The sequence below is a fragment of the Pantoea sp. nfd-35 genome, from assembly GCF_056892255.1.
In genome coordinates, this window is the sequence record NZ_CP122403.1 from 459,057 (window position 1) to 574,075 (window position 115,019).

Annotated in this window: 111 protein-coding genes, 5 tRNA genes, 4 rRNA genes and 3 pseudogenes (2 of these 123 cut by a window edge); 83 read left to right on the plus strand and 40 right to left on the minus strand. The window is 53.0% G+C overall.

All coding sequences use genetic code 11. From position 1 onward, the window contains the following. From rpsC to P9J57_RS02245, 23 genes are all read left to right on the plus strand, one after another. Window positions 1-523, plus strand: the 3' portion of a protein-coding gene (gene rpsC, locus P9J57_RS02135) for a 30S ribosomal protein S3 (protein WP_006120587.1). It extends 176 nt beyond the left edge of the window; 523 of the gene's 699 nt are visible here — the last part of the coding sequence; its start codon lies off the left edge, out of view; it ends in the stop codon at window positions 521-523. 11 nt (window positions 524-534) lie between these two features. Continuing rightward, the gene (rplP, locus tag P9J57_RS02140; RefSeq protein ID WP_002438716.1) at window positions 535-945 is read left to right on the plus strand and encodes a 50S ribosomal protein L16; all 411 of its coding nucleotides are present in this window, start codon (window positions 535-537) and stop codon (window positions 943-945) included. Then, the gene (rpmC, locus tag P9J57_RS02145) at window positions 945-1,136 is read left to right on the plus strand and encodes a 50S ribosomal protein L29 (protein WP_006120588.1); all 192 of its coding nucleotides are present in this window, start codon (window positions 945-947) and stop codon (window positions 1,134-1,136) included. Before rplP ends, rpmC begins: the two co-directional genes overlap by 1 nt. Then, window positions 1,136-1,390, plus strand: coding sequence for a 30S ribosomal protein S17 (gene rpsQ, locus P9J57_RS02150; RefSeq protein ID WP_006120589.1), 255 nt, complete (start codon window positions 1,136-1,138; stop codon window positions 1,388-1,390). The genes rpmC and rpsQ overlap by 1 nt, the downstream gene beginning before the upstream one ends. A gap of 168 nt (window positions 1,391-1,558) precedes the next feature. After that, complete coding sequence (rplN, locus tag P9J57_RS02155) at window positions 1,559-1,930, plus strand: 50S ribosomal protein L14 (RefSeq protein WP_006120590.1); 372 nt, start codon at window positions 1,559-1,561, stop codon at window positions 1,928-1,930. A gap of 10 nt (window positions 1,931-1,940) precedes the next feature. Continuing rightward, window positions 1,941-2,255: a 50S ribosomal protein L24 gene (rplX, locus tag P9J57_RS02160; RefSeq protein ID WP_003850150.1), complete on the plus strand. Its 315-nt coding sequence runs from the start codon at window positions 1,941-1,943 to the stop codon at window positions 2,253-2,255. Window positions 2,256-2,269: 14 nt separating this feature from the next. Next, window positions 2,270-2,809 carry a 50S ribosomal protein L5 gene (gene rplE, locus P9J57_RS02165; protein WP_006120591.1) on the plus strand — a complete coding sequence of 180 codons (540 nt, stop codon included), beginning with the start codon at window positions 2,270-2,272 and terminating at the stop codon, window positions 2,807-2,809. Between the two features lie 14 nt (window positions 2,810-2,823). Beyond that, window positions 2,824-3,129, plus strand: coding sequence for a 30S ribosomal protein S14 (rpsN, locus tag P9J57_RS02170; protein ID WP_006120592.1), 306 nt, complete (start codon window positions 2,824-2,826; stop codon window positions 3,127-3,129). 32 nt (window positions 3,130-3,161) lie between these two features. Further along, window positions 3,162-3,554 (plus strand): 30S ribosomal protein S8, encoded by a 393-nt coding sequence (gene rpsH / locus P9J57_RS02175; RefSeq protein WP_013027465.1) that lies wholly within the window; start codon window positions 3,162-3,164, stop codon window positions 3,552-3,554. 13 nt (window positions 3,555-3,567) lie between these two features. Then, entirely contained in the window at window positions 3,568-4,101 is a 534-nt protein-coding gene (gene rplF / locus P9J57_RS02180; protein WP_013027464.1) for a 50S ribosomal protein L6, read from the plus strand. Between the two features lie 9 nt (window positions 4,102-4,110). Next, the gene (gene rplR / locus P9J57_RS02185; protein ID WP_013027463.1) at window positions 4,111-4,464 is read left to right on the plus strand and encodes a 50S ribosomal protein L18; all 354 of its coding nucleotides are present in this window, start codon (window positions 4,111-4,113) and stop codon (window positions 4,462-4,464) included. A 14-nt stretch (window positions 4,465-4,478) separates the two neighbouring features. Then, the gene (gene rpsE / locus P9J57_RS02190; RefSeq protein WP_006120595.1) at window positions 4,479-4,979 is read left to right on the plus strand and encodes a 30S ribosomal protein S5; all 501 of its coding nucleotides are present in this window, start codon (window positions 4,479-4,481) and stop codon (window positions 4,977-4,979) included. Window positions 4,980-4,984: 5 nt separating this feature from the next. Continuing rightward, complete coding sequence (rpmD, locus tag P9J57_RS02195) at window positions 4,985-5,164, plus strand: 50S ribosomal protein L30 (RefSeq protein ID WP_013027462.1); 180 nt, start codon at window positions 4,985-4,987, stop codon at window positions 5,162-5,164. 3 nt (window positions 5,165-5,167) lie between these two features. Beyond that, window positions 5,168-5,602, plus strand: coding sequence for a 50S ribosomal protein L15 (rplO, locus tag P9J57_RS02200; RefSeq protein ID WP_009087579.1), 435 nt, complete (start codon window positions 5,168-5,170; stop codon window positions 5,600-5,602). Window positions 5,603-5,609: 7 nt separating this feature from the next. Continuing rightward, window positions 5,610-6,941 carry a preprotein translocase subunit SecY gene (gene secY / locus P9J57_RS02205; RefSeq protein ID WP_013027461.1) on the plus strand — a complete coding sequence of 444 codons (1,332 nt, stop codon included), beginning with the start codon at window positions 5,610-5,612 and terminating at the stop codon, window positions 6,939-6,941. A gap of 32 nt (window positions 6,942-6,973) precedes the next feature. Continuing rightward, window positions 6,974-7,090, plus strand: a complete 117-nt coding sequence (gene rpmJ / locus P9J57_RS02210) for a 50S ribosomal protein L36 (protein ID WP_004160566.1) — start codon at window positions 6,974-6,976, stop codon at window positions 7,088-7,090. A 144-nt stretch (window positions 7,091-7,234) separates the two neighbouring features. After that, window positions 7,235-7,591 carry a 30S ribosomal protein S13 gene (gene rpsM, locus P9J57_RS02215; protein ID WP_003850176.1) on the plus strand — a complete coding sequence of 119 codons (357 nt, stop codon included), beginning with the start codon at window positions 7,235-7,237 and terminating at the stop codon, window positions 7,589-7,591. A 16-nt stretch (window positions 7,592-7,607) separates the two neighbouring features. Beyond that, on the plus strand, window positions 7,608-7,997 hold the full coding sequence (gene rpsK, locus P9J57_RS02220; protein WP_004160563.1) for a 30S ribosomal protein S11: 390 nt from the start codon (window positions 7,608-7,610) through the stop codon (window positions 7,995-7,997). Window positions 7,998-8,030: 33 nt separating this feature from the next. Continuing rightward, window positions 8,031-8,651, plus strand: a complete 621-nt coding sequence (rpsD, locus tag P9J57_RS02225; RefSeq protein WP_013027460.1) for a 30S ribosomal protein S4 — start codon at window positions 8,031-8,033, stop codon at window positions 8,649-8,651. A gap of 25 nt (window positions 8,652-8,676) precedes the next feature. After that, a complete protein-coding gene (locus P9J57_RS02230) occupies window positions 8,677-9,666 on the plus strand; it encodes a DNA-directed RNA polymerase subunit alpha (protein ID WP_007891688.1) in 990 nt (329 codons plus the stop codon). A gap of 40 nt (window positions 9,667-9,706) precedes the next feature. Next, window positions 9,707-10,093, plus strand: a complete 387-nt coding sequence (gene rplQ, locus P9J57_RS02235; RefSeq protein ID WP_003850180.1) for a 50S ribosomal protein L17 — start codon at window positions 9,707-9,709, stop codon at window positions 10,091-10,093. 93 nt (window positions 10,094-10,186) lie between these two features. After that, entirely contained in the window at window positions 10,187-10,555 is a 369-nt protein-coding gene (locus tag P9J57_RS02240) for a DnaJ family domain-containing protein (RefSeq protein ID WP_019105358.1), read from the plus strand. An 85-nt stretch (window positions 10,556-10,640) separates the two neighbouring features. Beyond that, window positions 10,641-10,901: an alternative ribosome-rescue factor A gene (locus P9J57_RS02245; protein WP_019105359.1), complete on the plus strand. Its 261-nt coding sequence runs from the start codon at window positions 10,641-10,643 to the stop codon at window positions 10,899-10,901. Here the strand turns inward: P9J57_RS02245 and mscL are convergent. The 5 genes from mscL to def all read right to left on the minus strand — a co-directional run bounded on the left by mscL (window position 10,876) and on the right by def (window position 15,614). After that, entirely contained in the window at window positions 10,876-11,286 is a 411-nt protein-coding gene (gene mscL / locus P9J57_RS02250; RefSeq protein ID WP_013027457.1) for a large-conductance mechanosensitive channel protein MscL, read from the minus strand. The genes P9J57_RS02245 and mscL overlap by 26 nt on opposite strands. Window positions 11,287-11,393: 107 nt before the next feature. Further along, complete coding sequence (gene trkA / locus P9J57_RS02255) at window positions 11,394-12,770, minus strand: Trk system potassium transporter TrkA (RefSeq protein ID WP_013027456.1); 1,377 nt, start codon at window positions 12,768-12,770, stop codon at window positions 11,394-11,396. 17 nt (window positions 12,771-12,787) lie between these two features. Continuing rightward, on the minus strand, window positions 12,788-14,089 hold the full coding sequence (rsmB, locus tag P9J57_RS02260) for a 16S rRNA (cytosine(967)-C(5))-methyltransferase RsmB (protein WP_014604875.1): 1,302 nt from the start codon (window positions 14,087-14,089) through the stop codon (window positions 12,788-12,790). A gap of 47 nt (window positions 14,090-14,136) precedes the next feature. Continuing rightward, the gene (gene fmt, locus P9J57_RS02265) at window positions 14,137-15,081 is read right to left on the minus strand and encodes a methionyl-tRNA formyltransferase (protein ID WP_014604876.1); all 945 of its coding nucleotides are present in this window, start codon (window positions 15,079-15,081) and stop codon (window positions 14,137-14,139) included. Window positions 15,082-15,101: 20 nt separating this feature from the next. Continuing rightward, window positions 15,102-15,614 carry a peptide deformylase gene (gene def / locus P9J57_RS02270; RefSeq protein ID WP_013027453.1) on the minus strand — a complete coding sequence of 171 codons (513 nt, stop codon included), beginning with the start codon at window positions 15,612-15,614 and terminating at the stop codon, window positions 15,102-15,104. 117 nt (window positions 15,615-15,731) lie between these two features. Here def and dprA point away from each other — a divergent pair, with 117 nt between their 5' ends. From dprA to P9J57_RS02300, 6 genes are read left to right on the plus strand one after another with little or no spacing between them, the layout of a single operon-like run. Continuing rightward, a complete protein-coding gene (gene dprA, locus P9J57_RS02275) occupies window positions 15,732-16,856 on the plus strand; it encodes a DNA-protecting protein DprA (protein WP_014594751.1) in 1,125 nt (374 codons plus the stop codon). Further along, entirely contained in the window at window positions 16,828-17,301 is a 474-nt protein-coding gene (gene smg, locus P9J57_RS02280; protein WP_013027451.1) for a DUF494 family protein Smg, read from the plus strand. The genes dprA and smg overlap by 29 nt, the downstream gene beginning before the upstream one ends. Window positions 17,302-17,323: 22 nt before the next feature. Continuing rightward, a complete protein-coding gene (locus P9J57_RS02285; protein WP_014594750.1) occupies window positions 17,324-17,869 on the plus strand; it encodes a DNA topoisomerase family protein in 546 nt (181 codons plus the stop codon). A gap of 9 nt (window positions 17,870-17,878) precedes the next feature. After that, a complete protein-coding gene (gene tsaC / locus P9J57_RS02290; RefSeq protein ID WP_014594749.1) occupies window positions 17,879-18,451 on the plus strand; it encodes an L-threonylcarbamoyladenylate synthase type 1 TsaC in 573 nt (190 codons plus the stop codon). A gap of 3 nt (window positions 18,452-18,454) precedes the next feature. Further along, window positions 18,455-19,273, plus strand: coding sequence for a shikimate dehydrogenase (gene aroE, locus P9J57_RS02295; RefSeq protein ID WP_013027448.1), 819 nt, complete (start codon window positions 18,455-18,457; stop codon window positions 19,271-19,273). Next, on the plus strand, window positions 19,270-19,527 hold the full coding sequence (locus P9J57_RS02300) for a DUF1488 family protein (RefSeq protein ID WP_014604878.1): 258 nt from the start codon (window positions 19,270-19,272) through the stop codon (window positions 19,525-19,527). Before aroE ends, P9J57_RS02300 begins: the two co-directional genes overlap by 4 nt. Here P9J57_RS02300 and P9J57_RS02305 read toward each other — a convergent pair. Continuing rightward, window positions 19,482-20,048, minus strand: coding sequence for a gamma carbonic anhydrase family protein (locus P9J57_RS02305; protein WP_014604879.1), 567 nt, complete (start codon window positions 20,046-20,048; stop codon window positions 19,482-19,484). The genes P9J57_RS02300 and P9J57_RS02305 overlap by 46 nt on opposite strands. Window positions 20,049-20,539: 491 nt before the next feature. Here P9J57_RS02305 and P9J57_RS02310 point away from each other — a divergent pair. From P9J57_RS02310 to rrf (P9J57_RS02335), 6 genes are all read left to right on the plus strand, one after another. After that, window positions 20,540-22,081, plus strand: a 16S ribosomal RNA gene (locus P9J57_RS02310). Window positions 22,082-22,244: 163 nt separating this feature from the next. Beyond that, a tRNA-Glu gene (locus P9J57_RS02315) sits at window positions 22,245-22,320 on the plus strand. Between the two features lie 238 nt (window positions 22,321-22,558). Then, window positions 22,559-25,466: ribosomal RNA gene (locus tag P9J57_RS02320) — 23S ribosomal RNA — on the plus strand. A gap of 229 nt (window positions 25,467-25,695) precedes the next feature. After that, a 5S ribosomal RNA gene (gene rrf, locus P9J57_RS02325) occupies window positions 25,696-25,811 on the plus strand. A gap of 55 nt (window positions 25,812-25,866) precedes the next feature. Beyond that, window positions 25,867-25,942: transfer RNA gene (locus P9J57_RS02330), tRNA-Thr, on the plus strand. A gap of 37 nt (window positions 25,943-25,979) precedes the next feature. Beyond that, a 5S ribosomal RNA gene (gene rrf / locus P9J57_RS02335) occupies window positions 25,980-26,095 on the plus strand. Together the 16S, 23S and 5S rRNA genes with 2 tRNA genes alongside form the textbook arrangement of a ribosomal RNA operon. Before the next feature lie 352 nt (window positions 26,096-26,447). Here the strand turns inward: rrf (P9J57_RS02335) and P9J57_RS02340 are convergent. The 14 genes from P9J57_RS02340 to msrP form a co-directional block, all read right to left on the minus strand. Further along, window positions 26,448-27,206 carry an amino acid ABC transporter ATP-binding protein gene (locus tag P9J57_RS02340; protein WP_013027445.1) on the minus strand — a complete coding sequence of 253 codons (759 nt, stop codon included), beginning with the start codon at window positions 27,204-27,206 and terminating at the stop codon, window positions 26,448-26,450. Window positions 27,207-27,213: 7 nt separating this feature from the next. Further along, on the minus strand, window positions 27,214-28,314 hold the full coding sequence (locus P9J57_RS02345; protein ID WP_013027444.1) for an amino acid ABC transporter permease: 1,101 nt from the start codon (window positions 28,312-28,314) through the stop codon (window positions 27,214-27,216). Window positions 28,315-28,329: 15 nt separating this feature from the next. Continuing rightward, window positions 28,330-29,508 carry an amino acid ABC transporter permease gene (locus P9J57_RS02350; RefSeq protein ID WP_013027443.1) on the minus strand — a complete coding sequence of 393 codons (1,179 nt, stop codon included), beginning with the start codon at window positions 29,506-29,508 and terminating at the stop codon, window positions 28,330-28,332. 70 nt (window positions 29,509-29,578) lie between these two features. Then, window positions 29,579-30,604 carry an amino acid ABC transporter substrate-binding protein gene (locus P9J57_RS02355; RefSeq protein ID WP_014604880.1) on the minus strand — a complete coding sequence of 342 codons (1,026 nt, stop codon included), beginning with the start codon at window positions 30,602-30,604 and terminating at the stop codon, window positions 29,579-29,581. A 544-nt stretch (window positions 30,605-31,148) separates the two neighbouring features. Beyond that, the gene (gene fis, locus P9J57_RS02360) at window positions 31,149-31,445 is read right to left on the minus strand and encodes a DNA-binding transcriptional regulator Fis (RefSeq protein WP_003855228.1); all 297 of its coding nucleotides are present in this window, start codon (window positions 31,443-31,445) and stop codon (window positions 31,149-31,151) included. A 23-nt stretch (window positions 31,446-31,468) separates the two neighbouring features. Then, entirely contained in the window at window positions 31,469-32,434 is a 966-nt protein-coding gene (gene dusB / locus P9J57_RS02365; RefSeq protein ID WP_014604881.1) for a tRNA dihydrouridine synthase DusB, read from the minus strand. Between the two features lie 411 nt (window positions 32,435-32,845). After that, window positions 32,846-33,730 (minus strand): 50S ribosomal protein L11 methyltransferase, encoded by an 885-nt coding sequence (gene prmA, locus P9J57_RS02370; RefSeq protein WP_014604882.1) that lies wholly within the window; start codon window positions 33,728-33,730, stop codon window positions 32,846-32,848. 15 nt (window positions 33,731-33,745) lie between these two features. After that, a complete protein-coding gene (gene panF / locus P9J57_RS02375; RefSeq protein ID WP_064372811.1) occupies window positions 33,746-35,191 on the minus strand; it encodes a sodium/pantothenate symporter in 1,446 nt (481 codons plus the stop codon). After that, complete coding sequence (locus P9J57_RS02380) at window positions 35,181-35,423, minus strand: YhdT family protein (RefSeq protein ID WP_014594741.1); 243 nt, start codon at window positions 35,421-35,423, stop codon at window positions 35,181-35,183. Before P9J57_RS02380 ends, panF begins: the two co-directional genes overlap by 11 nt. A gap of 72 nt (window positions 35,424-35,495) precedes the next feature. Further along, entirely contained in the window at window positions 35,496-36,845 is a 1,350-nt protein-coding gene (gene accC, locus P9J57_RS02385) for an acetyl-CoA carboxylase biotin carboxylase subunit (RefSeq protein ID WP_013027437.1), read from the minus strand. Window positions 36,846-36,856: 11 nt separating this feature from the next. Continuing rightward, window positions 36,857-37,321 (minus strand): acetyl-CoA carboxylase biotin carboxyl carrier protein, encoded by a 465-nt coding sequence (accB, locus tag P9J57_RS02390; protein ID WP_013027436.1) that lies wholly within the window; start codon window positions 37,319-37,321, stop codon window positions 36,857-36,859. Between the two features lie 25 nt (window positions 37,322-37,346). Further along, entirely contained in the window at window positions 37,347-37,799 is a 453-nt protein-coding gene (gene aroQ, locus P9J57_RS02395; RefSeq protein ID WP_015699405.1) for a type II 3-dehydroquinate dehydratase, read from the minus strand. 221 nt (window positions 37,800-38,020) lie between these two features. After that, window positions 38,021-38,623, minus strand: a complete 603-nt coding sequence (gene msrQ / locus P9J57_RS02400) for a protein-methionine-sulfoxide reductase heme-binding subunit MsrQ (RefSeq protein ID WP_014604884.1) — start codon at window positions 38,621-38,623, stop codon at window positions 38,021-38,023. After that, window positions 38,624-39,628 carry a protein-methionine-sulfoxide reductase catalytic subunit MsrP gene (msrP, locus tag P9J57_RS02405; RefSeq protein WP_014594738.1) on the minus strand — a complete coding sequence of 335 codons (1,005 nt, stop codon included), beginning with the start codon at window positions 39,626-39,628 and terminating at the stop codon, window positions 38,624-38,626. Window positions 39,629-39,913: 285 nt separating this feature from the next. Here msrP and csrD point away from each other — a divergent pair, with 285 nt between their 5' ends. The 8 genes from csrD (at window position 39,914) to tldD (ending at window position 52,409) form a co-directional block, all read left to right on the plus strand. After that, window positions 39,914-41,863, plus strand: coding sequence for an RNase E specificity factor CsrD (csrD, locus tag P9J57_RS02410; RefSeq protein ID WP_014594737.1), 1,950 nt, complete (start codon window positions 39,914-39,916; stop codon window positions 41,861-41,863). 309 nt (window positions 41,864-42,172) lie between these two features. Then, window positions 42,173-43,216: a rod shape-determining protein MreB gene (gene mreB, locus P9J57_RS02415; protein WP_003855260.1), complete on the plus strand. Its 1,044-nt coding sequence runs from the start codon at window positions 42,173-42,175 to the stop codon at window positions 43,214-43,216. A gap of 147 nt (window positions 43,217-43,363) precedes the next feature. Then, window positions 43,364-44,386, plus strand: coding sequence for a rod shape-determining protein MreC (gene mreC, locus P9J57_RS02420; RefSeq protein ID WP_014594736.1), 1,023 nt, complete (start codon window positions 43,364-43,366; stop codon window positions 44,384-44,386). After that, window positions 44,383-44,871: a rod shape-determining protein MreD gene (gene mreD, locus P9J57_RS02425; protein WP_006120976.1), complete on the plus strand. Its 489-nt coding sequence runs from the start codon at window positions 44,383-44,385 to the stop codon at window positions 44,869-44,871. Before mreC ends, mreD begins: the two co-directional genes overlap by 4 nt. Window positions 44,872-44,879: 8 nt before the next feature. Then, a complete protein-coding gene (locus P9J57_RS02430; protein WP_014594735.1) occupies window positions 44,880-45,461 on the plus strand; it encodes a Maf family protein in 582 nt (193 codons plus the stop codon). Window position 45,462: 1 nt separating this feature from the next. Continuing rightward, window positions 45,463-46,932, plus strand: a complete 1,470-nt coding sequence (rng, locus tag P9J57_RS02435; protein ID WP_014594734.1) for a ribonuclease G — start codon at window positions 45,463-45,465, stop codon at window positions 46,930-46,932. Window positions 46,933-47,064: 132 nt separating this feature from the next. Further along, window positions 47,065-50,898, plus strand: a complete 3,834-nt coding sequence (yhdP, locus tag P9J57_RS02440) for an AsmA2 domain-containing protein YhdP (RefSeq protein ID WP_483279374.1) — start codon at window positions 47,065-47,067, stop codon at window positions 50,896-50,898. 65 nt (window positions 50,899-50,963) lie between these two features. After that, window positions 50,964-52,409 (plus strand): metalloprotease TldD, encoded by a 1,446-nt coding sequence (gene tldD, locus P9J57_RS02445; RefSeq protein ID WP_013027427.1) that lies wholly within the window; start codon window positions 50,964-50,966, stop codon window positions 52,407-52,409. 32 nt (window positions 52,410-52,441) lie between these two features. Here tldD and aaeR read toward each other — a convergent pair whose 3' ends face one another. Continuing rightward, window positions 52,442-53,359 carry an HTH-type transcriptional activator AaeR gene (gene aaeR / locus P9J57_RS02450; protein ID WP_013027426.1) on the minus strand — a complete coding sequence of 306 codons (918 nt, stop codon included), beginning with the start codon at window positions 53,357-53,359 and terminating at the stop codon, window positions 52,442-52,444. A gap of 230 nt (window positions 53,360-53,589) precedes the next feature. Between aaeR and aaeX the strand changes: the two genes are divergently transcribed. The 6 genes from aaeX to P9J57_RS02480 all read left to right on the plus strand — a co-directional run bounded on the left by aaeX (window position 53,590) and on the right by P9J57_RS02480 (window position 59,703). After that, window positions 53,590-53,793, plus strand: a complete 204-nt coding sequence (aaeX, locus tag P9J57_RS02455) for a p-hydroxybenzoic acid efflux pump operon protein AaeX (RefSeq protein WP_014594732.1) — start codon at window positions 53,590-53,592, stop codon at window positions 53,791-53,793. 7 nt (window positions 53,794-53,800) lie between these two features. Beyond that, window positions 53,801-54,733, plus strand: coding sequence for a p-hydroxybenzoic acid efflux pump subunit AaeA (gene aaeA / locus P9J57_RS02460; protein ID WP_015699409.1), 933 nt, complete (start codon window positions 53,801-53,803; stop codon window positions 54,731-54,733). 9 nt (window positions 54,734-54,742) lie between these two features. Next, window positions 54,743-56,695 carry a p-hydroxybenzoic acid efflux pump subunit AaeB gene (aaeB, locus tag P9J57_RS02465; protein WP_013027423.1) on the plus strand — a complete coding sequence of 651 codons (1,953 nt, stop codon included), beginning with the start codon at window positions 54,743-54,745 and terminating at the stop codon, window positions 56,693-56,695. A gap of 110 nt (window positions 56,696-56,805) precedes the next feature. Continuing rightward, a complete protein-coding gene (locus P9J57_RS02470) occupies window positions 56,806-58,260 on the plus strand; it encodes an NAD-dependent succinate-semialdehyde dehydrogenase (protein WP_014604890.1) in 1,455 nt (484 codons plus the stop codon). Window positions 58,261-58,315: 55 nt separating this feature from the next. Beyond that, window positions 58,316-58,591 carry a barstar family protein gene (locus tag P9J57_RS02475; RefSeq protein ID WP_014604891.1) on the plus strand — a complete coding sequence of 92 codons (276 nt, stop codon included), beginning with the start codon at window positions 58,316-58,318 and terminating at the stop codon, window positions 58,589-58,591. Between the two features lie 143 nt (window positions 58,592-58,734). Next, the gene (locus tag P9J57_RS02480) at window positions 58,735-59,703 is read left to right on the plus strand and encodes an Rpn family recombination-promoting nuclease/putative transposase (RefSeq protein ID WP_014594729.1); all 969 of its coding nucleotides are present in this window, start codon (window positions 58,735-58,737) and stop codon (window positions 59,701-59,703) included. Between the two features lie 234 nt (window positions 59,704-59,937). On the opposite strand, the gene yhcN (P9J57_RS02485) is transcribed toward P9J57_RS02480, so the two are convergent. The 4 genes from yhcN (P9J57_RS02485) to argR all read right to left on the minus strand — a co-directional run bounded on the left by yhcN (P9J57_RS02485) (window position 59,938) and on the right by argR (window position 61,870). After that, entirely contained in the window at window positions 59,938-60,201 is a 264-nt protein-coding gene (gene yhcN, locus P9J57_RS02485; RefSeq protein WP_013027419.1) for a peroxide/acid stress response protein YhcN, read from the minus strand. Window positions 60,202-60,294: 93 nt separating this feature from the next. Further along, window positions 60,295-60,567, minus strand: a complete 273-nt coding sequence (locus P9J57_RS02490; RefSeq protein ID WP_015699414.1) for a YdgH/BhsA/McbA-like domain containing protein — start codon at window positions 60,565-60,567, stop codon at window positions 60,295-60,297. Window positions 60,568-60,641: 74 nt separating this feature from the next. Further along, window positions 60,642-60,905 (minus strand): peroxide/acid stress response protein YhcN, encoded by a 264-nt coding sequence (gene yhcN, locus P9J57_RS02495; protein ID WP_013027417.1) that lies wholly within the window; start codon window positions 60,903-60,905, stop codon window positions 60,642-60,644. A gap of 494 nt (window positions 60,906-61,399) precedes the next feature. Continuing rightward, window positions 61,400-61,870, minus strand: a complete 471-nt coding sequence (gene argR / locus P9J57_RS02500; protein ID WP_013027416.1) for a transcriptional regulator ArgR — start codon at window positions 61,868-61,870, stop codon at window positions 61,400-61,402. A 552-nt stretch (window positions 61,871-62,422) separates the two neighbouring features. On the opposite strand from argR, the gene mdh reads away from it, so the two are divergent. Further along, entirely contained in the window at window positions 62,423-63,361 is a 939-nt protein-coding gene (gene mdh, locus P9J57_RS02505; RefSeq protein ID WP_014594728.1) for a malate dehydrogenase, read from the plus strand. A gap of 47 nt (window positions 63,362-63,408) precedes the next feature. Here the strand turns inward: mdh and mscM are convergent, their stop codons facing one another. The 3 genes from mscM to rsgA all read right to left on the minus strand — a co-directional run bounded on the left by mscM (window position 63,409) and on the right by rsgA (window position 68,788). Further along, entirely contained in the window at window positions 63,409-66,744 is a 3,336-nt protein-coding gene (gene mscM / locus P9J57_RS02510; protein WP_483279375.1) for a miniconductance mechanosensitive channel MscM, read from the minus strand. 5 nt (window positions 66,745-66,749) lie between these two features. Further along, window positions 66,750-67,646 carry an archaetidylserine decarboxylase gene (gene asd, locus P9J57_RS02515; protein WP_014604894.1) on the minus strand — a complete coding sequence of 299 codons (897 nt, stop codon included), beginning with the start codon at window positions 67,644-67,646 and terminating at the stop codon, window positions 66,750-66,752. Window positions 67,647-67,738: 92 nt separating this feature from the next. Then, the gene (gene rsgA / locus P9J57_RS02520) at window positions 67,739-68,788 is read right to left on the minus strand and encodes a small ribosomal subunit biogenesis GTPase RsgA (RefSeq protein WP_013027412.1); all 1,050 of its coding nucleotides are present in this window, start codon (window positions 68,786-68,788) and stop codon (window positions 67,739-67,741) included. A gap of 99 nt (window positions 68,789-68,887) precedes the next feature. Here rsgA and orn point away from each other — a divergent pair, with 99 nt between their 5' ends. The 4 genes from orn to P9J57_RS02540 all read left to right on the plus strand — a co-directional run bounded on the left by orn (window position 68,888) and on the right by P9J57_RS02540 (window position 69,868). Then, window positions 68,888-69,436, plus strand: a complete 549-nt coding sequence (gene orn, locus P9J57_RS02525) for an oligoribonuclease (protein ID WP_014604895.1) — start codon at window positions 68,888-68,890, stop codon at window positions 69,434-69,436. Between the two features lie 153 nt (window positions 69,437-69,589). Next, window positions 69,590-69,665, plus strand: a tRNA-Gly gene (locus P9J57_RS02530). Between the two features lie 25 nt (window positions 69,666-69,690). Then, window positions 69,691-69,766: transfer RNA gene (locus P9J57_RS02535), tRNA-Gly, on the plus strand. A 26-nt stretch (window positions 69,767-69,792) separates the two neighbouring features. Next, window positions 69,793-69,868, plus strand: a tRNA-Gly gene (locus P9J57_RS02540). A gap of 339 nt (window positions 69,869-70,207) precedes the next feature. Here P9J57_RS02540 and queG read toward each other — a convergent pair. Continuing rightward, window positions 70,208-71,347: a tRNA epoxyqueuosine(34) reductase QueG gene (gene queG / locus P9J57_RS02545; protein WP_013027410.1), complete on the minus strand. Its 1,140-nt coding sequence runs from the start codon at window positions 71,345-71,347 to the stop codon at window positions 70,208-70,210. Here queG and nnr point away from each other — a divergent pair. The 15 genes from nnr (at window position 71,346) to P9J57_RS02620 (ending at window position 89,384) form a co-directional block, all read left to right on the plus strand. Then, window positions 71,346-72,866 carry a bifunctional ADP-dependent NAD(P)H-hydrate dehydratase/NAD(P)H-hydrate epimerase gene (gene nnr / locus P9J57_RS02550; RefSeq protein ID WP_483279376.1) on the plus strand — a complete coding sequence of 507 codons (1,521 nt, stop codon included), beginning with the start codon at window positions 71,346-71,348 and terminating at the stop codon, window positions 72,864-72,866. The two genes, queG and nnr, sit on opposite strands and share 2 nt — an antisense overlap. Continuing rightward, window positions 72,863-73,339, plus strand: a complete 477-nt coding sequence (gene tsaE, locus P9J57_RS02555) for a tRNA (adenosine(37)-N6)-threonylcarbamoyltransferase complex ATPase subunit type 1 TsaE (protein ID WP_015699417.1) — start codon at window positions 72,863-72,865, stop codon at window positions 73,337-73,339. The genes nnr and tsaE overlap by 4 nt, the downstream gene beginning before the upstream one ends. Further along, window positions 73,336-75,012 (plus strand): N-acetylmuramoyl-L-alanine amidase AmiB, encoded by a 1,677-nt coding sequence (amiB, locus tag P9J57_RS02560; RefSeq protein ID WP_013027407.1) that lies wholly within the window; start codon window positions 73,336-73,338, stop codon window positions 75,010-75,012. The genes tsaE and amiB overlap by 4 nt, the downstream gene beginning before the upstream one ends. A gap of 49 nt (window positions 75,013-75,061) precedes the next feature. Then, window positions 75,062-76,900, plus strand: coding sequence for a DNA mismatch repair endonuclease MutL (gene mutL / locus P9J57_RS02565; protein WP_014594725.1), 1,839 nt, complete (start codon window positions 75,062-75,064; stop codon window positions 76,898-76,900). Continuing rightward, window positions 76,893-77,843, plus strand: a complete 951-nt coding sequence (gene miaA, locus P9J57_RS02570) for a tRNA (adenosine(37)-N6)-dimethylallyltransferase MiaA (protein ID WP_015699418.1) — start codon at window positions 76,893-76,895, stop codon at window positions 77,841-77,843. Before mutL ends, miaA begins: the two co-directional genes overlap by 8 nt. Window positions 77,844-77,947: 104 nt before the next feature. After that, window positions 77,948-78,262, plus strand: coding sequence for an RNA chaperone Hfq (hfq, locus tag P9J57_RS02575; RefSeq protein WP_013027404.1), 315 nt, complete (start codon window positions 77,948-77,950; stop codon window positions 78,260-78,262). A 75-nt stretch (window positions 78,263-78,337) separates the two neighbouring features. Continuing rightward, a complete protein-coding gene (gene hflX, locus P9J57_RS02580; protein WP_013027403.1) occupies window positions 78,338-79,618 on the plus strand; it encodes a ribosome rescue GTPase HflX in 1,281 nt (426 codons plus the stop codon). A 166-nt stretch (window positions 79,619-79,784) separates the two neighbouring features. Beyond that, window positions 79,785-81,017 (plus strand): FtsH protease activity modulator HflK, encoded by a 1,233-nt coding sequence (gene hflK / locus P9J57_RS02585; RefSeq protein WP_013027402.1) that lies wholly within the window; start codon window positions 79,785-79,787, stop codon window positions 81,015-81,017. 3 nt (window positions 81,018-81,020) lie between these two features. Next, window positions 81,021-82,025: a protease modulator HflC gene (hflC, locus tag P9J57_RS02590; RefSeq protein WP_013027401.1), complete on the plus strand. Its 1,005-nt coding sequence runs from the start codon at window positions 81,021-81,023 to the stop codon at window positions 82,023-82,025. Between the two features lie 55 nt (window positions 82,026-82,080). Continuing rightward, window positions 82,081-82,281, plus strand: coding sequence for a DUF2065 domain-containing protein (locus P9J57_RS02595; RefSeq protein WP_013027400.1), 201 nt, complete (start codon window positions 82,081-82,083; stop codon window positions 82,279-82,281). Between the two features lie 166 nt (window positions 82,282-82,447). After that, window positions 82,448-83,746: an adenylosuccinate synthase gene (locus P9J57_RS02600; RefSeq protein WP_013027399.1), complete on the plus strand. Its 1,299-nt coding sequence runs from the start codon at window positions 82,448-82,450 to the stop codon at window positions 83,744-83,746. 221 nt (window positions 83,747-83,967) lie between these two features. Continuing rightward, window positions 83,968-84,411, plus strand: a complete 444-nt coding sequence (gene nsrR / locus P9J57_RS02605; protein WP_014604899.1) for a nitric oxide-sensing transcriptional repressor NsrR — start codon at window positions 83,968-83,970, stop codon at window positions 84,409-84,411. Window positions 84,412-84,427: 16 nt separating this feature from the next. After that, window positions 84,428-86,863 carry a ribonuclease R gene (gene rnr / locus P9J57_RS02610; RefSeq protein WP_013027397.1) on the plus strand — a complete coding sequence of 812 codons (2,436 nt, stop codon included), beginning with the start codon at window positions 84,428-84,430 and terminating at the stop codon, window positions 86,861-86,863. 72 nt (window positions 86,864-86,935) lie between these two features. Beyond that, window positions 86,936-87,670 carry a 23S rRNA (guanosine(2251)-2'-O)-methyltransferase RlmB gene (rlmB, locus tag P9J57_RS02615; protein ID WP_014604900.1) on the plus strand — a complete coding sequence of 245 codons (735 nt, stop codon included), beginning with the start codon at window positions 86,936-86,938 and terminating at the stop codon, window positions 87,668-87,670. Window positions 87,671-87,755: 85 nt separating this feature from the next. After that, entirely contained in the window at window positions 87,756-89,384 is a 1,629-nt protein-coding gene (locus P9J57_RS02620) for an isovaleryl-CoA dehydrogenase (RefSeq protein WP_210448469.1), read from the plus strand. Here the strand turns inward: P9J57_RS02620 and bsmA are convergent. Together bsmA and P9J57_RS02630 are read right to left on the minus strand one after the other, a co-directional pair. Beyond that, the gene (gene bsmA, locus P9J57_RS02625) at window positions 89,358-89,684 is read right to left on the minus strand and encodes a biofilm peroxide resistance protein BsmA (RefSeq protein ID WP_014594721.1); all 327 of its coding nucleotides are present in this window, start codon (window positions 89,682-89,684) and stop codon (window positions 89,358-89,360) included. The genes P9J57_RS02620 and bsmA overlap by 27 nt on opposite strands. 57 nt (window positions 89,685-89,741) lie before the next feature. Continuing rightward, a complete protein-coding gene (locus tag P9J57_RS02630; protein ID WP_013027393.1) occupies window positions 89,742-91,673 on the minus strand; it encodes a methyl-accepting chemotaxis protein in 1,932 nt (643 codons plus the stop codon). Window positions 91,674-91,829: 156 nt separating this feature from the next. Here P9J57_RS02630 and yjfP point away from each other — a divergent pair, with 156 nt between their 5' ends. The 6 genes and pseudogenes from yjfP to P9J57_RS02660 all read left to right on the plus strand — a co-directional run bounded on the left by yjfP (window position 91,830) and on the right by P9J57_RS02660 (window position 95,378). Then, window positions 91,830-92,579 carry an esterase gene (gene yjfP / locus P9J57_RS02635; protein WP_014594719.1) on the plus strand — a complete coding sequence of 250 codons (750 nt, stop codon included), beginning with the start codon at window positions 91,830-91,832 and terminating at the stop codon, window positions 92,577-92,579. Between the two features lie 273 nt (window positions 92,580-92,852). Next, window positions 92,853-93,248, plus strand: a complete 396-nt coding sequence (gene rpsF, locus P9J57_RS02640) for a 30S ribosomal protein S6 (RefSeq protein ID WP_013027391.1) — start codon at window positions 92,853-92,855, stop codon at window positions 93,246-93,248. A gap of 6 nt (window positions 93,249-93,254) precedes the next feature. Further along, window positions 93,255-93,572: a primosomal replication protein N gene (priB, locus tag P9J57_RS02645; protein WP_013027390.1), complete on the plus strand. Its 318-nt coding sequence runs from the start codon at window positions 93,255-93,257 to the stop codon at window positions 93,570-93,572. Window positions 93,573-93,576: 4 nt separating this feature from the next. Continuing rightward, a complete protein-coding gene (gene rpsR, locus P9J57_RS02650; protein WP_000135199.1) occupies window positions 93,577-93,804 on the plus strand; it encodes a 30S ribosomal protein S18 in 228 nt (75 codons plus the stop codon). Window positions 93,805-93,842: 38 nt separating this feature from the next. Beyond that, window positions 93,843-94,292 (plus strand): 50S ribosomal protein L9, encoded by a 450-nt coding sequence (gene rplI, locus P9J57_RS02655; protein ID WP_013027389.1) that lies wholly within the window; start codon window positions 93,843-93,845, stop codon window positions 94,290-94,292. Window positions 94,293-94,414: 122 nt separating this feature from the next. After that, a pseudogene (locus tag P9J57_RS02660) lies at window positions 94,415-95,378 on the plus strand (DMT family transporter). A 34-nt stretch (window positions 95,379-95,412) separates the two neighbouring features. On the opposite strand, the gene P9J57_RS02665 reads toward P9J57_RS02660, so the two are convergent. After that, window positions 95,413-96,078 carry a LysM-like peptidoglycan-binding domain-containing protein gene (locus P9J57_RS02665; protein ID WP_024471140.1) on the minus strand — a complete coding sequence of 222 codons (666 nt, stop codon included), beginning with the start codon at window positions 96,076-96,078 and terminating at the stop codon, window positions 95,413-95,415. A gap of 220 nt (window positions 96,079-96,298) precedes the next feature. On the opposite strand from P9J57_RS02665, the gene bamJ reads away from it, so the two are divergent. After that, window positions 96,299-96,919 carry a BamJ family beta-barrel-assembly machinery protein gene (gene bamJ / locus P9J57_RS02670; protein WP_014604905.1) on the plus strand — a complete coding sequence of 207 codons (621 nt, stop codon included), beginning with the start codon at window positions 96,299-96,301 and terminating at the stop codon, window positions 96,917-96,919. A gap of 36 nt (window positions 96,920-96,955) precedes the next feature. Here the strand turns inward: bamJ and P9J57_RS02675 are convergent, their stop codons facing one another. Beyond that, window positions 96,956-98,896: a bifunctional 2',3'-cyclic-nucleotide 2'-phosphodiesterase/3'-nucleotidase gene (locus tag P9J57_RS02675; RefSeq protein WP_483279377.1), complete on the minus strand. Its 1,941-nt coding sequence runs from the start codon at window positions 98,894-98,896 to the stop codon at window positions 96,956-96,958. 294 nt (window positions 98,897-99,190) lie between these two features. On the opposite strand from P9J57_RS02675, the gene cysQ reads away from it, so the two are divergent. Then, window positions 99,191-99,934: a 3'(2'),5'-bisphosphate nucleotidase CysQ gene (cysQ, locus tag P9J57_RS02680; RefSeq protein WP_014604907.1), complete on the plus strand. Its 744-nt coding sequence runs from the start codon at window positions 99,191-99,193 to the stop codon at window positions 99,932-99,934. Window positions 99,935-99,971: 37 nt separating this feature from the next. Here the strand turns inward: cysQ and P9J57_RS02685 are convergent, their stop codons facing one another. Continuing rightward, window positions 99,972-100,529 carry a YtfJ family protein gene (locus tag P9J57_RS02685; protein WP_024471139.1) on the minus strand — a complete coding sequence of 186 codons (558 nt, stop codon included), beginning with the start codon at window positions 100,527-100,529 and terminating at the stop codon, window positions 99,972-99,974. A gap of 313 nt (window positions 100,530-100,842) precedes the next feature. Here P9J57_RS02685 and P9J57_RS02690 point away from each other — a divergent pair, with 313 nt between their 5' ends. After that, window positions 100,843-101,049 carry a DUF1107 domain-containing protein gene (locus tag P9J57_RS02690; RefSeq protein WP_003855513.1) on the plus strand — a complete coding sequence of 69 codons (207 nt, stop codon included), beginning with the start codon at window positions 100,843-100,845 and terminating at the stop codon, window positions 101,047-101,049. 32 nt (window positions 101,050-101,081) lie between these two features. Here the strand turns inward: P9J57_RS02690 and paeA are convergent, their stop codons facing one another. Continuing rightward, complete coding sequence (gene paeA, locus P9J57_RS02695) at window positions 101,082-102,401, minus strand: polyamine export protein PaeA (protein WP_013027381.1); 1,320 nt, start codon at window positions 102,399-102,401, stop codon at window positions 101,082-101,084. 182 nt (window positions 102,402-102,583) lie between these two features. Then, entirely contained in the window at window positions 102,584-102,751 is a 168-nt protein-coding gene (locus tag P9J57_RS02700) for a hypothetical protein (RefSeq protein ID WP_155676331.1), read from the minus strand. A 163-nt stretch (window positions 102,752-102,914) separates the two neighbouring features. Here P9J57_RS02700 and tamA point away from each other — a divergent pair. The 4 genes and pseudogenes from tamA to P9J57_RS02720 all read left to right on the plus strand — a co-directional run bounded on the left by tamA (window position 102,915) and on the right by P9J57_RS02720 (window position 110,584). Then, a pseudogene (gene tamA, locus P9J57_RS02705) lies at window positions 102,915-104,631 on the plus strand (autotransporter assembly complex protein TamA). After that, window positions 104,628-108,395 (plus strand): autotransporter assembly complex protein TamB, encoded by a 3,768-nt coding sequence (gene tamB / locus P9J57_RS02710; protein WP_210456315.1) that lies wholly within the window; start codon window positions 104,628-104,630, stop codon window positions 108,393-108,395. The pseudogene tamA and the gene tamB overlap by 4 nt, the downstream one beginning before the upstream one ends. Before the next feature lie 2 nt (window positions 108,396-108,397). Further along, complete coding sequence (locus P9J57_RS02715; protein ID WP_013027378.1) at window positions 108,398-108,754, plus strand: gamma-glutamylcyclotransferase family protein; 357 nt, start codon at window positions 108,398-108,400, stop codon at window positions 108,752-108,754. A 348-nt stretch (window positions 108,755-109,102) separates the two neighbouring features. After that, entirely contained in the window at window positions 109,103-110,584 is a 1,482-nt protein-coding gene (locus tag P9J57_RS02720; RefSeq protein ID WP_019104901.1) for a glucosyltransferase domain-containing protein, read from the plus strand. Window positions 110,585-110,728: 144 nt separating this feature from the next. Here P9J57_RS02720 and ppa read toward each other — a convergent pair whose 3' ends face one another. The 3 genes from ppa to P9J57_RS02735 all read right to left on the minus strand — a co-directional run bounded on the left by ppa (window position 110,729) and on the right by P9J57_RS02735 (window position 112,280). Continuing rightward, window positions 110,729-111,259, minus strand: a complete 531-nt coding sequence (ppa, locus tag P9J57_RS02725) for an inorganic diphosphatase (protein WP_013027376.1) — start codon at window positions 111,257-111,259, stop codon at window positions 110,729-110,731. A gap of 100 nt (window positions 111,260-111,359) precedes the next feature. Beyond that, complete coding sequence (locus tag P9J57_RS02730; protein WP_019104900.1) at window positions 111,360-111,809, minus strand: DUF441 domain-containing protein; 450 nt, start codon at window positions 111,807-111,809, stop codon at window positions 111,360-111,362. A gap of 60 nt (window positions 111,810-111,869) precedes the next feature. Next, window positions 111,870-112,280, minus strand: coding sequence for a lysozyme inhibitor LprI family protein (locus tag P9J57_RS02735; protein WP_019104899.1), 411 nt, complete (start codon window positions 112,278-112,280; stop codon window positions 111,870-111,872). A 179-nt stretch (window positions 112,281-112,459) separates the two neighbouring features. Between P9J57_RS02735 and P9J57_RS02740 the strand changes: the two are divergent. Continuing rightward, a pseudogene (locus P9J57_RS02740) lies at window positions 112,460-114,018 on the plus strand (methyl-accepting chemotaxis protein). A 34-nt stretch (window positions 114,019-114,052) separates the two neighbouring features. On the opposite strand, the gene fbp reads toward P9J57_RS02740, so the two are convergent. Further along, window positions 114,053-115,019, minus strand: partial view of a class 1 fructose-bisphosphatase gene (gene fbp / locus P9J57_RS02745; RefSeq protein WP_006118345.1) — the 3' portion only. 41 nt of this gene lie beyond the right edge of the window; the window shows 967 of its 1,008 coding nt (coding positions 42-1,008); its start codon lies beyond the right edge, outside the window — the gene reads right to left on this strand; it ends in the stop codon at window positions 114,053-114,055.

The following is a 115,019-nucleotide window of genomic DNA, read 5'->3' on the forward strand; positions in this document are numbered from 1 at the left end:
TCCGGCTAAGAGCATCCGTGTGACCATTCACACCGCTCGTCCTGGCATCGTGATCGGTAAGAAAGGTGAAGACGTAGAAAAACTGCGCACGGTCGTGGCGAAAATCGCTGGCGTACCTGCACAGATCAATATCGCCGAAGTCCGTAAACCGGAACTGGACGCTAAACTGGTTGCTGACAGCATCACTTCACAGCTGGAGCGTCGCGTGATGTTCCGTCGTGCTATGAAGCGTGCGGTTCAGAACGCCATGCGTCTGGGCGCGAAGGGTATTAAAGTTGAAGTTAGCGGCCGTCTGGGCGGCGCCGAGATCGCACGTACCGAATGGTATCGTGAAGGTCGCGTGCCGTTGCACACTCTGCGTGCTGACATTGACTACAACACCTCTGAAGCGCACACCACTTATGGTGTAATCGGCGTTAAGGTATGGATCTTCAAAGGCGAGATCCTGGGTGGTATGGCTGCTGTTGAACAACCGGAACCGGCTGCTCAACCTAAAAAGCAGCAGCGTAAAGGCCGTAAGTAAGGAGAGTCGCTATGTTACAACCAAAGCGTACAAAATTCCGTAAAGTGCACAAAGGCCGCAACCGTGGTCTGGCGCAGGGTACGGATGTTAGCTTCGGGACTTTCGGTCTGAAAGCTGTTGGCCGTGGTCGTCTGACTGCCCGTCAGATCGAAGCAGCACGTCGTGCTATGACCCGTGCAGTTAAGCGTCAAGGTAAGATCTGGATCCGTGTATTCCCGGACAAACCGATCACCGAGAAGCCGCTGGAAGTGCGTATGGGTAAAGGTAAGGGTAACGTCGAGTATTGGGTTGCCCTGATCCAGCCTGGTAAAGTCCTGTATGAAATGGACGGCGTACCAGAAGAGCTGGCCCGTGAAGCATTCAAGCTGGCAGCAGCAAAACTGCCTATCAAAACCACCTTTGTAACTAAGACGGTGATGTAATGAAAGCAACAGAGCTGCGTGAAAAAAGCGTTGAAGAGCTGAACACTGAGCTGCTTAATCTGCTGCGTGAGCAATTTAACCTGCGCATGCAGGCAGCATCTGGCCAACTGCAGCAGTCTCATCTGCTGAAGCAGGTTCGCCGTGATGTTGCGCGCGTTAAGACTTTACTGACTGAGAAGGCGGGTTCGTAATGACCGATAAAATCCGTACTCTGCAGGGTCGTGTCGTTAGTGACAAAATGCAGAAATCTGCAGTTGTTGCTATCGAGCGTTTCGTGAAGCATCCAATCTATGGAAAATTCATTAAGCGTACGACTAAGCTGCACATCCATGACGAGAACAACGAATGTGGAATCGGTGACGTGGTAGAAATCCGCGAATGCCGTCCACTGTCCAAGACTAAGTCCTGGACTCTGGTTCGCGTTGTAGAGAAAGCAATTCTGTAATAGAATCTGCCCTCTTTAAAAATCGAATGAACGGCTCGCAAGAGCCGTTCATTTTTTCTACCCATCTGCGAGAACCGGTGTTATAATGCCGCGCCCTCAATTATGGGGCTTTCAATCGACCTGAGGTCTAGGTCCCGAAGTAGTAGTTGACATTAGCGGAGCACTGAAATGATCCAAGAACAGACTATGCTGAACGTCGCCGACAACTCCGGTGCACGTCGCGTAATGTGTATCAAGGTTCTGGGTGGCTCGCACCGTCGCTACGCAGGCGTCGGCGACATCATTAAAGTTACCATCAAGGAAGCAATTCCACGTGGTAAAGTTAAAAAAGGTGATGTCCTGAAGGCGGTAGTGGTGCGCACCAGGAAGGGTGTTCGTCGCCCGGACGGTTCTGTCATTCGCTTCGATGGTAATGCATGCGTTATTTTAAACAATAACAGTGAGCAGCCTATCGGTACGCGTATTTTTGGGCCGGTAACTCGTGAACTTCGTACTGAAAAGTTCATGAAAATTATCTCTCTGGCACCAGAAGTACTCTAAGGAGCGAACAATGGCAGCTAAAATCCGTCGTAACGACGAAGTTATCGTGTTAACCGGTAAAGATAAAGGTAAGCGCGGTAAAGTTAAGAACGTCCTGTCTTCTGGCAAGGTCATCGTTGAAGGTATCAACCTGGTTAAGAAACATCAGAAGCCTGTTCCGGCTCTGAACCAACCAGGCGGCATCGTTGAAAAAGAAGCTGCTATTCAGGTTTCTAACGTTGCTCTCTTCAATGCGGCAACCGGTAAGGCTGACCGTGTAGGCTTTAGATTCGAAGACGGCAAAAAAGTCCGTTTCTTCAAGTCTAATAGCGAAACTATCAAGTAATTTGGAGTAGTACGATGGCGAAACTGCATGATTACTACAAAGACGAGGTAGTCCAGAAACTCATGAGTGAGTTCGGCTACAATTCTGTCATGCAAGTCCCTCGGGTCGAGAAGATCACCCTGAACATGGGTGTTGGTGAAGCGATCGCTGACAAGAAACTGCTGGATAACGCAGCAGCTGACCTGGCAGCAATCTCCGGTCAAAAACCGTTGATCACCAAAGCACGCAAATCAGTTGCAGGCTTCAAAATCCGTCAGGGCTATCCGATCGGCTGTAAAGTAACTCTGCGTGGCGAACGCATGTGGGAGTTCTTTGAGCGTCTGATCACCATTGCTGTACCGCGTATCCGTGACTTCCGTGGCTTGTCCGCTAAGTCATTCGATGGTCGTGGCAACTACAGCATGGGTGTACGTGAGCAGATCATCTTCCCAGAAATCGACTACGACAAAGTCGATCGCGTTCGTGGTTTGGATATTACCATTACCACTACTGCGAAATCTGATGATGAAGGCCGTGCTCTGCTGGCTGCCTTTGACTTCCCGTTCCGTAAGTAAGGTAGGGTTACTTAATGGCTAAGCAATCTATGAAAGCACGCGAAGTTAAGCGTGTGAAATTAGCAGACAAATTCTTCGCAAAACGCGCTGAACTGAAAGCGATCATTTCTGATGTGAACGCTTCCGACGAAGACCGTTGGGATGCCGTTCTCAAGCTGCAGAGTCTGCCGCGTGATTCCAGCCCTTCACGTCAGCGTAACCGCTGCCGTCAAACAGGTCGTCCGCACGGTTTCCTGCGGAAGTTTGGGTTGAGCCGTATCAAGGTCCGTGAAGCCGCAATGCGCGGTGAAATCCCGGGTCTGAAAAAGGCTAGCTGGTAATTGTCACCAATTGAATCACGGGAGTAACACAGATGAGCATGCAAGATCCGATCGCGGATATGCTGACCCGTATCCGTAACGGTCAGGCCGCGAACAAAGTTGCGGTCACCATGCCCTCCTCCAAGCTGAAATTGGCAATTGCCAACGTGCTGAAGGAAGAAGGCTTTATTGAAGATTTTAAAATCGAAGGCGACATCAAGCTGGAACTGGAACTGACTCTTAAGTATTTCCAGGGTAAAGCTGTTGTAGAAAGCATTCAGCGAGTAAGCCGTCCCGGCCTGCGCATCTATAAGAAAAAAGATGAGCTGCCAAAGGTAATGGCTGGTATGGGTATCGCTGTCATTTCTACATCGAAAGGTGTCATGACTGATCGTGCAGCGCGCCAGGCTGGTCTTGGTGGCGAAATTATCTGCTACGTAGCGTAATCGGAGGAATAAAATGTCTCGTGTTGCTAAAGCACCTGTCGTTATTCCTGCCGGCGTAGAGGTAAAACTCAACGGTCAGGTAATTTCGATTAAAGGTAAAAACGGCGAGCTGACTCGTACTATCAATGATGCTGTTGAAGTTAAGCATGCTGACAACGCTCTGACTTTCGCTCCGCGCGAAGGTTTCGTTGACGGCTGGGCGCAGGCGGGTACTTCTCGCGCGCTGCTGAACGCAATGGTTATCGGTGTTACCGAAGGCTTCACTAAGAAGCTGCAGCTGGTTGGTGTTGGTTATCGTGCTGCCGTAAAAGGCAACGTAGTTAACCTGTCTCTGGGCTTTTCTCATCCAGTTGATCACCAGCTGCCCGCGGGTATCACTGCAGAGTGTCCGACTCAGACTGAAATCGTGCTGAAAGGCGCTGATAAGCAGGTGATCGGCCAGGTTGCAGCTGACTTGCGCGCCTACCGTCGTCCTGAGCCTTATAAAGGCAAGGGTGTCCGTTACGCCGACGAAGTCGTGCGTACCAAAGAGGCTAAGAAGAAGTAAGGTAACACTATGGATAAGAAATCTGCTCGTATCCGTCGTGCGACCCGTGCACGTCGCAAGCTCAAAGAGCTGGGTGCTACTCGCCTGGTGGTACATCGTACCCCGCGTCACATTTACGCACAGGTAATCGCCCCGAACGGTTCCGAAGTTCTGGTTGCTGCTTCTACTGTAGAAAAAGCTATCACTGAACAACTGAAGTTTACCGGTAATAAAGAAGCCGCAGCTGCTGTAGGTAAAGCTATTGCAGAACGCGCAATCGAAAAAGGCATCACTGGTGTTTCTTTCGACCGTTCCGGTTTCCAATATCATGGTCGCGTCCAGGCACTGGCAGATGCTGCCCGTGAAGCTGGCCTTCAGTTCTAAGGTAGAGGTCTAAGATGGCACACATCGAGAAACAAGCTGGCGAACTGCAGGAAAAACTGATCGCGGTAAACCGTGTATCTAAAACTGTAAAAGGTGGTCGTATTTTCTCCTTCACCGCACTGACTGTAGTGGGTGATGGTAACGGCCGCGTTGGTTTTGGTTACGGTAAAGCGCGTGAAGTTCCAGCAGCGATCCAGAAAGCGATGGAGAAAGCCCGTCGCAATATGGTTAATGTCGCGCTGATCAACGGCACCCTGCAGCACCCTGTTAAAGGTGCGCACACTGGGTCCCGTGTGTTCATGCAGCCGGCTTCAGAAGGTACCGGTATCATCGCCGGTGGTGCAATGCGCGCCGTTCTGGAAGTCGCTGGAGTACATAACGTTCTGGCAAAAGCCTATGGTTCCACCAACCCGATTAACGTGGTTCGTGCAACTATTGACGGTCTGGGCAATATGAAGTCTCCGGAAATGGTCGCTGCTAAGCGTGGTAAATCCGTTGAAGAAATTCTGGGGTAATCACGATGGCTAACACTATTAAAATCACCCAAACCCGTAGTTCAATCGGCCGCTTGCCTAAGCATAAAGCCACTCTGGTTGGCCTGGGTCTGCGTCGTATTGGTCATACCGTAGAGCGTGAAGATACGCCAGCTGTACGCGGTATGGTCAACGCGGTTTCCTACATGGTTAAAGTGGAGGAGTAAGAGATGCGTTTAAATACTCTGTCTCCGGCCGAAGGGTCTAAGCACGCTACCAAGCGTCTGGGTCGTGGTATCGGTTCTGGCCTCGGAAAAACCGGTGGTCGTGGTCACAAAGGTCAGAACTCTCGTTCTGGCGGTGGCGTACGTCGCGGTTTCGAAGGTGGTCAGATGCCTCTGTACCGTCGTCTGCCGAAGTTCGGTTTCACCTCTCGCAAAGCAATGATCACCACAGAGATTCGTCTGTCTGATCTGGCGAAAGTTGAAGGCGGTATCGTCGACCTGAACGCGCTGAAAGCAGCCAACATTGTCGGTGTTCAGATTGAATTCGTTAAAGTAATTCTTTCTGGTGAAGTTTCTGCACCGGTAACGGTTCGCGGCCTGCGTGTCACCAAAGGTGCTCGTGCTGCAATCGAAGCTGCTGGCGGTAAAATCGAGGAATAAGTAGCAGATGGCTAAACAACCGGGATTAGATTTTCAAAGTGCCAAAGGTGGCTTTGGTGAACTGAAACGCAGACTGCTGTTTGTAATCGGTGCACTGATTGTCTTCCGTATTGGCTCTTTTATTCCGATCCCTGGTATTGATGCCACTGTACTTGCCAAACTGCTTGAGCAACAGCGTGGCACCATCATTGAAATGTTTAACATGTTCTCTGGTGGTGCTCTCAGCCGTGCTTCTATCTTTGCTCTGGGTATCATGCCGTATATTTCGGCATCGATTATTATCCAGCTGTTAACGGTGGTTCATCCCGCGTTAGCTGAAATTAAGAAAGAAGGGGAGGCTGGCCGTCGTAAGATTAGCCAGTACACCCGTTACGGTACGTTGGTATTGGCCATATTCCAGTCAATCGGTATTGCTACCGGTTTACCGAATATGCCTGGTATGCAAGGCCTGGTAATGAATCCAGGCTTTGCATTCTATTTTACCGCTGTTGTGAGTCTGGTTACCGGGACAATGTTCCTGATGTGGCTGGGCGAACAGATAACTGAGCGTGGTATCGGTAACGGTATTTCAATCATTATCTTCGCAGGTATTGTTGCGGGTCTTCCGCCGGCCATTGGCCATACCATCGAGCAAGCGCGGCAAGGTGACCTGCACTTCCTTCTGTTGCTGTTGGTTGCAGTTCTCGTATTTGCAGTGACCTTCTTTGTTATTTTCGTTGAGCGTGGTCAACGCCGCATTGTGGTGAACTATGCCAAACGTCAACAAGGTCGCCGTGTATACGCTGCACAGAGCACACATTTACCGTTGAAAGTGAATATGGCAGGGGTTATCCCGGCAATCTTCGCTTCCAGCATTATTCTGTTCCCGGCAACGATTGCATCGTGGTTCGGGGGCGGTACCGGTTGGAACTGGCTGACAACAATTTCGATGTATTTGCAGCCAGGACAGCCGCTTTATGTGCTACTCTATGCGACTGCTATCATCTTCTTCTGTTTCTTCTACACGGCGTTGGTTTTCAACCCGCGTGAAACAGCAGATAACCTGAAGAAGTCTGGTGCATTCGTACCGGGAATTCGTCCGGGAGAGCAAACGGCGAAGTATATTGATAAAGTAATGACGCGGTTAACCTTAATCGGTGCCCTCTACATTACCTTTATCTGCCTTATCCCGGAGTTCATGCGTGATGCGATGAAAGTTCCTTTCTACTTTGGCGGTACATCACTGCTCATCGTAGTGGTCGTCATCATGGACTTTATGGCTCAAGTGCAAACTCTGATGATGTCAAGTCAGTACGAGTCTGCATTGAAGAAAGCTAACCTGAAGGGCTACGGCCGTTAATTCAGGTGGTTGAGAAGTTACGGAGAGTAAAAATGAAAGTTCGTGCTTCCGTCAAGAAATTATGTCGTAACTGCAAAATCATTCGCCGCGACGGTGTCGTTCGTGTGATCTGCAGCGCCGAGCCAAAGCATAAACAGCGCCAAGGCTGATTTTCACATATTTTTCTTGCAAAGTCGGGTTGAGCTGGCTAGATTAGCCAGCCAATCTTTTGTATGTCTGTACGTTTCCATTTGAGTATCCTGAAAACGGGCTTTTCGGCATGGTACGTACATATTAAATAGTAGGAGTGCATAGTGGCCCGTATAGCAGGCATTAACATTCCTGATCAGAAACATACCGTTATCGCTTTAACCTCGATTTTCGGTATTGGTAAGACTCGTTCGAAAGCCATCTGCGCTTCAACGGGCATTGCTGAAAATGTTAAGATCAGTGAGCTGTCTGAAGAACAAATTGATCAGCTGCGTGATGCAGTTGCTAAATTCGTTGTAGAAGGTGATCTGCGCCGTGAAATCACCCTGAGCATCAAGCGTCTTATGGACCTTGGTTGCTACCGTGGTTTGCGCCATCGTCGTGGTCTTCCGGTTCGCGGTCAGCGCACCAAGACCAACGCACGTACCCGTAAGGGTCCGCGTAAACCGATCAAGAAATAATCGGGGTGAGTAAATAATGGCAAAGGCACCAGTTCGTGCACGTAAGCGTGTAAGAAAACAAGTCTCAGATGGCGTGGCTCATGTCCATGCTTCTTTTAACAACACAATCGTTACCATTACTGATCGTCAGGGTAACGCACTGGGTTGGGCAACCGCCGGTGGTTCCGGTTTCCGCGGTTCACGTAAATCCACTCCGTTTGCTGCTCAGGTCGCTGCAGAGCGCTGTGCAGAAGCGGTAAAAGATTACGGTATTAAGAACCTGGAAGTTATGGTTAAGGGTCCGGGTCCGGGTCGCGAATCAACAATTCGTGCACTGAACGCCGCTGGTTTCCGCATCACGAATATTACTGATGTGACTCCGATCCCTCATAACGGTTGTCGTCCGCCGAAAAAACGTCGCGTATAACGCCCCGTTTTTTAGGATAGTTGGAGAAAGAAAATGGCAAGATATTTGGGTCCTAAGCTCAAGCTGAGCCGTCGTGAGGGCACTGACTTATTCCTTAAGTCTGGCGTTCGCGCGATTGATTCCAAGTGTAAAATTGAACAAGCTCCTGGTCAGCACGGTGCGCGTAAGCCACGTCTGTCTGACTACGGCGGCCAGTTACGTGAAAAGCAAAAAGTTCGTCGTATGTACGGTGTTCTTGAGCGTCAGTTCCGTAACTATTACAAAGAAGCAGCACGTCTGAAAGGCAACACCGGTGAAAACCTGTTGGCTCTGCTGGAAGGCCGTCTGGACAACGTCGTTTATCGTATGGGCTTTGGTGCCACGCGTGCGGAAGCACGTCAGCTGGTGAGCCATAAGTCTGTTCTGGTAAATGGTCGCGTTGTTAACATCGCTTCTTATCAGGTATCTCCGAATGATGTCGTTAGCATCCGTGAGAAAGCCAAAAAGCAATCTCGCGTGAAGGCCGCTCTGGAGCTGGCTGAGCAGCGTGAAAAGCCAACCTGGCTGGAAGTTGATGCAGCTAAGATGGAAGGTGTGTTCAAACGTATTCCTGAACGTACCGATCTGTCTGCGGACATTAACGAACACCTGATCGTCGAGCTTTACTCCAAGTAAAGCTTAGTACCAAAGAGAGGACACAATGCAGGGTTCTGTGACAGAGTTTCTAAAACCGCGCCTGGTAGATATCGAGCAAGTGAGTTCGACGCACGCCAAGGTGACCCTTGAGCCTTTAGAGCGTGGCTTTGGCCATACTCTTGGTAACGCGCTGCGCCGTATTCTGCTTTCATCAATGCCGGGTTGCGCGGTGACCGAGGTTGAAATTGATGGTGTACTGCATGAGTACAGCACCAAAGAGGGTGTACAGGAAGATATCCTGGAAATCCTGCTCAACCTTAAAGGTTTGGCGGTAAGAGTTCAGGGCAAAGATGAAGTTATTCTTACCTTGAATAAATCTGGCATTGGCCCTGTGACTGCAGCCGACATTACCCATGATGGTGATGTCGAAATCGTCAAGCCGCAGCATGTGATCTGCCATCTGACCGATGAAAATGCATCTATTAGCATGCGTATCAAAGTTCAGCGTGGTCGTGGTTATGTGCCGGCTTCTGCCCGAATTCATTCGGAAGAAGATGAGCGCCCAATCGGCCGTCTGTTAGTTGACGCTTGCTACAGCCCTGTAGACCGTATCGCCTACAATGTTGAAGCAGCGCGTGTAGAGCAGCGCACCGACCTGGACAAGCTGGTCATCGAAATGGAAACCAACGGCACAATCGATCCTGAAGAGGCGATTCGTCGTGCGGCAACCATCCTGGCAGAACAACTGGAAGCTTTCGTTGACTTACGTGATGTACGTCAGCCGGAAGTGAAAGAAGAGAAACCAGAATTCGATCCGATCCTGCTGCGCCCTGTTGACGATCTGGAATTGACTGTCCGCTCTGCTAACTGCCTTAAGGCAGAAGCTATCCACTACATCGGTGATCTGGTACAGCGTACTGAGGTTGAGCTGCTTAAAACGCCTAACCTTGGTAAAAAATCTCTTACCGAGATTAAAGATGTGCTGGCCTCACGTGGTCTGTCTCTGGGCATGCGCCTGGAAAACTGGCCACCGGCAAGCATTGCTGATGAATAACCCGATCACAGGTTAAGGTTTCACTGAGAAGGATAAGGTCATGCGCCATCGTAAGAGTGGTCGTCAACTGAACCGCAACAGCAGCCATCGTCAGGCTATGTTCCGCAACATGGCTGGCTCTCTGGTTCGTCATGAGATCATTAAGACGACTCTGCCGAAAGCCAAAGAGTTGCGCCGCGTAGTTGAGCCGCTGATTACTCTTGCCAAGACCGACAGCGTAGCTAATCGTCGTCTGGCATTCGCCCGCACTCGTGATAACGAGATCGTGGCAAAACTGTTTAATGAGTTAGGCCCGCGTTTCGCGAGCCGTGCAGGTGGTTACACTCGCATTCTGAAGTGTGGCTTCCGCGCTGGTGACAACGCTCCGATGGCATACATCGAGCTGGTTGATCGTCCAGAAGCTCAAGCAGAAGCTGCGGCAGAGTAATCTGTTGCAACGTGAAAAACCCGCTTCGGCGGGTTTTTTATTGTCTGCAGTTCCGCGTCTGCTACGCTTGTCATGTTATGAAGGAGGCGAACAATGTGGTTAATTGATCAGCTTGTTGAACAGCATATCAAAGCGGCGCAGGAGAAAGGCGAGCTAAGTAACCTGCCGGGTGAAGGTGCGCCGCTGCAACTTGAAGACGACAGTCAGGTTCCACCTGAGCTGCGTGCAGGATTTCGACTGTTAAAAAATGCAGGCTTCCTGCCCCCGGAGCTCGAACTCCGGCGCGAAGCGCTGCAGGTCAGCGATCTGTTACACCATTTAGATCCTGACGATCCTGAGCGACTGATTCAGACACAACGGCTGCTGCTGCTGAAGGTTAAACTTCGTCAGGCCGGCATGAGCACAGATTTTCTGGATGGGGAATATGGCCGCGCAATTAAGCGCAAAATTTCGCCAGATTAGCATGTTTTATGTCGTCAGCATCCGCGTATAATAGTGGCTGCTGCATCTTTAACAGCCTTATTTCTATCAACGACACGGAGAAATTATGTCCAGTTATCGCCATACGAAAGGGCAAATACAGGATAACGCCTTACAGGCATTGTTACACGATCCTCTCTTCAGACAGCGGGTCGAACAGAAACAAAAAGGGAAGGGCAGTTTCAAACGTAAAGCAAAACATGGAAAAGGAAAAGACTGGGAGGCCAGTGATAAGCAAGCCGTTTATCACTGGCCTTCTGCTTTTCGGGCACAAAAAAGCCGCGTTATAGCGGCTTCGTCGTTTAAATTTTTGTGTTTTGTTGTTTAAGTAAGTCGCGAATTTCGGTCAGAAGCAGTTCTTCGTTTGAAGGTTTGGGGGCCGGTTTTTCCACTTCTTTCTTTTTATACAGTTTGTTCATCAACTTGATTGCCATGAAGATAGCAAAAGCAACAATGATGAAATCAAATACGGTTTGCAGGAAAACACCATATTCCATGACGACAGCGGGCGCATTACCTACGGCGGGTTTAAGCACCCAACTAAACGATTTGAAATCAACGCCGCCAATCAGCAAACCCAAAGGTGGCATAATGATGTTCGCCACCAATGATGAAACAATTTTACCAAATGCCGCACCAATGATGACACCGACTGCCAGGTCAACCACATTGCCGCGCATCGCAAAATCACGAAACTCTTTGAATAAACTCATACTTCTCTCCTTGCCTTAGCCAATGCCATAAAGTTTAACAAAGCTTGCCATATTTGCCATTGCTGCGAACAATTTGCTAAATGATGTCAGACACAGCCCTGAATTTTTTACAGGAAGAACGGACTTGGCTGAAACAGGCGTTCGACGTCCGGTACAAATTTCTTATCGGTTAAAAACATGACGACGTGGTCGCCCTGTTCAATACGCAGGTTGTCATTCGCTATCATCACATCATCGCCGCGAACCACCGCACCAATCAATGTGCCTGGTGGAAGCTTGATATCATCAATTGACCGTCCCACCACGCGTGAGGTGGTTTCATCACCGTGCGCAATGGCTTCAATGGCTTCGGCAATACCGCGGCGTAAAGACGAAACGCCTACAATGTCCGCTTTGCGCACGTGCCCTAACAGGGCTGAAATCGTGGCCTGCTGTGGCGAAATGGCAATATCAATTACGCTGCCCTGGACCAGATCGACGTAAGCCCGTCGTTGTATCAGCACCATGACTTTCTTGGCACCCATTTTTTTAGCCAGCATGGCCGACATAATATTCGCTTCGTCATCGTTGGTGACGGCAATGAATAAGTCGACCTGCTCGATGTGCTCTTCCGCCAGCAGCTCCTGATCGGACGCATCACCATAGAACACCACTGTATCATGTAACTGTTCTGCCAGCTCGGCAGCACGCTGAGGATTACGCTCAATGAGTTTGACGCTGTAATTTTTCTCAAGCCGCTGCGCCAGGCCAAAACCAATATTTCCGCCGCCCACCAACATGATGCGTTTATAGGGTTTTTCCAGCCGCTGCATTTCACTCATGACTGCACGAATATGCTGGCTTGCGGCAATGAAAAAGACCTCATCCCCTGCTTCAATAATGGTGGATCCCTGTGGACGGATAGGGCGATCCTGACGGAAGATTGCCGCCACGCGCGTATCGATATGTGGCATATGGTCCCGCAGGATCGACAGCGGATTGCCTACGAGCGGACCGCCATAATAGGCTTTGACAACGGCAAGACTGACCTTACCTTCGGCAAAGTTAACGACCTGCAGTGCACCAGGATACTGAATCAGACGATATATGTTGTCGATGACCAGTTGCTCAGGCGAAATCAAATGATCGATGGGCACGGCTTCAGGAATAAACAGTTTATCGGCGTCGCGCAGATAGTCCGCCGCACGGATACGGGCGATGCGATTTGGCGTGTTGAAAAGCGAATAAGCGATTTGGCAGGCAATCATATTGGTTTCATCCGAGCTGGTCACGGCAACCAGCATATCGGCATCCTCTGCACCGGCCTCACGGAGAATACGTGGGTGAGAACCATGGCCCTGCACGACACGTAAATCAAATTTGTCCTGCAGTTGGCGTAACCGCGTTGAGTCTGTATCCACAACGGTAATATCGTTATTTTCACCAACCAGGTTTTCTGCCAGTGTGCCGCCGACCTGACCAGCACCAAGAATTATGATTTTCATCGCTTATCAATGCCTTTTCAGAGTGGACCCGTGCGTTTCACCAGCTTAGCGTAGAAAAAACCATCTCCGCCTTCTGCCTCGGGAAAGACCTGCCAACCGTTCAGGGGCGCGCCGGACAATGAAACCGCTTCCGCATCAGCGTGACGCTCGATGAACTCGCTGATTTGCCGCTGGTTCTCGTCCGGTAAGACAGAGCAGGTTGCATAGATCATCGTACCGCCGGGTTTGAGCAGCGGCCAGGTCGCATCCAGAATTTCACGTTGTAATGCGGCCAGCTCTGCAATGTCGCGATCGCGACGTAACCACTTAATGTCGGGATGCCGGCGGATAACGCCGGTCGCTGAGCAGGGCGCATCCAGCAAAATGCGGTCAAACTGACGTTGGTCGCACCACTGCTGCGGCGTGCGCCCATCTCCCTGTTTTACCTCGGCGGTCATCCCCAGACGAGTCAGATTTTCATTCACGCGTTTCAGTCGTTGGGCATCAACATCGACAGCAAGCACCTGTGCCTCGGGAGCAATCTCCAGAATGTGGGTCGTTTTCCCTCCCGGCGCCGCGCAGAGATCCAGAATCTGCTCACCGTTTTTTGGCTCAAGCAGAAGCGCACAGCGTTGAGCGGAGAGATCCTGTACCGTAAACCAGCCTTGCTCAAAGCCAGGCAGCAGAGTAACCGGTGCAGGCGCCGCAAGACGCAGCGCTTCTGGCACATCTTGGGCGACAGCAGCACTCTTCTCCTCTGCGGTGAGGCGCGCCAGCCAGCTGTCACGTGAATGATGTTGGCGATTAACACGCAACCACATCGGTGGTCGCTGGTTGTTTGCCTCAACAATTTGCTGCCACTGCTCTGGCCATGCCTGCTGAAGCCGGTTCAGTAACCAGCCCGGATGAAGATGACGCTGAGGACCATCCTGAATACTGGCAAGAAGGGCTTCCTGCTGACGCTGGAACTGGCGCAAGACGCCATTGATTAATCCTTTCAGGTTTGCGCGTTTCAGCACCTCCGCCCCGGCCACTGTCTCCGCTAATGCTGCATGAGCGGGCACGCGTGTATAAAGTAGCTGATATAAGCCCACCATAATCAGGAAATGCAGCGTACGCTGCTTACCCGTTAAGGGACGTTCCATCAGTTTGCCGATCAGCGCTTCTAGCTGCGGTAACGTGCGCAGTACACCAAAGCAGATCTCTTGTACCAGGGCAGCATCTTTATCTGAGAGTTTTTTCTGTGCCGCGGGCAAGGCGGTATTGAGTGATTCGCCTTTATCGACAACGCGTTCGATCAGTTGAGCAGACAGGCTACGAAGATTGGTTGATTTAGTCATAAGATAGTGCCATCAAGCAAAAGGCCCGGTTTTGCCGGGCCTGAGGGTCAGTCCAGAAGCGTGCCGGTTTCAAACCATTCGCGACGCGAGTTAAGCAGGTCCTGTGCTGACATCGTTTTTTTACCGGCGGGTTGAAGCTGAAGTAAATTCAGCACGCCGTCGGCAGTGGCAATGTGAATGCCGTGTTTGTCAGCCTGGATAATCTCTCCCGGCTGCTTGTTGACATGAGGTAAGACGCTGGCTTGCCAGACTTTCACCGGCTGGTCATTCACCATAAAGAAGCTTATCGGCCAGGGATTAAAAGCACGAATGCAGCGTTCCAGCTGTTCAGCCGGCAACGTCCAGTTAAGGCGCGCCTCTTCTTTGCTCAGTTTTTCTGCGTAGTTAGCCAGACTTTCATCCTGCTGAACGGCCTGCGCGTTACCGTCACGTAACTGGGATAATGTGGTCATCAACCCTGCCGGACCCAGATCTGCCAGCTTATCGTAAAGCGTTGCGCTGGTGTCTTCAGCGCTAATCGGACAGGCGAGTTTTAACAACATGTCACCCGTATCCAGCCCGACATCCATCTGCATAATGGTCACGCCGGTTTCGCTGTCACCCGCCCAGAGTGCGCGCTGAATAGGCGCGGCGCCACGCCAGCGTGGTAACAGGGAACCGTGCACGTTGATACAACCCAAACGGGGCATCTCAAGCACGGTTTTTGGCAGGATGAGCCCATAAGCGACGACAACCATGACGTCAGCCTGTAAGTCTGCAACCAACTGTTGGTTTTCGGCCGGGCGCAGGGATTGGGGTTGAAATACCGGAATGTTGTGAGCCTGGGCCAATGACTTGACCGGGCTGGCGGTCAACTTATTGCCGCGACCTGCAGGACGATCCGGCTGGGTGAAGACGCCGACAATCTGATGCTCAGAAGCAAGCAGCGCGTCAAGATGACGCGCTGCAAAGTCTGGCGTGCCAGCAAAGATAATTTTAAGCGGAGCAGACACGTTTATCCCTTATTCCGATCTCAGGAAGCCTGAGCATTTTGACGCGCCAGCTTTTCTAACTTTGTTTTAATGCGCTGACGCTTTAAAGGCGAAAGATAATCGATGAACAGCTTACCATCGAGATGGTCGATTTCGTGCTGGATGCAGATAGCCAGAAGATCACCGGTTTCAAGTTCGAAGCTTTTACCCTCGCGGTCCAGTGCACGGACTTTTACCCGCTCGGCACGAGGCACAAAGGCACGTTGCTCAGGAATAGACAGGCAACCTTCTTCGATACCCGTTTCGCCGCTCTTTTCCAGCAGCTCAGGATTGATTAAGACCAGGCGTTCGTCGCGGTTTTCAGAGACATCAATCACAATGATGCGCTGATGAATATCCACCTGCGTCGCGGCAAGGCCGATACCTTCTTCGGAATACATGGTTTCGAACATATCATCGACGATACGCTGAACGTCCGCGTTAACTTCTTTAACAGGCGCGGCAATTTTGCGCAGGCGCTCGTCAGGGAAATGTAATACCTGTAAAACTGACATAAATATCCAGATATAAATTCTAAAAGGGAAAGATTACTTCCTCATATTGTAGACTTTTTACTACCCGATTGACAGCATTCTGCGGAGGGACGCGATGCTTGTCAGAGGGCTTTGAAGATGAGAAAACGGGAGCAATTACTGCGGCTGGGCACTATACCGGGCTTAACCGGCAGGCGTTGGTTAAAGGCGGCACAGCAACTGTCTGAAGGCAAAGATGTTGACGATGTGTTGACCCAGAATGGATTAGAGGTTTCACAGCGCCACCATTACCATCATCTCTCCCCGGGTTGGCTGAAAACGGTAAACAAGTGGCTGTCGCAAAGCCCGTTACATCATTTGATTACCGCCCTTGATCCGCTTTATCCCGCTCAGCTCACTGAAATCAGCTGTTTTCCTCCTTTGCTGTATGTAAAGGGCGATCCTTCCGTTCTGGGTACATCGCAGCTGGCGGTGGTGGGCAGCCGCCAGTGCTCTCACTCCGGTCGTTACTGGTGTGACGTGTTCACACAGGCGTTGTCGCTCAGTGGCTTCACCATCACCAGCGGCCTGGCTCTCGGTATTGATGGTGTTGCACATCGTGCTGCGCTGAACGTGAGGGGGAAAACCGTTGCGGTACTGGGCAGCGGACTGGCCCACCTCTATCCCAGGAGGCATGTTGCGCTGGCTCAGGAAATTGTCGAGCAGGGGGGCGCGGTGATATCCGAGTTTCCGCTTGATGCACTTCCTCTGGCACACCGGTTTCCACGCAGAAACCGGATTATCAGCGGATTAAGCCAGGGCGTGTTAGTCATTGAAGCGTCATTAAAGAGTGGTTCATTAGTCACAGCCCGTTACGCATTAGAGCAAAATCGCGCTGTTTATGCCTTGCCTGGAGCATTGGGCAACAGCGGCAGTGAGGGAACAAACTGGTTGATTCAGCAGGGAGCAATGCTGGTGGCACATCCTAATAACATCATTGAAGATTTACGCGCTATGCTTAACTGGTTACCTGTTACACAATCAGACGAAATTTATTCTGATGCCAGTGACGATGCTCCATTGCCATTTGCCGAGCTGTTGGCTAACGTAGGTGATGAGGTTACACCTGTTGACGTTGTCGCTGAACGTGCCGGCCAACCTGTGCCAGTTATTACAGCTCAGTTGCTGGAACTGGAGTTAGCAGGATGGATCGCAGCTGTACCCGGCGGCTATGTCCGATTGAGGAGGGCATGCCATGTTCGACGTACTCATGTACTTGTTTGAGACCTATATCCACAACGAAGCAGAAATGGGTGTTGATCAGGACAGATTGACAGATGACTTGACGGATGCCGGTTTTCATCGCGAAGACATTTATAACGCGTTGAACTGGTTAGAAAAGTTGGCAGACTACCAGGAAGGTCTGGTCGCACCAATTTTACTGGCAAATGATCCGCTCTCCATGCGCATCTATACAGATGAAGAGAGCAAGCGTTTAGATGCCGAAAGCCGCGGTTTCCTGCTCTTCCTGGAACAAATTCAGGTATTGAGCCTTGAAACACGAGAAATGGTCATTGAACGTGTCATGGCGCTTGATACTCTTGATTTCGATCTTGAGGATCTTAAATGGGTGGTGTTGATGGTGCTTTTTAACATCCCAGGATGTGAAAATGCCTACCAACAAATGGAAGAACTGTTATTCGACGTCAACGAAGGTATGCTGCATTAAATTTCACTGATGCATTATCGTTATGAGTAAAACCGCACTCTTCACTGTGCGTAAACAGGATCCCTGCCCCGCTTGCGGGGCAGAACTTGTTATACGTTCAGGAAAACACGGCCCTTTTTTGGGCTGTGCAAACTACCCTGCCTGCGATTACATTCGGCCCTTGGGCAACCAGGCCGACGGGCACGTTGTGAAAGTTCTGGAAGGTCACGCCTGCCCGCAATGTGGCGCAGATAAAGTATTACGCCAGGGCCGTTTTGGTATGTTCATTGGCTGTAGCCATTATCCAGAATGTGATTACACAGAAACGATCGATAAACCTGATGAGACGACTCTCGATTGCCCGCAGTGTCAGCAGGGTAAACTGGTACAGCGGCGATCGCGCTTTGGTAAAACGTTTCATTCCTGTGATCGCTATCCAGCCTGCCAGTTTGCCGTCAACCTGACACCCGTGGCCGGGCGTTGTCCGCATTGTGAATTTCCACTTTTAGTTGAAAAAAAGACCACGCAAGGCACCCGGCTTTTTTGCGCCAGTAAACGTTGTGGCAAAGCTATCATTGAAGAGACGTAAGACATCATCATGCAAAATCAACCAGTTTCCGGCTCACTCCAGGATTGTGTGAACCATCTGAAGCAACATGCAGTCATTGCTTACCCTACAGAAGCGGTATTCGGCCTGGGCTGCGATCCTGATAATGAATCGGCCGTCATGGCGCTGTTGGCGTTGAAACGGCGGCCCGTGGAAAAAGGATTGATTCTGATAGCGGCCGATTATGGCCAGCTCATGCCCTACGTTTCCGATCACGTGTTAACGGCGATGCAGCGTGAACGTATGTTTGCCTGCTGGCCCGGCCCGGTGACCTTTGTCGTGCCTGCGGCACCGCATACGCCGCGTTGGTTAACCGGACAATTCGATTCTCTGGCTATTCGCGTCAGCGATCATCCTGACGTTCAGGCGTTGTGCCGGGCGTTTGGCAAGCCTCTGGTGTCAACCAGTGCGAATCTTTCAGGGCAGCCGCCCTGTCGCACAGTAGATGAAGTCAAACGGCAGTTTGGTCCGGCGTTCCCCGTGCTCAACGGGAACACGGGAGGCAGGTTAAATCCCTCCGAGATCCGCGACGTCATCAGCGGCAACCAGATACGGCAGGGTTAGCAGATGACACATTTTGCCGTTTTTGGTCACCCAATAAGCCACAGTAAGTCGCCGCAAATCCATCAGGCTTTTGCCAGACAAACGGGGATCACCCTTCAATATGATCGTATTGAAGCGCCTGTGGATAGTTTCCCCGAGGCGGTTACGACGTTTTTTGCCCAAGGCGGAGCGGGCGCAAATATCACGTTACCTTTCAAGCAGCAGGCCTGGGAATATGCCGATCAACTGACCGAGCGGGCTTCTACCTCGGGGGCGGTTAACACGTTGAAAAAGTGCCCGGACGGACAGATTCTTGGCGACAATACGGACGGCATTGGTTTAGTCAGCGATCTTCAGCGTCTGTCGATGATCAAACCAGGCGATCGTGTCTTACTGATGGGGGCTGGTGGGGCAGCACGTGGCGTTATCCTGCCTCTGCTTTCTCTGGGAACGACGATTACGCTAGTCAACCGCACGGCTGCGAGTGCCCAAAGCATGGCAAAGGCGTTCGGACAGTATGGGGCGGTGAGTGCATGTTCATTTAATGCGCTGAGTGGTAAACAATTTGATTTACTGATTAACGCGACATCGAGTGGCATTAATGGCGATGTGCCGCCATTACCCTCATCATTAATCCATGCTGATTTACACTGCTATGACATGTTTTATCAGAACGGATTAACCGCTTTTCTGCGCTGGTGCCAACAACAGGGTTCATCGCATCTTGCGGATGGATTAGGCATGCTGGTGGGGCAAGCCGCGCATGCATTTCATTTATGGCATGGCATCATGCCGGAAATTGCGCCGGTGATCGCGTCATTGAAAGCGGAGCTGTCGTCGTGAATCAGGCTATCCAGTTTCCAGATCGTGAAACGCTGGATACGACATTAATGGCTGTCTGTTTCCCTGTTTTGGTCAATGGCATGGGGCTAACCTGTGCCATCAGTGTGACGGCTTTACACCAACAATTCGGGGAAGGGGATGCGATGGCACTGTTTCGTGACCATCGCTGGGATTTGGAAGATCAGGCGGAGGACTGTATCCGTAACGATCAGGTCGATAATGAAGGATGGATCTGGCTGTCGCCGGCCAGGTAGTCGTTCTTCCAACTGACATAGTTGCTGGCAGAGTAGAGCAATCCTGCTATTTCTTTTTCATTCAGCGGTCGGATCTGTTTGACCGGACTGCCTACATAAAGATAACCACTTTCCAGCCGCTTACCGGGAGGAACCAGGCTCCCGGCACCAATCAGAACGTCATCCTCAACAATCACGCCATCCAGCACAATTGACCCCATTCCAACCAGTACGCGATTGCCAATAGTACAACCGTGCAGCATGGCTTTATGTCCGACAGTAACATCCTCACCGATCACCAGTGGGAAACCTGCAGGATTAGCATCAGACTTATGGGTAACATGCAGCACGCTACCATCCTGAATATTGGTGCGGGCGCCGATGCGAACCTGGTTCACATCACCACGAATAGCCACCAGAGGCCAGATACCGACATCGTCTTCCATGATTACGTCACCCGCCACAACGCTGGTGGGATCAACCATGACGCGCAGACCCAACTGCGGGAAGAGATGTTTATAAGGACGTAACGCTACAGTCATTGTGCTCTCCTTTACTGTGTTTACCGGCAGCCTGATGCGATTGTGACCAACTGGCAAGGGGATTTTGCGCCGGATCGTTGGTGATCTAATCAATGTGAATGTTTTCTCGGCAGTCAGTAAAAAGATCCAAAAAAAGGGTTGTGCAATTAAATCGGATCCCTATAATGCGCCTCCATCGACACGGCACAACGGCTTACGGAATGCGGTGTTGAGAGGGTCAGGCAACTGAGCCGCCGGAGAAAAACTTCTGAAAAAGAGGTTGACTCTGAAGGAGGAAAGCGTAATATACGCCACCTCGCGACAGACGGTTAACCCGCTGTTCGCACTGCTCTTTAACAATTTATCAGACAATCTGTGTGGGCACTCGCAGGATTGATATCAGCGTCTCCGGACGTAAAAAATATCAAAGCCTCACGAGTGAACACATAATGAAATTCATTATGACGTTTTACAGATGAGCACCGCTGGACTTGTTTCAGCAAATCAAACTTAAATTGAAGAGTTTGATCATGGCTCAGATTGAACGCTGGCGGCAGGCCTAACACATGCAAGTCGGACGGTAGCACAGAGGAGCTTGCTCCTCGGGTGACGAGTGGCGGACGGGTGAGTAATGTCTGGGGATCTGCCCGATAGAGGGGGATAACCACTGGAAACGGTGGCTAATACCGCATAACGTCGCAAGACCAAAGAGGGGGACCTTCGGGCCTCTCACTATCGGATGAACCCAGATGGGATTAGCTAGTAGGCGGGGTAACGGCCCACCTAGGCGACGATCCCTAGCTGGTCTGAGAGGATGACCAGCCACACTGGAACTGAGACACGGTCCAGACTCCTACGGGAGGCAGCAGTGGGGAATATTGCACAATGGGCGCAAGCCTGATGCAGCCATGCCGCGTGTATGAAGAAGGCCTTCGGGTTGTAAAGTACTTTCAGCGGGGAGGAAGGCGATAAGGTTAATAACCTTGTCGATTGACGTTACCCGCAGAAGAAGCACCGGCTAACTCCGTGCCAGCAGCCGCGGTAATACGGAGGGTGCAAGCGTTAATCGGAATTACTGGGCGTAAAGCGCACGCAGGCGGTCTGTTAAGTCAGATGTGAAATCCCCGGGCTTAACCTGGGAACTGCATTTGAAACTGGCAGGCTTGAGTCTCGTAGAGGGGGGTAGAATTCCAGGTGTAGCGGTGAAATGCGTAGAGATCTGGAGGAATACCGGTGGCGAAGGCGGCCCCCTGGACGAAGACTGACGCTCAGGTGCGAAAGCGTGGGGTGCAAACAGGATTAGATACCCTGGTAGTCCACGCCGTAAACGATGTCGACTTGGAGGTTGTTCCCTTGAGGAGTGGCTTCCGGAGCTAACGCGTTAAGTCGACCGCCTGGGGAGTACGGCCGCAAGGTTAAAACTCAAATGAATTGACGGGGGCCCGCACAAGCGGTGGAGCATGTGGTTTAATTCGATGCAACGCGAAGAACCTTACCTACTCTTGACATCCAGAGAACTTAGCAGAGATGCTTTGGTGCCTTCGGGAACTCTGAGACAGGTGCTGCATGGCTGTCGTCAGCTCGTGTTGTGAAATGTTGGGTTAAGTCCCGCAACGAGCGCAACCCTTATCCTTTGTTGCCAGCGATTCGGTCGGGAACTCAAAGGAGACTGCCGGTGATAAACCGGAGGAAGGTGGGGATGACGTCAAGTCATCATGGCCCTTACGAGTAGGGCTACACACGTGCTACAATGGCGCATACAAAGAGAAGCGACCTCGCGAGAGCAAGCGGACCTCATAAAGTGCGTCGTAGTCCGGATCGGAGTCTGCAACTCGACTCCGTGAAGTCGGAATCGCTAGTAATCGTGGATCAGAATGCCACGGTGAATACGTTCCCGGGCCTTGTACACACCGCCCGTCACACCATGGGAGTGGGTTGCAAAAGAAGTAGGTAGCTTAACCTTCGGGAGGGCGCTTACCACTTTGTGATTCATGACTGGGGTGAAGTCGTAACAAGGTAACCGTAGGGGAACCTGCGGTTGGATCACCTCCTTACCTGAAGATACTTTCCCGCGAAGTGCTCACACAGATTGTCTGATAGAAAAGTAATGAGCAAAGCGTCTACGCGTTGGGGTGCGGTAACAATATTAATTGTCGCCTGATTATACAATCTCACCTTCACGTGAAACTACCCGTGTCTGTTGCACAAGTATTTCACGTCCCCTTCGTCTAGAGGCCCAGGACACCGCCCTTTCACGGCGGTAACAGGGGTTCGAATCCCCTAGGGGACGCCACTTGCTTGGTGACAGGTGAAAGGTGTTGCCCACATATCTTAAAAATGACTTGCGAGTCATGTTTAAGATATTGCTCTTTAACAATCCGGAACAAGCTGAAAATTTGAAACGACGCATTGTCGTGTTCCTCCGTAATAAGGAACACAGTACAACGCGTTCGAGTCTCTCAAAAGCTTACAGCTTACAAGCTAACTGTGAAGCCGTTACGGTGAAACAGATAAACGCCTGTGGGTTGTGAGGTTAAGCGACTAAGCGTACACGGTGGATGCCCTGGCAGTCAGAGGCGATGAAGGGCGTGCTAATCTGCGATAAGCGCCGGTAAGGTGATATGAACCGCTACAACCGGCGATACCCGAATGGGGAAACCCAGTGTGTTCCGACACACTATCATGCAGTGAATACATAGCTGTATGAGGCGAACCGGGGGAACTGAAACATCTAAGTACCCCGAGGAAAAGAAATCAACCGAGATTCCCCCAGTAGCGGCGAGCGAACGGGGAGGAGCCCAGAACCATCATCAGCTTGTGCATCAGTGGAAGCGTCTGGAAAGTCGCAGGGTACAGGGTGATACTCCCGTACACAAAGGTGCACAGGCTGTGAGTTCGATGAGTAAGGCGGGACACGTGGTATCCTGTCTGAATATGGGGGGACCATCCTCCAAGGCTAAATACTCCTGACTGACCGATAGTGAACCAGTACCGTGAGGGAAAGGCGAAAAGAACCCCGGCGAGGGGAGTGAAACAGAACCTGAAACCGTGTACGTACAAGCAGTGGGAGCCTTCTTTATGGGGGTGACTGCGTACCTTTTGTATAATGGGTCAGCGACTTATATTCTGTAGCAAGGTTAACCGTATAGGGGAGCCGCAGGGAAACCGAGTCTTAACTGGGCGTTAAGTTGCAGGGTATAGACCCGAAACCCGGTGATCTAGCCATGGGCAGGTTGAAGGTTGGGTAACACTAACTGGAGGACCGAACCGACTAATGTTGAAAAATTAGCGGATGACCTGTGGCTGGGGGTGAAAGGCCAATCAAACCGGGAGATAGCTGGTTCTCCCCGAAAGCTATTTAGGTAGCGCCTCGTGAACTCATCTCCGGGGGTAGAGCACTGTTTCGGCTAGGGGGCCATCCCGGCTTACCAACCCGATGCAAACTGCGAATACCGGAGAATGTTATCACGGGAGACACACGGCGGGTGCTAACGTCCGTCGTGAAGAGGGAAACAACCCAGACCGCCAGCTAAGGTCCCAAAGTCATGGTTAAGTGGGAAACGATGTGGGAAGGCCCAGACAGCCAGGATGTTGGCTTAGAAGCAGCCATCATTTAAAGAAAGCGTAATAGCTCACTGGTCGAGTCGGCCTGCGCGGAAGATGTAACGGGGCTAAACCATGCACCGAAGCTGCGGCAGCGACGCTTATGCGTTGTTGGGTAGGGGAGCGTTCTGTAAGCCGTCGAAGGTGTGCTGTGAGGCATGCTGGAGGTATCAGAAGTGCGAATGCTGACATAAGTAACGATAAACAAGGTGAAAAACCTTGTCGCCGGAAGACCAAGGGTTCCTGTTCAACGTTAATCGGAGCAGGGTGAGTCGACCCCTAAGGCGAGGCCGAAAGGCGTAGTCGATGGGAAACAGGTTAATATTCCTGTACTTGGTGTTACTGCGAAGGGGGGACGGAGAAGGCTATATCGGCCGGGCGACGGTTGTCCCGGTTTAAGCGTGTAGGTGTGTGTTCCAGGCAAATCCGGTTCACTTTACACTGAGGCGTGACGACGAGGCACTACGGTGCTGAAGTGATAAATGCCCTGCTTCCAGGAAAAGCCTCTAAGCATCAGGTAACACAAAATCGTACCCCAAACCGACACAGGTGGTCAGGTAGAGAATACCAAGGCGCTTGAGAGAACTCGGGTGAAGGAACTAGGCAAAATGGTGCCGTAACTTCGGGAGAAGGCACGCTGGCGCGTAGGTGAAGGGACTTGCTCCCGGAGCCGAAGCCAGTCGAAGATACCAGCTGGCTGCAACTGTTTATTAAAAACACAGCACTGTGCAAACACGAAAGTGGACGTATACGGTGTGACGCCTGCCCGGTGCCGGAAGGTTAATTGATGGGGTTATCCGCAAGGAGAAGCTCTTGATCGAAGCCCCGGTAAACGGCGGCCGTAACTATAACGGTCCTAAGGTAGCGAAATTCCTTGTCGGGTAAGTTCCGACCTGCACGAATGGCGTAATGATGGCCAGGCTGTCTCCACCCGAGACTCAGTGAAATTGAAATCGCTGTGAAGATGCAGTGTACCCGCGGCAAGACGGAAAGACCCCGTGAACCTTTACTACAGCTTGACACTGAACACTGAGCCTTGATGTGTAGGATAGGTGGGAGGCTTTGAAGCGTGGACGCCAGTCTGCGTGGAGCCGGCCTTGAAATACCACCCTTTAATGTTTGGTGTTCTAACGTAGGCCCGTAATCCGGGCTGCGGACAGTGTCTGGTGGGTAGTTTGACTGGGGCGGTCTCCTCCCAAAGCGTAACGGAGGAGCACGAAGGTTGGCTAATCCTGGTCGGACATCAGGAGGTTAGTGCAATGGCATAAGCCAGCTTGACTGCGAGAGTGACGGCTCGAGCAGGTGCGAAAGCAGGTCATAGTGATCCGGTGGTTCTGAATGGAAGGGCCATCGCTCAACGGATAAAAGGTACTCCGGGGATAACAGGCTGATACCGCCCAAGAGTTCATATCGACGGCGGTGTTTGGCACCTCGATGTCGGCTCATCACATCCTGGGGCTGAAGTAGGTCCCAAGGGTACGGCTGTTCGCCGTTTAAAGTGGTACGCGAGCTGGGTTTAGAACGTCGTGAGACAGTTCGGTCCCTATCTGCCGTGGGCGCTGGAGAATTGAGGGGGGTTGCTCCTAGTACGAGAGGACCGGAGTGAACGCACCGCTGGTGTCCGGGTTGTCACGCCAGTGGCACTGCCCGGTAGCTAAGTGCGGAAAAGATAAGTGCTGAAAGCATCTAAGCACGAAACTTGCCCCGAGATGAGTTCTCCCTGAGCCTTTAAGGCTCCTGAAGGGACGTTGAAGACGACGACGTTGATAGGCCGGGTGTGTAAGCGCAGCGATGCGTTGAGCTTACCGGTACTAATGACCCGTGAGGCTTAACCTTACAACGCCAGAGGCGTTTTGGTTGAGAGACGATTTAAATTTTCAGCATTGTTTACCGGATAAAGAATTTAGTTCTGTTCTGCGGACGCGAGTCCGAAGGATTTTGCGCTGAGTGCAAGGCGGCAACCGAGACGGGGTGAAGGAGCATACTGAGGTATGTGACTGAGCGGCGCGAGGGAAGCCAGCGCGGCAGCAGCGTGAAAGACGCAGGACGGAGCACAAAAAATTTGCCTGGCGGCCTTAGCGCGGTGGTCCCACCTGACCCCATGCCGAACTCAGAAGTGAAACGCCGTAGCGCCGATGGTAGTGTGGGGTCTCCCCATGCGAGAGTAGGGAACTGCCAGGCATCAAATTGAAAGACCCGAGCATCAGCATAACAGTGCCGGGAGTACCTGTTGCGTGCTGATATGGCTCAGTTGGTAGAGCGCACCCTTGGTAAGGGTGAGGTCCCCAGTTCGACTCTGGGTATCAGCACCAGTTATATATGGCTAGAGTTCGGCAAATAAAGAATTTGCCTGGCGGCTGTAGCGCGGTGGTCCCACCTGACCCCATGCCGAACTCAGAAGTGAAACGCCGTAGCGCCGATGGTAGTGTGGGGTCTCCCCATGCGAGAGTAGGGAACTGCCAGGCATCAAACAGAAAAGCCCCGTACGAAAGTGCGGGGCTTTTTTACGTCTGCAACGCGGTAAAAAGCCAATACTGAGCCGATTATCGCGCGCGGAAGGCCCCCTTTGGGCACTGAAAACTTTCGAATGCTCCTTTCCATATCAATAAAACGCCGGCTAAAAACCGGGCAACTGAGCTCAAACAGGGTTGTTAGCGTAATGAAACGCGATTATAAGCAACGCTGGCAGCTGAGGCGTTGTGCAACCACAGTTAACGCAGTGCGATTATTCGCGTAGCAGAAGAATATCATGCTGAGCGTCATGGGGGGAAACCGCACCTCCGTCGTAGACGAAGATGCGGGGAGAGATAAGAGGGGTTAGTGGATAACCTGGGACAGGAAAGCGCGGGTACGCTCTGACCGAGGATTAGCAAAAAACTCCTGCGGAGGAGCGACTTCCACGATCTCACCGCGATCCATAAAGATCACTCTGTCGGCTACCGTACGGGCAAAGCCCATTTCGTGCGTCACACAAAGCATTGTCATACCATCTTCGGCCAGTCCAATCATCGTATCGAGCACTTCCTTCACCATCTCTGGATCCAGAGCAGAGGTCGGCTCATCAAACAGCATGATTTTAGGCTTCATGCATAGCGAACGTGCGATAGCTACGCGCTGCTGCTGTCCCCCAGAAAGCTGGCCGGGAAACTTATGCGCATGTTCCTCAATACGAACACGCTTGAGGTAGTGCATAGCAAGCTCTTCGGCTTCCTTTTTGGCAATTTTACGCACCCACATGGGCGCCAGCGTGCAGTTCTGCAAAACGGTAAGATGAGGGAAAAGGTTAAAATGTTGAAACACCATACCGACCTCGGTACGGACCCGCTCAATGTTGCGCACATCATCATTCAAATGAATACCATCAACCACAATACGGCCCTTCTGGTGTTCTTCAAGATGGTTGATGCAGCGAATTGTGGTGGATTTGCCTGAACCTGATGGACCACACAAGACGATACGTTCCTGGGGTTTAACCTGAAGATTAATATCTTTCAGCACATGGAATTGCCCATACCACTTGTTCACATTTTCCAGCGAAATCATCGCATTGGTTGAATCAGTTATTATTTGTGTCATAGAAACCTCAGTGCGATTTGCGCCCGGTGTGAAAACGTTTTTCCAGATACTGGCTGTAACGCGACATGCTAAAACAGAAAATCCAGTAGACCAGCGCGGCAAAGACATAGCCTTCAGTAGACATGCCTAGCCAGGCGGGATCGACGGTAGCCTGCTGCACGCTACTAAACAGATCGAATAAACCAATAATGATGACCAGGCTGGTATCTTTGAATAACGCGATAATGGTATTCACCAGTCCTGGAATAGTCAGCTTTAAGGCCTGCGGAAGGATGACCAGCATTTGCGTCTTCCAGTATCCCAGAGCCAGCGATTCAGCAGCTTCATACTGCCCCTTAGGCAAGGCTTGCAGTCCACCACGTACCACCTCTGCCACATAAGCCGACTGGAACAAGATCACGCCAACCAGTGCACGCACCAGTTTGTCGATGGTCGTTCCTTCTGCCATAAACAACGGCAACATGACCGAAGACATAAACAGCACGGTTATCAGCGGCACGCCGCGCCAGAACTCAATAAAAATCACTGACAGCGTTCGCACCACTGGCATCCGGGAGCGTCGTCCCAGCGCCAGTAAAATCCCCAGCGGTAAGGCGCCAGCGATACCAACGGATGCAATGATCAGCGTCAGTGTAAGCCCACCCCATTGACGGGTTTCCACCCGGTCCAGCCCTAAGAAACCGCCATACAACAGAAACCAGACAACAAGGGGATAGCATACTGCCCATGCGGCAATGTAGCGTCCACGATAAGGCAGCCGTTTAATAAACATCGGCACAATGGATGCCAGCCCAATGACCAGCGCCAGGTTGATGCGCCAGCGCAGCTCATGTGGATAAAGCCCATACATAAACTGGCCAAAGCGGGCATGAATAAAGACCCAACATGCCCCCTCTTTCGTACAGTCTGCGCGTGTTGTGCCGAACCAGTTTGCATCGAAGATCAGCCAGTTCAGAGCAGGTGGAATCACATGCCAGATAAGCCAGATGCAAAGCAGCGTCAGACAGGTATTAAACCACCCTGAAAACAGATTTTTGCGCGCCCACAGCCAGGCCCGGCTCAGCGGTGATGAGGCTATCTGCGGTGTTTCGTGTGTAGTGACAGACATAGTTATCCCGTTCTCTTAACGCTCAACCAGCGCGATTTTGCGGTTGTAGAAGTTCATCAACATTGAAATCAGCAGGCTGATAATCAGATAGACGCTCATGGTGATAGCAATGGTTTCGATGGCCTGGCCGGTCTGATTCAGGACCGTTCCGGCAAACAACGACACCATATCGGGATAGCCAATTGCCGCAGCCAGAGAAGAGTTCTTCACAATATTCAGATACTGGCTGGTAAGGGGAGGAATGATCACGCGCATCGCCTGAGGGATAATAACCTGACGCAAGGTGACCGGATTGGGTAATCCCAGCGAGCGGGCCGCCTCATGCTGCCCATAGGGCACAGCCTGAATACCTGATCGAATGACTTCCGCAATAAACGAGGAGGTATAAATCGACAGCGCCAGCGTCAGTGCCGCCAGCTCAGGAATCATGACGAAACCGCCCCTAAAGTTAAAGCCGCGTAACTCAGGAATGTCCCAATGCATGGCTGCGCCAAAGCCCAGATGTGCAATGAAGGGAAAGAGTAACAACATCAAAATGGCGACAGGCCAGGTGCGACGAAATTGACCGGTTTTAAGCTGATGCTGACGGTTGAAGCGGAACAGGGCATAACTCGCGACAACAGCCAAAACGAGGGCAATAACAAATGGCCAGCTTCCCGGTGCATAGGTCGGCCAGGGCACATACAGGCCACGGTTGCTGACGAAGGCCAGATCGAAAGCATTGAGCGCCTGACGGGGGCCGGGCAGGTTACGTAATACCGCAAAATACCAAAAGAAGATCTGGAGTAAGGGAGGAATATTGCGGAAAGTTTCAATATAGATATTGGCGATTTTACGCAGTAACCAGTTATCTGACAGGCGTGCCAGCCCGATAAAAAAACCCAGAACAGATGCAAAAACAATACAGAGTGCCGAAACCAGTAACGTATTGGTCAGCCCGACCAGAAAGACGCGTGCGTAGGTGTCACCCTCAGTGTAGTCAATAAGATGCTGAACAATGCCGAAACCCGCATTGCGCTCCAGAAAACCAAACCCGGAAGTAATACCGCGATTAGCGAGATTGATAACGGTGTTGTGGATAAGGTAGCCCACCACAGCAACTACAATAATGATCGCAACTATCTGGTAAAGCCAGGCTCGAACCGTGGGATTACCGAACGAAAAATCCCTTTTCACGGTTGGGCGTTGTGACATGTTTAAACCTCAATAACAAAAGCTTTGCTGGGGCACCGTAGAAAACGGTGCCCGACGGGTTGAGGCGCGATTAACGTACCGGTGGCGCGTACTGAATACCGCCCTGATTCCAGAGTGCATTCTGGCCACGAGCGATTTTTAACGGGCTGTCTTTACCGACGTTGCGATCAAAACTTTCCTGATAGTTACCTACCTGTTTAATGATGTTGTAAGCCCATTTGTTATCCAGCTTCAAATCTTTGCCGAAATCACCTTCAGCGCCCAGCAGGTGAGCCATATCAGGTGTTGCCGGTTTAGCCGTCATTTCATCAACGTTTTTGGAGTTGATACCCATCTCTTCAGCGTTCAGCATGGCGAAAAGCGACCACTTAACAATGGTGAACCAGTCATCATCACCGCGACGTACAAGCGGCCCCAGTGGTTCTTTAGAAATCACTTCAGGCAGGACGATAAAGTCGTCTGGTTTACCTAATTTAATGCGCAGGGCGTACAGCTGAGACTGGTCAGAGGCCAGCGTGTCGCAACGGCCGCTGTCCAGTGCCTTAGCGGATTCATCAGAGCGATCGAAGGTGACCGGCGTGTACTGCATTTTGTTGGCTTTAAAGAAGTCAGCGACGTTCAGCTCGGTATCGGTGCCCGCCTGAATACAGACGGTCGCACCGTCGAGTTCTTTCGCGCTCTTGAGACCCGCTTTCTTGTGGGTCAGGAAGCCAATGCCGTCGTAGTAGTTGACGCCGGTAAACATGAAGCCCATGCCGCCGTCACGTGATGAGGTCCAGGTGGTATTGCGAGAAAGCACGTCGACTTCGCCGGACTGCAGCGCGGTAAAACGCTCTTTTGCCGTCAGCGGGGTGTACTTCACTTTTGTGGCGTCGCCAAATACGGCAGCCGCGGCAGCACGACAGATATCCACATCAAGGCCGGTAAATTTGCCACTGGCATCCGCATAAGAGAACCCTGGCAGGCCATCGCTGATCCCACACTGAATGAAGCCTTTCTTTTTAATCGCATCGAGTGTAGGGCCTGCGTGGGCCTGCTGAGCAACGGCAAGCAGAGAAGCCGCAGCAACCAGAGTAGAGAGCATCATCTTTTTCATAAAGCATCCTGTGTGGCATGTCATGTTGTGTTGTTATGTATTGCGCACTTTGTTGTGCGTCCTGTCTGTGGCGAACGGCCCTCCACGACTTTGCAAAGCCAGTGCCAGGTTTGCAGAATCCTGAAGTCACCTGAAAGATCGGGTAATAATCTGAATTATCTGGAAGGCTGCGTTAATATGACGCACCAAAAGGAAGCATTTCGAGTCGTAGGGATCACATTTAGTGCAAAATGTTTCACTATTTAGCAACATTGTGAGCAGCGTTGCATGTGCTGACTGCAAGCAGGGCGCTCGTTGCGAAAAAAGTAAAGCAGGCTCACACAAGGCCGCTATAGCGGGGCTGAGAGGCTGGAAACGGGAAAAGACAGGGTTGGAAATGAGGACGATATGAAAAAGGCAGCCCGTTAAAAATCACGCTGGCGACTGCAACTACAGTTACCATATTTGACGCAACTGTTTCACAAGTTTTAAAACAATTTGTGTGTCAGGGCACAAATAAAAACGCCAGCCCTGAGGCTGGCGAGATTAACGGCCTGAACCTGAATCAGTTCATGCCGTATTTTTTCAGTTTCTTACGCAGCGTACCGCGGTTGATACCCATCATCAGGGCAGCACGGGTCTGGTTGCCACGGGTATACTGCATCACCATGTCCAACAGAGGCTGCTCGACTTCAGCCAAAACCAGCTCATACAGGTCACTAACATCCTGACCATTCAGTTGAGCAAAATAGTTCTTCAGTGCCTGTTTAACCGAATCACGCAAAGGTTTTTGAGTTACCTGATCCTGTGAGTTAACGGTAGAAACGGTCAGTACGTCAGAATTTACGCGTTGTTCGAACATAGTTCTTTCAGCTCTTTATTTCGTTACGCAAGATTTTCGAAGTATGCCTCCAACGCCTCCAGCTGTTCGCTGGCATCCTCAATGGCGTTGAATGTGCGCCGAAACTGGTCATTTGGGGCATGTTCCTGGAGATACCAGGAGACGTGCTTTCGCGCTATACGGTATCCCTTGCCTGAACCGTAAAAGTCGTGCAGCTCACGTATATGCGAAACAAGCAAACGCTTGACCTCTGCCAGTGGCAGCGGGGCAAGCAGCTCCCCAGTGTCCAGATAATGCTGGATTTCCCGGAAGATCCACGGTCTTCCCTGAGCAGCACGTCCTATCATCAGAGCATCGGCTCCGGTGTAGTCGAGCACTGCTCTGGCTTTATGCGGGTCAGTTATGTCTCCATTCGCGATAATCGGAATAGAAACACTCTGCTTAACTGTCCGAATACTGTCGTATTCAGCGTCTCCGTTGAACAGGCAGGCACGAGTGCGGCCATGTATCGTCAAAGCCTGAATGCCACAGCGTTCAGCCAATTGGGCAATCGCGACACAGTTTCTGTTTTCTGGATCCCATCCGGTACGGATTTTCAGCGTTACCGGGACATCAACAGCATTTACCACGGCAGAGAGAATTGACTCTACTACTGAGGGATACTGCAGTAAGGCGGAGCCCGCCATTTTGCGGTTCACCTTTTTCGCCGGGCAACCCATATTAATATCAATAACCTGTGCACCAGCATCAACATTAATACGTGCAGCCTGGGCCATCTCACTGGGATCACAGCCTGCAATCTGGACGGCACGAATGCCGGGTTCATCACTGTGCACCATGCGTAAACGAGATTTGTCACTGGCCCAGACTTCGGGGTTCGATGACAACATCTCAGAAACCGCCATTCCTGCACCCATCTCGTGACAAAGCGTTCTGAAAGGCCTGTCGGTAATACCGGCCATCGGCGCTGCAATCAGTCGATTTCTCAGCTGGAGGTTTCCAATGCGCATGAAGTCGTAATGCCATACTGTGTCTGCAAGGCGGCGTATATTACGCATTTTTTTATGAAGATGAAAGGCCAAACTTTGAACAATTCACAAGAAAACCGCTTTTATCCTGCCCGGACCCTGTTGATAAGGATAAATAACAAGATAAATCAGTAGATTAAGTGTTTGTGTTTATTTTGTGAACAAAGGTTTTTCCGACGAAGATTCGGTATTCACCAGATAAAAAACGTCACATACCGTGATTAACGATACAAGCAGCGGTTTTATCAACCACAAAGACTGCGCCACAAGAGGGTTTAGCCTCAGCCGATTGCAATCGCGGCTCTGGGTGAAACACTGAACGGACAGTAACGAATGTTTAACAGCCCTACCGATCCGCCAGGGCTGCTGTTGGTAGCTGCAATGCCTGAAAGGCTAAGCGGTTTTAACGCCTGTAATACGACACCACTCTTCCTTGACTGCAACGGGATCGAGCGCAAAATGCGTCCTGTAAGCTTCACAGACGCTTTCAGCCTGGCTCTCCAGTACGCCTGACAAACCAAGATGCCCACCAGATTTAGGCAGGACACCAATAAGCGGTGCCAGCTCGCGGAGCGGCCCGGCCAGGATATTCGCGACCACGACATCAGCCTGCAGGTTTTCCGGCTGCTGATGCGGCAGATACAGGGATAAACGATCGGCCACCCCATTGCGCTCGGCGTTGTCGCGGCTGGCCTGGATCGCCTGGGGATCAATATCAATACCGATAGCCTGCGCCGCCCCAAGTTTAAGCGCCGCAATTGCCAGGATCCCTGAACCGCAGCCAAAATCGATCACGGTTTTACCCGCGAGATCCAGGCCGTCGAGCCACGTCAGGCACAGTGAAGTGGTGGGGTGCGTGCCGGTTCCGAACGCCAGGCCGGGATCGAGCATCACATTGACGGCATCGGGGTCGGGTACATCGCGCCAGCTTGGACAGATCCACAAACGCTCACCGAACCGCATAGGATGGAAGTTTTCCATCCATTCACGTTCCCAGTCTTTGTCTTCGATCTGCTCGATCTTGTGACGGAAATTCTCGCCGAGCAGCGGATGTTGAGACAGTTCCGCAATCACGCCATCCATGTCGCTTTCAGCGTCGAACAATCCGATAACGTCGGTATCACCCCATAAACGCGTTTCACCCGGCATAGGTTCATATACCGGCGTATCGTTTGTGTCCTGAAAGGTCACAGACACGGCACCGACTTCCATTAGCGCGTCGCTCAGTCCTTCCGCGTTTGCGCCAGAACTGTTAATTTTGATTTGAATCCAAGGCATAACGTCTCTCTTAATTCAGTGTTGTGGTGCATCAACCGCATGCGGTAAGCGCCCAAACAGGTTGCCGACCAGGAACGCCAGCAGACTTAACATTAATGACGGCACAATGGGATGAAAACCCCATAGTTGCAGACCAAAGGTTGCCAGAACGGCATAACATCCTCCGCCCACCACCATGCCGCTGACAGCGCCGGCGGCATTAGCGCGCTCCCAATATAAACCCAGCACCAGCGGCCATAAGAACACGGCTTCCAGACCACCAAAAGCCAGCAGGTTGAGCCAGATAATCATGTCTGGCGGATGCCAGGCGACAAACAGCAGTATGACACCCAGCAAAAAGGTCACCATCCCCGATAATATTCGCAACCGCGGCTCATTATCGATTTGCTGCGGTGCAAGGCGCAGGTAGAGGTCTTTCACCAGCGTAGCGGAGGCCTGCAGCAACTGGGCATTGATAGTGGACATGATCGCCGCCATCGGCGCGGCTAAAAACAGCCCGGCAGCCAGTGGTGGTAGCACGGTGATCATCAGCGTAGGGATAACGCTGTCCGGCACGGTCAGGTCAGGTAATACCGCGCGTCCGAGCGCCCCGGCCAGATGCATTCCCAGCATCAGGAGCACAACAACAATGGTGCCAAGCACAATAGCCCGGTGTACCGCTTTACTGTCCTTGTAAGAGATACAGCGAACGGCGGTGTGCGGCAGGCCGATGACGCCAAAGCAGACCAGCACGATAAACGAGCTCAGGAACGTGGGCGTAATAATATCGCCCGGTCCCTCCGGCGACAGCAGCTTGGGATCGATGGCGTGCAGTTTATCGACGGCCGAGTGAATACCGCCAGCGTGGTGAATAACGGCAAACAGCAGTAAAAACGTGCCTATCAGCATCACCACGCCCTGCATCGCATCATTCAGCACACTGGCGCGGAAGCCGCCGAAGGCCGTATAAAGCGCTATTGTGCCGCCAAAGATCAACAGGCCGGTGTCGTAAGGGATCCCGGCAGCGGTTTCCAGCAGACGCGCGCCACCAATAAACTGCACGGCCATCGCGCCCACGAAGGCAACCAGCAGGCTCAGGCTGGCTAACCAGACCAGCAGCGTACTGCCATAGCGTGCATAGAGCATATCGTTAAGGGTCACGGCGTTGTGCTTGCGCGCCAGAATGGCAAACTTTTTACCCAGCACGCCTAACGACAGCCAGACAGCAGGGACCTGTACCATAGCCAGCAGCACCCAGCCCAGGCCATACTTATAGGCTGCACCCGGCCCGCCGATAAACGAGCTCGCACTGATATAGGTGGTCGTAATGGTCATTGCCAGGACAAATCCGCCCATTGAGCGGCTGCCCAGGAAATACTCAGTCAGGAAATTTCCCTGGCGTTGTTTTCGCATCGCAAAGACGGAAAGGCCCGCGATAACAGCCAGATAAGCCAGCAGTGGAAGAATGATTTCAGTATTCATTTTCATCCTCCAGCGACATATTCCGGAAGATCTTACGCACCATCATCCAGCATAAAAAAATGAATAGTAGGGGGGCAAAAAGACAGGAGAGCTCAAACCAGCGAGGTAAGCCGGTCAGGCCAGTGGCATTTCCCCCTAACCAGGCAGAACCGCCCCAGACGGCTAACCAGGCCAGCGTCAGATAGAGTGACCAGCGAGCTTCTTTATGAGCCTGTAAATAACGCGCGTCCATAGTGTGACCTCAACGCCAGCGGGAAAAGAAAAAGGCCGGAATATCCGGCCTCAGACTGACTCAGCGTGGCGATTACTTCTCGTGCAGGCCAAGCTTTTTCTCCAGATAGTGGATATTGGTTCCACCCTGCTGGAAGTTCTCATCGGACATGATTTTCATCTGCAGTTCGATGTTGGTTTTGATACCGTCGATAATCAGCTCCGCCAGGGCATTTTTCATACGTGCAATGGCGATATCGCGGGTTTCACCGTAGGTGATTAACTTGCCAATCATGGAGTCATAATAAGGCGGTACGCTGTAACCGGCATAAATATGAGATTCCCAACGCACGCCAAAACCACCCGGCGCATGGAAGCGGGTGATTTTGCCCGGGCTTGGCAGGAAGCTAACCGGATCTTCCGCGTTGATACGGCACTCGACCGCATGACCGCGAATAATCACGTCTTCCTGCTTGATTGACAGCGGCTGACCCGCAGCAATACGCAGCTGCTCTTTAATCAGGTCAACGCCGGTGATCATCTCGGTAACCGGATGCTCAACCTGGATACGGGTGTTCATTTCAATGAAATAGAACTCGCCGTTTTCATACAGGAATTCAAACGTACCTGCCCCGCGATAGCCAATATCAATACAGGCTCGGGTGCAACGCTCACCGATGAAGGAACGCAATTCTGGCGTGATCCCCGGTGCTGGCGCTTCTTCCACGACCTTCTGGTGGCGACGCTGCATTGAACAGTCGCGTTCGCCCAGATAAATGGCATTGCCCTGGCCGTCGGCCAGTACCTGAATCTCGATATGGCGTGGATTCTCCAGATACTTTTCCATGTAAACCATGTCGTTGTTGAAAGCCGCTTTGGCTTCCGCTTTCGTCATGTTGATGGATTGTTCCAGATCTTTATCGCTACGCACAACGCGCATGCCGCGACCGCCGCCGCCGCCAGAGGCTTTGATAATAACCGGATAGCCGATGCGCTTGGCGAAGGCACGGTTTTTTTCCATGTCATCGGTGAGCGAGCCATCGGAGCCGGGGACGGTAGGAACGCCCGCTTTCTTCATCGCGGTAATCGCGGACACTTTATCGCCCATCAGGCGAATGGTATCGGCTTTCGGACCGACGAAGATAAAGCCAGAGCGCTCAACCTGCTCAGCAAAATCGGCATTCTCAGAAAGGAAGCCGTAGCCGGGGTGAATCGCCACCGCGCCGGTGATCTCAGCGGCAGAAATCAGCGCCGGGATGTTGAGGTAACTTTTGACCGACTGCGCCGGGCCGATGCAAACCGTTTCGTCTGCCAGCAGCACGTGCTTCAGGTCACGATCCGCGCTTGAATGGACCGCGACAGTCTTGATGCCCAGTTCTTTACAGGCACGCAGAATGCGCAGCGCAATCTCACCGCGGTTAGCAATAACAATTTTATCCAGCATGGTTCGCCCCGTTATTCGATGACAACAAGTGGCTCGTCAAATTCTACCGGCTGACCACTTTCCACCAGAATGGCTTTAACAACGCCAGACTTATCCGCTTCAATCTGGTTCATCATTTTCATGGCTTCAACGATGCACAGCGTGTCACCTGCATTGACTTTCTGACCCACTTCCACGAACGCTTTTGCATCCGGGCTTGGTGTGCGATAGAAGGTCCCTACCATTGGTGAACGTACGATGTGGCCGCTGATCTCAGCAGGCGCGGCTTCTGCAACGGCGGCAACAGGTGCAACGGCTGTCGCCAGAGCAGGCTGTTGAGCAACCGGCGCGGCATAAGCCTGTTGCATCATTGGGTAACCGGTATTTGCAGGTGCGCGACTGATGCGAACAGACTCTTCGCCTTCGGAGATTTCCAGCTCAGAAATGCCAGATTCTTCAACCAGTTCGATCAGTTTTTTAATTTTACGAATATCCATGAATGGGGTTCCGTACTCAGTTTGATTAATTAGTATGAGACAGGCGCTTTACTGCCGTTTGCAATGCCCACGAGTAACCGTCAGCGCCAAGCCCACAAATGACGCCAGCAGAGACATCAGAAAAATAGGAGTGATGGCGAAAAGGCTCGCGACCGTGCACATTTGACAGGTGAACTTCGATAAAGGGAATATTCACCGCTAGCAGCGCATCACGTAATGCTACGCTGGTATGCGTAAACGCAGCAGGATTGATAAGGATATAATCCACATTGCCTTTTGCCTCATGAATGCGATCAATAAGCTGAAACTCAGCATTGGATTGCATATGGCTTAATCTTACATTCAGCTGGTCTGCCTGATGGCTCAAATCGGAAACGATCTGATCCAGGGTGACATCCCCGTATTTTTCAGGCTCGCGCGTCCCTAACAGATTAATGTTGGGACCGTTCAAAAGCAGAATATGTAATTTGTCGGCCATCTTGCTGCCATCTCCCGCAATCATTGAGGCATCGCGTAAAATACCTTGCCGCTTTCCATTTGTCACCCGTCACAGTAAAAAAGAAGCGTCATATCGCAATAAAGCCGGGCATTATATCCGTTTCGTGGCATTTCGCAGCAAAATACTGGTCTTATCTGCGAAGTTGATCGGGTGCGGCCTGTGGACCCCATTTTTCGCAGACGTTCGGAGAAGCGCAGGGGCTAACGCGGCCACCATTTAATGAACTTTTTATAGCGCCAGGCTAACAGGAACAGGGCGAAAAGCGCGTAGATGACAGGCTGGGGAGAAAGGATTTTTACCGACCATATGTAGTGAATTGGGGCCAAAATCGCGACCAGATAAATCGCGTTGTGCAAGGTTTGCCAGCGTCTGCCCAGTTTTCGCTGCATGCGTTGAAAAGAGGTCACCGCCAGCGCCAGCAGAATAAACCAGCAAATAATTCCCAGCGTGAGATAGGGGCGTGAAATCAGTTCGCTACCGAGCAGACCAAGGTTGTTAATGCCCAGTTCCAGCAGGTAGTAGCTGGTTAAATGCAGGCTGGCCCAGAAAAAAGTCCAGATCCCCAGCAGCCGTCGGGTGCGAATGAGCAAAGGCTGTTTGGCGATGCGCGTTAACGGCGAGACAAGCAGCGTCGCCAGTAGCAGTTTCAGCGCCATACGGCCGGTAAAATGCTGGATATCTTTGGCGGGATCGGCGCTAAGACCGCCCTGCATAGCGGCCATAATCAAGTAAACCAGCGGTAAGAAAGCCGCCAGATGTAGCAGGACTTTAAGCCAGCCGATCTGCTTTATTGTCAGGCGCACTCAATAATTCTCCCGTAAATCCATACCGCGATACAGCGACGCGACCTGATCGGCATAACCGTTGAAGAGTAATGTCGGCTGACGATCCACATTAAAGCTGCTGCCCGGACCAATAAAACGCTCGGTCGCCTGCGACCAGCGTGGATGATTAACATGCGGATTAACGTTGGCATAGAAGCCGTACTCGTTATCGGCAATCTGGTTCCAGGTCGTCGGTGGCTGATCATGCGTCAGCGTGATTTTCACAATGGACTTGATGCCCTTAAAGCCATATTTCCATGGGACCGTCAGGCGAATCGGGGCGCCATTCTGTGGGGGCAGCGCTTTACCGTAAACGCCTGTCGTCAGAATCGTGAGGGGATGCATGGCTTCGTCCAGACGCAAACCTTCTACATAAGGGTAATTTAGCCCGCCGCCGATAAAGCGATCTTTTTGACCAGGCATCTGATCGGGAGCATAAAGTGTCTGGAAAGCGACAAAGCGCGCTTTGCTGGTGGGTTCTGCCAGCTTCAGGAGTTTATTGAGTTCGAAACCTATCCAGGGCACCACCATCGACCAGGCTTCAACGCATCGCATCCGATAGATACGCTGCTCCATGGCAAAGCGTTTGAAGATATCATCCATATCTAATGTGATGGGCTTTGCCACTTCGCCTTCAATCGTCAGCTTCCAGGGATCGGTCTTTAGCGTCCCCGCATTGGCGGCCGGATCGGCTTTATCAAGGCCAAACTCATAGAAATTGTTATAGCCCGAAACCTTATCTGCAGGCGTCAACGGCAGGTTAGCCTGGTATTGTGCAGGTTTGGTAAAGTCCAGAGCGCGGCCTGCGGGCGCGGGTGGGCGGTCATTGCCTTTAAACCAACTCAGAATATCGGCGTTGGCCATGCCGGGAATGCTGATAGCGGCAGCGCCCAGACCCAGGGTCTGAAGCACGCGACGACGATTCATATTAAAGATGTTTTCTGGCGTTACATCAGCTTCAGTCAGGCGTTTTTTCAGCGTCATCGTCTCTTCTCCGGCTCGATTTTCATCATCAGCATGATGACTATTACTTAAGCTGGCGAATTTTGCCGCAAAAATGTGAAATTTCCTGGTAAACCCTTCCAATGAGAATGCGCTGAAAAAAGGATAATTAAGCGCTCTGGGCCTTTCTCAACGGTATACTTCGGCTTCATGCGCGACCTCGCTGCCGCCGGGAACAATTTGTGTTATTTTTCTCAAAATTTCTCCCGGCGGACGGGCAGAGGGGCGGCGTGATTCGGCTACAACCGTAGTGAAACAGGCACAGGGATGCGATTAACTACCAAACTTTCTGCATTTATTACATTTATTAGCGTACTGGCAATGGTTTTAATGCTGGTGGGCTGTGCTTTTAGCGTTTTCTGGCTCACGCATCAACGCGTTGAAAATCGCGTACAGGTTTTGGCAACGGAAGTGGATAAAGTCTTGCTAAAACAGCCGCCCGATGCGTTAGAAGCCTGGCTTGCGCCGGTCTTACCCGTCATCAACGCTGAGCAATTATCTTTATACAATGGCCGGCAGAATGTTTTTACGCTTTCCCGCCATGAAAACCAGATGCTGCAACATCAAAAAAACCGCTACATCCACTTTGACATTGCGCTGATGCATCAGCCGGGTATGCGTTTGCAATTGACGATACTTGACCCGGCACAAACCTGGCTACGATCTATTCCCACCACCTATACGCTTGCCGCCCTGATGCTGGTGGTGCTGATTATGGCGGTGACGCTGTTCATCACCCATCGCTGGCTGGTAAGACAATGGCGCGGAATGGAACAGCTGGAGAGCCGGTCGGCATCAATACTCAGCGGCGCGCGCCAGCTTTATCGCCAGAAGCATGCTGATGAGTGGCCGCCTAAAGCCAGCCGGGCAATTGACGTGTTGCTCTCCGATTTACAGGAAGCCGGTGAGCAGCGTGTACGCATTGATACTTTAATTCGTACCTTCGCTGCACAGGACGGGCGGACGGGGCTGAATAATCGCCTTTTCTTCGACAGTCAGCTGGCAACGCTGCTTGAAGATCAGGAAGATGTTGGCACGCATGGCGTGGTCATGATGATCCGTTTTCCTGAACTTGATACACATGATGATTCACTGGGGCCCGTGCTGGTCGAAGAGTATCTCTTCAATGTCGTGAATATGTTGTCGACCTTTGTCATGCGCTACCCCGGCGCACTTCTGGCCCGCTATTTTCGCAGCGATTTTGCGGTCTTACTGCCGCACCGCAGCCTGAAAGAGGCCAACAGCATCGCCGATCACCTCATCAATGCGGTCGATGCCCTGCCGCCTATGCGCATGGTCAACCGGGACGATTTTATCCACATTGGTATCAGCGCATGGCACAGCGGACAGACGGTGCCCCAGGTCATGGAAAACGTTGAAATGGCCACGCGTCGGGCAACCCTGTCGGGCGGAAACAACTGGTCCAATGGCGCAGGAAATCCCCTGGATGCCGGGCGCGGCAGCGTTCGCTGGCGTACTCTGCTGGAAAATACCTTAAGTCGCGGCGGCCCCCGGTTATATCAAAAGCCCGCCGTGGACAGAGAGGGTAAGGTGCGGCATCGCGTTCTGCTCACGCGCATTTTTGACGGGGATAAAGAGGTCCTGTCGGCAGAATATATGCCCCTGGTTCAGCAGCTCGGTATGGCTGAGAACTGGGACCGGCAGATGGTATTACGCGTTGCCGCACTCTCTGAACTTTGGCCGGAAGAGACGCTGGCGATCCCCGTTAACATTGAGTCGTTGCTGAAACGTCCCTTTATTGCCTGGTTGCACACGATGTTGCTGCAGTGCCCAAAAAGTCAAAGAAAGCGATTTTTATTTGAACTTGCAGAAGGGGACGTCTGTCAACACATCAGCAATTTGATTCCCGTATTTCACGCATTGCAGGCGTTCGGTTGTCGCATCGCCGTTAATCAGGCGGGTTTGACGGTGGTCAGCAGTGCCTATATCCGGCAGTTACCGGTTGAGTTGATCAAGCTGGATGCGGGTTTAGTGCGTAATATTGAGCGCCGTACAGAAAACCAGCTGTTCGTGCGAAGCTTACTGGATGTTTGCAAACCCACCGGGACGCAGCTGTATGCGACTGGCGTGCGAACGCACGCAGAGTGGCAGACTTTGGTCGGGTTAGGTGTAGAAGGTGGTCAGGGTGACTTTTTTTCACCTTCACAACCGGTTAACAGTAACGTAAAAAAGTACTCCCAACGTTACCGTTTTTAATCGTTTGACCGGTTTCAGGGTTATCGCCTGCGCTTTTGGTGAATATGTGACAATAAACAGGCAGAATAATGCGCCTGAAATGTTAGATTTTATGTCGGAGTAAAGTTAAGAAAATTCTTTAACATGCCGCTCTGATGCCGTGGTATCGCTGTTCCGCTCGTGTGCGTAACAGGCATAAATGATGTAAAGCGAATGCAGTCTAATTTTTCACCGAAGCAGAACGTTTTTGCGCCTTGTGGCAGCTTCGTGTGGTTGGTAAAGTAAGCGGATTTTATTTTCCGCCTCCAGCTTGCAGGATTATCCTTTAGTATGTTTAAAAAATTTCGTGGCATGTTTTCAAATGACTTGTCCATTGACCTGGGTACCGCGAACACCCTGATTTATGTAAAAGGACAAGGCATCGTGCTGAACGAGCCTTCCGTGGTTGCTATTCGCCAGGATCGTGCCGGTTCACCAAAAAGCGTGGCGGCAGTAGGTCATGACGCCAAACAGATGCTTGGCCGTACGCCAGGCAATATCGCAGCTATTCGTCCAATGAAAGATGGCGTTATCGCCGATTTCTTTGTGACGGAAAAAATGCTGCAGCACTTCATTAAGCAGGTTCACAGCAACAGCTTCATGCGTCCAAGCCCGCGCGTGCTGGTCTGTGTGCCAGTTGGCGCTACCCAGGTTGAACGTCGTGCGATTCGTGAATCGGCCCAGGGCGCTGGCGCCCGCGAAGTTTTCCTGATTGAAGAGCCGATGGCGGCCGCGATTGGTGCTGGCCTACCGGTTTCCGAAGCAACGGGTTCTATGGTCGTCGATATCGGTGGTGGTACCACTGAAGTCGCCGTTATTTCCCTGAACGGCGTCGTGTACTCGTCATCCGTCCGTATCGGCGGTGATCGTTTCGACGAAGCCATTATTAATTATGTGCGCCGTAACTATGGTTCACTGATTGGTGAAGCCACGGCAGAACGCATCAAGCATGAGATCGGCTCGGCTTATCCGGGCGATGAAGTGCGCGAAATTGAAGTGCGTGGACGTAACCTGGCGGAAGGTGTGCCACGCGGCTTTACACTTAATTCCAACGAGATTCTTGAAGCCCTGCAAGAGCCTCTGACCGGTATCGTCAGTGCAGTCATGGTTGCGCTGGAACAGTGCCCGCCGGAGCTGGCATCTGATATCTCCGAGCGCGGTATGGTACTGACCGGTGGTGGTGCGCTGCTGCGTAACCTGGATCGCCTGCTGATGGAAGAAACCGGTATTCCTGTGGTCGTCGCGGAAGATCCCCTGACCTGCGTGGCTCGCGGTGGCGGTAAAGCGTTGGAAATGATCGACATGCATGGCGGCGATTTATTCAGCGAAGAATAATTGCCTCAACCGGCTGGAATCGTTGTAACAGTGCGCAGGGAGTAGCGTGTAAACCGGCGCTGCGTGCATCGGTATGATGTGACCAGCCCAGGAAAGTGCGGCCCGCCCGTACTTTCTTACCTTGTAGTCGAGGAACACGCAGATTATATGAAGCCGATTTTTAGCAGAGGGCCTTCTCTGCAATTGCGTCTATTTCTGGCGGTGATTGTGGCGATTGCCATTATCATCGCTGATAGTCGCGTGAGTTCATTTACTCAAATACGCAACTATCTGGACACGTCGGTCAGTCCGTTTTACTTCCTGGCCAACGGGCCGCGCCAGCTACTTGATGGCGTGTCAGACACGCTGGCTTCTCGCCAGCAGCTCGAACTGGAAAATAAAGCGTTACGTCGAGAGCTTTTTCTGAAGAACAGCGACCTGCTCATGCTGGGGCAATATAAGCAGGAGAACGCGCGCCTGCGCGAGCTGCTGGGTTCCCCACTGCGTCAGGACGAGCACAAGATGGTGACCCAGGTGATCTCTACCGGCACCGATCCTTACACCGATCAGGTCGTGATCGATAAGGGCAGTGCGAATGGCGTATACGAAGGCCAGCCGGTTATCAGTGATAAAGGTGTGGTCGGTCAGGTGATTGCCGTAGGCCAGTTCACCAGCCGTGTTCTGTTGATTTGTGATGCATCACATGCGCTGCCTATTCAGGTGCTGCGCAATGACATTCGTGTCATCGCAGCGGGCAATGGCTGTACGGAAGATCTGCAGCTGGAGCATCTGCCGGGCAATACTGACATTCGCGTTGGTGACGTGCTGGTCACCTCTGGTTTAGGTGGCCGTTTCCCTGAAGGCTATCCGGTGGGTGTTGTGTCATCGGTCAAGGTTGACACACAGCGCGCCTACACGGTCATTCAGGCGCATCCCACCGCGGGTCTGCAACGTCTGCGTTACCTGCTGCTGCTGTGGGGCGCGGATCGCAAAGGCGAGATGCCGATGGCACCTGACGATGTTCATCGGGTAGCTAATGAACGGCTGATGCAAATGATGCCGCAGGTTCTGCCTCCCGCCGGTGAAATGGGCCCTCCTGCGCCTTCAGCGCAGAACACCACTCCGGCTTCGGGCAGTAGCGAAAGCGCCGCACAGGGTTCCGCTTCGCGCTCACGCGGAGGCCAGAATTGAGTCGATATCGCAGCCAGGGTCGATGGGTTATCTGGCTGTCCTTCCTTATGGCCTTTATTCTGCAAATCATGCCGTGGCCGGAACAGATCTATATGTTCCGGCCATCATGGCTATTGCTGATTCTCGTGTATTGGGTTCTGGCGCTACCGCACCGTGTCAACGTCGGAAGTGGTTTTCTGCTGGGAGCGATTATGGATTTAATCGCGGGTTCGACGCTCGGCGTTCGGGCGTTGGCGCTGAGCATCATCGCCTATCTGGTCGCATTTAAATTCCAGCTATTCCGTAACTTAGCGTTGTGGCAGCAGGCGTTAATGGTTATGGTGCTGTCATTAGCAATGGATGTGATCGTCTTCTGGGCGGAGTTTCTGGTGATCAACGTCTCATTCCGCCCTGAAATTTTCTGGAGCAGTGTTGTCGACGGGATTCTCTGGCCGTGGCTATTCTTATTAATGAGAAAGATCCGCCGTCAGTTCGCTGTTCAATAAGGAAATTTATGGTAACCCTTTATCTGGCCTCCGCGTCTCCCCGTCGACGTGAGCTGCTGACCCAACTGGGTCTGACCTTTGAGCGCATCATCACTGACGTTGAAGAACAGCGTCAGCCCCATGAAGCGGCAGACGTTTATGTCCGCCGCCTGGCGCATGACAAAGCGAAAGCCGGCACGCTGATTGCCCAACACGATCTGCCGGTGCTGGGCGCGGATACCATTGTCGTGCTCAATGGAGAAGTGCTGGAAAAACCGCACGATGCCGACCATGCCAGCGCCATGCTCAGTAAACTCTCCGGGAAAACCCATCAGGTCATGACCGCAATTGCCCTCGCCGATCGTCAGCAGGTGCTGGACTGCCTGGTGGTAACCGAGGTGACATTTCGTAACTTAACCGCGCGCGACATTACCGATTACATCGCAACAGGTGAACCCATGGATAAAGCCGGCGCGTACGGCATTCAGGGGAAGGGCGGAAACTTTGTTCGTAAAATCAATGGAAGTTATCACGCGGTGGTCGGATTGCCCTTGGTTGAGACAGCGGAGCTGATCGACCATTTTCAGTCACTGCGTGCCGTAAGGGGTTAACATGACGGCTGAACTACTGGTTAACGTTACGCCTGCTGAAACGCGTGTCGCCTATATCGACGGTGGCATCCTGCAGGAAATCCATATTGAGCGTGAAGCCCGACGCGGCATCGTTGGCAATATCTACAAGGGACGCGTCAGTCGCGTGCTGCCTGGCATGCAGGCGGCCTTTGTGGATATCGGACTGGACAAGGCCGCTTTCCTGCATGCTTCTGACATCATGCCCCATACGGAATGTGTCGCAGGCGATGAAAAGAAAAATTTTGTCGTACGCGATATCGCAGAACTGGTTCGTCAGGGGCAGGATTTGGTCGTGCAGGTAGTGAAAGACCCGCTTGGCACAAAAGGCGCGCGCCTGACTACGGATATCACATTGCCTTCCCGTTATTTGGTGTTCATGCCTGGTGCTGCGCACGTCGGGGTTTCTCAACGTATTGCCAGTGAAAAAGAACGCGAGCGTCTCAAAGCGGTGGTGGCTGACTACTGCGACGATCTGGGCGGCTTTATTATTCGCACGGCAGCCGAAGGCATTGGCGAAGAAGAGCTGGCACAGGATGCCGCCTTTCTGAAACGTCTGTGGACCAAAGTCAGCGAGCGGAAAAAACGTAACCAGACACGTTGCCTGCTTTATGGCGAACTGGCGCTGGCGCAGCGTATTCTGCGAGACTTTGCCGGCGCAGCCCTTGACCGCATTCGCGTAGACTCGCGGCTGACCTGTGATTTACTTAACGATTTTACCAGCGAATACATTCCCGAGATGGCCAGCAAGCTCGAACTTTACAACGGCAAGCAGCCCATCTTCGATCTGTTCGACGTTGAAAATGAGATTCAACGCTCGCTGGAGCGTAAAGTTGAACTCAAATCTGGCGGATACCTCATCATCGATCAAACTGAAGCGATGACGACGATAGACATCAACACGGGTGCCTTTGTCGGACACCGAAACCTTGATGAGACGATCTTTAATACCAACGTGGAAGCCACTCAGGCCATTGCACGTCAGCTAAGGCTTCGCAACCTTGGCGGCATTATTATCATCGACTTCATTGATATGAGTAATGAAGATCATCGTCGTCGCGTACTGCATTCACTGGAAACGGCGCTGAATAAAGATCGGGTCAAGACCGGTATCAGCGGTTTTTCCGCATTGGGGCTGGTGGAAATGACCCGCAAGCGCACGCGCGAAAGCATTGAGCACGTGCTGTGCGAAGACTGTCCTGTGTGCAAAGGGCGCGGCACGCTGAAAACGGTTGAAACCGTGTGCTATGAAATCATGCGCGAAATCGTCCGCGTGCACCATGCTTATGATTCGGATCGTTTCCTGGTGTATGTTTCGCCAACCGTAGGTGAAGCGTTGAAAACGGATGAGTCCCATGCGCTGGCCGAAGTGGAGCTTTTCGTGGGCAAGCAGGTAAAGGTGCATGTCGAAGCGCTTTACACCCAGGAACAATTTGACGTGGTGATGATGTAATACTGGCTGGTCGGGCTGACGATGCCTGACTGCACATTTTAGGGTAAAATGTGAACCCATACCGCTATGTCATAGGACGCCGGGTATGAGCAGCAACCATCCGTCGTTAACGGTAGACAAGGAGAGGTGTGAGTGAGGCAGTTGCCAAGAATTCTGTTACTGCTGCTCGCGACAGTCGTTGTGATTGTGGCGCTGCTCGTCAGCGCGCTACGTCTGGCGATGCCGCATCTCGATGCCTATCGCAGTCAGGTCCTTCAGTGGGTTTCTGACGCCAGCGGCGTCAACGTGAAAGCCAGTGAGCTACGTGGCAAGTGGGAGAATTTTGGGCCCACGCTACAAATCCGCAATTTAGACGTCGATATGAAAGAGACGGGGTCGCTCTCTATCGCGCGTATCACCGTGGCACTGGACGTCTGGCAGTCACTGCTTCACTGGCGCTGGCAGTTCCGCGATCTTACCTTCTGGCAGTTACATCTCGACAGCACACAGCCTCTGTTAACCAGTGACAATGACAAGCACAGTTTCAAACTCACCCAGGTTAACGATCTGTTTTTGCGCCAGTTCGATCACTTTGACCTGCGTGACAGCACCATTCGTTTTATCACGCCATCCGGCCAACATGCTGAACTGGCGATACCGAAACTGACATGGCTGAATGAAAACACCCGGCATCGGGCTGAAGGTGAAGTCAGCTTGTCGAGCTTTACCGGCCAGCACGGCGTGGTGCAGGTCCGTCTCGACCTGAAAGACAGCGGTGGCTTACTCAACGATGGTCGTATCTGGATGCAGGCTGATGATGTTGATATGCGCCCCTGGCTGGGCCGCTGGGTGCGGGATAATACGCGTCTTGACAGTGCCCGATTCAGTCTGGCGGCTTGGGTTAATTTGCGCGATGGCGACGTCTATGCCGGCGATCTGCTGTTAAGCCGGGGCGGCGCAAGCTGGCAGGGCGAAAGCGGCCCACATACGCTGAGCGTTGATAACCTTACTGCCCATCTGTCGCGTTACAAAAATGGCTGGGTGGTTAATGTGCCGCAAACCAAACTCAGCACAGACGGTAACGCCTGGCCCGCTGGTCATTTTTCGCTACTCTGGCAACCTCAGGACACGCAGATGCTGGGCAGCAACAGCGAGGCTGAGGTACGGGTTCGCGCGACGCAACTGGCGCTGGACCATATTGCCCCCCTGGTGCCGCTGTTTGCGCCCTTGTCACCGGCGCTGTTTGATAACTGGCGAGCACTGCGACCTCGCGGCACCATTGACGGGCTGGCCCTGGATATTCCTGTTGAGCAGCCTGAGCAGACACGCTTTCAGGTTAAATGGCGAGATTTCAGCTGGCAGTACTGGAAACTGGTTCCGGGAATCAGTCATTTAAGTGGCGAGGCAGCAGGCAGCCTGAATAACGGACAGGCCAGGATTGCGATGGGTCAGGCTATGGTGCCCTATGGTGATATGTTCCAGGCCCCGTTAGAGATCAAGAAGGTGACCGGCAGCATGAACTGGCTGCGTGACCAACACGGACTGACTCTGGCAGGTCAGGATCTTGATGTACAGGCACGTTCACTCTGGGCGCATGGCGATTTCCGTTATCAGCAAAATACCGATACGCATCCTCAGCTGGATATCCTGGCCGGGATCAACGTTACTGACGCGGGCGATGCCTGGCGCTATTTCCCAACGCCGCTAATGGGGCATTCACTTACGCGCTATCTGAGCGGTGCCGTAAAAGGGGGCAGGGTCGACAATGCCACGCTGCTGTTCAACGGCAATCCGGCACTTTTCCCCTTCCAGCACAACGACGGCATGTTTCAGGTCTGGGTACCGTTACGCAAGGCTACCTATGGCTTCCAGCCGGGCTGGCCGGATATCAGCAATCTCGATATCGATCTTAACTTTCTCAATGACGGTTTGTGGATGCAGGCTCCTCTGGCAAAACTGGGGGAGGTTAATGCCCGCAACGTCAGCGCCGTCATTCCTGATTACATGAAGGAAAAGCTGATTATCAATGGCGATATCAGCGGTGATGGGCAGGAAATTGGCGAATACTTTCAGCACACGCCACTTAAGTCCTCGCTGGGCGCGGCGCTGGAGCAGCTACAGATTAAAGGTCTGACCAAGGGCCACCTCAAACTTGATATTCCGCTGGATGGTAAGGATGTTCACGCCAGCGGTGATGTGGTGATGAACAATAACAGCCTGCATATCAAGCCGCTGAACACCACCATGACGCATCTGACTGGACAGTTTCGTTATGACAACGGCAATCTCGAAAGCGATCAGATGCAGGCTAACTGGTTTGGTCAGCCACTCAATGTCAGCTTTAGTACGAAAGAAAACCCCGATGATTTTGGCGTTAACGTAAAGTTGCTTGCTGACTGGCAGATGGCAAAAATCACCGGAATGCCGCCTCAGATTGGCAGCCAACTGGCCGGGCATCTTCCCTGGCAGGGTGAGGTGAACGTTTCCTTACCGCACAAGGGCGGCGCGCGTTATGACGTAGCCTTGAAAGGTGACGGAAAAGAAGTAAGTAGTCGCTTACCTTCGCCGCTTGATAAAAAAGCGGGCGAAAGCCTGCCGATCGCCGTCAATGCTAAAGGCGATTTAACGCATTTTGATCTCAGCGGTAGCGTGGATGAACGACATAAGTTCAACAGCCGCTGGCTGCTGGAACCCACACTGCGCGTCGATCGGGGCATCTGGCTTAACGATACAAAAACCCTACCGACGTTGCCAGACCGCTCGGGAATGGTGCTGAACCTGCCGGCGCTGGATGGCGAAGCCTGGGCGGCATTGATGGCGACCGGCGGCGGCGGATCAACCCGTTCGACGACGGGTGAGCATCAGGTGGGCGGCGCAACGCTGCCAGGCAATATTATCCTGCGCAGTCCTTCTGTGACTCTGGCCGGGCAACAGTGGCATAACGTTGATACCTCTCTCACTCAGGAAATGAGTGGTAAGACCCGGGTGAAGGTCAACGCCGATGAGTTGAGAGGCCAGTTAACGACCTCACCTTCGGCCCCGTGGCAGATTGCACTGGATTACCTGTATTACAATCCAGAATGGAAGGCGACGGCCGATCAAAAAGGCGCGTCGACTTCACCGCTGGGACAAAAGAGCGAGCGGATCGATTTTAGTCAGTGGCCTGCCTTACAGCTGCAGTGTGCGGAATGCTGGCTGATGGGGCAGAAGTACGGTCAGGTGAACGCCATACTGCAGCCCAACGGAAGTACGTTAGCACTCACTAACGGACTGGTTGACACCGGCACCTCGCGCCTGAATATTCAGGGCGAATGGGTTAATCGTCCAGACGACCAGCGAACCTCTTTGAAAGGCACATTACAGGGCAGCAACATCAATAACGCCACCAACTGGTTTGGCGTAAATACACCGCTGCGGGATGCGCCTTTCAAGATTGATTATGATCTGCACTGGCGCTCTGCACCGTGGCAGCCTGCAGCGGAAACGCTGAGCGGCACATTAAAAACGCATTTTGGCAAAGGGCAAATCAGTGATGTGGATACCGGCGCTGCGGGACAGATCCTGCGTCTGCTGAGCTTTGATGCGCTGTTACGCAAACTGCGTTTTGACTTCAGCGATACCTTTAACAAAGGATTCTACTTCGACGCCATCAACGGCACCGCCTGGATTGAAAATGGCGTCGTACGCACGGATAACCTGCTTGTCGATGGGCTGGAAGCGGATATCGCCATGCAGGGGAATATGGACCTGGTGAAGCGCCGCATTGATATGGAAGCGATAGTCACGCCAGAAATCTCAGCCTCAGTCGGCGTAGCGGCTGCGTTTGCCATCAATCCGGTGGTGGGCGCTGCGGTATTTGCTGCCAGCAAGGTGTTGGGGCCGCTCTGGAGTAAGATTTCCGTGCTGCGTTATCACATCAGCGGGCCGCTGGATAAGCCTGAAATTGATGAAGTAATGCGTAAACCGCGCGAAACCTATAACAAGTGATATTTGACGGCGTAACATAATTGCCGCAGGCTATGATTATCCGAGCACATATTAAGTGAGAAACGATGACTCTGAATCTGGTAAGTGAGCAGTTGCTAACTGCTAACAACATTAATCAGCAGGACCTTTTTTCCCTGTTAGGGCAGCTTTCAGAACGTCGTCTGGACTATGCCGATCTCTATTTCCAGTCCAGCTTCCATGAATCCTGGGTTCTGGAAGATAAGATCATTAAAGACGGGTCCTACCATATCGATCAGGGCGTGGGCGTACGCGCCGTAAGCGGTGAAAAAACCGGTTTTGCCTATGCTGACCAAATTACCCTGAATGCGTTGCGTTTATCTTCTGAAGCGGCACGCAGTATTGTGCGTGAACAAGGCAACGGCAAGGCACAGACGCTGTCGGCCGTAGTTAACCGCTCGCTGTACGCGCCGGTCGATCCGCTCGGTAGCCTGAGCCGTGAAGATAAAATAGCCCTTCTGCATCGTGTAGACCAGGTCGCACGTGCTGCCGATCCCCGCGTTCAGGAAGTCAATGCCAGCCTGACTGGCGTCTATGAGCAGGTCTTGGTTGCCGCCACTGACGGCACCTTAGCCGCCGATGTCCGCCCACTGGTTCGTCTGTCCATCAGCGTCCAGGTTGAAGATCAGGGCAAGCGTGAGCGCGGTTCAAGCGGCGGCGGTGCGCGTACCGGCTATGCCTTTTTCCTGGCCGATGAGAACGGCGAGGTGCGGGCCGATGCCTGGGCTCGTGAGGCCGTGCGCATGGCGCTGGTAAATCTGTCAGCGGTGGCTGCGCCTGCAGGAACCTTACCCGTGGTGTTGGGCGCTGGCTGGCCGGGCGTACTGCTGCACGAAGCCGTAGGTCACGGCCTGGAAGGTGATTTCAATCGCCGTGGTACATCGGTCTTTAGCGGCAAGATGGGCCAACTGGTCGCTTCTGATCTGTGCACCGTTGTCGATGACGGCACGATTGATGGATTGCGGGGTTCGTTAGCTATCGACGATGAAGGCGTGCCGGGGCAATACAATGTGCTGATCGAAAATGGCGTATTGAAAGGCTATATGCAGGATAAGCTGAATGCCCGTCTGATGGGGGTGAATCCCACCGGTAATGGTCGTCGCGAATCCTATGCGCACCTGCCGATGCCGCGTATGACAAATACTTATATGCTGGCCGGTAAATCCACGCCGCAGGACATCATTGAAAGCGTGGAGTACGGATTATATGCCCCTAACTTCGGCGGCGGTCAGGTCGATATCACTTCCGGAAAATTTGTGTTCTCCACCTCGGAAGCCTATCTGATTGAGAAGGGCAAAGTGACCAAACCCGTAAAAGGGGCGACATTGATCGGCTCCGGTATCGAGGCAATGCAGCAAATTTCGATGGTCGGCAACGACCTGGCGCTGGATAAAGGCGTTGGCGTCTGTGGTAAAGAAGGACAGAGCCTGCCGGTAGGCGTGGGGCAACCCACACTCAAGCTGGATAAGCTGACAATCGGCGGCACCGCCTGACCGAGACGCAAAACCCGCCAACTGGCGGGTTTTTAGCTTTTGCGGTGCTGTTTGTACTGCTCGGCAACCTGCTCGAAATACTGCGTCAGATAGTCGATGCAAACCTGCACTTTCAGCGGCAGCTTGTCTCTTTCAGTATAAAGCGCATAAACCGGTCGTGGGTCAGATTGGTACTGCGGGAACAAAATATCAATCTCACCTTTCTTGATTTCATCCGCCACCCACATCATCGGGACATAGGCGATGCCATTACCGGCCTTAAGCCAGCGGATGAGCGTCTGAGAGTCATTGGTGACAAAACGCCCCTGCGGTGATAAACGCGTAACGATGCCTTCGGGGGCAATCAGCTCAAAATTGTTATCTGGCCTTACGCTGTATTCCAGCCAGGCAAATTTAGTGATATCGCCAGGTTTCTCCGGCGTCCCATGCTGCGTCAGATAGTGTTTAGCGGCACAGACCACCATTGGCATCGCCCCGAGTCGGCGCGAGAACAGGCTCGAATCCTTTAAAGCGCCCACCCGGATCACCACGTCCAGCCCATCCGCGATTAAATCTGGCGCAGGAATACCGGTGACCAGGTTGACGCTCAGCCCCGGGTAATCACGCAGCATATCGCTCGTCATACCGGCCAGCACGTTCTGTGCCATCGTGGAAGAGCTGCCAATGCGTAGTACGCCGATCGGCGTGTTATTAAAGGCATAAAGCTGTTCGTGAACCTGGTTAGCCTCTGCCAGCATACGGCGACAGCCCTGATAGTAGATTTTACCGGCTTCAGTGAGCCCAATGCTGCGCGTACTGCGGTTGAGTAACTTTACCTGCAGCGCATCTTCCAGTTTGGCGACAATCTGGCTAATTGATGACACGCTAAGGTGAAGCTGTCGTGCGGCCGCAGTAAAAGAACCCAGTTCAACTACTTTGGCAAAAATCGACATACCTTTGAGTCGTTCCATTGTTTACTCTGGCTAAAAAGTGATTTAGATCACATTCAGTAGAAAACGTATAGTTAAGCGCGTTACTATATGTCGACCGGGGTATGACCTGGCGACGCTTCATTACCTGAAAACACCCGATGATACGCTATTATTAAGTCAGCCGTAGTTCAGATGTGGCTTATGGCGCGCAGGCGTTTGCGTCCTTCAGGCGGTGAATTATCCCGGCCGTATCGAACTAAGGATTTTTAATGAGTGTACTTCCGGTATTTGTCATGTTTGGGCTCTCTTTTCCGCCCATTTTCATCGAACTCATCGTTTCGCTCATGCTGTTCTGGATGGTGAAACGCGTGCTGACGCCCAGCGGTATCTACGATCTTGTCTGGCATCCGGCACTCTTCAATACAGCCCTTTACTGCTGTGTATTTTATCTGGTATCCCGTTTATTTGTTTGAGGTTTACGTGAACACGCTTATAAGAAAAATCGCGCGTTACGCGATCACCATCCTGCTGGTCATCATCGCCGTCATTATCATATTCCGTGCCTGGGTGTTCTATACCGAATCCCCCTGGACACGCGATGCAAGGTTTGCGGCCGATGTGGTCGCTATTTCACCTGATGTCACCGGGTTAATTACCGAGGTTCCCGTTCACGACAACCAACGGGTTAAAAAAGGTGACACGCTGTTTGTGGTCGATCGTCCACGGTACCAAAAAGCGTTAGATGAAGCGCAGGCTGATGTGGAATATTACCAGGCACTGGTTAATGAAAAACGCCGTGAGGCCGGACGTCGAAACCGACTCGGGACCTCTGCGATGTCACGCGAAGCCATTGAGCAGTCCAACAACGATCTGCAAACCAGTGAACATCAACTGGCAAAATCTGTCGCTACCCGCGATCTGGCTAAGATCGACCTGGAACGAACCACGATCACCGCGCCGTCAGATGGATGGGTGACGAACCTGAACGTCTACCAGGGCGAATTCATTACGCGGGGAGCGGTTGCCGTGGCGCTGGTACAGCAGCGCTCATTTTACGTGCTGGCTTATCTCGAAGAGACCAAGCTGCATGGTGTGCGCCCCGGCTTTCGGGCCGAGATCACGCCATTGGGCAGCAATGTGACGCTGCGCGGTACGGTTGACAGCATCGCGGCAGGCGTGACCAACAGCAGCAGCAGCGTTGACAGTAAAGGAATGGCAACGGTCCAGTCTAACCTGGAGTGGGTACGCCTGGCGCAGCGCGTACCGGTTCGCATCCGTCTTGACCAGGACCCCGGCAATCACTATCCGGCCGGAACGACAGCGACCGTGGTCATCACTGGCACAGAGGATCGTCAGCATACTGATACATCGCCCATCATGTCCTTCTTTAACCGTCTGCGTGAGTTTGGTTAAGAGGACGCTATGACTGAGTTCCTGCGGTTCCCGATAAAGCTGACTTTTGCGCTGGTTGCGGCGCTGATGATCGGCTTTCATCTTAACCTTGAAACCCCCCGCTGGGCCGTCATGACGGCGGGCATTGTGGCAGGCGGGACGGCGTTTGCGGCAGGCGGCGATCCCTATTCGGGCGCATTACGCTATCGCGGTATTCTTCGTATCATCGGAACCTTTATTGGCTGTGTCGCCGCGCTGGTCATCATGATTGCGACCGTACGCGCACCGGTAGTCATGTTGCTGTTGTGTTGTATTTGGGCGGGTTTCTGCGTATGGCTGTCTTCGCTGATCAAGGTTGAAAACTCCTATGCGCTCGGACTGGCTGGTTACACCGCGTTAATTATTGTCGTGACGGCGAATGCCAGTGGTGGGCTGACGCTGGTCCCGCAATATGCCGTGGAACGCTGTAGCGAGATCATTTTAGGGATCCTGTGCGCCATTCTGGCCGATATGATTTTCTCGCCACGTTCGATTAAAAAAGTGATTGATGCTGAAGTTGACTCGCTGCTGGTGGCGCATTACAGGTTGCTGCAGCTGTGCGTGGCGCATGAGGACAAAGAAGAAGTCGATAAAGCCTGGGGGGCTTTGGTACGGCGTACCACGGCGCTCAGCAGTATGCGTAGCCAGTTGATGATGGAGTCTTCGCGCTGGCAGAATACCAGTCGACGGCTGCAAATGCTGAACACTCTGTCACTGACGATGATTACCCAGGCGGCTGAAACCTTTTTAATTCAAAACTCACGGCCTGACTACATTGCAACGCAGTATCGTGTGTTAATGGAGAAAGAGGCAGCGACGGCAGAAGACGTACACAAGCGTATGAAAGCGCTGCGACGGTTAATTGCCGTCAGCAGTAAAACGGTCCCCGAGACACTGGAAAGCTGGGTTGAGGCAGCAACGGAATATCAGTTGCTGACGCATGGCATCAAAAGTAACGGCCGTATCACAGCGCTGGAGGAGGGGATTCTTCAGCGCGAGGTCGTGATTCAGGCGCGTTCTGCTGAAAACCACCATGCGATGATTAACGGTGTTCGCACCTTTGTAGCGACTGCGCTCGGTTCGCTGTTCTGGCTCTATACCGGCTGGACATCAGGTAGCGGCTGTATGGTCATGTTGGGCGTGATTACGGCACTGGCGATGCGCATGCCCAATCCGCTCATGATGGCTAAAGACTTTGTTTACGGTATGACGGTGGCGGTCCCGCTGGGCGCACTCTATTTCATGTATATTTTGCCCAACACCCAACAAAGTGCCGTGCTGCTGTGCATTGCCATTGGCCTGTTAGGGTTTATTTCCGGCATTTTAATTCAGCGCAGGCAGATTGGTACGCTGGGAGCCATGGTCGGCACAATCAACGTGCTGGTGCTGGATAATCCGATGCAGTTCAACTTTACGCAGTTTATCGACAATGCGCTGGGACAGTGGATCGGCAGCTTCGTTGCGTTGATGGTCATCCTGTTGATTCGGGATAAGTCCAAAGCGCGCACGGGCCGTAAATTGCTCAACCGCTTCATGTATGCGGCGGTCTCGGCGATGACCACTAACCAGGCTCGCCGTCGTGAAAACCATCTTCCGGCACTCTATCAGCAGCTCTTTTTACTGCTTAACCTGTTCCCGGGTGACATCGACAAATATCGCATTGCCCTGACCTTAATCATTGGTCATCAGCGATTACGTGCTGCCGATGTGCCGGTTAATGCCGATCTGTCTGCGTATCATCGCCAGCTGCGCCACACGGCGGATCGGATCATCTCGGTACGCAGTGACGAAAAGCGCCGTTACTATTTCGAACGGTTACTCAAAGAGCTGGATGTCTATCAGCACAAGCTGGCGCACTATGACGCCCCAACCAGCGTGACCGAGCCGGTAACGCGACTGGCTGAGATGCTGAAAAAATATCAAAATACGCTCGTCCAAATCTGAATTATGGCCGCGGCAAGCGCTGGCGGCCATGATGATCCCCCGTGTTACCTGACCTGTCATTTTTGCCATCTATACTTTCCTGACAGATGACAAACCGACAGGAGCACCTAATGCATTCTTCACTGCACGACAGCGAACTGTTCCAGACAGGCTATCTGGTAAACGGGCAATGGCTGCGTACCACGTCTACCTTTGACGTGACGAATCCTGCCACGGGCGAGGTCGTCGCTCAGGTGGCAAAAGCAGGAAAAACGGAAACGGAAGCTGCAATAAAGGCTGCCCAGGATGCTTTCCCAGCGTGGCGAGCACAGACCGCCAAGGGGCGTTCAGAACTGCTGTACCGCTGGTATAGGTTAATCATTGAACACAAACGCTGGCTGGCTGAGTTAATGACAACGGAGCAAGGCAAGCCGCTCAAGGAAGCAGAAGGCGAAGTGGAATATGCCGCCAGCTTTATTCAATGGTTCGCCGAGCAGGCTAAACGGGCTAACGGTGAAATCATCCCTCCTGCTAAAGCGGGCTCGCGCATTCTGGCAACCCGTGAGCCGGTCGGCGTCGTCGCCGCTATCACGCCCTGGAATTTCCCTATGGCGATGCTGACACGTAAGTTAGGCCCGGCGCTGGCAGCGGGATGTACAGGCATTATTAAACCCGCGAATAACACACCGCTTTCCGCATTTGCCTTACTGGCGCTGGCAAAAAAAGCCGGCATCCCTGATGGCGTGCTTAACGGTGTAGCAGGCGACACGCATGCCATTAGCGATGCCATTATGGCCAGCAAAGCCGTACGTAAAATTTCCTTTACCGGTTCCACGGCAGTGGGGAAAACGCTAATGCGTAACGCTGCTGAAACCATGAAAAAAGTTTCGATGGAACTGGGCGGTAATGCGCCCTATATCGTCTTTGAAGATGCGGATATCGATGCAGCCGTGCAGGGAGCCATCGCCAATAAATTCCGCAATGCCGGTCAGGTTTGTGTCAGCGTTAACCGCTTTTTCATTCACAGTGCAGTTTACGAACGTTTTACGACCCAACTGGCCGCTGAAGTGGATAAGCTTAGCGTCGGAAACGGCATGGATAATGGCGTGGTCGTCGGCCCGTTAATCGAATCATCCGCATTAGAAAAAGTCGAAGAGCATGTCAAAGATGCCATTGCTCAGGGCGGAAAAGTGCTGACGGGTGGTCAGCGGCACGCGCTGGGCGGAAATTTTTGGCAGCCAACGGTCATTGTTGAGGCACATGAAGGCATGAAACTGGCTCAGGAAGAAACGTTTGGGCCGGTGGCAGCCTGTTTCCGCTTTGATGACGAAGAAGAGGTTATCCGTCGTGCCAACCAGACGGAATACGGGCTGGCGGCGTATTTTTATACGCAAAACCTGCAGCGGGTATTCCGGGTCTCTGCCGCGCTCGAAAGTGGAATGATTGGCATCAATGAGTGTGCGGTCTCGACAGAGTTGGCCCCCTTTGGCGGCGTGAAAGAGTCTGGTCTGGGACGTGAAGGATCGGTACTGGGGATGGATGAGTACCTGGAGGTCAAAGCGCTGCACCTCGGCGGGTTAAGTTAGATGAATATCCGGGCGGCGCAGGGCCGCCCAGAACCGGATAACGGGAGTCGCCAGTATGAGAGTCGAGCGTTTTGATTTTAATGAGATTGTCGATCAGGCCCATTTTTTACGGCAATTTTGCGAACGCTTTGCTTTAAAGGCGTACGCCATCTGTGATTTGGATGGATTGTGGGACATCATTGTCTGCAAAGGTTTACCTCTCCCCCTGAAAATAGAGTTTGTGAATTTAGGACAAGGGCAGAAGCGGCGATATGGAGCCTTAATTCTGCTGTTCGACGAGGCGGAAGAGGAGCTGGAAGGACAACTGCAATTTAACGTAATAGAGCGTTAACAGCGTTGAAGACCGACTAACGTGTATTATCGGGTCGCCCACGTGCGAGAAATTCCTCGAGAGCTCTCGCAACGTCACCGTTTGCTGACGCTGAGCATTTTCAGGTCGTGCTAACCTGCCACCTCATCATCAGGACAGGTTACATGAAAAGTAAAAATGGCACGCCCACGCCCCATGATGCGACATTCCGTCAATTTTTGTCCCAGCCCACCATTGCCCGTGATTTTATGGCATTGCATCTTCCGGCAGAGTTTCTCGCGCTGTGCGATCTGGATACGTTAAAACTGGAATCTGGCGCTTTTGTGGAAGAGGACTTACGGCAATATTTTAGCGATATACTGTACAGTCTAAAAACCACAAGCCGCGATGATGGCTATATCCATGTGTTGATTGAACATCAGTCATCACCTGACAGGCATATGGCATTCAGACTGATGCGTTATGCCATTGCGGCAATGCAGCGGCACCTGGATGCCGGGCACAAAAAACTCCCGTTAGTCATTCCGATTTTATTCTACAGTGGCAAACGCAGTCCCTATCCCTATAGTACCCGCTGGCTGGACGAATTTTCGATTCCCGCCTTCGCCAGTCGGCTCTACAGCAACGCTTTTCCGCTAGTGGACGTGACGGTGATTCCTGATGAGGAGATTGTCGGCCACCGCAGCATGGCTGCATTAACACTGCTGCAAAAGCATATTCATCAAAGAGATTTAGCAGAACTCATCGATAAGCTGGCCCCTGTCACACTGGCGGGTTATCTCTCTTCATCACAGGTTATATCGTTGGTAAACTATCTTTTACAGGCGGGCGAAACCGCGGACGCTGACCTTTTCGTCAGAACGCTGGCGCAGCGGGTGCCGCAACATGAGGATGCATTGATGACCATCGCACAACAGCTTGAGCAGAAAGGCATTGAAAAGGGGATGGAAAAGGGCCTGGAAGAGGGCCTTCAGCTTGGTGAACAACGTGGCCTGGTGAAAGGCCGCAGTGAGGGAGAACGGTCGGCTGCACTAAAAATCGCGCGAACAATGCTGCAAAACGGTTTGCCTCCCAGCCTTGTCGCAGAGATGACCGGACTGTCAGACGATGATTTGGCGCAGATTGCCCATTGATATATTGCGCCTTAGGTCTGTGATTTACGGTACTGTTGACAGCGTATTAATCCCCCGCGTAAGCCAGACTTCTTCTGCTCATGTCGTTTTATGTCGCTGAATCCCGTCGATTAACATTGGCGGATGAAGGCTGCCTTTGCTTACCCCCTGTCACAGTTCACTCACCGCGCGTTTCAGGCAAAAAAAAGCCCCGGCGAGCGGGGCTAAAGGGTTCGTCATACGTCAGACGAGGAACTATTTATACAGCTGCGCGGTGATGTGGTAGCTGTCACCGGTATTAGCCTCAATAATTTTATAGGCACTTGCGCCTTGTTCATCCGCTTTCTGGGACAGCTGGGCGCGATAGTCGATAGGTGAACCCGCAACGCCACTGATGCTTACGGTTCCTGCAGGTTGCAGATTCTGCGTTTGATCGGCCGTGACGAGCTGCGCTGCTGAAGCGCCAAAAGCGATCACGGAGAGCAGACTCATCGTTGCGATGGTTGATTTGATGTTCATGATTTATTCCTCATAGCAATCAACAACCTGCGGAATGGCATACATAGAGCGGGTCATCGATTTTGTCAGGGCGGCAACATTGCCGCAGATGAATTATTTATACAGTTCGGCGGTGACGTGGAAGGTATCGTCACGGTTGTTCTCAATCACGCGGTAATGGCCTGCACCTTGTGCATCCGCTTTCTCAGACAGTACCTGGCGGATGTTGGTCTGGTCGCCATTGATACCGCTTACGCTAATTGTTTGGTTTAGCGGCTGCAGATTCATGTCTTGCGCCTGCTGATTTGTGACCATGCTAGCGGCATTGGCACCAAAAGAGAGCAGTGAGGCCACGCCCAGCGCGGCAATCGTTAATTGGATTTTCATCATTCATTCTCCGGTAAGGATGTTTAACCAGCGGTCGCATTGGGACCGCTGGTTACCTGTCAGGTCCTGCGAGTTTATTTGTACAGCTCAGCCGTCGCGTGGTAGTTGCCGTCGTTATAGGCCTCAATAACACGGAAAGCTTTCGCGCCTTGTTGATCGGCTTTATCGCTCAGTTGCTGTCTGATATCGGATGGCGCGCCGGCCACACCGCTCACGCTTACCGTGCCAACAGGCTGCAGATTTTGTGCTTGTGAAGCAGAAATATAATCTGCTGCAGAAGCGCCGAATGACAGGGCAGATAAAATGCTCAAGGCAGCGATGGTAGATTTAGTTTTCATAAAAGATGTCCTCGTCCTGGTTGTTCTTCTTTTTTATTAGTGTGATTCACATCACGAAACTAAGTATAGGACTAATAACGGCAGAAATTAATACCTGCCTAATAATGTTTTGTTGATGCAATTTAACCATTTGGGATTTTTTAATAACTAAAAGTTATTAAAAATGGCTAAAATGCCACTACAGATGGGTAATTACGCATAAAAACAGTAAGATACGTTACTTTAACTTTTAGTGCGAAAAATCATGGTTGATCTGGCTGCTTATCTGTTTTGGTCTGGGTGATGACGCCAGTATTTGAATGTAAAGCAGTGTAAAATAGCGCGTAATGTTAAAGGTGGCAAAGGGTATGACCAATATTTTATGCGCTGAAAACGACGCGGCTAAAGAGTAATGCCTTGAAAAGTAACGTATCGGCTGAAAGAGAGCTGACAGAAGGAAGAGGGGGATAACGGGCAGAATAAACCGGCGATGTGCTGCCGGTTAGCGGGAACGACTATAGCTCTTGTTCAAACAGGACGAGGATAGCATCGTGAAGTTGTTTGACGGTAAAGGCGCGTGCCGGCGTGATAAAAATGGTGTCATCACCCGCAATCGTCCCCAGAATCCCCTCAGATTTACCCAGAGAATCCAGCAGGCGAGCGATCAGCTGCGCTGCGCCAGGGCTGGTATGGATCACGACCAGCGCATCATTGTAGTCAATATCCAGAACCAGATTCTTCAATGGACTGGTTGTTGTCGGCACGCCCAGCTCGGCAGGCAAACAGTACACCATCTCCATTTTGGCATTGCGGGTCCGCACCGCGCCAAACTTTGTCAGCATCCGGGAAACTTTGGACTGGTTGATGTTCTCAAAGCCGTCTTCCTGAAGCGCCTGAACAATTTCGCCCTGAGAACTGAATTTTTCTTCTTTTAATAAAGCCTTGAAGGCTTTGATCAGATCGTCTTGTTTCGATGGGTTTCGCATAATTTACCAGTAAATGTAAGAAAAACCGCGGAACAGACCGCAGCAAAGTCATTATTATGCATATAAATGAATTTTTATGCAATTGGTTGTTAATTGAACGGGGCGGTATCCATGGCGGGCGGCGATAATAGCAAAGAATTTACTCAGACCAAAACCCAGCTCACAGCCTGGAAAGGCAAAGGTTGCAAAGCTGTTATATTATTGATGAGGTAAGAAAATAAAAATTTACACTGCCGTTCTCTGTCTGCCGACGTCAAGGTTGTCGATTTCAGGTGATACCGGCCAACTCCCGCGCAACAGTTGGAGAGAAATCCCGTCACCGTCGTCGGCGCTTACCTGAGGTAGCCCTGACACGGCAAACAGGTTAGCTCGTTGTCTGCAACGCAGGATGAGGACGATATAGCGATGATAAGTAAGTTTTAAAATCCCGAGACTGCGGGCATTAGCGCGTAAAATAGTCTCGGATACCCGTCATCACCTGAGCAGTTGATTAAGGTCTGACACAGATGGAATTTCGGCTCTTCTCTGCCCCACCTTAATAAGGAGTTATGAATGAAAGTTGCCGTACTCGGTGCCGCTGGTGGCATAGGCCAGGCGCTAGCACTTCTACTCAAAACCCAGCTTCCCGCAGGTTCAGAACTTTCTCTCTACGACATCGCGCCCGTCACGCCTGGCGTCGCGGTCGATCTCAGCCACATTCCTACCGCAGTTAACGTTAAGGGTTTTAGTGGGGAAGATGCCACCCCGGCTTTAAAAGGTGCGGATGTCGTGCTCATCTCTGCTGGGGTAGCGCGTAAGCCTGGTATGGATCGGGCCGATTTGTTTAACGTCAATGCCGGCATCGTGCGTAATTTGATTGAGCAGGTTGCTACGACAGCGCCGAAAGCGTTAATTGGGGTGATCACCAATCCGGTTAACACGACGGTGGCGATTGCGGCCGAGGTCCTGAAGAAACACGGTGTTTATGACAAGAATCGACTGTTTGGCGTGACAACGCTGGACATTATTCGCGCCAATACCTTTGTCGCTGAGCTGAAAGGCAAACAGCCTGGCGAGGTGAACGTGCCCGTGGTGGGGGGACACTCAGGCGTCACTATTCTGCCATTACTGTCCCAGGTTGCGGGCGTCAGCTTTAGCGATCAGGAAGTGGCTGACCTCACCAAACGTATTCAAAACGCCGGTACAGAAGTGGTGGAAGCGAAAGCCGGTGGGGGGTCAGCAACGTTATCCATGGGGCAGGCCGCCGCCCGTTTCGGTTTATCGCTGGTACGTGCCTTAAACGGCGAAGCGAACGTTGTGGAGTGTGCCTACGTGGAAGGCGATGGCGAGCATGCCCGCTTCTTCTCTCAGCCCCTGCTGTTAGGTAAAAACGGCGTGGCGGAGCGTAAGCCTGTTGGTGCCCTTAGCCCGTTCGAACAGCAGGCGCTGGATGGCATGCTGGAAACACTGAAAAAAGATATCGCGCAGGGCGAAGCTTTTGTGAAGCAATAACCCCCGCAGCCCGAACAGGAAAGCGCCCGGTCAGACCGGGCGTTTTTTTATAATCCGCCTGATTTAAAAGTCCGCGTCGTCGACGCACCATTTCCGGCAGGCGTTTTTCTGCTTAAGGTTTCTACCCGCATCTGGAAGGGTGGGAAAGGCATTTCGATACCATGTTCTGCAAAGCCGTGCAGAATAAGCTGATGCAGTTCATGGCGAAGCGGCATGCGATGGCCCATTTCAGCGGCGTGTACGCGTAGCTCAAATAACTGTATTCCCTGCTGCAGGTCAACCAGAAACACTTCCGGCGGCGGTGTATCCAGAACGTAGCTACAACGTTCTGCAGCCAGCTTCAGCAACGTGGTGACCTCCTCGCTGCTTACCTGTGCGGGAGCGGGTATGGTCAGCACGACGCGCGTGACGGAGTCCGACAGCGACCAGTTAACAAACTGTTCTGTAATAAAGGCCTTATTAGGCACGATGATCTCTTTGCGATCCCAGTCTGTAATTGTCGTGGCGCGGGTATTGATGCGCGTAATGCTGCCGGTCAGATCGCGAATAGTAACGGTATCGCCAATACGAATGGGTTTTTCAAACAAAATAATCAGGCCGGAGATAAAGTTCGCAAAAATCTCCTGCAGGCCAAATCCCAACCCAACGCCCAGGCCGGTCACCAGCCATTGCAGCTTGGACCATTCAATCCCAATCAATGAGAAGCAGAGCAAGCCACCAATTAGCAGCAGCAAATACTTGGTCAGCGTGGTAATGGCATAGCCGGTGCCTGGCGACAAATCAAGATGCTGCAGCAGGGCCAGCTCAAGGAGGGCCGGCATATTGCGCACCAGCTGCGTCGTAATCACGAACACCAGGATGGCGATCAGAACGGCGCCCAGCGTAATGGGTTGAATACTCTCCACGCCCTGAACGGAGGTGTTGACATCCCATAAACGAATATTCTCAAGGAAACCAAACGCAGAGTGGATTTCCGACCACAGGACAATGACTGACACCAGCGCAATCAGCGTCAGGATTGACCTGACCAGGCGCAGTGACTGAGCACTGATGGCGTCCAAATCAATCACGGGCTCTTCTATTTCAATAACGTCAGTATTTTGCGCCTGATCTTTTTCTTCTTCGTTGCGCGCGCGATTGGCCAGCATATCGGCCCGGCGCTGGCGTGCGCGATCGAACCCCAGCCTGCGTCGTTGAATCAGCATCCAGCGGCGAATGATATGGTAAATAACCAGCAGGAAAAACCAGATTGCCACCGAGGTTTCCAGACGTGCCAGCAGCGCCTGCGCTGTTTCAAGGTAACCAATCATGGAGGCCAGCGCGGCCAGCAATGGAATGGCGATCATAATATTCCACAGCAGGCGGTTAATCATGTTTTCGCCGTTGCCCTCTTTATCAAGATAAAGAGGGATCCCTGCACGTTTTAGACTTACCGTAACAAGACTCAGGGCGCCACAGATCAAAATAAAACACAGTCGGCCCAGGGTGGCAGAGAAAAGACGATCGTCAAGGTTATCAAAGGTGATCAGCAGCATAATCAGCGGCACGATCAGGCCAATACTCAACGAGTAGTAACGCATGGCACGCGCAACGCGTACCTGCGGCCAGCGGAAATGCACAATGAACAAACCGTTGGCGCGGGCAAACTGGGCGCTGACCATGAATATCCACAGCAGAGGCAGCGTCGCCGTAATGCCATCGCCGATAGCAACGGCTACCGGATACGGCCAGGCGTTTTGCAGCCCGTATCCCAGGGTTGCCCAAAGCACAGGAAGCGGAAGCGCGACCAGAATTGACCAGAAAACAGTGCGGATGGTCAGGCGGAAGCGATCCTGGGTGACCTTACCAACCTTACTGGCTGAGCGTTCCAAAAAAGCGTTGAAGTGACGGCGTGTACTCAGGCTAAAACCGACCAGCAACACGGCACCCAAAATGGGCAGGACGGTGCTGCGGCTGGTAAACATCATTGCCAGAGCTTTGCCAAGCTGCCCAAGCGTATCCAGCGTAAGCAGGTGCGACAGGCCTTTAGCCACGTCCAGAGGATAGCTCAATGAAATGGGGCTGACATCTGCTGTCCAGAACAGATAGCGGTGCGTGGCGTCTTTGACTTCGGTTAACGCATCCTGAAGCTGCGTATTGGCGACCTTGAGTTTAGTGATTTCCAGAATCAGCGTATCGCAGCCGGATATCAGGGAGTTCAGCAATTCTCGCTGCGTTTTTAACTGTGCATCCAGAATGCGCTTTTGGTCGCTGGTAAAAGGCTGCCCGTCCGCCAGATGTGCTTTGCGAAGCGCATTCTGTCGTTCCAGAAGATCTTCATAATGCAGGCGCTGAACGCGCAGCTGTGCCATTTCATTATCGATTTGCTGAGATTTCGGCATATCGGGTAAACGCGCCACCTGTGCCCGAAGCGCATCGCCGAGCAGGTTAGAGGCACCCAGCCACTGGGATTGTTCCCGCAACGTTGCCAGCGCCTGACGGACCTGAATAATTTGATTGGTGGCGAGGCGCTGTTGCGATGCCACCAGATCCATGCGCTGTGCCTGCTGATTCAGCGCACCGGACAAATCGCGGTTAACCCGAAACTGCTCACTGATCTCGGGCGGTAAATCACCACTGTTTTCCGCCAGCTGTTCCGTACGCGCCAGCGCCGTTTCGGCCTCGCGCTGACGTTGTTCATTCAGTTGATTACGTAAAGCCTGCAGATAATTATCAAGCTGGGTCACTTTGCGCTGATGCACCTCGGCGCGCATGCGAGCCAGCTCCTGGCGATTGTTGGCCGACAACTGCGCCAGCTCATACTCATCGACTTTGGCTTTATTGGCGGCATTTTCTGCCTGGCGAGCCACCAGTTGGGCCTGACCTACTGGAGTGGCAGCGCTGCCGGCACTCTGTAAGCGCCGTTCGCTCTCGGTCAGTGCCCGGCGCGCTTCCGTTTGCTGCTGTGGCAACTGCGACAGGGAATCACTGATCTCTCTGGCACGGTCCTGCTCCTGCTGGGCCTGGCGTCCTTCTTCAATCAGCTGACTGCTGATTTGCAGAATCTCTTGTTCCAGCTCTGCGCTGCTCATCGTGCTGCGCACGGTTTTAGCGTTGTCGTTAAGCGTGGCGATTTGCTGCCTTAACTCGCGGGCAAGGCGCGGAAAATCGTCAATAACCTGTTGATACTGTTGTGCGCGTTCGAGGGCATCATCGCGTTCAGAGAGCGAGGCCAGTGCGGCTTCCAGTGACTGAATTTGTTCAGTTTGCGAGGGGGCATTTTTAGTGGCTTTGACCTCTTCCAGCTGCTGTTTGAGCTGGCTGGCATCAGGCAGGCTGGCGGCTAGCGTAGAAGAGCTGAGCCAGAGGCTCAGCAGCAGACAAAAGATCGAACGCACGAACATAGGTTCTACTCGACAGCGTCAGGCGCGGTAGTCGTCAGTGGAAGGGCGAGCGCTAAAGGTTGGCCCAGTCGAACCTTACTTTCCGCCTCAAGGCTTTCCGCCAGCTTGATTCGGCCAGGCGCGAACAGGTTGATTACCGTAGAACCCAGTTTAAAGCGGCCCATTTCCTGACCTTTGAGTAATACCACGGCACCGTCATGATCGGCGGCCGGGTAATGCCAGCGTTTAATAATGCCTTCGCGCGGCGGTGTGACGGTGCCTGCCCAAACGGTTTCAATGCTGCCGACAATCGTTGCGCCCACCAGGATCTGCACCATCGGGCCCATATCGGTTTCAAAGTAACAAATTACGCGCTCGTTACGGGCAAAGAGGTTAGGGATGTTACGTGCGGTCAGCGGATTAACGGAGTAAAGATCGCCCGGTACATAGATCATCTCACGCAGGATGCCGTTACAAGGCATGTGGACGCGGTGATAATCACGCGGTGCCAGGTAAGTGGTCGCAAATTCCCCCTCACGAAACTGTGCCGCCATATGCTCATTACCGGCGAGCAGGGCGTCGATCGTGTAGTAATGGCCTTTCGCCTGGAAAATCTGATCGCCTTCAATATGGCCAAGCTGGCTGATCGCGCCGTCAGCAGGCAGAACGATCAGGCTGGCATCGGGATCGATTGGGCGTGCATCGTCCTTTAACGGACGAACAAAGAAATCGTTAAAGGTGCGGTAGCTGGCGGTATCCGGTTTCCGTGCTTCAGCCATATCGACTTTGTAAAACCAGACAAAAATATCAATGACCAGCTTCGTCAGCCAGCCGCCGCGACGGCTGGCTCCCCAACCCGCAAGTTCAGTCAGCCATTTTTTTGGAAGAATGTGATTCAAGCCGAGTTTAAAACGATCAAACACCCTAGCCTCCTGGCTATCTTTCATAACATTGACAAAAAGGGAGCGGATTGTAACAGCGCCCCAGTCAGATGGCGAATACGCCGTTACGGGCCTTAATCTTCACTCTCGGCGAAGTTTTTCCGGGTTTTCATTTGCGCCATGCTTTCAAGAATACGGTGGTAGTTATAGAAGCGTGATTGATCGATTTTGCCGTTTTCAACGGCTTCACGAATCGCACAGCCCGGATCGGTGTCATGCTTACAGTCACGAAACTTACAATCGCCTAAGAACGCACGGAATTCGACAAATCCACGCGTGATTTGTTCCGGCTCAAGATGCCACAAACCAAACTCACGGACACCCGGAGAATCAATCACATCCCCGCCCTCGGGGAAATGATAAAGCCGGGATGCGGTCGTGGTATGTTGGCCCAGTCCGGAAACATCGGAAACATCATTCGTCAGAATGGCGGTGTCCTGCTGTTGATCGAAGCCAAGCAGGGCGTTCAGCAGGCTGGACTTACCTACGCCGGACTGCCCGGCAAAGATACTTATCCGGTCAGTTAAGGCTGCCTGCAGTGCATTCAAACCCTCTTTCACATGGCTGGAAACCATCAATACCCGATAACCGATCTTGCGGTAAATCTCCATCTGCTCGTCAACAAACGCACGTGCGTTGTCATCCAGCAGATCGATTTTGTTCAGCACCAGCAGGGGCTCAATATCCAGTGTTTCGCTGGCGACCAGATAACGGTCGATAATATTCAGTGACAGCTCTGGCAGAATCGCGGACACGATAATAATTTGATCGATGTTTGCGGCGATGGGTTTGACGCCATCGTAGAAATCGGGGCGCGTCAGCACGCTGGTGCGTTCGTGCACCGCTTCAACAATACCTTTACCGCCGTTTAGCGCGGGACGCCATACCACCCGATCGCCGGTGACCAGCGAACGAATCGTACGACGTATATTGCAACGGTGGGTAAGGCCAGCACTGTCCTCGACATCGGCATGCATGCCAAATCGGCTGACCACCACGCCCTCTGCGTCCTGACCAAACAAATTATCGTCCGCTTCCGGGCGCGTTTTGCGCTGGTTCAAACGACGATCGTGGTTAGCGCTTACGCGACGTTGTTGACCTTTAGACAGTTTATTTTTACTCACTCACCCTCACCGTTTAGCTGGATTTCGCCCTGAGGGGCAAAACGTCTATGATACACCTTATTCATGATGAATGACGACTCAGCAACCACAGGTAACAGCATGGCCACTGGAAACGAAAATAATCTAATTTGGATCGACCTTGAAATGACCGGACTCGATCCGGAACGCGATCGCATTATTGAGATCGCCACTATCGTGACCGATGCCGACCTCAATATCCTGGCTGAAGGGCCGGTGATGGCGGTTCATCAGTCAGATGCACAGCTCGCCTTAATGGACGAATGGAACGTTCGTACACATACGAATAGCGGTTTGGTGGAACGGGTAAAGGCCAGTAAGATTGACGATCGCGCTGCGGAAAAAGCGACTATCGAGTTCCTACAGCAGTGGGTGCCCGCAAACACCTCGCCCATCTGCGGCAACAGCATTGGGCAGGATCGCCGTTTCCTGTTCAAGTACATGCCAGAGCTGGAAGCCTATTTCCACTACCGCTATTTAGATGTCAGCACGCTCAAGGAACTGGCTCGTCGTTGGAAGCCAGACATTCTTCCAGGCTTCAAAAAGAGCGGCTCGCATCAGGCGTTAGACGATATTCGTGAGTCCGTTGCCGAACTGGCGTACTACCGCCAACACTTTTTGCAGCTTTAAACCGCAAAGGGTGCGCAGGAAATCGCCAGGTTGATGCAATAAGCAGCAAACGCATCAAAAGCGCAAATTTTTGCTGTAAGCATCTTGCAGCAGCAGCGATTTCTCGTATAATGCGCACCCCGTACCGGTGAAGAATTTATGACGGTACAAGGCGCGGGAATAGCTCAGTTGGTAGAGCACGACCTTGCCAAGGTCGGGGTCGCGAGTTCGAGTCTCGTTTCCCGCTCCAAATTATGTTTAGCAGTACCCTCTATGCGGGAATAGCTCAGTTGGTAGAGCACGACCTTGCCAAGGTCGGGGTCGCGAGTTCGAGTCTCGTTTCCCGCTCCAAAATATGTTTAGCAGTGCCCTTCTATGCGGGAATAGCTCAGTTGGTAGAGCACGACCTTGCCAAGGTCGGGGTCGCGAGTTCGAGTCTCGTTTCCCGCTCCAGTTTTGTCACTTTCTTTGTCGCAGCCTGCCAGGCTGGATGATGATCTTTAGTACTACAGTCAGAGTTATCCACAGCAGGACAGATGACTGTTCATGCTTTTTTGCCGTTCTGTAAAACTCTTTTAAACAGAGTTATCCACAGATATAGGGATTAAGCCAAACGCTAGACTCATTTGCAAAATAACACAAATTTTATTTAACTTATTGATAGTTAAAGAAATAATAATATTTCATTATGTTATTTGATTCTGTCACTTGTGTTATTACGATTGAATGACAAGGTGTTTTTATTTTTATTCACAGGATGTGGAAATCTGTTTCCTGTGCATCGTTGCGCAATCAGGCATCACGCGGCAATCCCTTCTCTATTACCCTGACGAGCCTTTTTTGCTGTGCTGGCTGTACGTCAATCTCTACGTGCTTTCGCTTATCCTGTTGCTGCGCAATGGCCCACTGAATATGTTCGTCCAGTAAATCACTTTCCCCCAGCCGCTGTTCGAGTATGGGGAGGATCTCTGCGCTCCACGGGGCATTCCCCAGCGCCACTGCAATATTGCGTGACCAGCGCTGATAACCAATTCGGCGGATGGGAGAGCCTTCGGTAATACGCAGGAATTTCGCTTCATCCCACTGAAACAGGGCGGTTAACGCTGGCGCATGCAGCGCTGCGCGGGGTGAAAAATCCGCTTCGTCAGTCAGTTGCCCATAGCGGTTCCAGGGACAGATGAGCTGGCAGTCGTCACAGCCATAAATGCGGTTCCCCATCAGGGGCCGCAGCGCTTCGGGGATGGCGCCTTCGAGCTCAATCGTCAGGTAGGAAATGCAGCGGCGGGCATCCACCGTGTAGGGCGCCACGATAGCGCCTGTCGGGCAAATCGTCATGCAGGCCACGCAGCGTCCACACTGCTCTTCCTGTGGGGAATCTATCGGCAGAGGCAGATCGATCAGCAATTCCCCCAGGAAAAACCATGAGCCCGCTTCGCGGTTCAGGATCAATGAGTGTTTGCCGGTCCAGCCCAATCCGGCTTTCTCTGCCAGAGGGCGTTCAAGCAGTGGGGCAGAATCGACAAACGGACGAAACTGGCTTTCGCCACAGTGGGCCTGAATCATTTCTCCGAGCTTTTTCAGGCGATTGCGCAATACTTTGTGATAATCACGGCCCAGCGCATAGCGGCTGACATAACCTAACTGTGGGTTTTTCAGCGTACTGGCGAAAGCGGCTTTGGCAGGAAGATAATTCATGCGCACGCTGATCACCCGCAGCGTACCGGGTAACAGCTCATGGGGACGCGCACGCATCATTCCATGGCGGGCCATCCATTCCATCTCGCCATGGTACTGTTTGTCCAGCCATGCCTGCAGACGCGGTTCTTCAGCGCTGAGATCGGTGTCGGTAATACCGACCTGCTGAAAGCCGAGATCGCGTCCCCACTGTTTAATGTGTTGAGCGAGTTGATCAAGATCGAGAGGGTATGACATGACTAACCAGAATTCGAAGAGAAACGGCAGCAGTTTACCACACTCTGTCTGGCCTGCGCAGGCACTGGCACAACTTGAGCGTGAGGGTGCCGATGCACTGGGTATCTCGCTCTACGAGCTGATGTTAAGGGCAGGACAGGCCGCCTATGAGCATATAACTGTCCACTGGCCGGATGCAGAGCACTGGCTGGTGCTGTGCGGTCATGGCAATAACGGAGGCGATGGTTATGTGGTTGCCCGTCTGGCGCAGGCTGCAGGCAAACAGGTGACGCTTCTGGCCTGTGATAGCGATAAGCCGCTGCCCGACGAAGCAGAGGCCGCCAGAAACAGCTGGCTTGAAGCGGGTGGGGTGATCCATGCGCCCGACGTGGCCTGGCCTGAAAAGGTCGATATTATCGTCGATGCGTTACTGGGAACAGGCATCAGCCGGGCGCCCGCCGAACCTGTTTCCACCCTGATAACTCAGGTAAACGCACATGACGCGCCGGTCATGGCGATTGACCTCCCCTCTGGTCTGTCTGCAGCGACAGGCAACATACCGGGAGAGGTTATCAATGCCACGCATACGTTGAGCGTTATTGCGCTGAAGCCCGGACAGCTTACCGGCAAGGCGCGGGACTGTATTGGGTCGCTTTACTTTGCCGACCTGGGACTGCAGAGCTTTCTGTCAGCGCAGTCGCCGCCTATGGCTCGCTATGATGCCCGTTTCTTATCCCACTGGCTGAAACCGCGTAAAGCAACGTCCCACAAAGGCGATCAGGGGCGTTTGTTGGTGATAGGCGGTGACAGCGGCACCGCCGGTGCCGTGCGGATGTCGGCAGAAGCCGCGCTACGAACGGGAAGTGGTTTGGTGCGAGTGCTTACTCACAAAGACAATATTATCCCTATCCTCACCGCGCGCCCGGAAATTATGGTGGATGTGCTCACGGACGCGGGACTGGCTGATGCGCTGGAATGGGCGGACGTCATCGCCATCGGTCCGGGGCTGGGACAGCGGGAATGGGGCAAAAAGGCGTTCGAAAAGGTTAAAAGTACTGAAAAGCCCATGCTTTGGGATGCAGATGCGCTTAACTTGCTGGCAATAAGCGCTGAGAAACGTCAGAATCGCATTATAACGCCGCATCCGGGTGAAGCTGCTCGTTTACTGGGTGTTAAGACCAGCGAAATTGAGAGTGACCGCTTACAAGCCGCACGAGAGCTGGCGAAACGTTATGGTGGCGTTGCCGTATTAAAAGGTGCGGGCACGATTATCGCCAGTGAAAACGGGCAAATGGCGTTTGCCGATGTGGGTAATGCCGGGATGGCATCGGGCGGAATGGGTGATGTGCTCACCGGTATTATTGCCTCGTTAATGGGACAAAAATTGGCGCTGTTTGATGCTGCCTGTGCAGGTTGTGTTGCTCACGGTGCTGCCGCTGATACGTTGGCTGAGCAGCGGGGCACGCGCGGCATGCTGGCATCAGACTTATTTGATCTGCTGTGGCAGTTTGTTAATCCAGAGATGAATCAAGAAGCATGAAGAGCTGTGTTATATCTTTGCCCAATGAGGCGGCAACACTCGAACTGGGTGCTCAACTGGCGCAGGCCTGTGGCAATGCGGCGGTGATCTATCTTTATGGCGACCTCGGCGCAGGAAAGACCACCTTCAGCCGCGGTTTCTTGCAGGCATCCGGTCATCCGGGCAATGTGAAAAGCCCTACCTACACCCTCGTCGAGCCTTATGTTCTTGAAGGGCGTTCCGTTTATCATTTCGATCTCTACCGCCTTGCCGATCCGGAAGAGCTGGAGTTTATGGGCATTCGTGACTACTTCACGAACGACGCGGTTTGTCTGGTTGAGTGGCCCCAACAGGGCGCCGGTATTTTGCCCCCGCCGGACGTGGCGTTGACGCTCCGTTATGTCGATGAAGCGCGGCAAGCCGAGCTGGTTGCGCACTCCGCCCAGGGGCAGCGCTGGGTTGATCAGATCGAACAAGGCAGGGTCCGGGCATGATGACATGGATGAAAATGCTCGTTGTGGCAGGATTGCTACTCATTACCGGCCCCCTGTTTGCCGCTAACCTGTCTGATATTCAGGTATCGAATGGCGGAAATCAGGCCACGGTTACGCTGAGTTTTTCCGGCCAACCGGTTTATGCCTACTTTCCGCTACACAATCCCGACCGTGTGGTGCTGGATATTCGTCAAAGCGGCGTCATCAAAGGCTTACCCCTGACGTTTAGCGGCGATAACATCGTTAAACGCATTCGTACCAGTACCCCAAAAGATAAACAAAGCATACGTCTGGTCTTTGAGCTGACGCAGTCTGGAAAAACCCGCGCCGTTACGCAACGCAACGGCAGTCAGTACAGCGTGGTCTTTACCATACAGGGTAAACATCCGGCCGTTACGCGCAGCGCGCCCGTGGTTGCAGCCGAGCCTGCGCCGACACGAGCACGGGAAACCGCAGCCAGTAATCCGTTCAATGCTAACCCGGTGACCACGGTCACCAACACCAACAGCACGGTCCGTCCCGGTGGGGTTGCCAGCCGAAACGACACGGTTATTGTAGCCATTGATGCCGGACACGGAGGCCAGGATCCCGGGGCGATAGGCCAGCACGGACTTAAAGAGAAAAACGTCACCATCGCCATTGCGCGTAAACTGAAAGTGTTGTTAAACGACGATCCCATGTTCAAAGGGGTTCTGACGCGTGACGGCGACTATTTTATCTCTGTAATGGGCCGTTCAGACGTTGCGCGCAAAGCGAATGCTAACGTGCTGGTGTCAATTCACGCCGATGCGGCACCCAGCCATGCGGCAACCGGAGCCTCTGTTTGGGTATTGTCTAACCGCCGCGCGAACAGTGAGATGGCAAACTGGCTGGAGCAGAAAGAGAAACAGTCAGAACTGTTAGGCGGAGCAGGCGATCTGCTGGCGAACAGTCAGGCCGATCCCTATCTGAGTCAGGCCGTGCTCGATTTGCAGTTTGGTCACTCGCAGCGCGTCGGGTATGACATCGCGACGAAGGTGATTCAGCAGCTGCGTGGCGTCACGTCTTTACACAAGCGTTTACCTGAGCATGCCAGTCTTGGCGTGTTACGTTCGCCGGATATTCCTTCCCTGTTGGTGGAAACCGGTTTTATTAGTAATGCCTCGGAGGAGCGACTGCTCGGCAGTAGCGCACACCAGGATAAGATTGCTCAGTCGATATATAAAGGACTGCGCGCTTATTTCCTGGCGCACCCGCTACAATCGGTCCCAAAGGAGGAAAACCGGCCGCTGGCTACGTCGCCAGCGGTCAGCGTAGTCAGTAATCCGGCGACCGGAGAGACGCAGTATACGGGCGCCATTCAGCGGCATACCGTAACGCGCGGCGAAACGCTCTCAGGAATCGCGGCAAAATATGGCGTGAGCATGGCAACACTGCGGCAGATGAACACCCTGAAGCGCGATGTTGTTTGGGTGGGGCAGCGGCTGAAAGTTCCGGCCAGTGCGGTGGCCAGCCGTACCGCACCGGCTTCCTCAGGGGCGCATCGCCCGGTGCGGCATAAAGTGGTGCGGGGAGACTCGCTGAGCAGTATCGCCGCGCATTATGGCGTCAGCCCTAAATCGATTCTCCAGGCGAATAACCTGAAATCCACCAACGTGATGTTGGGTCAGAACCTGAAAATCCCTGCATCCTGATTGTTAGCCCGGCCGCCGTGCCGGGTTGTCAGCCACAAGGATATCCAGCATGCCAATACAAATTTTGCCGCCGCAACTCGCAAACCAAATTGCGGCGGGAGAAGTGGTTGAGCGTCCTGCATCGGTCGTCAAAGAGCTGGTGGAAAACAGCCTTGATGCCGGGGCGACGCGCATTGATGTGGAAATTGAAAAGGGTGGCGCAAAACTGATTCGCATCCGCGATAACGGCTGCGGTATAGCGAAAAATGAGCTGGCAATGGCGCTGGCTCGGCATGCCACGAGTAAAATTGCTTCGCTGGACGATCTTGAGGCCATTATGAGCCTGGGCTTTCGCGGTGAAGCCCTGGCCAGTATCAGCTCAGTGTCTCGTCTGACCCTGACATCGCGCACGGCTGAGCAAAACGAAGCCTGGCAGGCGTATGCTGAAGGGCGCGATATGGACGTTACTGTTAAGCCCGCCGCCCATCCTTGTGGATCGACGCTGGAAGTGCTTGACCTGTTTTACAACACGCCAGCCCGGCGCAAATTCATGCGCACTGAAAAAACTGAATTCGGGCATATTGATGAAGTGATCCGGCGCATCGCGCTGGCGCGCTTTGACGTGGCTATCTCATTAAGCCATAACGGCAAACTGATGCGTCAGTACCGGGCCGTCAATGATGACGGGCAACGTGAGCGTCGGCTGGGTGCCATATGCGGGACGACCTTCATGCAGCATGCGCTACGCATAGACTGGCAACATGATGACCTTGTATTGCGCGGCTGGGTTGCCGATCCGTCCGGCTCCCGTCAGGTGAGTGATATTCAGTATTGCTATGTTAATGGCCGCATGATGCGTGACAAGCTGATCAATCATGCTATACGTCAGGCGTTTCAGAGCCAGCTACAGGATGATCAGCACCCCGCTTACGTCTTGTATTTAGAGATAGATCCGCATCAGGTCGATGTAAATGTGCATCCGGCAAAACACGAAGTGCGTTTTCATCAGTCACGTCTGGTGCATGACTTCATCTATCAGGGCGTCATGAGCGTGCTGCAGGAAAGCGCCTCCCCGGTTCTGCCAACGTTACAGGCTGAAGAACCCACTCCGCGTTGGCAGCAGGAGAACCGCCAGGCGGCAGGCGGCAATCATTTCAGCCAGCCGGCTGTCACAGGTGACGCGGCCAGGCCATCGGTTGCACCCGCCTGGCAAAATAAAGACGCCGGATACAGCCAACGCGAAGGCCGGGTTTACCAGCAGCTTCTTAAAACGCCGGCGAGTTCGCCGGCAACCAAAAGTGCCGAGCCTGCGGCACGAGAGCCGGTCAGTGCCGTGCCACCTCTGGCGGCTCACGCCCACAGTTTTGGCCGCGTGTTAACCGTGCTTGAAGGCCAGTATGCTCTGCTTGAGCAGGGCCAGCGGTTACTGCTAATGGCTCTGCCTGTGGCAACCCGCTGGTTAAAGCAGGCACAGTTAGAACCTACCGAAGGTGGGCTGAAATCACAGCCGCTTTTGATCCCGGTGCGGTTAAAAATCGCCTCGGCGGAGCGCAAGGCGGCCCAGGAAAATCTCAGCCTGCTCAACCTGATGGGCATTGATTTACACCCTGAGGGTGACCACATTATCCTGCGTGCGGTGCCTTTACCGTTACGAACACAAAATTTACAAATCTTGATTCCTGAACTGTTAGGCTATCTCGCCCGGCAGCAAGAGAACTCTGCTACGCAACTGGCCCAGTGGCTGGCGCGACGTGAAGATGCAGAGCCTCAACACTGGAATCACTCCCAGGCGATTACCTTGCTGGCTGAGCTCGAAAGGCTTTGTCCGCAGTTACTGAAATCGCCACCTTCTGGCTTAGTACAAGCCATTGAGATTGAGAGCGCGGTCAACGCGTTGAAGCATGAGTGAACTGAACCAGGCTGGCCGGCCAAAGGCAATATTTTTGATGGGGCCTACAGCGTCAGGCAAAACCGCATTAGCGATCGAATTGCGCAAGCACTTACCTGTAGAGCTTATCAGCGTAGATTCGGCTCTGATTTATCGTCAGATGGATGTCGGTACGGCAAAACCCTCTGCAGAAGAGCGGGCGCTGGCGCCCCATCGTTTGCTGGACATTCGCGATCCTGCCGAAGCCTATTCGGCGGCAGAGTTCCGGCGGGATGCGTTAGCAGAAATGGCGGATATCGTTCAGCATGGACGAATTCCGTTGCTTGTTGGTGGAACTATGCTCTACTTCAAGGCGTTACTTGAAGGATTGTCGCCGCTGCCCTCGGCCGATCCGGAGGTTCGTCAAAAAATAGAGCAAATGGCGAATGAAAGAGGCTGGGAAGCTTTACATCGTCAACTTTGCGAAATTGATCCGGTCGCAGGCAGTCGTATTCATCCGAATGATCCGCAGAGACTTTCGCGAGCACTGGAAGTTTTTTTTATTTCGGGTAAAACTTTAACGGAACTGACAAAAATTTCTGGTGAAGCGTTACCCTACGATGTGCATCAGTTTGCTATCGCCCCCGCGAACCGCGAACTGTTGCATCAACGCATCGCACTGCGTTTTGATCAGATGTTGGCGTCAGGATTTGAAGCGGAGTCTCGGGCCCTGTTTGCACGAGGTGATTTGCATACGGATATGCCTTCCATTCGTTGTGTTGGCTATCGCCAAATGTGGTCGTATTTGGCTGGCGAGATCGATTACGACGAAATGGTTTATCGGGGAGTTTGCGCAACCCGGCAACTCGCTAAACGCCAGATGACCTGGTTACGTGGTTGGGAAAATATTCACTGGCTAGACAGTGATGAACCTCACTCAGCGCGTGATACAGTACTGAAGGTTGTTAGTGCGAAGCATGGGTGATTGTGTACAATTGGCAAGTTACGTGCGCAAATTTTTACGCAGTTTTTTTCAGAACCACTGTGTTCTACAAGCAACAAACAACAAGCATATAAGGAAAAGATAGAATGGCTAAGGGGCAATCATTACAAGACCCGTTTCTGAACGCACTGCGTCGTGAACGTGTTCCGGTTTCGATTTATTTGGTTAACGGTATTAAGCTGCAAGGTCAGATCGAATCCTTTGATCAGTTCGTGATCTTGTTGAAAAACACGGTAAGTCAGATGGTTTATAAGCACGCCATTTCTACCGTCGTGCCTTCACGCCCGGTTTCTCACCATAGCAACAATACCGGCGGTGGCAGCAGCAACAATTACCATCATGGCGGCAGCAGCACTTCTGCGCAGTCGCAGCCACAACAAGACGGTGATAACGCAGAGTAAGGCGGCACCGTTTAACCAGGATCGGAAAGCGTCAGGTTTTCCATCCTGGTCTTTTTATATAAGCGAGGTTATAGCTTGTTTGACCGTTATGATGCCGGTGAGCAGGCCGTACTGGTACACATCTGGTTCTCCCAAGACAAAGAGCTGGAAGATTTACAGGAATTCGAAACCCTGGTGTCTTCTGCTGGCGTTGAAGCACTGCAGGTTGTCACCGGCAGTCGTAAAGCGCCACACCCAAAGTATTTTGTCGGTGAAGGAAAGGCCGTTGAAATTGCCGATGCGGTAAAAACAAGTGGAGCATCGGTCGTTCTTTTCGATCATGCTTTAACGCCCGCTCAGGAACGTAATCTTGAGCGCCTGTGCGAGTGCCGTGTTATCGACCGCACTGGCTTGATTCTTGATATTTTTGCCCAACGCGCACGTACCCACGAAGGTAAATTGCAGGTTGAGCTGGCGCAGTTGCGTCACCTTGCAACACGTCTGGTACGTGGCTGGACGCACCTTGAACGCCAGAAGGGCGGGATTGGCCTGCGTGGTCCGGGTGAAACCCAGTTAGAAACTGACCGCCGTTTACTTCGCGGGCGCATTAGCCAGATTTTGTCGCGTCTTGAACGTGTTGAAAAACAGCGCGAGCAGGGCCGCCAGGCGCGTGCCAAAGCGGACGTCCCGACTGTTTCACTGGTGGGCTACACCAACGCCGGTAAATCTACTCTCTTTAACGCCATTACGTCTGCCAATGTCTATGCCGCGGACCAGCTGTTTGCGACGCTGGACCCCACGCTGCGTCGGCTAAACGTCGCTGATGTGGGCGAAGTGGTGTTGGCCGATACCGTTGGCTTCATTCGCCACCTGCCGCACGATCTGGTTGCCGCCTTCAAAGCTACCCTGCAAGAGACGCGTCAGGCCACGCTGCTGATGCACGTGATCGATGCCGCCGATGTCCGGGTTAATGAAAATATCGGCGCGGTTAATGAGGTGTTGGAGGAAATCGACGCTGATGAAATCCCCACGTTACTGATCATGAATAAGATCGACATGCTGGACGGTTTTGAGCCGCGCATCGACCGTGATGAAGAAAATATGCCGGTCCGCGTGTGGCTCTCTGCACAGTCCGGCGTCGGCATTCCTTTATTGTGGCAGGCGCTTTCCGAGCGGTTGTCCGGTGAAATTGCGCAGTATGATTTACGTCTGCCGCCGGAGGCGGGTCGCTTACGCAGCCGCTTCTATCAGTTGCAGGCGATTGAAAAAGAGTGGAACGAAGAAGACGGCTGTGTAGGGTTGCATGTGCGTATGCCCGTGATTGACTGGCGCCGCTTGTGCAAGCAGGAGCCGTCGCTGACCAGTTATATTGTTTGATATTGCCAAATCGAACTTACTCTGAGGATTTTATGTTGTCGTGCGGCGTTGGGGGTTTGCTCTCTGACAGTGACTTTGCAAAGGGTCAGGGCAATGAGCGTAGCCAGCGTAGCGACAATACGGAATACAACGGGTAAGCCGCTAAAACTATAAATGGAGTAATGACATGGCGTGGAATCAGCCCGGAAATAACGGACAGGACCGCGACCCGTGGGGAAGCAGCAATAATCAAGGCGGCAACTCTGGGGGAAATAAGGGAGGTAAGGAATCTGGGCCTCCTGATCTGGATGATATCTTCCGTAAACTGAGCAAAAAGCTCGGCGGATTCGGTGGTGGCAAAAAAGGTGATAACGGTCAGCGCAGTTCCGGTGGTAGTGGCAAAATCTTTGGTATCGTCGCCGTAGCCGCCGTCGTCATCTGGGCCGCGAGCGGATTTTACACGATAAAAGAAGCCGAGCGGGGCGTAGTCACTCGCTTTGGTAAGTTCAGCCACCTGGTGGAGCCGGGCCTGAACTGGAAACCGACCTTTATCGATCAGGTGCGTGCGGTCAACGTCGAAGCCGTTCGCGAACTGGCGGCATCAGGTGTGATGCTGACCTCTGATGAAAACGTCGTGCGCGTTGAAATGAACGTGCAGTATCGCGTTACCGATCCTGAGCGCTATTTATTCGCGGTGACCAGCGCCGACGACAGCCTGCGTCAGGCAACCGACAGCGCCCTGCGTGGCGTCATTGGTCGCTCTACCATGGATCGTATTCTGACCGAAGGTCGTACGGTCGTGCGTAGCGAAACCCAGCGTGAAATCGACGAAACCATTCGTCCTTACAATATGGGCATTACGGTTCTCGACGTGAACTTCCAGGCGGCACGTCCACCAGAAGAAGTGAAGTCGGCGTTTGACGATGCGATTGCCGCACGTGAAAACCGTGAGCAGTACGTACGTGAAGCCGAAGCCTATGCCAACGAAGTTCAGCCGCGTGCTAACGGTCGTGCACAGCGTGTGCTGGAAGAAGCGCGTGCCTATAAAGAGCGTACGGTTCTGGAAGCACAGGGTGAAGTCGCGCGTTTTGCCAAGCTGTTGCCTGAGTACAAAGCCGCGCCGGAAATCACCAAAGAGCGTCTGTATATCGAGACCATGGAACGCGTGCTGAGCCATACACGTAAAGTGCTGGTGAACGATCGCGGTAACAATCTGATGGTCCTGCCTCTCGATCAACTGATGCGTGGCGGCGAGTCTTCATCCGCGAAGAGTGGACAAAAAAGCAGCTCAACATTGCCCTCGCTTTCCGATCGCAGTGCCAGCCGCAATGACACGTCGTCATACAGTCCAGACAGCATCATGGATCAGCGTCGAGCCAATGCTCTGCGCAACGATACCCAGCGCGAAGGGAGAGAGTAATCAATGCGTAAGCCAGTAATTGTACTAATCATTATCGCGTTGGTGGCCTTTTATGCGTCGCTGTTCGTGGTTCAGGAAGGCGAGCGCGGTATCGTTCTGCGCTTTGGTAAAGTGTTACGCGATAGCGAAAACAAACCGCAGGTATTTGCGCCGGGTCTTCATTTTAAAATTCCGTTTATCGAAACGGTTAAGATGCTGGATGCACGTATCCAGACCATGGACAACCAGGCCGATCGCTTTGTAACCAAAGAGAAGAAAGACCTGATCGTGGACTCTTACATCAAGTGGCGCATCAGCGATTTCAGTCGTTACTACCTGGCGACCGGTGGCGGGGATGTTTCTCAGGCTGAAGTCCTGCTGAAACGTAAATTCAGTGACCGTTTACGTTCAGAGATGGGACGTCTTGACGTTAAAGACATCGTGACCGATTCACGAGGCCGTTTAACCACCGACGTGCGCGATGCATTGAACACAGGTACGGCGGGCGGTGACGATGAAGTTGCCACGCCTGCTGCGGATGATGCTATCGCCAGTGCAGCCGCGCGGGTTGAGCGTGAAACCAACAGCAGCGAACCTGCGCCTAATCCAAACAGTATGGCGGCGTTAGGGATTCAGGTTGTAGATGTGCGCATCAAACAGATCAACCTGCCGACGGAAGTGTCGGATGCGATCTTCAACCGTATGCGCGCAGAACGTGAAGCCGTTGCACGTAGTCAGCGTTCGCAGGGTCAGGAAGAGGCCGAAAAACTGCGCGCCCAGGCCGATTACCAGGTCACCCGTACGCTGGCAGAAGCACAGCGTGAGGCATTGATTACCCGCGGTGATGGTGATGCAGAAGCGGCGAAACTGTTTGCCAACGCATTCAGCCAGGATCCGGATTTCTATGCCTTTATCCGCAGCCTGCGCGCGTATGAAAACAGCTTCAATGAAAATCAGGACGTCATGGTGCTGAGCCCGGATAGCGACTTCTTCCGCTATATGAAGGCGCCTTCTAACGCCACGCGCTAAGAACTGATATAACTAACAGGCCGACAATGTTGTCGGCCTTTTTTTTGGATGCAGTATGAACGTGAATATCTGGATGGCACTGGCGTTGGTTCTGGTGCTGGAAGGCCTGGGGCCAATGTTTATGCCACGTCTGTGGCGACGTGTGATTTTGAGCATGACACAATTGCCCGATCGCCTGTTACATCGATTTGGCGGGGGATTGGTGGTGGCAGGAATGGTGATTTACTGTATGTTGCGTCTGCATGGCGAACTCTGATGCGTTCAGCCTCGCCGTCTGAATGGTATCTCAGCCTCGATTTTACCCCTGGATGTTGTAGTGATCAAAACTCAGGCAAAAAAGCGCGCAATCGTATGCTAAAAGTGCTGAAAACCGAAAAATCAGATGGTAGAATCCTTTTTTAAGCAATCGGTGATTTTGAGAAATGGGTAAGAACGTCGTCGTACTGGGCACCCAATGGGGTGACGAAGGTAAAGGTAAGATTGTAGACCTTCTGACTGAGCGCGCTAATTACGTTGTGCGTTATCAAGGCGGCCACAATGCGGGCCATACACTTGTCATCAACGGTGAAAAAACCGTCCTCCACTTAATCCCTTCTGGCATTCTGCGTGACAACGTTACCAGCATCATTGGTAATGGCGTGGTGCTTTCTCCTGAAGCTCTGATGAAAGAGATGAAAGGCCTGGAAGAGCGTGGAATTCCGGTACGCGAACGTCTGCTGATTTCTGAAGCCTGCCCGTTGATCCTGCAATACCATGTGGCAATGGATATGGCGCGCGAGAAAGCGCGTGGTGCAAAAGCCATTGGTACCACAGGTCGCGGTATCGGTCCTGCTTATGAAGACAAAGTAGCCCGCCGTGCACTGCGCGTCAGCGACCTGTTTAACAAAGAAACCTTTGCAGCCAAGCTGAAAGAAGTGATCGACCTGTATAACTTCCAGCTGGTGCATTACTACAAAGAAGAAGCCGTTGACTACGACAAAGTGCTGAGCGATGTGATGGCGGTTGCCGACATCCTCACCAGCATGGTTGTTGACGTTTCTGAACTGTTAGACGTGGCGCGTAAGCGTGGCGATCTGATCATGTTCGAAGGTGCCCAGGGCACGCTGCTGGATATTGACCACGGTACTTATCCCTATGTGACCTCCTCAAATACCACTGCCGGTGGCGTGGCGACGGGGTCAGGTATTGGTCCACGCTTTGTGGATTACGTCCTGGGTATCGTTAAAGCTTACTCCACGCGTGTCGGTGCAGGCCCGTTCCCGACCGAGTTATTCGACGAAACCGGTGAGTTCCTGTGCAAGCAGGGCAATGAGTTTGGCGCCACAACAGGCCGTCGCCGCCGTACTGGCTGGCTGGATGCGGTCGCTGTACGTCGTGCCGTGCAGATTAACTCGCTCTCCGGTTTCTGCATGACCAAGCTGGACGTGCTGGATGGTCTGAAAGAAGTGAAAATTTGTGTGGCTTACCGCATGCCTGATGGCAGCGAAGTCACCACCACGCCGCTGGCAGCGGAAAACTGGGAAGGCATTGAGCCGATCTACGAAACCCTGCCGGGCTGGAGCGAGACAACCTTTGGCGTGAAAACGCTGGAAGGCCTGCCCCAGGCCGCGCGTGACTACATTAAACGTGTAGAAGAAGTGACCGGTGTGCCAATTGATATTATTTCAACGGGTCCAGACCGTAGCGAGACGATGATTCTGCGCGATCCCTTCAACGCATAATCATCCTGTGGCCGGACATTGTCCGGCCTTTGTTTTTTATGTAATTTGATGCCACTAAACGCCCCTTCGCTTGTCAAACCCTTCACTGGCTGAAAAAATACACAGTCGTCAACAGTCTGGTTTATCATCGTAGCTCAATACGAAAGAGCCAGTTCAACATTGAAATAAAGAGCAGGACGGGCGAGCATAGACGTGCCACCGGATGATTGACTGAGGTCACTGTGCAGCTAACAAGTTTTACCGATTACGGCCTGCGGGCGCTGATTTACATGGCCACCTTGCCGGAAGGCAGGCTGACCAATATCACTGAAGTCACCGATACCTATGGCGTATCGCGTAATCATATGGTCAAAATTATCAATCAGCTTAGTCGTGCAGGATTCGTCTCCGCCATTCGTGGTAAAAATGGTGGCATCCGCCTGGGCATGAGCGCCAGGGACATCGTGATAGGTGAAGTGGTACGCAAAATGGAGCCACTACAGTTAGTGGATTGCTCGAACTGCTCTATCGCGCCCGCCTGCCGCCTTAAAAAGGCCTTACATGACGCCGTGCAGCTGTTTTTACAGGAGCTGGATGGCTACACGCTGGCAGACTTAGTAGAAGGTAATACACCTTTATATGAAATTATATTGTCCGAACCGCCGGTGGCAATGAATATTAAATGACATCGGAGGAACCGTAATGTCAAAAGATCCTTTTCTGGACAGAGAAGCTGAAAAGTACGAAAACCCTATTCCAAGCCGTGAATTTATTCTGGCGTTATTAGAAAAACGAGAAAAACCGGCCAGCCGTGAAGAGCTGGCACAAGAGATGAACCTGCAGGAAGAAGAACACCTCGAAGCCTTGCGCCGTCGTTTACGTGCGATGGAGCGTGACGGTCAGTTAGTTTTTACCCGCCGCCAGTGTTATGCCTTGCCAGAACGTCTCGATCTGCTCCGTGGAAAAGTCATTGGCCACCGTGATGGCTATGGCTTTCTGCGCGCAGAAGGACAAAAAGACGATCTCTACCTGTCTGCGGAACAGATGAAATTCTGCATGCACGGCGACGTGATTCTGGCCCAGCCACTGGGTGCGGATCGCAAAGGCCGCCGTGAAGCCCGTGTGGTGCGGGTACAGGAACCGCGTAACAATCAAATCGTCGGCCGCTACTTTACGGACGCGGGCGTGGGATTTGTGGTGCCTGATGACAGCCGTCTGAGCTTCGACATCCTGATTGGCCCTGACGAAACCATGAATGCCCGAATGGGCTCCGTGGTGGTGGTTGAGCTGTTGCAGCGCCCGACGCGTCGTTCGAAGGCGATCGGCAAAATCGCAGAGATTCTGGGCGATGACATGGGCACCAGCCTGGCGGTCGATATGGCGCTGCGCACGCATGAAATTCCGCACAGCTGGCCGCCAGAAGTTGAGGCTCAGGTGGGCAAACTGAATGAAGAGGTCCCGGAGTCGGCAAAAAAAGGCCGTGTTGACCTTCGCGATCTGCCATTGGTCACTATTGATGGTGAAGATGCGCGCGACTTCGATGATGCGGTTTACTGCGAGAAAAAACGCGGCGGCGGCTGGCGGCTGTGGGTCGCGATTGCAGACGTCAGTTACTATGTTCGTCCCGGCACACCGCTTGACAACGAAGCGCAGCAGCGCGGTACCTCGGTCTATTTCCCTTCGCAGGTGGTGCCGATGCTGCCGGAAGTGCTGTCGAACGGCTTGTGTTCGCTGAATCCACAGGTCGATCGCCTGTGTATGGTGTGCGAAATGACCGTGTCGTCAAAAGGTAAGCTCACCGGCTTTAAGCATTATGAAGCCGTGATGAACTCCCATGCACGTCTGACCTATAACAAAGTCTGGAATATTCTGCAGGGCAATCCGGAACTGCGTGAGCAATATGCGCCGCTGGTGAAAGACCTGCAGGAACTGCACAACATGTATCAGGTGCTGGAAACGGCCCGTGAAGAGCGCGGCGGCATCTCATTTGAAACCGAAGAAGCGAAATTTATCTTCAACGCGGAACGTCGAATTGAACGTGTCGAGCGCACCTCACGCAATGATGCTCACAAGCTGATTGAAGAGTGCATGATTCTGGCAAACATTGCCTCCGCGCGTTTCGTCGAGAAGCATCAGGAACCGGCACTGTTCCGCGATCACGATCGTCCCAGCGATGACAGTATCAAAAGCTTCCGCACGGTATTGAATGAGTTGGGTCTGAGCTTACCGGGCGGTAACAAACCGCAGCCGATCGATTACGCCGCGCTACTGGATCAGGTTGCCGATCGCCCCGACGCGGAAATGCTGCAAACCATGCTGCTGCGTTCCATGAAACAGGCGGTGTACGATCCGGAAAACCGGGGCCACTTTGGCCTGGCGCTGGCCTCTTATGCGCACTTCACTTCGCCAATCCGCCGCTATCCGGATTTGTTACTGCATCGCGCCATCAAGTATCTGCTGGCAAAAGAGCAGGGCGAAGTAAAAGGCCTGACCACGGCTACCGGCGGCTACCATTACGATATGCAACAGATGCTGCAGCTGGGCCAGCACTGCTCCATGACAGAGCGCCGTGCCGATGAGGCCACTCGCGATGTGGCAGACTGGCTGAAGTGTGACTTTATGCAGGATCAGGTAGGCAACGTCTTTAACGGCGTGATCTCCAGCGTGACCGGATTCGGCTTCTTTGTGCGCCTGAGCGATCTCTTTATCGACGGGCTGGTTCATGTCTCTACGCTGGACAACGACTACTATCGTTTCGATCCGGTAGGGCAGCGACTGATTGGCGAATCTGGCGGTCGTACCTATCGCCTGGGCGATACCGTTGAAGTGCGGGTCGAAGCGGTCCATATGGACGAGCGTAAAATCGACTTTGCGCTGGTTTCCAGCAAGCGCCAGGTACGTGGCGAAGGCAAAACGGAACGGGATAAGGCGAAGCGGAACGCTAAGGCACCGACGAAGCATCGCCGCCAGGCCGGTCGCAAAACGAATTTCGAGCCGGATTCAGCCTTCCGCAACAGCAGCAGTCAGCCTGCTGCAGCAAAGACTGAGAAAAAAAGTAAAAAAGTTTCCGAGAAAACCCGTAAAATCGCCGCCGCCACCAAGGCTAAGCGTGCCGCGAAGAAGGCGAAGCCGGCCTGATGCGCACATCAGCCCCTGCGTGCGTGCATGCAGGGGCTGTTATCCATTCATTTCCAACCACTGAGCAGATTGATGAGCGAAATTATTTTTGGTATCCATGCCGTGCAGGCGCTCCTGGAACGCGATCCTCAGCGTTTCCAGGAAGTCTTTATTCTCAAAGGCCGCGACGATCGTCGCCTGCAACCGCTGGTGACCGCGTTAGAAGCTCAAGGGATCGTGATTCAACTGGCCGATCGTAAATGGCTGGACAGCCAGGTGGAAGGCGGCGTACATCAGGGGATCGTGGCGCGTGTGAAGCCGGGCCGCCAGTATCAGGAAGGCGATCTGCCGGATCTGCTGCAGAGCCTGGAAAAGCCATTCCTGCTGGTGCTCGATGGCGTTACCGATCCCCACAACCTCGGTGCCTGCTTACGTAGCGCCGATGCCGCAGGCGCCCATGCCGTGATCGTCCCCAAAGATCGCTCCGCACCGCTGAACGCGACGGCGAAAAAGGTTGCCAGTGGTGCGGCAGAAAACGTTCCCCTCATCAGGGTAACCAATCTGGCACGCACCTTGCGCCTGCTGCAGGAATATAACATCTGGGTCGTCGGCACCGCTGGCGAAGCCGACCATACTGTATACCAAAGCAAGATGACCGGGCCGATGGCGCTTGTCATGGGGGCTGAAGGTGAAGGGATGCGTCGCCTGACGCGTGAGCACTGCGATGAGCTAATCAGTATCCCTATGGCAGGCAGCGTTTCGTCCCTCAATGTGTCAGTGGCCACTGGCGTCTGCCTGTTTGAAGCGGTCCGTCAGCGTAACGCGTGATCGCTGCCGCAATTTAGTCTTTCTGTCCGGTCATAATGGTGGCTCACCTTACATACTGAGTGAGTGATATCCGCGAGGAGCCGTTATGACCTGGACAACTCACACCGTTTTCAATCAACCTTTTCCCCTCAGTCACAGCAATCTGTTTCTGTCTGATGTTCCGCTGTGTGACGCACTGCAGCGTGAAGGCGGGGGCTGGGACAGCGAGTGGCTGGCGTCAGTCGGCAGGCAGTTGGGCAGTGCAGAATCGCTGGAGCTGGGCAGGCTCGCCAATGCCAGTCTGCCTGAACTCCACCGTTATGATGCACGCGGCGTCAGGCTGGATGACGTCCGCTTTCATCCAGCCTGGCATGTACTGATGCAGGGCCTTTGCGCCAGCCGTCTGCATAACCTCAGCTGGCAGCCTGACGTACAGCCAAATGCCAGCGTGGCCCGTGCGGCACGCTTTATCTTGCATGCTCAGGTTGAGGCCGGAACGCTCTGTCCGGTGACCATGACCCACGCGGCAATCCCTTTACTACAGCGTTATTTGCCTGCCCGGTTTGAGTCCTGGCTTGAACCCTTACTCAGCGATCGTTACGACACGCATGCGGTTCCGGGCGATCAGAAGCGCGGTCTGCTGATTGGCATGGGCATGACTGAAAAGCAGGGCGGCAGCGATGTGCTGACCAACACGACGCGCGCAGAGCCCCTGGACAGGCGCGGAAGCGGTGAAGCCTATCGTATCGTCGGGCATAAATGGTTTTTCTCTGTGCCGCAAAGCGATGCGCATGTGATTCTTGCGCAAACGCAGCAGGGGCTCAGCTGCTTCTTTCTGCCACGGCTGCTGCCGGACGGTTCACGAAATGCCATCGTCATTGAGCGGTTAAAAGACAAGCTCGGTAACCGATCCAACGCCAGCAGTGAGGTGGAGTTCAGGGAGGCGACCGGCTGGCTGCTGGGCGAAGAGGGCGAAGGCGTTCGTCTGATCCTGAAAATGGCGGGCATGACGCGTCTTGACTGCGCGCTGGGCAGCCACGGCCAAATGCGCCGGGCGTTTTCCGTTGCGCTGTACCACGCACATCAGCGTCAGGTCATGGGCAAAACTCTGGTGGATCAACCGATCATGCGTCAGGTGCTGGCGCGTCAGGCCTTGCAGTTAGAAGGGCAAACGGCACTGCTGCTACGCCTGGCTCGTGCCTGGTCTTCTCCCGCCAACGTCCATGAAGCCGCCTTCGCCCGGTTATTCACCCCGGCGGCGAAATATGTGATCTGTAAAGCAGGCGCCCCCTTTATCGCTGAGGCCATGGAGATACTGGGCGGCGTGGGCTATTGCGAAGACAGCGAACTGCCTCGCCTCTATCGTGATATTCCGGTTAACAGTATCTGGGAAGGATCGGGCAACGTGATGTGCCTTGACGTATTAAGAGTGGTGGGCCGCCAGAGCGGCACGCTGGACATGCTCAGGCAGGAGTTTGACGCCGTTAAAGGCTGTAACCGCCATTTCGATCGCAGCTGGCGACAGCTGGCTCTGCACCTGAGCAAAATGGATGAGTCGCAGGCCCGTGAACTTACCGACAGGCTGCTGCAACTGGCGACGGCGGCACAGTTGTTGAAGCACGCCGAGCCGTTAGTGGCGGATGCATGGTGCAGTCAGTGGCTCGACCCGCGCGGCACGCGCAAAATCGAGGGGCCACTGACCGACCGCTTACTGGCGCGCGCCAGCGGCAGGTGAGGCGCCATACAGGATGGCAGTTGTGTACCAGATCCCGGGGGTAACCGTTTCGTCGACCATCAAAATCTGATAATAAACGGCACCGGCCTGATTCGCGCGCGCAGCAATGGCACGCTGCGCGTCGTCAGGCGAGCCTCTTACGCTGGCGCTAATGGTGCCCAGCTTCGGTAAACCGCCACTCTGGGCACGGGTAATAGACTGCGCGTGACCTGTTGGCGCGGGCGGGGCCTTTGGCGTCACCTGGAACAGCGAGCAGCCACTTAACAACAAACTTAACGTCAGTAACAGAGCGTAACGCATAGCAGATTTCTCGCCGTCAGGTTAAGTGGATAAGTGTAAGCTACCCGCCCGTTATCTTCACGATTTGATCGAGAAAACACTGACCAGCTGCGTCAAATGATGCCCCTTGTCGCTCAGACTCTGGGCCGTGTTTTCTGCCTGTGCAACCAGTTCACTGTTTTGATGGGTAGCCTGGCTTATCTGGTTCATCGCCAGATTGACCTGACCAATGCCCGCCGTCTGCTGTTGTGCGGCAACGTTAATCTCACCCATTAATGCCTGAACCTGCTCAATGTGCGTCACGATATCGCTCATCGCGTCACGGGTTTGCTCCGACAGTGTATGTCCCTCCGCAACGTGACGTATCGAGGTCGCGATCAGCGTATCGATCTCTTTTGCCGCCTGTGCCGAACGCTGTGCCAGCGCACGCACTTCGGCTGCCACTACGGCAAATCCACGACCGTGCTCACCTGCACGCGCGGCTTCGACAGCGGCATTCAGGGCCAAAATATTGGTCTGGAACGCGATGGACTCGATAACGTGGGTAATTTCGGCAATGCTCTGCGAAGACACGTTAATGGCCGACATCGTGCTGACCGAGCGCGTCACCGTCTGGTTGCCATTACTCACGATACCGCTAGCCTCCGCGACCAGCGACATGGCCTGACGCAGGCTATCGGCGGTGTGCTCAACGGTCGCACCAAACTGCTCCATGCTGGCAGAGGTTTCTTCAACGCTGCTGGCCTGGCGGCCAATCTGCTCACTGATGTTGTGGCTGCTGGCTGCAATGGTATCTGTGCCGTCACTGATCTCCTGCGCGGCGCGGCGAACCTGGGCAACAATCTTCTCCAGCCCCTCGCCGATGCCGTTAATGGCGTTAATCAACTGACCCACTTCGTCATGACGCGTGGTGTCCAGATGCTCCAGCAAATTGCCGGCGGCATACTGCTCAGCTAAGTGAATAACCTGTTGTAACGGTCGCGTGATGGCGCGGCGGCTGTACCAGACAAAGCAGGGGGCAAACAGCAACACCAGAATCAGGCCGGTGATAAGAAACAGATTTCGGCTGTGAATAACCGGAGCCAGCAGGCTGTCACGATTAACTTCACCGACCACAATCCAGTTCCAGCCGGGCAGCTGTTGCCAGGCGAGCATCTTCGTTTCACCGTCGATTTCGACTTGCTGAACACCCTCGGGCTGCGCCAGCATCTGCTTCATGACGCTATCCTGCCAGTCTGGACGCTTGCCTTCATTTTGTTTATCAAACAGATATTGTCCCTGCGCCGCGCCCGGCGAGCCATTGAGCACATAGAAATGCCCGCTGTCGCCCAGGCGGCGAGCCAGCACTTTTTCGCGCATCAGGCCGTACTGCTTATCGATCTGGACGCCGACAAACAGAATCGCGATGACGGCACCGCTGTCGTCTTTAATCGGTTGATACTGCGTGATGTAACGGTGATCGAATAAGGTGGCCAGGCCCCGGAAGGTTTCCCCCTTCATGACGCTTTTCCAGGCGGCGCTGGCAGGATCAAGTTGGGTACCGATCGCCCGGCTGCCATCCTGTTTCTTCAGGGACGTGGAAATACGGATAAAATTATCACCATCGCGGACAAAAATCGTCGCGACAGCCGAGGTGCGATCCGTAAAATCATCGACGGCGATCTGATCGAGGTTAAGGGTTTTAAGGCCGGCACGCAGGGTCGGTGTGGAAAATTCGCCGACCTGAACACGTGCGGTTTCATCGCGGCTGAAGCGTTTAGGTAAAAAGCTGACGAAGAGCTGAGTATAGTTGCCGACTTCCTGCGTCAGCGTCGCATTAAACATGGATGCCATCTCGGTGATGCCCTGCACCTGATTAACCATGTCATCGACGGCAAGACTTTCCAACTGGCGTGAAGCATTCTGGCTTTGGATAAGGGTTAACGCCAATAACAAAACGCCTACGCTGAAGGAAGTGATGACGCATAGCTTCACTCCAAGGCTCGTTCTGCTAAGAGAGAAACGTTTCATAGATTACCTTTGTTTTCTTGTCAAATATGCATTAACAACGGCAGCGCAGCGGAAATATTTAGTTTAGAAATTATTACTATTGTAATGTTGTAAACCATTACCCAGGTTATCGTCGTTGGCGAGGCGCTAAAGGCCGCCCCTGCTTCAGGAGAAAATATGATTGAACTCACCACGGAAAGGCTGGCAGGTATTGAATGTTTGCATGCAGCACCCGCAGGCCAGCGCCAGCAGCGGCTGCCAACGGTCGTGTTTTATCATGGCTTTACCTCGTCCAAAGAGGTTTATGCCTACTTTGCGGTGGCCCTGGCCCAGGCGGGGTTTCGTACCCTGATGCCCGACGCCGATATGCATGGCGCACGCTATAACGGCGATGCCGACGCGCGGTTTAGCCATTTTTGGGACATCCTCAAACAAAACATTGATGAATTCCCGTTGATAGAGGCCGCGTTACGCGCTGATGACCTGATTGCCGGCGACCGTCTTGCCGTCGCCGGGGCCTCAATGGGCGGAATGACGGCGTTAGGGGTGATGGCGCGCTATGCGCATATTCACAGCGTCGCCTGCATGATGGGGTCCGGCTATTTTATGCAACTCAGCCACACGCTGTTCCCGCCTGTCACGGTAACGGGCCCGGAACAGCAGGCACAGTTCACAAAACGGATGGCGCCGCTGGCGGATTACGATCCCGCTGCCCGGCTACATAATCTCGCGGACCGCCCCCTCCTGCTATGGCACGGTGAGGCCGATGAGGTCGTCCCTTTCGCAGAAACCCAGCGGCTGGAACGGGCTCTGCACGAGCAGAGGCTGGATGCCCATCTTGTTTCGTTGTCCGAAAAGCATATCGGACACAAAATTACGCCGTCGGGCCTGACGGCGCTGGTCAGCTTTTTTAAGCGCCAACTCTAGCCCATAAACGACAGCGCCTTCCGTTTCAGCCTCTGTTTGCCTCTGCATTCCCGCTTTCCGCACACAAGGGCGGAAAGCGGGCGTCTCCCGACAATTTAAATGAAATCCCCGCTTGAGTTTGTGCGTTGCCGCCAGTATGATTACGCGTCAATTTTTCAGCTGCATTCAGAGGTGTGTGTCATTACGGTGACCCACGACCTATAACGTTCCTTGCTTCCGTGGGCCGCAGCTGACCCTGACAGGAGGCTGAATAATCCGTAAGGAGCAATTTCGATGCGTCATTACGAAATCGTATTTATGGTTCATCCTGACCAGAGCGAACAGGTTCCGGGCATGATCGAGCGTTACACTGGTGCTATCACTGGTGCAGAAGGCACGATCCACCGTCTGGAAGACTGGGGCCGTCGTCAGCTGGCTTACCCGATCAACAAACTGCACAAAGCACACTATGTTCTGCTGAACGTAGAAGCGCCGCAGGAAGTGATCGACGAGCTGGAAACGAACTTCCGCTTCAACGACGCCGTTATCCGTAGCATGGTTATGCGCGTTAAAAACGCGGTAACTGAAGCATCACCGATGGTTAAAGCGAAAGACGAGCGTCGTGAGCGCCGCGAAGATTTTGCTAACGAATCCGCTGATGACTCAGATGCTGGGGATTCTGAAGAGTAATCCATCGTGACGGTTAATCGGCTGCGCTTGTCTGGCACGGTGTGCAAGACGCCAGTCCGTAAAATTAGCCCGTCAGGAATTCCGCACTGTCAGTTCGTGCTTGAGCACAACTCGGTGCAGGAGGAGGCCGGATTTCACCGGCAAGCCTGGTGTCGAATGCCTGTTATTATTAGCGGCAGCGCCCATCAGGTGATTACTCAACATATAACGGTCGGCACGCAACTCATTCTCGAAGGCTTTATCAGCTGCCATCAGGCGCGAAATGGTCAGAGTAAAATGGTGTTACATGCCGAGCAGATTGAATTGATAGATTCTGGAGACTAGCCAAATGGCACGTTATTTCCGTCGTCGCAAGTTCTGCCGTTTCACCGCGGAAGGCGTTCAAGAGATCGATTATAAAGATATCGCAACGCTGAAAAACTACATCACTGAAAGCGGCAAGATTGTACCAAGCCGTATCACTGGTACTCGCGCAAAATACCAGCGTCAGCTGGCTCGTGCTATCAAGCGCGCGCGTTACCTGTCTCTGCTGCCGTACACTGATCGTCATCAGTAACGGCTGTTGTCCATTAACGACTTTAAGAGGATAAGGTAATGCAAGTTATTCTGCTTGATAAAGTAGCAAACCTGGGCAGCCTGGGTGATCAGGTTAACGTTAAAGCGGGCTACGCTCGTAACTTCCTGGTTCCACAGGGTAAAGCTGTTCCTGCTACCAAGAAAAACGTTGAATTCTTCGAAGCACGTCGTGCAGAACTGGAAGCCAAACTGGCTGACGTTCTGGCAGCATCTAATGCTCGCGCAGAGAAAATCAACGCACTGGGCACCGTTACCATCACGTCTAAAGCAGGCGATGAAGGTAAACTGTTCGGTTCCATCGGTACCCGCGACATCGCTGATGCAGTCACTGCAGCTGGCGTTGAAGTCGCTAAGAGCGAAGTTCGTTTACCGAACGGCGTTCTGCGCACCACCGGTGAGCACGAAGTGGACTTCCAGGTTCACAGCGAAGTCTTCGCGAAACTGATCGTGAACGTAGTAGCAGGCTAATTTTTAGTTACCTGCCACACCTGAACGCCGACACTTGTGTCGGCGTTTTTGTTTTAACGACGTAACAGAATTCCCTTCTCTGTCTTGCAGATTCAGGCTCCTCCGGGCATGTTGAATATAAAATGAAACGCGATTTTATTATTGGCTACGCCCATGCATATCCTTCTGTCGAGTCCGTGTTCACCCGTCGAAATGGGGTTTTTGCCTGCGCAACGCGGTGCTGTTTGCTCTGGGGACGTTCTTACCCCGCGATCAAAAGCGGATACGCGCTGTATCGAATCGCCCAGACGATATTGCCTCGAAAGGGGTTTTTGCCGGTTATCGTTTTTTGTTAGCGGGGCTGATATTGTTTCTTTTTGCCCTGGTGCAGCGCAAACCGGTTTACCGTTTATCCCCCCGCCAGTTTAGTCAGCTTGCCCTGTTGGGTAGCATGCAAACCGCCCTTCAATACACGTTTTTCTAAATCGGGCTCGCGTTTACCACAGGGGTAAAAGGTTCGATCATGAACGCCACGGACACATTTTTTAGCATCATGCTGGCGCATTTTATCTATCAAAATGACAGGCTCAGTGACAACAAATCGCCTGGCTGCCTTCTGGGTTTTAGCGGCGTGATGCTGGTCAACCTCGAAAGTAGACTGAGTGATTTTCAGTTTGTCTGGCAGGGTAACGGCTTCGTGGTGCTGGCCGCGTTTCTCCTCTCTGCCGCCACGCGATAGGGAAAACGCATTTCTCACACTATCGATCCGAAGGTGATGACCGGCTGGCAGTTGGCTCTGGGCGGGGCGTCATGGTAATGGGCGGTGGCCTGGCGAGTGGGATGCTGCAGATTAACAGTATCGGTGCTGGGGCGGTGTTGGGTTATCTGACGCTGATCTCGTCAGTGCCCTTTGCCTTTTGGAGCGTGCTGCTAAAATATAACCGCGTCAGCATGATTGCGCCGTTTAACGTCGTGATGCCTGTAGCAGGAATGGTGCTCTTCGCCGTTTTCCACGGTGAAGATATGTTGGGCATCAAGTATCTGCTTGCCCTGCTGCTGGTCTGTTCGGGGATCGTGCTGGTCAATAAAATCAAAAAAGCGGGATAACGGACAGCCGGTGACGTGAGCCACCGGTTATCGCTTATTCTACCCGTAAAAAGCTGCCGTCCGGCTGGCGGGTAAACAGCACCGGGCCGTTCGCGCCATCCAGCGTTAAACCTGTCACGACGCCTTTTGCATCCCGACGGATTTTCACCTGTTGGCCCTCTTTTAATGTGCTGAGCGGCTGATCGTTACCTTCGACGCGCGCCATCGCAAAGACGTCATTCACCGGAAGATTATTGTCGCGGAACAGCTGCGCCAGCGTCTGCCCGGACGCAATCTGGTAGCTATGCCAGTCACCCTGAGAATCGGCCTTTGCCTCTGGCTGAGACGCGGATTGAGCCGGTTTGTTATTGTAGATGTCCGCCTGCATCGGCACCTCTTTTTCTGCCGAAGGCGTCACAGGCCGTTCTACCGGATACTGTGGCGTGCTGGACGGCCAGAGAAAGGCCAGCAGCAGGATGAGTAAAGCGAGCACGATCCCACGACGGTGGAAAGCCGGCAGCGGGTCCATCCAGCGGATATCGTCTGTGAAATGCCAGATTCGATAAAGCCAGTGAGGCAGGCGAGACGAGACGTTTGAAGGCATATCAGGTTCCTCCGCTCCGGCACCTTGCGGCCGCGTTCGTTGCGGCAGCCAGGCCTGTAACCGGGTTAAAATACGCAGTGCGTGCGTCCTGCGGCGACGAGGGGCAATCTGGCCCATATTTTCTCTCTTTCTTATAGTGCCACTGACAAGGAAAAACTTGTCACTTATACAGTATGGGCAATGTGGACGCGAAGTGCCTGCCAGCATTGATAAATTTGACCTGCGTATTGTTTCTCTTTCGCCAGCAAAAGTCATCTGCGGCGCTGTGGATTTTACGCCAGCGGCCTGCGCTGCTATGCTGCCCGTCTTACTATATCCGAGAGTGAAAGGAACGAAGATGACTACCCCTTCTTTCGACAGCGTCGAAGCACAAGCAAGTTACGGTATTGGTTTACAGGTTGGCCAGCAGCTGCTGGAGTCTGGTCTGCAGGGGCTGCAGCCAGAAGCACTGCTCGCGGGCCTGCGCGACGCGCTGGAAGGGAACTCACCCGCGGTGCCTGTTGATGTGGTCCATCGCGCGCTGCGTGAAGTCCATGAGCGTGCGGAAAGCGTGCGTCGTGAGCGCGTGGAAGCGATGGCCGCAGAAGGCCAGGCTTTCCTGCAGGACCATGCCCAGCGCGAAGGCGTCAGCAGCACCGAGTCAGGTTTACAGTTCAGCGTGATGACGCAGGGGGAAGGTCCGATTCCATCGCGCCAGGACCGCGTACGCGTGCATTACACAGGTAAACTGATCGACGGCACCGTCTTTGACAGCTCAGTCGCTCGCGGCGAACCGGCTGAATTCCCGGTTACCGGCGTGATTGCGGGCTGGATCGAAGCGCTGACGCTGATGCCGGTGGGTTCCAAATGGGAACTGGTTATTCCACACAACCTCGCTTACGGCGAGCGCGGTGCGGGTGCGTCCATCCCGCCATTCAGCACCCTGATTTTTGAAGTTGAGCTGCTGGAAATCCTGTAAGGATAAAAGGGCGGCGCGATGCCGCCCTTAGCCCTCTTACTGCTGTAAATTTACCTGCCAGAGAGCAAATCCCGTCTCGTCATTCCCAGTTGCCTTCATTGGATACTGCGCATGCTGTTGAATAAAGTGCGTGGCTTTATCACCGGGCGCGGTTTCAAAGCGAATATCAAGAGGCTGTGCAGCCTTGATCGTCGCCAGCCGCCAGTTATTGTCAGCCTGAGGGCGCACTTCACCCTGCTTTTTGGTTTCTGCGCTGATATAGGCCGCCAGGATAGCGCGGTTTTCATCCGGTGAGGCAAAAGCAATGTACTTGTCGCCCGTGCCCGCGAATTTACCGCTGTAGGCCCGGTAGTTATTGGTCGCCACCAGGAAGGTCGCTTTAGGATCGATGGGTTGCCCCTGCCAGCGAAGATCCTTAACACGTGAGGCATCAGGATGAATCAGTTGGCACTCTTCGTCATAACGGGCTGGCTGTGTCACATCAATCTGGTAACTTACACCGTCGATCACGTCGAAGTTATAGGTGCGGAAATTCCAGTTGATTAACGATTGCGTTCGAGTGCTGGTCGGATCGATCTGATTAAACTGGCCTGCGGAGCATTCCAGCCACTCTTTTACCTGCTCGCCGCTCACTTTCATCACCACCAGCGTATTGGGATAGAGATAAAGATCCGCCGCATTGCGGAACGTCAGGTCACCTTTCTCCACTTCCACGTAGCTGGTAGGATCGTTCTTACGTCCACCGGCTTTAAACGGCGCAGCGGCCGACAGCACCGGCAGCGTCGCCAGATCGGGATCGCCCTGAATAAAATGCTCCACGTAGGCGCGCTGAGCGTTATTCACAATCTGAACGGTGGGATCGTCCTGAACCAGCGACAGGTAGCTGTACATCACGTCGGCGGATTTTCCGATGGGCTGAGCGACAAACTCGCGGGTGGCATGGTGATCGTCTTTCAGGACGTTAACCAGTGCCGGATCTTCTGCGGCCAGCGATGTCTTGTTTGCGGTGTCATAGACAGGGCGCGCCTGTGCGGTGCCGTGAGTAACGTGCCAGCGGCCACCTGCGTTGCTCAGCGCCAGATCCACCACGCCCAGATGATCGCCCCACATGCCCGGCATCACCGCAGGAATACCGTTAAGGGTTCCTTTCTCAATATCCGCACCTTTAATCCGTGCAAACTCCTTGCCCGGGAAAACGGCGTGCGCATGGCCAAACATAATGGCATCAATGCCTGCGACCTCGCTGAGGTAATAAACAGAATTTTCAGCCATGGCCTGATAAGGTTCGCTACTCAGACCGGAGTGGGCAAGGGCAATAACGACATCCGCGCCTTTAGCGCGCATCTCTGGGACATAGCGACGTGCGGTTTCTGTGATGTCATCCACCCGCACCTTGTCGTGCAGGTTGGCTTTATCCCACACCATAATTTGCGGCGGAACAAAGCCGATATAGCCCACCTGCAGGGTATGTGTTTTACCCTCACGATCGGTCACGCGGGTCGGTTTAATCAGGTAGGGCGTAAACAGAGGCTTACCGCTTTTCAGATCGATAACGTTCGCATTCACATAGGGGAAGCGCGCGCCAGCCAGCGCTTTTTGCAGGTACGGCAGGCCGTAGTTAAACTCATGGTTGCCCAACGTACCGACGCTGTAATCAAGCGTATTCATGGCTTTATAGACAGGATGGATGTCGCCCTGTTTGAGCCCTTTTGCGGCCATATAGTCGCCCAGCGGGCTGCCCTGAATAAGATCGCCATTGTCTACCAAAACGCTGTTGGTGACTTCCTGACGCGCCGCATGGATTAACGAGGCGGTGCGCACCAGACCATATTTTTCCGTGGGCGTATCTTTGTAGTAGTCGAAGTCCATTATATTGCTGTGCAGATCGGTCGTTTCCAGCACGCGTAAATCCACGGTGGCTCCCTGTGCTGCAACTGAAACGCTCAACGCCAGTAACATCATTCCCGCCTTAAACATGCTCGCTCCCAAAGCTAATAGATCAAGGCTACAAAAATAATGTAAAACTCTGATGAAAGGGCAGATTAAATCGTGATGAAGATAACGTTTTGAGTCAGCCGCACGCTGGGGTCGGGCGAAACGCGTTGCAGGCTTTGTAAAAGGATATCGTTGCCATTTTTTTCTATTATGTTGATATACCTGAAAAATGATTCAGAATGTTTGCCTGAAATCAGAGATGAACGTGAAGCTGCTAGACTGTATTCCAACGGGTATGACAGTTAACGCGTAGCATTCTCATACATGAGGTGGAAAATGTTAGAGCAAATAAGCCAACTGGCGCGTGAAGCAGGCGACGCGATTATGCAGGTCTACAACGGTTCCGTTCCGACAGACGTTTCTCACAAAGCGGATGATTCTCCTGTCACGGCGGCAGACCTGGCCGCTCATGATGTGATTGTGTCGGGCTTAAAACAGCTGACACCGGATATTCCGGTGCTGTCAGAGGAAGATCCGCCCGGCTGGGAGGTTCGCCAGCACTGGCAACGTTACTGGCTGGTTGACCCGCTGGATGGCACCAAAGAATTTATCAAACGTAACGGCGAATTTACCGTGAATATTGCGCTGATTGAGCAGGGCAAACCGGTAATGGGCGTGGTTTATGCCCCCGCGCTGGGCGTGATGTATTCCGCCGCAGAGGGCAAAGCCTGGAAAGAAGAGAACGGCGAGCGACAACAGATTCATGTGCTTGATGCGCGTCCACCGTTAGTGGTGGTGAGCCGTTCGCACAACGACGACGACGAGATGAAAGAGTACCTCAAGCAACTGGGGGAACATCAGACGGTGGCAACCGGGTCATCACTGAAGTTTTGCCTGGTGGCAGAAGGGAAAGCACAGCTCTATCCGCGCTTTGGGCCAACCAATATTTGGGATACCGGAGCGGGTCATGCCGTTGCCGCGGCCGCGGGTGCTCACGTTCACGACTGGCAGGGAAGAACACTGGACTATGCACCGCGTGAATCTTTTCTTAATCCCGGCTTTCGCGTCTCGCTGTTTTAACCCAGTGCGGGAGGCGCAGCCCTCCCGCTTCCCGCCTTCAGTCCTGCAACAGCGATTTTAATAAGCTCATCACCTGCTGCACCTCCTGCTGAGAGAGCGCCCCGTCTTTAACGTATTTAACCTGACCCGTTTTATCCAGTACCACAATAGCCGAGCCGCCCTGCTGTAATTGCCAGGCGTGCTGCACATTGCCATTGCTGTCGACGATAAACTGCGACCAGGGATACTGCTGCTTATTACTGTGAATACTGCTGCGTACGAACATGCTGGTGCCAGGAATGGCATCATCGGTATTAACAATGGTGGTGGTCTGATAGCGGTCGTGAGGCAATTTCGCTGCCTTGATAGCTTCAACCAGCGCCGCGTTCATCTCTTTCGCGGATGAGCGCCCGGCAATATGCTGTACTACGCGGACTTTTCCGCTCAGCTGAGCGCTGTTCCAGTTTTTATAACTGAATTTTTCCTGCTGTAAAATCAGCTCGCCTTTGTCGTTGACGCCCACTGCTGGCACACGTTTGCCCAGCTCAATGTTATGCGCCAGCGCGCTAACGGGAATCAACAACGATAAAGCCAGTGCTGCCAGTGTTGCACGCATCATCATTCTCTCCAGTGATCAGACCAGTTAGTCATTCCAATGTCATATTAAGTAGGGATGATGCTGCTGTCTCAAAAAGCTGTCAGCTTTGCTATCGACAACACAATTCTTTAACCAATGAAGGTTTATACTGAATAGTGAAAAGTAAATAACAGAGTATTCTGTAATGTTGTGTCAGAACGGTAAAAAAATTTATTTCTTATCGTGCGAAGCAAACAGAGTGTTCTATAGTTTATCTCGAATTCGCGCTTCATGGATCCGTACCGAATTTGGCAACGGTGAAGCGTGCTTAAAAATTAAGGAGTTAATCACTATGAAAATCTTCCAGCGCTATAATCCACTACAGATAGCAAAATATGTTAAGACGCTGTTTAAAGGAAGGTTGTACATCAAGGATGTTGGCGCATTCGAGTTTGATAAAGGTAAAGTCCTGATCCCACGGGTCAAAGACAAACAGCACCTGAGCGTGATGTCAGAAATTAACCGCCAGGTCGTTCGTCTCAAGCTAGAGTTCAACTAAATAACAGGGCGCCGTTGGCGCCCTTAGTGTTTCTACTCTTCGGTTTTTGCCACATTCAGCATCGGCGGGCGTTCATCAATCCGCGTCACCAGTAGCTGGTCAATTCGGTAGCTGTCGATATCCACCACTTCGAACTTGTAACCGGCAAACTTCACAAAGTCTGTGCGCTTCGGGATTTTGCGCAGCATATACATCATAAAGCCGCCAATGGTTTCGTAGTTACCTGACTGCGGAAAATCATCGATATCCAGCACGCGCATGACATCATCTATCGGCGTACCGCCTTCCACCAGCCAGGAGTTTTCGTCACGTGCGACGATTTGCTCTTCCATGCCCTGGCCCACCAGGTCGCCCATCAGCGTGGTCATGACGTCGTTAAGCGTAATGATGCCCACCACCAGCGCGTACTCGTTCATGATGACCGCAAAATCGTCACCCGCCGTCTTAAAGCTTTCCAGCGCCTCAGATAACGTCAGCGTATCGGGCACAATAAGCGCCGATCGGATCTGAACCCCGCTGTTCAGCGCCATGCTCTGATTTCCCAGCACGCGCAGCAGGAGCTCTTTAGAGTCGACATAGCCCACAATGTGGTCAATATCGCCATTACAGACCAGGAATTTAGAGTGAGGATGTTGAGCGATTTTGGTTTTCAGGCTGACTTCATCTTCGTGCAGATCGAACCAGACAATGTTTTCGCGTGAGGTCATGGAGGAAGGGACGGTACGCGACTCCAGTTCAAACACGTTCTCAATGAGTTCGTGCTCCTGCTTACGCAGCACACCGGCCAGCGCACCGGCTTCGACAACCGCATAAATATCGTCAGAGGTAATATCGTCTTTACGCACCATCGGCAGTTTAAAAATGCGAAAGAAGACGTTGGCCAGACCGTTGAACAGCCACACCAGCGGGCGCATCACCAGCAAGCAGAAGCGCATGGGATTGATAATGCGCAGGGCGATGGTTTCAGGCGCGATCATACCGACGCGTTTCGGGGTCAGGTCGGCAAACAGAATAAACAGGCTGGTCACGATGGTAAACGAGCAGATAAAGCTAAGCTGTTCGGCAAGTTCATGCGACATAAAGCGGTTAAACAGGCTGGAAAACGCGGGCGAAAACGCCGCATCACCGACGATACCACCGAGGATCGCCACGGCATTCAGGCCGATTTGCACCACGGTAAAGAACATGCCGGGTGTTTCCTGCATTTTCAAAACGCGCTGAGCGTTGATGTTGCCTTCGTCGGCCAGAAGTTTCAGCTTAATCTTGCGGGCGGCGGCCAGCGAGATTTCTGAAAGAGAGAAAAAAGCACTGATTACGATCAGTAGCAGAATGACAAGTAAGCTATCAAGCATATGAGATCCAAAGAGTTATTCACTTGTCATTTTTGGCCTGGGCAGCGTGCGGTTTAGGCGGTCATTCCCTGTGCTGGTGACGCAAGGGGAGCTATCCGTGCCAAAAATGTCTGCGCCCATTTAACACAATGCGTGAGCGTCGGGGCAGAAATGAAGACAGGCGGGATGCCTGTGGTGGGTGATTATAGCAGCAGCGACGATGCCGCCGCCAGAGGGCAATCGGTGGCGTCCTGTGAGGCCATCGGGCAGCCTGTCATCAACCGCCCGGTCAGGCGGACAAACGGCAATGGCGCCTGCGACGTAACAACATCGTTGTAACGTAAGTGGGTTTTGCCGACAATAATGCTCAATTTGACTTATAACTCGTTGTACACTGCCAGTTAGCAAAAAGTGCGGCTATGATGAGTGAGTTGCCGTCGCGATCGTATCGGTAACGAGGATTAACACGCGCCCTGTGGAATGGGGCAGGCATGACAGACAGGAGTACAGGTGCCACGATTTTATGTTTATTGCATGGCGGGTTTGCTACTCGTCGCGCCCGCCTTCGGGGCAGCGCCGGTTCGACTACAGCTGGAAGGGCTAACCGGAGAACTGCAAAAAAACGTCAGGGCACGCCTGTCGACTATTGGCAGCGATGAAGTCACCAACGATGGCCGCTTTCGCTCCCGCGTATCCGCGGCAATAAAAGAGGGGCTGCGTGCGCTTGGCTATTATGAGCCGGATATCGACTTCGTATCCCGGCCCGCGCCACCTCAGGGCGGCCGTCCGGTGTTAATCGCCCGCGTCACGCCCGGTCAGCCGGTAAAAATTGCGGGCAGTACGATTATCGTCACCGGCCAGGCTAAAAACGATGCGGACTATAAAAACTGGATCGCGCAGGGGCGCCCCAAAGTCGGAACGGTGCTGAATCACGGGCAGTACGACAAATTCAAAAGCGGCTTCACTAACCTTGCCCTCCGTAACGGCTATTTCGACGGTGAGTTTGAGAAAAGCGAGCTGGGCGTTTCCGTTGCGCGCCACGAAGCCTTTTGGGATCTCGATTACAACAGCGGCCCGCGCTATCGTTTTGGCAATGTCAGCTTTGAAGGTTCGCAGATTCGCGAAGCCTATTTGCAAAATTTAGTCCCTTTTAAAGAGGGCGATTACTACAGCTCGCGCGATCTGGCGGAGCTTAACCGCCGTCTTTCTGCGACCGGCTGGTTCCAGTCAGTTGTGGTTGCGCCTGAGTTTAAGCAGGGACGTAAAACCAAAGTCCTGCCCTTGAATGCGGTGGTATCTCCCCGCGCTAAAAACACCATCGAAGCCGGTGTCGGTTATTCAACCGATGTCGGACCGCGCCTGAAAGGAACGTGGAGAAAGCCCTGGGTTAACGATCGCGGTCACAGCATGGTCGCCAGTGCCTATGTTTCTGCCCCCGAGCAGCAGGTCGATCTCAGTTATAAAGTCCCCTTGCTGAAAAGCCCCCTGGAGCAGTACTACACGTTCTCGGGCGGCCTGAAGCGCACCGACCTCAACGATACCAAGGCGGACACCAGTACGCTGGCGGTATCACGTAACTGGGACAGCAGCAGCGGCTGGCAAAGAGCCCTTAATCTGCGCTGGAGCCTGGACCACTTTACACAGGGTAACGTCACTAACACCCACGATGCTGCTCTATCCCGGCGTCAGTCTCAACCGCACCCGTTCGCGCGGGGGCTTAATGCCCACCTGGGGCGACTCGCAGCGTTATTCCGCCGATGTGTCCGATACCACCTGGGGATCGGATGTCGATTTCTTGATCCTGCAGGCGCAAAACGTCTGGATCCGCACACTGGGCGAAAAGAACCGCTTTATCGCGCGCGGCACAGTGGGATGGATTGAAACCAACGACTTCGACAGGGTGCCGCCGGACCTGCGTTTCTTCGCCGGCGGGGATCGCAGCATTCGCGGTTATAAATACAAAAACGTTTCGCCCCGTGACAGTGACGGCAAACTGACCGGGGCCTCAAAAATGGCCACCGGTTCGCTGGAATATCAATACAACGTCAGCGGCAAATGGTGGGGTGCGGTGTTTATTGACTCCGGTGAGGCCGTTAATGACATCAGTCAAAGCAATATCAAAACCGGTGCCGGTATCGGCGTACGCTGGGCATCACCCGTGGGGCCCATTAAGTTTGATATTGCCCGCCCTATTGGCGACAGCGAGGAGCATGGTGTGCAATTTTACGTAGGATTGGGGCCTGAATTATGACGCGCTGGAAAAAGGTCCTGATTGGCTTTTTGATTTTTTTAGTGCTGCTGTTTGCCGGCCTGGCATTTTTGATTGGTACAACGCCGGGATTACATCTGGTGCTGAAGGGCGCTTCGCGCTGGGTGCCGGGGCTATCCATTAACAAAGTGGACGGTGGCTGGCGTAATCTTACCCTCAGTGGATTGCGCTATGAGATGCCTGGCGTCAGCGTGAACGCGGGCAATATCCATCTGGCCGTGGATCTTAACTGCCTGCTGCACTCGTCTGTTTGTGTGAACGATCTTACGCTGAGGGATATCAGCGTGGTGGTCGACAGCAAAAAGATGACGCCCTCCACCGCGCCGCCGGAAGAAGAAAGCGGCAAGACAAACCTCAGCACGCCCTATCCGATCACCCTGCGCCACGTGGGCCTGCACAATATAAAAGTGAAAGTGGATGATACCGCTATTTCGCTGGTGGATTTTACCACCGGCCTGCAGTGGCAGGATCGTGCGCTGACGCTCAATCCCACCCATATTCAAAGCCTGCTGATTGCGCTGCCGAAAGCGGCGCAGGTGGCAAAAGAGCAGGTGGTGCAGCCCAAAATACAGCAGCCGAAGCCCGACGAGAAGCCGCTGGGCGAAACCTTACAGGCGATGTTTGCCAAACCGCTGTTGCCTGAACTGCCCGACTTTCAGCTTCCGCTGGACATTGATGTACAGGACATTGTGGGCGAGCAGTTGCGGATTACTGGGGATACCGATATTACGGTGAGCCGATTGCAGGTGAAGGCAAAAACCCTCGACCGGCATATGCAGTTGCAAACGCTGGCGGTGGATTCAAACCTGGGCAAGCTGAACGGCAGCGGTCAGGCGACGCTGGCCGACAACTGGCCCGTTGATTTGACGCTAAACGGTGACGTGAACGTTGATCCGGTGAAAGGCGAAAAGCTAAATCTGACAGTAAAAGGTGCGATGCGCGACGAGTTGAAACTGGCGCTAACGCTTTCAGGCCCGGTGCGCGCGCAGCTCGATGCCAGCGCCCAGCCCGCCGTTATTGGGCTTCCGCTGGCGCTCAACCTGACCAGTCCGCAGTTACGCTGGCCCCTGACCGGGCCGGTTCAGTATCAGGCCGACGATCTTCACTACCAGTTCAACGGCAAGGCGACTGACTATGTCATGTCGCTCCGTACGTCGGTCAAAGGGGAGTCGGTGCCGCCTGCGACGGTCGCCCTGGAGGGGAAAGGCAACGTTCAGCAGTTCAGTCTGGATAAGCTGCGTGTGGCGGTGTTGCAGGGCAACGTTGACCTGACAGCGCTGGTGGACTGGAGCAAAGCGATCAGCTGGCGCAGTGAGTTGACGCTGGACGGCATCAATACCGCACGCCAGTATCCTGACTGGCCGGCAAAGCTGAACGGCAACATTACCACGCGCGGCAGCCTGTATGGCGGCAGCTGGCAGATCAGCGTACCGCAACTGATGCTAAAAGGTAACGTTAAGCAGAATGCGGTCAGCGCAGAGGGGACCTTAAGGGGCAACAGCTACAACCAATGGGATATCCCCGGTATCAAAATAGCGCTGGGACGCAATCACCTGGAGATAAAAGGCAGTCTGGCAGATAGCCTGAACCTGGATGCCAACGTTGATGCGCCCCGTCTTGATAATGCACTGCCGGGCCTGGGCGGCGTGGTGAAAGGGGATATCAAAGCACGCGGTACGCTGAAAGCGCCACAGTTGCTGGCCGATCTTACCACCACGGGTTTACGCTGGCAGCAACTGCTTGTCCGCCGCATCACCCTGAAAAGCGACGTGCGCTCCAGCGATCAGATCGCCGGTAAACTTCAATTGCGGGTTGAACAGCTAAAACAGGATGCACTCAACATCAGCCTGCTGACGCTCAATGCCGAGGGTGATGAAAAGCAGCACCAGCTCAAACTCAACGTACAGGGTGAGCCGGTATCAGGACAGCTTGCGCTCAACGGCAGCTTTGACCGTCAGACAGAGACGTGGAAAGGCAGCCTTAATAACACGCGTTTTGACACGCCGGTGGGTGAATGGCGCCTGACGCGTGCGATGACCATTGACTATTTTAATCAGAAACAGAGCGCGACGATCGGCCCCCACTGCTGGCAAAACCCCAATGCACAGCTTTGTGTGCCAGAACCGATTGAAGCCGGCCCCAGTGGTCATGCTCACGTGGTGTTAAACCGCTTCGATCTGGCAATGTTGAAACCCTTCCTGACCGATCAAACGCAGCTGAGCGGCGTGTTCAGCGGCGATGCCCGCGTCAACTGGACGGCGGAGGGTAAACTGCCCGTCGGCACGCTGTCGCTGAAGAGTAACAACGTGAAAGTCGCGCAGGATGTGCAGGGCAATACGCTGCCCATCGCCTTTAACACGATTAACGTTAATGCGGCACTGCGGGACGGACGGGCTCAGCTCGACTGGCTGATTCGCATCGTGAATAACGGTCAGCTGGACGGCAATGTGCAGATTACCGATCCGCAGCAGCGCCGTACGCTGGGCGGCAACGTGAATATCCGCAACATCTCCCTGGCGATGATCAACCCGGCGTTGATGCAGGGCGAAAGCATCAAAGGCAATCTGAACAGTAATCTGCGTCTGGGAGGAACGGCACAGCAGCCGCAGATTTTTGGTCAACTCGGCCTCAAAGATGTGAATGTAAAAGGCAACTTCATGCCGGTGGATCTCACCAGTGCCAGCCTGAATATGGTGTTTAACGGCATGAGTTCGACGCTGAATGGCCTGCTTCAGACCGCACAGGGCAACATTAACCTGAGTGGTGATGCGGACTGGAGTCAGTTGGATAACTGGCGTGCGCGCGTTGCCGCTAAAGGCAGTCGGGTTCGCGTCACCGTGCCGCCCATGGTGCGCATGGACGTTTCCCCGGATGTGGTCTTTGAGGCTACGCCAGCCGCCTTTAACCTTGACGGCCGGGTGGATATCCCATGGGCGCGCATCACGGTACAAGAGGTGCCAGAGAGCGCCGTGGGCGTCTCCTCTGACGAGGTGATGCTGGATAAGAACCTCAAACCGATTGAGCCTAAAACCGCCTCAATACCGATTAACAGTAACCTGACCATTCACGTCGGAAACGACGTACGTCTGTCGGCCTTTGGACTAAAAGCCCGGCTCAATGGCGATCTGAAAATGGTGCAGGATAAATCCGGACTGGGGCTTAATGGACAGATCAACATTCCATCCGGCCGTTTCCATGCCTATGGTCAGGACTTGATCGTACGCAAAGGTGAACTGCAGTTTGCAGGCCCGCCAGACCAGCCTTATCTCAACCTGGAGGCGATTCGTAATCCGGATGCAACAGAGGATGGCGTAACCGCAGGATTGCGCGTCACGGGGCTGGCAGACGAGCCAAAAGTAGAAGTGTTCTCCGATCCGGCGATGTCACAGCAGGAAGCCCTTTCATACCTGTTACGGGGTCAGGGACTGAAAAGCGACGGTGACGGTAACGCACTAACTTCGGCGTTAGTCGGCTTAGGGGTTGCACAAAGTGGGCAGGTTGTGGGTAAAATCGGCGAGACGTTCGGTGTAAGTAACCTTGCTCTCGACACCACCGGCGTTGGCGACAGTCAACAGGTGCAGGTCAGCGGCTATGTACTGCCGGGTCTACAAGTAAAATACGGAGTGGGCATTTTTGATTCACTGGCAACGTTAACCTTGCGTTATCGCCTGATGCCCAAACTCTATTTGGAAGCCGTGTCCGGTGTGGATCAGGCTCTTGATTTGCTTTATCAGTTTGAGTTTTAGCAATGCGAATAATTGTCTATGGCAGTTTACGGCGCAAACAGGGAAACAGTCACTGGATGACACACGCGCAATGGTTGGGTGACCATCAGATTGAGGGCTATGAGCTTTACAGTCTCGGTCACTATCCCGGCGTGATTACTGGCGAAGGAACGGTATATTGCGAAGTATACCGAATTGATGCCTCCATCCTCGCCGAGTTAGATGCGCTTCGCACCAAAGGCGGAGAATACAAACGTTTTCTGATTCAGACGCCGTTTGGGAGCGCGTGGCTTTATGTTTATCAACGTTCAGTTTCAGGACGTCAGCGCATTATGAGCGGCGACTGGCTGAAACGTGAAGAGGAGCAGGAAAGCGATTAATTCGTTGGACTCACCAGCCAGTTAAGCTGAATGCCATTCAGATAAAAGGGTTCATGATCTTGATGAACCCTTTTATTCCTGTTTTCAGGCGACTCTCCAGCCTGCCTCATTATCGTGTCTTCACAGGGCTTTTAAGACGAGGCGTAATGTCTTCGGTGTCGTGCGGCCGTAAGCAAGACAGGATTTAATCATGGGCAATTTATGAAAAAGTGTGGAAAGGGCGGTTAATGTCGTTAATGATACAAAACCTTTTCCGGTAAGCTTACGGGCGGGTAAGTGCGTCGCATGAACGCCCGGTTATCACTCACTCAGCGAATGACCGTACAGATATCATCAAAGTGAAGAGTAATGAAAAAAACAATCAATATTTATCTTATCGCTGCTTTTATATTTTCTTTACCGCTGTTACTTGCCAATACTTTTTATATTGATGACAACGGCAGAGCAATAACGGGCAATGCACTCTGGGGGAGAGACGGAAGGCCATTAGCTGACCTGCTAATGAAAGCGCTGTTCCTCAGTTCCCATGTTTCAGATATTTTTCCTTTACCGCTCATTATCACTGCCGTTCTTATCGCTGTGACGTTGGCACACTACCATCATCGCCACTTCACCGCGTCGAAAACCTGGGTTGGCGTGTTAGCCACGCTGAGTTTTTTTGCTAATCCGTATCTGGCTGAAATATTTTCCTATCGTTTTGATGTGCTCACTATCGGTTCTGCGCTCGTGTTGAGCCTGGCCTGGGTATTATTTCCGGTACAAAAAACGATTATCCAGTTCCTGACAGCGGTCTTTGTTCTTCTCGCTATTTATTGCCTTTATCAAATAGCCATCAATATTGCGGTCATGATGGTCTTTGTTGTGGCATTTGGTCAGATGGTGAACAATACGCCGCCGTTACAGATTATTCGCGATCTTGTTCAGCGAGGTGCAGCGTTTCTGGTCGCGTCTGTTATCTACCTTAAGATCCTGTTACCGCGAACCTTCTCTGGTGAGCATGCTGCCAATCATCCCGGTATTGCCAGTAACCAGCTATGGGGAACTCTCTGCAACAATGCGCTGGCCTACTGGCATTTTATTGATGCTACCTTCTATAAAGATGGCAAAGGGATGGCAGTGCTGCTTTCAGTTCTGGTCGTGGCTGTCGTGTCCGCAGCAATAATTGCCCTACGCTATGTACAACAACAGCGTAATCCCATCCGTATTATGGTTGCCATACTGGCGCTGCTGTTCCCCTTCGCTGCCTTCGTGATTATTCCGGGGAGTCTGCTTATTTTACAGAATCCCCTTCTTGCTCCTCGGGTGATGCTGGCAGTGAGTGGGTTTATGCTGTTCAGTGCAACATTACTGGCATGGGCAATGAAGGGAAAAGGCGCCTTCGTCAACGTCATTATCGCGATTCCTTTGCTCTATGCATTTACGGGCATATATGTGTACGGTAATGCGGTTCATCAACAGGACGTAATTAATGCCGGGATTACGAATCAGTTAAAACGGGACACGAATGCATTGTCTGTGGGAGCGCTCTATATGCAGTTTAACGGGACCGCGCCTCGTTCACCTGTCTATCTCAATTCTCTTAATAATTATCCTGTGCTCAGTGCGCTGATTCCTGAATATTTTGCCAACTGGTGGTTTCCGTTTCCCTATATGGCAATAAGAGGTTTTAAAGCGTCCAATCCCATACAGGACGATATTACGGTAAGCCATGAGGATGTGGTCATGTCGATGTGCCATGGAGAACGCATTGCTCATAATCAGGACTATGACCTGTATAAGTATCGCGATCGTTTAACCGTCGATTTCACATTAAAGGGATGCCAGCACTAACAGGCGGCCAGCCCGCAACGAAGCAACATAATAACGACAAAAAAATACAGGCCCGTAGCAGGGCCTGTATGTATGACAAAGGAAAACGTCGTTTGCCTTTTGTCCTGTGCTGAAAAGCGGTAGGGCGTTTCAGCTCAAGGGGATTTATTTCTTCGCCGCACGCTCGAAAGAAGAGATGATCTCAGCTTTCGCTGCTTCAGCGTTATCCCAGCCGTCAACCTTAACCCATTTGCCTTTTTCCAGATCTTTGTAGTGCTCAAAGAAATGGGTGATCTGCGCACGCAGCAGCTCTGGCAGGTCGTTCACATCTTTAATGTGATCGTATTCTTTGGTGAGCTTGGTATGCGGAACGGCAACCAGCTTGGCATCTTCACCTGACTCGTCGGTCATTTTTAATACGCCAACCGGGCGGCAACGGATCACTGAGCCTGGCTCCAGTGGGTACTGGGTAGGGACCAGCACGTCTACCGGATCGCCATCCAGTGACAGGGTATGGTTGATGTAACCATAGTTGCACGGATAGAACATCGCAGTGGACATGAAGCGATCTACAAACAGGGCTCCAGAATCTTTATCAACTTCATATTTGATCGGATCGGCATTGGCCGGGATCTCAATAATTACGTAGATATCTTCTGGCAGGTCTTTACCTGCTGGCACCTGGTTCAAACTCATCGGGAATTCCTTCAGTCGTCGTGTGTTGAGTGTTGGCTATTATAGCCAACTGACTGTGAAAGTACGCCCCCTTTTTGGCGTTTCGGAATGCTCCTCAACGCTATTTGGCCGTGATGAACAGGGAAACAATGCCCGCAGCAATCAATGGCCCTACCGGGACGCCGCGGAAAAACGCTACACCAATCACCGTGCCCATCAACAACCCGCCAATGACCGAAGGTTGCACGCTCATATAGCTGACGCCACGGCCGCCCAGCCAGGCGACAAAAATACCCACCAGCACCGCCACAATGGATTGCCAACTGGCAAAGGACTTAACCAGGGAGGAGGCGGGCAACGAACCGCTGGCGAGCGGGGCCATGACCGCCACCGTAAGGATGATAATGCCTATCGTAATGCCCTGTTTTTCCACGTAAGGGAAGAACTGCGCCAACGGGGTCAGTTTGATGGCCAGCAGAATCAATATAGAAAGGGTGACGGCGGTGTTGTGGACAAAATAGCTCAGTATGGCAAGGCCGATTAATATCAGCGTAGAGGCATAAGCAGCCATGATTTTTCCCTGCAGGTAAAAGACAACATTGGCAAAAAGCCAACAACGGACTGACATTAATCAACAATCGTCGGGGTTAGCGCAACTGCCATTGGCCAAAGATTGCAGTTGTAACGTTTGATTGCGTACCAGGGCTGTACTCTGCGCCGCCAGCGCAACGGGACCAAGGGTGCCCTGCGTATTCAGTTGGCTGCGGCTCGCCGCTAACCATGCCTCACGGTATTTCATCCATGCGCGCTGTGCGGCACGCAGTTTTTCTCTGGGCTGTCCGCTTAATTTTTTCATCAATGCACTGTACTGCGTGTTCATTTCCGTGTCCCATTCCTGGGTCGCCGCATCCTGGCATTGCATCAAGGCCAGCGTGGTATCAGCTTGATTAAGGCATTGATTTAATGTGACATCAATAGTGGACTGCTCCGCAACTGCTGCGTTGCAGCTGAAGAGTAACAGCAACACCCATCCTCTTTTCATGGATTTCCCCTTTTGTTTTTTTAACACAATACCTTCAGATTCATTAACAGATTAGCGGTAATGAATGGGTTAATCATTCACTGGCGTTAAAGTTTACGAATCGCAGTGCCGATACTTTCTCCGTTTAAGGGTTGTCGAAATTTTTTTCGCCTTTTACTACTCATACGGAAACGATCAAGATGAAACAGTTATCACTACGCACGGGGTTGCTGGCGTTGCTGGCATTCATGACACTGCTGCTGTTGGCGGTGAGTGTGATGGGCATTGTGGCCATTAATAAAGGTAACCGTTCTTTGGATGTGATCAACCGCATTCAGGGAATCGAGTTAAACAGCTTGTATCAAAGTAATGCCGATTTAATGCGCGCACGGGCCAGTGCTGCGCTGGCGGTGCGTAAAATTGAGATTGGTTTACTGGATGAGGGCGCGCAGGTCACCAAAACGGCGCAGGCTGATGTCGCGGCATCGCAGCAGAATCTTAAGCGATTTGTCGATGCCGGTACCGTGACCGCTGAAGGGAAAATTATGGCCGATGCCATCGCATCCAGCTATAAGGACTACCTCGATCAGGGCATCCTGCCAATGATGAAGGCGCTGGATAAACAGTACAACGATGAATACTACCAGCTGCTGGAAGGCAAGCTGGAGCCGCTTTCGGCGAAATACAGCAAAGCGGTAGAAACCTTCGGTAAAAAAGCCGATGAGATTACCCAGGCGCAATTAGTTGAAGCCCAGCGCAATGAAATCATGATGAAAGTGCTGATAGCCGTGGCCGTCGGACTCTCGTTGTTGCCTGGTGCTGGCCCTGGATGCTGTTGCGCCGCATGCTGCTGATTCCGCTAAACAACGCGATCATCCATCTTGAGCAGATTGCGGCGGGCGATTTGTCCCAGACGTTGCCGCTGGCGGGCAATAATGAGCTGGGGCGCCTGAACAATGCGCTGGCGGGCATGCAGCATGCGTTGCGCGAATCGGTTAATCAGGTGCGCGAAGCCGGCCTGAAAATTGACATCGGTAGCCGTGAACTGGCCGCCGGCAATGTCCATCTTTCCCAACGTACCGAAGAGTCAGCGGCATCGCTGGAGCAAACGGCGGCCAGCATGGAGCAGCTAACCGCAACGGTCCGTCTTAACGCCAGCAATGCCCAGCAGGCCCATCAGCTGGCTAACGCCGTGTCTGACAGTGCCGATCGCGGCGCAGAGGTGGTGAATTATGTTATGGAAAAAATGCATGAAATCACCGACAGCGCTAACCGTATCGGCGATATCCTGAGCGTCATTGACGGCATTGCTTTCCAGACCAATATCCTGGCACTGAACGCGGCGGTGGAAGCGGCACGGGCCGGAGAGCAGGGGCGCGGATTTGCCGTGGTCGCCAATGAGGTTCGTACGCTGGCACAGCGCAGTGCCAGTGCGGCGAAAGAGATCCGTACGCTGATCGGTGATTCACAAACGCGCGTCAAAGAGGGCAGTGAAATGGCGACGCGTGCGGGCGAAACAATGGATGAGATTGCCGCTGAAGTTATGCGGGTTACGGCCCTGATGAAAGAGATTTCCATGGCGTCAGAAGAGCAGAGCCGGGGAATCGATCAGGTGAATCACGCGGTCACGCAGATGGATGAAGCGGCGCAGCAGAACGCGGCGCTGGTAGAACAGGCAACGGCGGCGACCCATTCACTGGAGTCGCAATCCGAGCAGCTCCAGGCGGCGATGGCGCAGTTCAGGCTGCAGCAGTCGTAACGCAAAAAGGGCGCGTCACGCGCGCCCTTGATGTTTAGCCCTGACGGCACTCGGGGAATTCAGCCAGGAAACGCTCTACGTCGTCAACCATGGCGGTGTTACCGCAGTAGAACGGACAGCGTTGGTGCAGCGTGACCGGGGGAATATCCAGGATACGGTTCTGACCGTCGCTGGCTTTACCGCCGGCCTGCTCCGCCAGGAAAGCCATAGGGTTGCACTCATACAGCAGGCGCAGCTTGCCTTTTGGATGGCTGGCGGTGCTGGGATAAAGATAAATGCCGCCCTTCAGCAGGTTACGGTGAAAATCCGCGACCAGAGAGCCGATATAGCGTGATGTGTAAGGACGGTGCGTCGCCACATCCTCTTCCTGACAGAATTTCAGGTACTTTTTCACGCCCTGTGGGAAACGAATGTAGTTACCTTCGTTAATGGAATAGGTGTAACCCACTTCCGGATAGGTCATGCGTTCATGGCTGAGGCAGAACACGCCCAGAGAGGGATCATAGGTAAACGCATGGACGCCACAGCCGGTGGTGTACACCATCATGGTGGATGAGCCATAAACGACGTAACCGGCGGCAACCTGTTTGTTGCCTGGCTGCATGAAGTCGGCTTCGACAACTGGCGTACCCGGCTCGCTGACGCGGCGATAGATGGAGAAAATGGTGCCGACGGAGACGTTAACATCGATGTTCGACGAACCGTCGAGCGGGTCCATCAATACGACGTATTTTCCGTTTTCCTCGCCTTCAAAGATAACAAACTCATCTTCTTCTTCAGAAGCGATACCGGCAACAATGCCGCGTGCTTTCAGTGCGGCTTTGAGTTTTTCGTTGGCGAACAGATCCAGTTTCATCTGCTGTTCACCCTGAACATTCTCAACGCCGCTGGCACCAAGAATATCGACTAAGCCGGCTTTGTTGATATCACGGTGAATAATTTTAGCACCCAGCTTAATGGCTGAGATAAGTGCCGTCAGTTCACCTGTGGCGTGCGGAAAG

Coding starts and splice junctions, on each gene's coding strand:
- rplP (WP_002438716.1), top strand. CDS start 535: ATGTTACAACCAAAGCGTACAAAATTCCGTAAAGTGCACAAAGGCCGC.
- rpmC (WP_006120588.1), top strand. CDS start 945: ATGAAAGCAACAGAGCTGCGTGAAAAAAGCGTTGAAGAGCTGAACACT.
- rpsQ (WP_006120589.1), top strand. CDS start 1,136: ATGACCGATAAAATCCGTACTCTGCAGGGTCGTGTCGTTAGTGACAAA.
- rplN (WP_006120590.1), top strand. CDS start 1,559: ATGATCCAAGAACAGACTATGCTGAACGTCGCCGACAACTCCGGTGCA.
- rplX (WP_003850150.1), top strand. CDS start 1,941: ATGGCAGCTAAAATCCGTCGTAACGACGAAGTTATCGTGTTAACCGGT.
- rplE (WP_006120591.1), top strand. CDS start 2,270: ATGGCGAAACTGCATGATTACTACAAAGACGAGGTAGTCCAGAAACTC.
- rpsN (WP_006120592.1), top strand. CDS start 2,824: ATGGCTAAGCAATCTATGAAAGCACGCGAAGTTAAGCGTGTGAAATTA.
- rpsH (WP_013027465.1), top strand. CDS start 3,162: ATGAGCATGCAAGATCCGATCGCGGATATGCTGACCCGTATCCGTAAC.
- rplF (WP_013027464.1), top strand. CDS start 3,568: ATGTCTCGTGTTGCTAAAGCACCTGTCGTTATTCCTGCCGGCGTAGAG.
- rplR (WP_013027463.1), top strand. CDS start 4,111: ATGGATAAGAAATCTGCTCGTATCCGTCGTGCGACCCGTGCACGTCGC.
- rpsE (WP_006120595.1), top strand. CDS start 4,479: ATGGCACACATCGAGAAACAAGCTGGCGAACTGCAGGAAAAACTGATC.
- rpmD (WP_013027462.1), top strand. CDS start 4,985: ATGGCTAACACTATTAAAATCACCCAAACCCGTAGTTCAATCGGCCGC.
- rplO (WP_009087579.1), top strand. CDS start 5,168: ATGCGTTTAAATACTCTGTCTCCGGCCGAAGGGTCTAAGCACGCTACC.
- secY (WP_013027461.1), top strand. CDS start 5,610: ATGGCTAAACAACCGGGATTAGATTTTCAAAGTGCCAAAGGTGGCTTT.
- rpmJ (WP_004160566.1), top strand. CDS start 6,974: ATGAAAGTTCGTGCTTCCGTCAAGAAATTATGTCGTAACTGCAAAATC.
- rpsK (WP_004160563.1), top strand. CDS start 7,608: ATGGCAAAGGCACCAGTTCGTGCACGTAAGCGTGTAAGAAAACAAGTC.
- rpsD (WP_013027460.1), top strand. CDS start 8,031: ATGGCAAGATATTTGGGTCCTAAGCTCAAGCTGAGCCGTCGTGAGGGC.
- P9J57_RS02230 (WP_007891688.1), top strand. CDS start 8,677: ATGCAGGGTTCTGTGACAGAGTTTCTAAAACCGCGCCTGGTAGATATC.
- rplQ (WP_003850180.1), top strand. CDS start 9,707: ATGCGCCATCGTAAGAGTGGTCGTCAACTGAACCGCAACAGCAGCCAT.
- P9J57_RS02240 (WP_019105358.1), top strand. CDS start 10,187: ATGTGGTTAATTGATCAGCTTGTTGAACAGCATATCAAAGCGGCGCAG.
- P9J57_RS02245 (WP_019105359.1), top strand. CDS start 10,641: ATGTCCAGTTATCGCCATACGAAAGGGCAAATACAGGATAACGCCTTA.
- mscL (WP_013027457.1), bottom strand. CDS start 11,286: ATGAGTTTATTCAAAGAGTTTCGTGATTTTGCGATGCGCGGCAATGTG.
- trkA (WP_013027456.1), bottom strand. CDS start 12,770: ATGAAAATCATAATTCTTGGTGCTGGTCAGGTCGGCGGCACACTGGCA.
- rsmB (WP_014604875.1), bottom strand. CDS start 14,089: ATGACTAAATCAACCAATCTTCGTAGCCTGTCTGCTCAACTGATCGAA.
- def (WP_013027453.1), bottom strand. CDS start 15,614: ATGTCAGTTTTACAGGTATTACATTTCCCTGACGAGCGCCTGCGCAAA.
- dprA (WP_014594751.1), top strand. CDS start 15,732: ATGAGAAAACGGGAGCAATTACTGCGGCTGGGCACTATACCGGGCTTA.
- smg (WP_013027451.1), top strand. CDS start 16,828: ATGTTCGACGTACTCATGTACTTGTTTGAGACCTATATCCACAACGAA.
- P9J57_RS02285 (WP_014594750.1), top strand. CDS start 17,324: ATGAGTAAAACCGCACTCTTCACTGTGCGTAAACAGGATCCCTGCCCC.
- tsaC (WP_014594749.1), top strand. CDS start 17,879: ATGCAAAATCAACCAGTTTCCGGCTCACTCCAGGATTGTGTGAACCAT.
- aroE (WP_013027448.1), top strand. CDS start 18,455: ATGACACATTTTGCCGTTTTTGGTCACCCAATAAGCCACAGTAAGTCG.
- P9J57_RS02305 (WP_014604879.1), bottom strand. CDS start 20,048: ATGACTGTAGCGTTACGTCCTTATAAACATCTCTTCCCGCAGTTGGGT.
- P9J57_RS02340 (WP_013027445.1), bottom strand. CDS start 27,206: ATGACACAAATAATAACTGATTCAACCAATGCGATGATTTCGCTGGAA.
- P9J57_RS02345 (WP_013027444.1), bottom strand. CDS start 28,314: ATGTCTGTCACTACACACGAAACACCGCAGATAGCCTCATCACCGCTG.
- P9J57_RS02350 (WP_013027443.1), bottom strand. CDS start 29,508: ATGTCACAACGCCCAACCGTGAAAAGGGATTTTTCGTTCGGTAATCCC.
- P9J57_RS02355 (WP_014604880.1), bottom strand. CDS start 30,604: ATGAAAAAGATGATGCTCTCTACTCTGGTTGCTGCGGCTTCTCTGCTT.
- fis (WP_003855228.1), bottom strand. CDS start 31,445: ATGTTCGAACAACGCGTAAATTCTGACGTACTGACCGTTTCTACCGTT.
- dusB (WP_014604881.1), bottom strand. CDS start 32,434: ATGCGCATTGGAAACCTCCAGCTGAGAAATCGACTGATTGCAGCGCCG.
- prmA (WP_014604882.1), bottom strand. CDS start 33,730: ATGCCTTGGATTCAAATCAAAATTAACAGTTCTGGCGCAAACGCGGAA.
- panF (WP_064372811.1), bottom strand. CDS start 35,191: ATGAATACTGAAATCATTCTTCCACTGCTGGCTTATCTGGCTGTTATC.
- P9J57_RS02380 (WP_014594741.1), bottom strand. CDS start 35,423: ATGGACGCGCGTTATTTACAGGCTCATAAAGAAGCTCGCTGGTCACTC.
- accC (WP_013027437.1), bottom strand. CDS start 36,845: ATGCTGGATAAAATTGTTATTGCTAACCGCGGTGAGATTGCGCTGCGC.
- accB (WP_013027436.1), bottom strand. CDS start 37,321: ATGGATATTCGTAAAATTAAAAAACTGATCGAACTGGTTGAAGAATCT.
- aroQ (WP_015699405.1), bottom strand. CDS start 37,799: ATGGCCGACAAATTACATATTCTGCTTTTGAACGGTCCCAACATTAAT.
- msrP (WP_014594738.1), bottom strand. CDS start 39,628: ATGACGCTGAAAAAACGCCTGACTGAAGCTGATGTAACGCCAGAAAAC.
- csrD (WP_014594737.1), top strand. CDS start 39,914: ATGCGATTAACTACCAAACTTTCTGCATTTATTACATTTATTAGCGTA.
- mreB (WP_003855260.1), top strand. CDS start 42,173: ATGTTTAAAAAATTTCGTGGCATGTTTTCAAATGACTTGTCCATTGAC.
- mreC (WP_014594736.1), top strand. CDS start 43,364: ATGAAGCCGATTTTTAGCAGAGGGCCTTCTCTGCAATTGCGTCTATTT.
- P9J57_RS02430 (WP_014594735.1), top strand. CDS start 44,880: ATGGTAACCCTTTATCTGGCCTCCGCGTCTCCCCGTCGACGTGAGCTG.
- rng (WP_014594734.1), top strand. CDS start 45,463: ATGACGGCTGAACTACTGGTTAACGTTACGCCTGCTGAAACGCGTGTC.
- tldD (WP_013027427.1), top strand. CDS start 50,964: ATGACTCTGAATCTGGTAAGTGAGCAGTTGCTAACTGCTAACAACATT.
- aaeR (WP_013027426.1), bottom strand. CDS start 53,359: ATGGAACGACTCAAAGGTATGTCGATTTTTGCCAAAGTAGTTGAACTG.
- aaeX (WP_014594732.1), top strand. CDS start 53,590: ATGAGTGTACTTCCGGTATTTGTCATGTTTGGGCTCTCTTTTCCGCCC.
- aaeB (WP_013027423.1), top strand. CDS start 54,743: ATGACTGAGTTCCTGCGGTTCCCGATAAAGCTGACTTTTGCGCTGGTT.
- P9J57_RS02470 (WP_014604890.1), top strand. CDS start 56,806: ATGCATTCTTCACTGCACGACAGCGAACTGTTCCAGACAGGCTATCTG.
- P9J57_RS02475 (WP_014604891.1), top strand. CDS start 58,316: ATGAGAGTCGAGCGTTTTGATTTTAATGAGATTGTCGATCAGGCCCAT.
- P9J57_RS02480 (WP_014594729.1), top strand. CDS start 58,735: ATGAAAAGTAAAAATGGCACGCCCACGCCCCATGATGCGACATTCCGT.
- yhcN (WP_013027419.1), bottom strand. CDS start 60,201: ATGAACATCAAATCAACCATCGCAACGATGAGTCTGCTCTCCGTGATC.
- P9J57_RS02490 (WP_015699414.1), bottom strand. CDS start 60,567: ATGAAAATCCAATTAACGATTGCCGCGCTGGGCGTGGCCTCACTGCTC.
- yhcN (WP_013027417.1), bottom strand. CDS start 60,905: ATGAAAACTAAATCTACCATCGCTGCCTTGAGCATTTTATCTGCCCTG.
- argR (WP_013027416.1), bottom strand. CDS start 61,870: ATGCGAAACCCATCGAAACAAGACGATCTGATCAAAGCCTTCAAGGCT.
- mdh (WP_014594728.1), top strand. CDS start 62,423: ATGAAAGTTGCCGTACTCGGTGCCGCTGGTGGCATAGGCCAGGCGCTA.
- mscM (WP_483279375.1), bottom strand. CDS start 66,744: ATGTTCGTGCGTTCGATCTTTTGTCTGCTGCTGAGCCTCTGGCTCAGC.
- orn (WP_014604895.1), top strand. CDS start 68,888: ATGGCCACTGGAAACGAAAATAATCTAATTTGGATCGACCTTGAAATG.
- nnr (WP_483279376.1), top strand. CDS start 71,346: ATGACTAACCAGAATTCGAAGAGAAACGGCAGCAGTTTACCACACTCT.
- queG (WP_013027410.1), bottom strand. CDS start 71,347: ATGTCATACCCTCTCGATCTTGATCAACTCGCTCAACACATTAAACAG.
- tsaE (WP_015699417.1), top strand. CDS start 72,863: ATGAAGAGCTGTGTTATATCTTTGCCCAATGAGGCGGCAACACTCGAA.
- amiB (WP_013027407.1), top strand. CDS start 73,336: ATGATGACATGGATGAAAATGCTCGTTGTGGCAGGATTGCTACTCATT.
- mutL (WP_014594725.1), top strand. CDS start 75,062: ATGCCAATACAAATTTTGCCGCCGCAACTCGCAAACCAAATTGCGGCG.
- miaA (WP_015699418.1), top strand. CDS start 76,893: ATGAGTGAACTGAACCAGGCTGGCCGGCCAAAGGCAATATTTTTGATG.
- hfq (WP_013027404.1), top strand. CDS start 77,948: ATGGCTAAGGGGCAATCATTACAAGACCCGTTTCTGAACGCACTGCGT.
- hflK (WP_013027402.1), top strand. CDS start 79,785: ATGGCGTGGAATCAGCCCGGAAATAACGGACAGGACCGCGACCCGTGG.
- hflC (WP_013027401.1), top strand. CDS start 81,021: ATGCGTAAGCCAGTAATTGTACTAATCATTATCGCGTTGGTGGCCTTT.
- P9J57_RS02595 (WP_013027400.1), top strand. CDS start 82,081: ATGAACGTGAATATCTGGATGGCACTGGCGTTGGTTCTGGTGCTGGAA.
- P9J57_RS02600 (WP_013027399.1), top strand. CDS start 82,448: ATGGGTAAGAACGTCGTCGTACTGGGCACCCAATGGGGTGACGAAGGT.
- rnr (WP_013027397.1), top strand. CDS start 84,428: ATGTCAAAAGATCCTTTTCTGGACAGAGAAGCTGAAAAGTACGAAAAC.
- rlmB (WP_014604900.1), top strand. CDS start 86,936: ATGAGCGAAATTATTTTTGGTATCCATGCCGTGCAGGCGCTCCTGGAA.
- P9J57_RS02620 (WP_210448469.1), top strand. CDS start 87,756: ATGACCTGGACAACTCACACCGTTTTCAATCAACCTTTTCCCCTCAGT.
- bsmA (WP_014594721.1), bottom strand. CDS start 89,684: ATGCGTTACGCTCTGTTACTGACGTTAAGTTTGTTGTTAAGTGGCTGC.
- P9J57_RS02630 (WP_013027393.1), bottom strand. CDS start 91,673: ATGAAACGTTTCTCTCTTAGCAGAACGAGCCTTGGAGTGAAGCTATGC.
- yjfP (WP_014594719.1), top strand. CDS start 91,830: ATGATTGAACTCACCACGGAAAGGCTGGCAGGTATTGAATGTTTGCAT.
- rpsF (WP_013027391.1), top strand. CDS start 92,853: ATGCGTCATTACGAAATCGTATTTATGGTTCATCCTGACCAGAGCGAA.
- rpsR (WP_000135199.1), top strand. CDS start 93,577: ATGGCACGTTATTTCCGTCGTCGCAAGTTCTGCCGTTTCACCGCGGAA.
- rplI (WP_013027389.1), top strand. CDS start 93,843: ATGCAAGTTATTCTGCTTGATAAAGTAGCAAACCTGGGCAGCCTGGGT.
- P9J57_RS02665 (WP_024471140.1), bottom strand. CDS start 96,078: ATGGGCCAGATTGCCCCTCGTCGCCGCAGGACGCACGCACTGCGTATT.
- bamJ (WP_014604905.1), top strand. CDS start 96,299: ATGACTACCCCTTCTTTCGACAGCGTCGAAGCACAAGCAAGTTACGGT.
- P9J57_RS02675 (WP_483279377.1), bottom strand. CDS start 98,896: ATGTTTAAGGCGGGAATGATGTTACTGGCGTTGAGCGTTTCAGTTGCA.
- cysQ (WP_014604907.1), top strand. CDS start 99,191: ATGTTAGAGCAAATAAGCCAACTGGCGCGTGAAGCAGGCGACGCGATT.
- P9J57_RS02685 (WP_024471139.1), bottom strand. CDS start 100,529: ATGCGTGCAACACTGGCAGCACTGGCTTTATCGTTGTTGATTCCCGTT.
- P9J57_RS02690 (WP_003855513.1), top strand. CDS start 100,843: ATGAAAATCTTCCAGCGCTATAATCCACTACAGATAGCAAAATATGTT.
- paeA (WP_013027381.1), bottom strand. CDS start 102,401: ATGCTTGATAGCTTACTTGTCATTCTGCTACTGATCGTAATCAGTGCT.
- tamB (WP_210456315.1), top strand. CDS start 104,628: ATGACGCGCTGGAAAAAGGTCCTGATTGGCTTTTTGATTTTTTTAGTG.
- P9J57_RS02715 (WP_013027378.1), top strand. CDS start 108,398: ATGCGAATAATTGTCTATGGCAGTTTACGGCGCAAACAGGGAAACAGT.
- P9J57_RS02720 (WP_019104901.1), top strand. CDS start 109,103: ATGAAAAAAACAATCAATATTTATCTTATCGCTGCTTTTATATTTTCT.
- ppa (WP_013027376.1), bottom strand. CDS start 111,259: ATGAGTTTGAACCAGGTGCCAGCAGGTAAAGACCTGCCAGAAGATATC.
- P9J57_RS02730 (WP_019104900.1), bottom strand. CDS start 111,809: ATGGCTGCTTATGCCTCTACGCTGATATTAATCGGCCTTGCCATACTG.
- P9J57_RS02735 (WP_019104899.1), bottom strand. CDS start 112,280: ATGAAAAGAGGATGGGTGTTGCTGTTACTCTTCAGCTGCAACGCAGCA.